Source organism: Thermostichus lividus PCC 6715 (assembly GCF_002754935.1).
GTDB classification, from domain to species: Bacteria; Cyanobacteriota; Cyanobacteriia; order Thermosynechococcales; family Thermosynechococcaceae; genus Thermosynechococcus; species Thermosynechococcus lividus.
The window spans coordinates 1,890,168-2,005,510 of the sequence record NZ_CP018092.1; the positions used below are offsets into that span (position 1 = coordinate 1,890,168).

Sequence of the window (115,343 nt, forward strand, 5' to 3'; positions counted from 1 at the left end):
AGGTACCTGCCAAGGACACATAGTGGCGCAGCAGTTGCCGATCCTTGCTCACTATTAGAGTGGTGGTGCCCCCGGGGGCAATGGGGTCATACATTTTATCTTTGGCAGCAACAACGCCTTGGAAACTACGGGGCAGTCCGGGATAGACTTCATGATTGCGCACCAAAATTGTTGACCCATCCGGCCCCGGAAAAGCCGCCATACCATCGTGGCAGGTGGGAACAGGGTTACCATCACTGAGGCGATCGCCTAGCCTAGAAAAGACTCGATATTGAAACCCTGCCGGTAGATGCAGCAGCCCCTGAGGATCTTTAACCAAGGATCCAAACCCCCGACCTGCGACGGAACGACCTTCGGCAGCACGCTGGTAGAGCAGTTGTAGCCCTTGGGGAAATAACGTTAAGCCGACCCCTGTGGCCGCTAACGTAAGAAATCGGCGACGTTGCAAACTCATGGTTTATTTTAAACTCTCTGTAAGCTAGACTACACAGGCACCATCAGTGCTCCCCTTTGTCTTACCGTGAATCCCCAATCAATTTCAAGCTTGAGTCGCCCGCTTAGCAACTGCTGCTGAAGACCTAGGGCGATCGCGCCCATCGAGAGTTTATCGTCAACCCTCGCTACACCTCGAAAACCTGTCATTGTTGCAACGTGATAGGTCATCGGCAGGGCAAAACGTTTGCGTGCCTGAACGTGTCCTGCGGCTGGATAGGAGATGCTGATGTGAATGGAGCGAAAAATATTGCTACTTTGGGGGGGCTTGTAAACATCCCTAGAGGCTCCGAGATACTGTCCTGCTCATGGCAGGATGTTGTCTTGAGGGCTGCTGAAAGCCCCGTCCTCTATCGGGCGAGGTAGTTTACGGATAGGTTTCCGCAGTGGCCACACCGGTTGTAGCTCGATAAAGAAGCCAGTCGCGATTCCATGGTTCAAATTGCTAGTTATGGTCGAGGAGACTATCAACGCTACGAATATCTCCATCGAGATGCGGCTAACGCCTTAATGAAAATGATTAGTGCAGCAAGGGATGAAGGGGTGTGGATTGTCCCGGTCTCTGGGTTTCGCGACATAGAACGACAAACTCTCCTCTGGCAAGATCAAATACAACGGCAGGGTTCAGAGGAACTAGCTGCCCGATTAAGTGCCCCTCCGGGTTATAGCGAGCACCACACAGGCTACTCCATTGACCTTGCCGACGGTTCCCGGCCAACGCAAGATGATATTACCCTTCGATTTATAGGAGTGATGTGGGCGGGCTAAAACCCCTCCGCTTTAGCGAGGGGATACAGCCAACTCAGGGGGCTTTAGCCCTCTCTATGTGTTAAACTAGAGACGTGGAAAGTAGGCGTATCAACTACGCGAAGAAACATCCTAGTACGGAGAAATCCCGGCAAGTAAGTCACTACCGCTTTGGCGGCAAGCCTAAACCACTGCAAGCAATGGCAGGATGTTGAGCGTATCGAATTGGCTAGTGTTGAAAAGCGCGAAACCACGAACCGAAACATAAACGTAGTCCCAATAGCAGAAATGCTTGAGGTGAGTAGGGGGTCTTTGACTGCCCCCACCCGCATTAAGTTGTGGGTGACAGCTCAAGGGAAAAGCGAAGCAACGCGGCTTCAGCCCGTTGCGTAGCATCCTTTGGGAATCCCCTCTCTTTCAAGGAGGGGAGAAGTCAACAATACCAAGGCCTTTGAGTGGCTGAACAGTCATGGTCGTGAGTTTGGTTTTGAGCTTTCATTTCCCGAAAATAACCGCCAAGGAGTGATGTACGAACCTTGGCATTGGCGATTTGTCGGCACTCCGGAGGCAGAAGCTGTGTTTAGAGCCGCTCGGCCAAGATTTCGGTAATGTTTGTAACGTGGCAGCCATAATACCCCTATGCAATGTCAGGTACCCCTATTCAAAGTGTTTGGAAGAATATAGGCTGAGAAAAATTTGCCAAGACTAGTGTTGGCACTTACTAATGTATGAAATGTACGGTGGCTGGTATCTTCATTGGTGGTGAGGGGAAATGGTTTTTGCCCTAGCATCGGAGCATTCAGCCAGCGCCAGTCTGCTCCCGCTGCGTGGAGAATTGGCCAAGCTGGGGCAATATCCCAGATGTGGGGGGTGCGCTCCACCGCACCAAGGGTATAGCCCACCGCTACAGTTAACAGGTTGTAGCTGGCAGACCCCAACATGCGAATTTTGCACGGAAACGATCGCTTGAGAACCTCAGTGCTGCGGGCACAAAGGCTAAAAAACGCATGCTGGTTAGGCTCAGCTACCTTCACTCCGATTCGCTGCCCATTCAAAAATGCCCCATTGGGGTGGCCGGGGGCATGATAATAGCCGTGGAAGGTTTGTCCTAGGGGTGGAGCATGGACATAGCCAAAGATCGGCATGCCTTGATAGAGTAAACTCAGGGCAATGCACCAGATCGGCAACCCATGGCTATAGTTGGTCGTGCCATCGATGGGGTCAATAATCCAGCACCATGGCTCACCTTGATAGGTGTGGTTGCCTTCCTCAGTCAGATAAGCATGGGTTGGAAACACCTCCTGAAGAAGTTCACGGATTTTTTGGTCTGCCCACAGATCCGCGCGGGTCACTAAGCTGCCGTCGGCTTTGTGCTCTATAGAAGACTGCCCTGCCCATTCCATCAGACGGGGGGCAACAATGGTTTGCATCTGCGCGCAGGTCTCTAGAACATCGTTCCAAAATTCAGGCGTCACAAACAGGGTTCCTCAAAACTCGGCATTGCCGGGGGTGCGGGGAAAGGGAATGACATCGCGGATGTTATCCATTCCTGTCATAAATTGCACTAGGCGCTCAAAACCTAACCCAAATCCGGCGTGGGGGACGCTGCCAAAGCGGCGCAAGTCCAAGTACCACCAGTAGGGCGCTGGATCTAGCCCCTGCTCGGTAATCCGGCTGTGCAACACATCGTAGCGTTCCTCCCGCTGGGAACCACCAATAATTTCGCCAATTTTGGGGGCAAGCACATCCATGGCCGCGACGGTCTTACCATCGTCATTCAAGCGCATATAAAAGGCTTTGATGTTAGCAGGGTAGTCATAGACAATGACCGGACGGCGGCAGTACTCTTCGGCAAGGTAGCGCTCGTGCTCTGATTGCAGATCTAGACCCCACGCCACTGGAAACTCGAAGGGACGACCACTGCTTTCTAACAGGTGAATGGCTTCGGTATAACTCAAGCGGGCAAAGGCTTGGCTCGCCATCTGCTGTGCTGTGGCCATGACGGTGTTGTCCACCCGCTCCTGAAAGAAGACCAGATCCTCGGGACAGTGCTCAAGGACGTAGCGAAACACATATTGCAAGAAGGCTTCAGCCAGATCCATATCCCCTTGCAGATCACAGAAGGCCATCTCTGGCTCCACCATCCAAAATTCGGCTAGGTGGCGCGAGGTATTAGAATTTTCAGCCCGAAAGGTTGGTCCAAAGGTATAGACCTGACTAAAGGCAGTGGCCATGATTTCTGCCTCTAGTTGGCCACTTACGGTGAGGTAGGCATGGCGACCAAAGAAGTCTTGGCTAAAGTCCACCGCTCCCGTAGGCGTTCTGGGTGGGGCGGCTAGATTCAGGCTCGTGACGGTAAAGAGTTCTCCGGCTCCTTCGCAGTCGCTGGCGGTAATAATGGGGGTGTGCACCCAGAGAAAGCCCCGTTCTTGAAAGAATTGATGAATGGCGGTAGCACAAGCATTGCGGATGCGCATCACGGCACCGATAGTGTTGGTGCGGGGGCGCAAGTGACTAATGGTGCGCAAAAACTCAAAGCTATGGCGTTTCTTTTGCAGGGGATAGGTGTCGGGATCCGCTGTGCCCCACACATGGATATGACTGGCGTGGAGTTCAATCCGTTGGTTTTTACCGGGGGAAGGGACAAGCTCACCGCTAAATTCAGCAGCGGCTCCTGTGGTTAAGTGCTTGATCAGGTCGGCGTATCCCTCAAGCGTGTGGGGAATCACTACCTGCAAGCCCGCTAGCAATGAGCCATCGTTGACGTTAACAAAGGTGCATTCCTTCAGTTCTCGTTTGGTGCGAATCCAGCCTTTGACGGTGACCTGAGTGCCAGCTTCGCCGTGGCGGACAATCTCACAAATGCGTTGTTGCATGGTCTATTTGCTCTCCTATAGCTGCACCACCGTTACGCCCCGCCCGCCCTCTTCGGGAGCGGCGAGTTCATAGCTCTGAACACTGGGATGGTGGGACAAAAACTCATGGACAAACTGCCGCAGTGCACCACTGCCGTGACCGTGAATAATCCATACTGTTCCCTGTTGACGGTTCAAAAATTCCTCTAGGAGGGGTTCTGCATCCCGCAGGCGTTTGCCCCGCAAGTCTAGGGTACGGGACTCGGTGCGGATGGCTGGGGCACTTTGGGTAGGGGGGCTGATGCTCGCGGATTTGGTTTTGACGGGGGGCTGGACGGGTTCACCGCTGAGGGATTCAACGGCGTGGGGGGGCACCGCCAGTTTGAGCTGCCCAAGTTGCACGACAATATCGCCCTGCTGGCTAACACTCAGGACTTCGCCGACCTGTTGCCACTGGGGTAAGCGAACGCGATCGCCCGGTTGGGGGATAAATCCACTGGGGGCAGGTGGTGGTAGATAGGTCTGGGCAATGTGGTCAAGGGCAGTTTGGGCGCTCTTGATCTGTTCGGGACTGGCGGCCTGTTGCAGTTGGGCAATCACCTTTGCAATTTCCTTTTGGGCGGCGACAATACTGCTGCGCACTTGTTCTTCTTGGTGCTGTCGCAATTGCTGTTCCCGCTGCCGCAGTTCTTTCGCTTTACGCTCGACCTCCTGATGCAGGTGCTCGGTCTCCTGTAGTAACTGCGTGACGGCGCTGATTTTTGCTGCTTGTTCTTGCCGTTGATCCACCAGCCCAGCAATCATTTGATTGACTGAACCTGTATCTCCTGCTAGGAGTTTTTTGGCTCCTTCAATGACGCTCTCGTGCAACCCCAAACGATGGGCGATCGCCAGCGCATTCGACTGGCCGGGAATCCCCCACAGCAGGCGATAAGTTGGAGCAAGGGTCTGTTCGTCAAACTCGACGGAGGCATTTTCAAATCGGGAGTCTTGGTACTTCAGGGCTTTGAGTTCGCCATAGTGGGTGGTTGCTAGGGTGAGGGTGGCATGATCCGCCAAGTACCGCAGCAGGGCGATCGCCAAGGCTGTTCCTTCGCTTGGATCTGTGCCTGCCCCCACCTCATCTAACAAGACGAGGGTGGCTCCCCCTGCTACATCCAACTCCGTTAAAATATCGCGAATGTTGCAGATGTGACTGGAAAAGGTCGAAAGATTCTGAGCCAAGGATTGCTCATCGCCAATATCTGCCCACACGCCACTAAACCACGGCAATTGGGGGGTGGCGGCAGCCGGAATATACAAGCCCGCTTTAGCCATTAAGGCCGCGAGTCCCACCGTTTTCAGGGTGGCGGTTTTGCCGCCAGTATTGGGACCGGTCAGGGTGACTACGGCAATGCTGGCGGGAATGTCCACATCAATAGGCACAACCGCTTGCCCCTGTTCGTGGTGGTGCTGCCACACCAACAGTGGGTGCCGTAGCTGCTGTAGCCGCAGGGAGGCCGTATCGCAAAATTCGGGGCAACTGCCCTCAAGCCACAGGCTATAGTGGGCACGCGCCACGGCCATGTCCAGCGCCGTCAGCACGTCAAGGATGTACCACAGGTCATCCGTCATCGTTGCCAACTGATCCGAGAGGGCTTGACAGACCGCTCGCTCTGCTTCTGCTTCTTGATGCCCTAACTGTTGTAAGCGGTTTTGTAGCTCAATGGTTTCCTGCGGCTCAATGTAGAGGGTGGCACCACTGGCGGAGAGGTCATGGATAATGCCGGGAACGTGATCTTTGTGGGTGGCCTTAACGGCGAGGACATGGCGATCGCGACGCTGGGTAATTACGGCGTCTTGCAAAGCAGTGGCGCGCCGTTGCACAATCTGTTGCAAAGCCGTATGCAACGTGGCACGAGCCTGACGTTGCTGTTGGCGAATGGCGGCAAGCTCAGGACTGGCGCGATCGCTCACCTCTCCTTGATCGGTAATACAGCGGTGAATTTCCTGGCTGACCTCTGGATAAGTGCGCAAGCCACTGACAAGGCGATTCAATTCCACAAGGAGGGGGTGGGCATCGATGTGCCGTCGCTGCTGGCGAGCCGTGGTTAACACGTGGGCGATCGCCAACAACTCGTTGCCCAGTAAACAGCCGCGATGTTGCAGCCGCTCTAGGTAAGGCTCAATATCCGTCACCAAACTAAAATCTAACCGCCCTTGGTACGTTGTCTCTAGCGCAATGATCTCCCTCGTTTGCGCCAAGAGCACCTCACTGGCGGCTTGCGTCCCCGCCAAAATATCGCCGGACTGAAGCTGACGCATCCCACGCTTTGTGGCGGCAAACGTGGCCAACTGCTGGCACAGACACGGCCACTCCAAACGCACCAACGACTTTTCTAGGGCACTAATCGCTAAACCTGTAGGAACCAATGTTCGTTATTGCTAAAAACACCACTGCTACTGAATGTAACACCGCCAATCTCCCCGTGCAGCCTTAGAGCACCAAGCCCGATATTTCTGCATCGATACTATCCTGTAATTTCAACAGCGTGCTGGTCAGCGCTTCGGCATTCAGGTACGGCCAATTAATCGTCTTTGAAATGATTTGCAACCGTTCTGTGATACTGGTCAGATCAGCAAACATATTTTCCCGGGGCAACCCCGCAAACAGCGCCATTGCCCCTTGATTCACCGCCCACTTGCACTCTGATTCGTGTACCCGGGTGCGCATCCCACTAAGTAAAATCACCTGCATCTCTGGGTACGACTGACGGTACTGGCGACAAAAGTCATAGGGATTTGTTTTCGGCATCCCCAAGTCTAACAACAGCAGACTGATTTTGCAATTGAGGGACTCAACGTGGGCAATAATTTTCTCCAGCTCAAAGTGGGAGGTCGCCCAAATTGTGGAAATCCCCTGAGAGTTGAGGAGTTCCCGCCACATTTCCCCTTGGGTGCGCGAGGAATGGGTCATCAACACGGTGGCTTGGCCATAGCTTTCATGGGAGTGATCGGTATAGGGGTGAGGGCTGGGGGCATCCCGCAGATCGATGTATTCGAGTTCAGACTCTCCAATCGCAATGCGATCGCCGTGGTGGAGGATATGAGTTCCCTGAATGCGGCTATTGCCAATAAATGTGCCGTTCATACTCTTGAGATCCATCAGCCGGTAGCGATGATCCGGTTGGCGTTCAATGGCAATATGAGCGCGAGAGCACCAGCGATCGGGCATGACAATATCACAGTCTTTACTGCGGCCAATGCGCCACCTGGGTAACTGATCCAGCACAATGGATCGCTGTATATAGATAGAGTGAAACAGCAACCGTGGTGTCGGGGCAGCAAGAATCAGTTCCGTTGGCCGCATGAAACCCCGTTGCGACTCTCCTGAGGAGCGTGTTGGGGATTGCAGATGCGGGACGTAGGTGTCGGGACGATTGGCCGAGGCATCCATAGGGGCAGATAAAAAACGTCGGAATAATTTAGCGCTTTGTGATGTTGCTATCTTATCGATGGAAAAATATTTTGGTGAATACTCTTACCAGTTTACCGCGATGAGGTCGGTGTGAGGGTTGGCTCTGCCGCAGTCTGCTGTTGGGGCGTTTTCGGGTTCGCAGGCTGCAAAATGCTGCGCAGGTGGGCTTGAATCTGTTGATGGCGTTCAACCCCTTCAAAGGCAAAGGGGGTGTAGTTCTGCTCCCGCATCAGACCACGAATATAGCGAATCCGCTCGGCAGTGGGTGGGTGGGTGGAAAACCATGGCAAGGACGGTTCTTGGTTGCGGTACTCTTTTTGGAGGGTGTGCATCAAGTTTAGTAAGCCATCGGCAGCATAGCCAGCCCGGGCAAGGATGCGGGTTCCTAAAATATCCGCCTCCCGCTCCATGTCACGGCTGTAGCTTGTGACCAGCAGCCCTGTAATGTAGCCCCCACAGGCAGCAGGCGAGTTAAGTTGGCTGTAGCCGTGCCTTGGGTCACCAATCGAAACCCATGGGACAAGACAGCGTGGGCAAGTTCGTGAGCCAGCAGCCCCGCTAGCTCTGCTTCGGTGTTGGCTTTGAGGATGGCGCCTGAGTGAATGAAAATTTTGCCCCCGGGTAAGGCAAAGGCATTCAGACTATCATCGTTGATAATGAAAAACTCGTACTCAAACTCATTCCGTCCAGCCACATTGGCCAGTTTCTGCCCCACCTCATTGACGTAGGCTTGGACATCGGGATCGTCTAAAAGCTTCACTTGACGGCTAATTTGCCGGGCGGCAGAGGCACCAATGGCCGCTTCCCCCTGCATCATTAAGGCCATCATTTGAATGGAGTCAAGGGAGAGGAGGGGGTTACCGGTAATAGCCACCCCCACTAAGCCCGTCAGGGCACCAACAATCATACTTTCGCGCAGCTGGCCTTGAACTTGACGGCGAAATCGCTGCATTCGCTCGGCGGCTAGGTGCTCAAATTCAGGCGCAGCGGGATGGTCGGGGTTCAGAATGGCAAAACGGCGGGCGGTCAGTGCCGCTTCTAGCCATTGTTTTTGGCGATCGTAAGACGCAACAAGGGCGCGCTGCAGCTCTGGTTGGTCGGGATAGAGGCTGGTGGCTTGCTCAAGCTGAGCGTGAGCTTCCTGCCGAGACCCTTGCTGGAATAAAAATTCAGCGAGTTTAACGTGTGCGGGAATAAATTCAGGAAACTGCTCAACGAGAAGCCGCAACGGTACAGACTGGGCACTGTACAGTTGCGATCCCCCTTGGACTTCGCGCCAATAAATTTGGGCGGCGGGGGGCAGTTGGCTAATTTCAAGGATGGCTGGCGGCGTGAAGCGCGGTGGTGGTAAATTAGTCTCTGCTTTTGCTTTTTGGTAATAGGTTCTGGCAAGGGTAAGGTCGCCCGCTTGGAAGTGGCGATCGCCCTCCATCAAGATGGCTAAGCGTCTTTCGCGAGCCGCTTTGCTCAGCACTGCGCTCCGGTGTCGCAGGCTCGATCGTGCCCTCTACCTCACTCTCCTCTGTCGGGGGCGATCGCCCTTAATATCTGCCATAGAAGGTAAGGGGGCAGGGGATTCCTCCACAACGGGGTCCGGTGGTGCAGGGGCTGGCGCTGAAGGCAATAAATCAATGGCCGAGCCTTGGGACTGGGGCAACGATGGCATCGCTTGGGCAAGGCGATCGCCCGCCACCACAGTCAGCCCATAGTCCACTGCATCGACGAAATCAACGAGATCAACCGAATCAATGGATTCAAGCGGACGTTGCTCCTGTGCCTTGACGGGTGCCACCCACAGGCTAGCCAGCACCGCCATACTTAACAACCCGTAGCGTAACCCAACCATAGGCCGTCCGTCTTCACATCGGGTAGGGCTGGAAGCCCCGTACTTCAGTGCGGGGAGGAAAGCTCCTTTAGCAACTTTAGTTGCCTTAGGTTATAATTGTACTGCGGACACCAGAAACGGTTGTTTAAGGCACTGGTAACGGTCGATTGGGGGTGTTGTAAACCACCCCAGAGGCTCGTGGTTGGCTTGCTAACTGCAGGGCTACTAAAAGCTCCCTGCTTTAGCTGGGAGTAGTTTACACCCTTTATGTGGCCACTAAATCGATGGGAACCCTTAGCACTATCTATATGAATGCGCTGCCATGGATTGACGCAGTGCAGCCATCCTCTGTGTCCTCAAGGTACTGGCTAACACCCTCCCACAACACAACTCTTAAGATACTCTCGATTATAATCATCGTAGCGAGTAGCAGCCTTCCAATAACGCTAAAGCCCAAGCGTCTAGGCCTCCGGTCACTAAAGGAATAGTTGTGCAATAAAACCAAGTGTTACCCCTCGAACACAAAGCGACTGCTCCTAGGGGCGAGAGAATCGTTTTTCGTTGCTATGGAGACTACACCATGCTCACCGATCAAGAAGTTGCTAAACTTGCCGCCACCAAAGGAATGGCAGCCACTAGTATGGAAGCTGCGCAGCCTTAGCGCCTTCAGGCCGCTAGTCAGTAAGAATCACCGTAACTGCCGCTCTAGCCAGCCACTATCCCATCCAATGAGTACCCCCACCCCAAGGAGCACGATACCCGTCAATCCCCAACTCCAAGGGGCAGCATCTGCAAAGGTGGGACGCATCTGCCCCCGTAGGCCGTAGCCCCGCAAACGCATGGCCAGATAAATGTGCTGCGCCCGTTCTTCAGTACGAATGAGAAAGGCGCCAATCAGTTGTGCCCACGCCCCCAGTCGTTGCCAATGTAGGCGAAAACCACGCAAAAAAAGAGCCTGCTGCATCTGTGAAAGCAAAAACTCTAACTCAAACAGATAACGATAGGTCAACGCCAAGGTATCGGTAAGCAGCGATGGTAAGTAGCACCAGCGACAGACGGCCAACCATTGGCTAAAGGTGAGCGTCTCGAGGAGGGTCACTGCTAGCGCGAGGCAGAGGATGAACCGCCACGAGAGAAGACAGGCCACCTGTAGCCCTGTGGTGGAAATCCACCCTAGGGGGGGGAGCCATCGCCACCCAAGGGCAGAAATACCCAAAGTCCGATCAAGAAAAAACGGGAGTGACGCAAGCGGTGAGCAAACTGCCGCCACGACACTTGACTAGCAACACAGCACAGCACAACCACAACCGAGGCAACGCCTAAGCTATTAGGGGTTTGCAAGCTACTAATGCCAAACATGAGCGAGAGAAGAGCTACAACCCGCGCTGGCGGCGACCAACGATAAAAGGGAGACTGAGGCACTAGCGCTGTCAAGTAACGTGGTGACTACTCAAAAAGCGATCAATGTCAGTGTTAGCACCAATGACAACCATGATGTCCCCTCGCTTGAGTTTTTGGTTAGGGTCAGGAATAATTTCAAATTTTTGATCGCAGCGCAGGGCAATGAGGTTCAGACCATAGCGGCTGCGGAGTCCTACTTCCATAATCGTTTTGTTATGGAAGGCATCTGGTACTTTGACCTCAATAATGCTTTTTTCAGGATCTAGGGCTAAGGAGTCAAGAATCGCCGGACGTGTCAGCGATCGCGCTAATTCACACCCTGCTTCATACTCAGGAAACACCACCAAATCTGCCCCCACCCGTTCTAGGAGTTTTTTATGAACCTCTGAAGAGGCCTTCGCAATGACCTTGGGCACGCCAGCCTCTTTGAGATTCAGGGTGGTAATAATACTGGCATCGAGGTGGTTGCCAATGGCAACAATGACGGTTTCAAACTCAAATAACCCAGCTTCTTTCAGAGATTGTGGATCCGTAGAATCTAACTGGATCGCATGGTTAACAAGGCGATCTTGCAAGACTTGGTTGACTAAACGCTCCTGATTATCGGTACCCAAGACTTCATAACCGGAGTCGTGTAGAGTACCACAAACGCCACGGCCAAAGCGCCCTAGACCAATCACGGCAAACTGCTGGGTCACGTTCAGTTCGCGACCACGAAATAGCATGGCTCCTAAGTCCATTTGTTCAGTCCTCAAAGGATTTGGCATCGCTATGCCGATTATGCCCTTAATGACTCCGCTCTAACGCAAGTCGTTGTAGGCGGCGCTCAATTTCCGCGGCGCTGAGTCGGGGGGAAAATCGCGGCACGCCAAGGGTTTGACCCTCAACCACCAAGTACAATACGGGAACATCGTATTCGTACGCTTGCTGCCACTCCGGTTGCTGAGTAATGTCCCGAACTTCTAAGGTAAACCCTTGTGCTGTTAGGGATTCCAGCTTTTCTTGCAGTCCTTCGCAAAGGTGACAGCCGGGTTTACTGTAAAGGATCAAATGAGCCACAGCGCCACCCCTAGGGTGTGGATATTAAAGGTGTGTCTCCCACGGCGTGCTGATCGCGGTTGCCAAAAATAGCCTCTGCGTGGCGATAAAATTTGATCTCAATTAAATTATGAAATGGGTCGGCCAAAAAGAAGGTTTTATGCTCAAGCGGTGTGTTCACAAACCGGGTGCGCGGTGGCTGATAAAACCCTAACTCCTTGGCGACAACGCGATCGCGCAGGTTCTGCCAATCGGCCTCTGCCAAAAAGATGAGGCCAAAATGTCGGGGATAGATGCTACTGGGCGGTGTTAACGGCTCCGAGGTAACGTGAGCCACCAACTGATGGCCATAGAGCTTCATGATCAGACAATGGGGGTTTTCGCGCCCAGGCTCGCACCCCAGCCCCTCCACATAAAATGCTTTAGTTTCGGGAATATTACTAACGGGAAACGCCAAGTGAAATAGCACTGGAGCGATCGCCAACTGAGCCATGGAGAGCCTCGAAGAATCACTAAAATATCGTGCAAAGACGAAAATAATAAGCAATTCTAGCAGGCCATCTTTCGGTTTTAACAGCGGATCAAAACCGTGCTGTAAGGTCTAGCAACTAGGGGCGCCACTTTACTTTAGGCAAGATGTGGTTCGCATCCACTCGCTCTTTGTACTTAATCGCAATATTTAAGAGGGAGTCTAGCAGCGAATCGGAGAGGTAGTGGGGTTGCAGCCCCAGATCCAGCAGCTTAGTATTCTTGGCGTTGAAGTAGTGCTCTTCTTTTTCAACACGGGGGTTCTCAAGGTGGTTAATCTCCACCTTCAGGCCTAGGGCTTTCCCTGCTTCCTGTACTTTATGAGCCAGATCACCGATACTAAACTGCTCTGTAAACTGGTTGAGTACTCGGAACTCGCCTTGGGCTGCCGGTTGATTCACAGCCAACTCAATACAGCGCACGGTGTCGCGAATATCGAGGAAGCCGCGGGTTTGCCCGCCTTTCCCATACACCGTCAAGGGATGCCCAATGGCCGCTTGAATACAGAAGCGGTTTAAGGCGGTGCCAAAAATGCCATCGTAGTCAAGACGGTTAATCAGTAACTCATCCATCCCTGTTTCTTCGGTGAGCACACCATAGACCACCCCTTGGTTCAAGTCAGTGGCTCGCAACCCCCAAATGCGACAGGCAAAATGGATATTGTGGCTATCGTGCACCTTACTGAGGTGGTAGAAGCTGCCGGGCTGCTTGGGATAGGGCAGGGTATCCTTGCGGCCATTGTGCTCAATGGTAATGTAACCTTCTTCAATATCGATGTTGGGGGTGCCATACTCGCCCATCGTGCCCAGTTTAACTAAGTGGCATTCAGGGTTATGGGTTTGGATGGCATAGAGCAGGTTGAGGGTGCCCACCACATTATTGACTTGCGTTAACACGGCGTGTTCGCGATCGATCATTGAATAGGGGGCAGACCGTTGCTCACCAAAGTGAACCACCGCATCAGGCTGGAATGCCTGCATTGCCCGCTCGAGAAATGTGTAGTTACAAATATCGCCCACGTAAAGATCAATTTTTTTGCCGGTTAAATCCTGCCAGCGCTGTAGGCGATGCTGAATGGGGGCAATAGGAGTCAAGGTTTCTACGCACAGTTCTGCATCCCAATGCCGCCGAATCAGACTATCTAAAATAGCCACGTCATGCCCGCGATTTGAAAGGTAAAGCGCCGTTGCCCAGCCACAATAACCATCACCGCCAATTACGAGGACTCTCATGCTAACCGTGCTGAAATCAATACTGCTTCGCCATTGGATGGCTTCCATACCACGTTACCAGCTAATGGGGACATCGGTATCGAGTTCAGTAGAATTCCAATCGGGGAACCTGTCACCGTTTCGCCTGCCAACAGCAGCGCAGGAGATCAGGCTAGGGAGTCTTCCGTCAACTGCAATGGCTAAAATTGGTTCAACTTATTTATGGAATAAAAAAAATTAGCCGAGCTTATCCAATAGAGATATATCTTTTTTTACATCTACAGTGATAGATTGATTTCAATCCGATTGTTCGGGTGTGTGCATCGCAAACGACTGTACTTTTCCCAGTGCTCTCTGGGGAAACCGTTTTTTTGTCAATTTAATCTTACGGTTCTTGATATAGGTTGGACTATGTCTCAATTGTCACGTCGTCGCTTTTTAATGACTGCCACGGCTACTGCTGTAGGGGCGATCGCCCTCAAGGGGTGTGCACCAGCAGAATCCCCCTCCCAGCAAGCAGGGGGCAGCACTGCTGATATTGAAACCGATACCATTAAGCTAGGCTTTATCCCCATTGTTGAATCTGCCCCGCTCATTATTGCCAAGGAAAAGGGCTTTTTTGCCAAGCATGGGTTGGTCAATGCGGAACTCTCCAAACAGGCTAACTGGGCCAGTGCGCGGGATAACGTCGTGATTGGCGCAGCCGGGGGTGGTATTGATGGTGGCCAATGGCAGATGCCTATGCCCTACCTCATTAGCGAAGGCATTATCACCCTCAACAACCAGAAAATGCCGATGTACGTCTTAGCGCAGTTGAACACCCAAGGCAATGGCGTTGCTATCTCCGGTGCTCATAAAGGCAAGGGGGTTCACCTGAAAATGGCAGATCCGGAGTACATCAAAGGGTTTGCCGCCAAAAATGGTCGCAAATTCAAAGCGGCCTACACCTTCCCCCAAGCCAACCAAGATCTATGGATCCGTTACTGGTTTGCCGCCAATGGCATCGATCCGGATCGGGACATTGAACTGCTAGCGGTGCCCCCTGCCGAAACGGTAGCGGGGATGCGCAATGGCACCATGGATGCCTTTAGTACGGGTGACCCTTGGCCGTTTCGCATTGTCAGCGACGATATTGGCTTTATGGCCACCCTGACAGCTCAAATGTGGCCCTACCATCCGGAGGAATACCTAGCGGTGCGAGCGGATTGGGTTGACCAAAACCCCAAAGCCACCAAAGCCCTCCTCAAAGCGGTCATGGAGGCGCAGCAGTGGTGTGACGATAACTGTACCCCGACTGAGCTTTGCGGTGGGGGTGTTGCTGAACGTGGCTATGAATTCCTTCATCCCCAACCCTTGTATCTTAAAACTAGAGAGACAGACCGTCACCCCTTAGATGCGAGACATCGTGGAGAAGCTAGGGTCATCTCTCTGATGCAACAGGTCAAACTCGAATCATCAGTTGGGACAGTAGAACCCGCATGACGCAAGGCTGAGTAAACACCTGATTTACCCCCAGACAGGCGCAAAAGTGATATGCAGGATCAAGAACAATGGATTGGCATTGATGTGTGTAAGCGGTGGCTAGATGTACATCTACGTCCCCAGAAACTGATCCTGTGGTGATTGGCGGGCACCTATCGCGTCTCAAACCCACAAAAATTTACATTACCCTAGGCAACTACACACAACAAACAAGGGTGCAGTGAGACTCCCTACACCCTCTACTTCCCCTGCTGCCAATCAGCGCTAGCCCCTAGGCGGCAGCAAGATTTTTGGCAACAAAGTCCCAGTTCACCAGTTGATTGAGGAAGTTATCGATAAAGTCAGGGCGGCGATTTTGAAAGTCCAAGTAGTAGGCGTGCTCCCAGACATCGAGGGTGAGCAAGGGCACCTGACCGTGAACCAGCGGATTTTCGGCATTAGGGGTTTTCGTGACTTTCAGCGTACCCGCTTCAAGTACGAGCCATGCCCAACCACTCCCAAACTGAGTGGCGGCAGCGGTTTTGAACTGAGACTTAAACTCGTCAAAGCTGCCAAAGGCACTGTTAATACGGGCAGCCACATCGCCAGTTGGGGTGCCGCCCCCACCGGGCTTGAGGCTATTCCAGAAAAAGGTATGGTTCCAAACTTGAGCCGCATTATTGAAAATTCCGGCTTTAGCCGCATCGCCATAGCTGAGCCGAATCACATCTTCTAAGGATTTCTCTGCCAACTCTGTATCTTGGGTGAGTTTGTTCAAATTATCAACGTAGGCCTTATGATGCTTGCCGTAGTGAAACTCAAGGGTTTTGGCCGACATGCCGTAGGGTTCAAGGGCACCGGGATCAAAGGGTAAGGGGTCTTGTACAAATGCCATAGTGTTCAATACCTCTCTAAAGGGGCTGAGGGTTAGGCGACTAAGGTGATCATTTCACGACTAGTACTACTATGGGGTACTAATCGCCTCATTAATAATTCGCAATAAATATATTATTACGGTCTAGGGTGAAAGGTGCAATGGAATCTCTGAATCGCCCATGATATGGTCAGAACAGTCTGGTGATTGACTACCCCATGGTTTCTCCATCGTTACCGCTCTGCCAGGTGTTAGTCGCTGAAAACGCCCCCATTCGTTTTGGCACGGATGGTTGGCGCGGCATTATTGGGGCTGACTTTACGTTTTCACGGCTAGTGCGGGCAGCAAAAGCAGCGGCTTGGGTGTTGCATCGCACCTATGGGTCGGGTACGCCTCGGATGATTGTTGGTTACGATCGCCGCTTTTTGGCGGAGCAGTTTGCGGCGGCGGTGGCAGAGGTGTTGGTCGCTTCAGGGTATGAGGTGTGGCTCGCGAGTCATCCGGCACCGACCCCTGCCCTTAGCTGGGCGGTGAAAGCGGAGACTGCCCTAGGGGCATTGGTAATTACGGCCAGCCATAACCCTGGCATGTATAGTGGCTTAAAGGTCAAGGGAGCCTTTGCTGGCTCGGTTCCCCCTGCTGTGACCCAAGCCATTGAAGCGCAATTAGCCAGCGGTGACCCACCCCCAGTAGGACTCGGTTGTGGGTCGCTCCATTTCTTTGACCCGTGGCCAATGTATTGCGAGGCACTGCAACAGCAGGTGAACTGCACGCCAATTCGGGCAGCGATTGAGGCTGGGCAACTTAGGGTTTATGCCGATGTGATGCATGGGGTGGCAGCAGGGGGCTTGGCTCGCATCCTAGGGATTGCAGTGCCGGAGTTTCGCAGCGATCGCGACGTACTGTTTGGTGGGGGTGCTCCCGAACCCATTGGTCGATATTTACACCAGACGCAGGAGCAACTGCGGCAGATGCCACACACGGGGCAAACGGTCTGCTTGGTTTTTGATGGGGATGCCGATCGCCTCGCCGTGATTGACGGGGAGGGAACCCTTTACACCGCCCAAGAACTCATGCCCATTTTGATCGATCATCTGGCGCAACACAGCCCCTATCGCGGTGCCGTCATCAAGTCGATCAGTAGCTCTGACTTGATGAGTAACGTGGCTGCCCTCCACGGCTTACCGGTCATTGAAACCCCCATTGGCTTTAAGCATATTGCCGATCGCATGGTGGCCGGAGATGCCATTTTACTGGGGGGGGAAGAATCGGGGGGGATTGGCTATGGCCACCACATTCCTGAGCGGGATGCCCTCCTGTCTGCGCTGTACCTGCTAGAGGCGATCGTCACCTCCGGGCGCAGTGTCGGCGAATACTACCATTCTCTGCAGCACCAGGTGGGATTTTTTAGCCACTATGATCGCATCGACTTAAGGCTTGAGACTGAACATCAGCGTCAGCAGCTAGAGCACCTGCTGGCGACGAACCCCCTACAGCGGATTTTAGACAGCGCTGTTGTGGCCTGCAACCGCAGCGATGGCTATAAATTCTACCTCGAGACCGGCGCGTGGCTACTGGTGCGCTTTAGCGGCACTGAACCCCTCCTACGACTGTACTGTCAAGCCCCCTCCCCAGAAGACGTACAGGCGATACTGGCGTGGATGCAGGCATGGCTGCACGAGCGCTTTAGCCCACCGACAACTTAAGAACGGTCTATCTTGGCTGGCGCACCCAGCCACCAAAGGGGATGCACCCTTGCTAGGATCCAAAGGGTTACTTATGGACGATGGTGCCAATGTTCCAGGCTTGGCTGCGCCCGATCTCGGCCTCCCCCATGCTGGCTCCGGCCAAGCATGTTGAAGATTCCCTGATCCTGCGGTTAGGGGTGCTCTGCATGGTCATTGTCGGGATTGTGGCCACGGACATTGCCGCTGAGACCCAAACGAGTGTTTGGGCAATTCCGTTATCGATCGCTGGGTTTAGCTGGAGTTGGTGGGCGCGTCGGCAAAGGAATGTAGTCGCTAAACTAGCGATTGCCTTGGGAATGGTGATTGCCCTAGTTGTCTTTTTGGGACGTTTAGCTGCCCTCTCCCACGATTCCCGCCTTCTCCTCGCTGAGCTGCTCATTCAACTGCAAGTTCTCCATAGTTTTGACCTGCCGCGGCGTAAGGATCTGGGTTATTCGATGGTGATTGCCCTGATTCTCATCAGTGTGGCTGCCACCCTTAGCCAAACGATGATGTTTGGTGTATTTTTGCTGGTGTTTTTGGCGATCGCCCTGCCGGTATTAGTGTTAGACTACCGCTCGCGCTTAGGGCTGCTGCCGCTGGCAGTTAACTCCCTAGGGATGTCGTGGCGGCAGTGGTTTGGGCTGTTTGTTTTAATCCTGAGCCTAGGGCTAGGGGTGTTTGTGGTGTTACCACGGTTTCCGGGGTATCAAATCCGCACCCTGCCAGTGAGTGCTGAAATTCAAGTAGATGGGGAGTTTGATCAAACGCGGGTGATCAACCCCGGCTATGTGAGTGGCAGGGGCGGGGCTGGTGTAGGGGAGGAACTGGCCAACCAACAGTTCGATAGTAACTTTTACTACGGCTTTGGCTCCGAAATCGATCAAACCTTGGGTGGTGTGATGACCCCTCAGGAAATTCTGCGGGTGAGATCCCAAGCTCCCGGATTCTGGCGAGTACTGGCGTTTGATGAATATACCGGACGGGGCTGGCGCATTAGCACTAACGATGCTGCTGAAATTCTGCGGCGATCGCCGTGGAGTTTTCGCTATTTGCTCCCCCAGCTCCCCACCCGGGTACCCACCCGCGAAGTCATTCAAACCTATACGGTGGTCTCTGAATTTAGTAATCTCATTCCGCACCTGTACGACCCCCGCGAACTGTACTTCCCCACCCGTGAAATTGCTCGCGATCCTGAAGGCGGGCTACGTGCTCCGGTTCCCCTACCAGAGGGGCTGACCTATTCCGTCATTTCCCACGTTCCCGTGCGCGATCGCTCTGTTTTGCGCACTGCTGGCAAAATTCGCAACCCCGCTGCCTACCGTCAGTATCTGCAGGTGCCTGAAGCCTTAACCCCCCGGCTGCAAACCCTCGCCCAAGACCTGTTGGCTAAAGCCGATCGCCCCATTGAGGAACCCTACGAACAAGCTCTTTACCTGACCCAAGCCCTCAAACAGTCCTACCGCCTCGATACCCAAATCCCTAAGCTAGCTGCGGAGCAGGATTTAGTGGCCACCTTTCTCTTTGAATGGCAGGGGGGCTACCCCGATCACTTTGCCAGCGCCTTGACCCTACTGCTGCGCAGTATCGGGATTCCAGCACGATTGGTTACTGGCCTGGGCACGGGGGAATTTAACCCCTTTACGGGCTTGTATATTGTGCGCAATACCGATGCTTATGCCCTCACAGAAGCCTATTTCCCTGAATTGGGCTGGTTTCTGTTTGATCCGATTCCGGGTCACGATCTCTATCCGGCGACCCTAGAGGTGGATCAAACCTTTAGCGTTTTGCAACAGTTTTGGAACTGGGTGACCGGCTGGCTACCGACACCCGTGACGGGCTTTTTCGGCACCCTATTCGCTGCCCTAGAATCACTACTGACGCAGTTTATGGATCTATTTTCCCAAGGGCTGGGCGGAATCATACAAGGCATATTGTTGCTGTGTGGGGCAGCGATCGCCCTCTGGTTTGGCATCTACCTGTGGCAGAGTTGGCGCTATCGGCAACGACTGCGGCGCCTCAGTGCCATTGAGCAACTCTATGTGCAAATGCTAGACTGGCTGGCGCAGCAAGGCTTCCCCAAGCGCAACAGCCAAACCCCTTGGGAATATGCCCAGTACTTGCGAGATGTCCCCCAGCTAGATTCCCTGAGCCAACGCGCCATTGACACCCTCACCCACGCCTACGTCTCGTGGCGGTATGGCGGCGCCGCCCTACCATTACCCGCCCTGCGGCGTGCCCTAGGCCAGCTTAAGGATCAACGCTGGCGATCGCTACAACACACCGCTACCCATTTGAATCGGTTGATGCGCAAGGGTGGCAGCCGCTGAGAACAGTCCCCATGGAATCCCCTACACTCGAAGACTGAGATTTCTGATCGCCCCAACGGTTAGGATCGGGGATAGCATTTACAGGTTTGCATTGGTGGAGGGTTCAGGCATGGATGCCCATACGTGGCAGACTCCGTCACAGTGGATCATGGTAGGGTTACTCCTGTTGTTTGCGATCGCCCACAGCGGCTTGGCCAGTTTGCGCCCTTGGGCCGAAAAACGTATTGGTGCGAGACTGTACCGTATCTTTTTTGCGTTGGTGAGCCTGCCGTTGGCCACGGGGCTAATTGTCTATTTCTTGGCGCATCGCTACGATGGGGTGCAACTGTGGCAACTGCAAGGGGTGCCGGGGCTATCGGCAATAGTGTGGGGGCTGTCGGCACTGTCGTTTCTCTTTCTGTATCCCGCCACCTTTAACCTGCTGGAAATTGCCGCCATCCAAAAACCCGAGATCCATCTCTACGAAACTGGCATTATCCGCATTACCCGCCACCCTCAACTCTGGGGACAGGTGATCTGGTGTGTTGCCCATACCCTTTGGCTAGGAACCTCCTTTACTCTACTGACCTCCTTGGGGCTGATTGCCCATCATTGTTTTGGCGTCTGGCATGGCGATCGCCGCTGGGAGAACCGCCATGGCGAAGCATTTCGTGCCATCAAAGCTCGCACCTCAATCATTCCCTTCAAAGCCATTTGGCAAGGCAAGCAACCCCTCCTGTGGCACGAGTTTTTGCGCCCCGCCTATGTTGGGGTTGCGGTGTTTGTTGCGTTGATCTGGTGGTTGCATCCCTACTTTTACGGCATCAGCACCGCTATAGGTGCCTTGTAACAACCTGTTCAACGCATCAACGGCATAGCGGCACAAAAATACCCCTACGGTTGAACCATAGGGGTCATCGGTGTTGCTGAATGTGGCTATGAATTCCCTCATCCCCAACCCTTCTCCCTAGGGAGAAGGGAGCTAAGTTGACCGCACTGATGGACGGTCACTGAGGTGATAAACCTAAGGGTCGTAGGGCTTTTTGCCACTGAACTTAAGTTGGGCAGGGTTCGGGTTCTGGCCAATTGAGCGGGGAACGGTGTTGACTGCTTCGCGACCTTGGTTCACTTTTTCTGGGAATACCCCATCTTTCGGATGGAGGAGTACCGTTTCTCCATCAGGAAAGATACGGTAAATCTTGTAGTCATTGATTTTGCGAGGACGCAGTTGCTGAGCCGCTAACGCGAGGCACTGCTCTTTGCGAGCAAGATAAACCAAATTTTCGCCTTCGCGCATTACGGCTGCCCCAGCGGTTGGCATTTCAAAAACCTGCTCTTTGGGGCTAGTCCAGGTGATCGCGTACTTTTCTTCAATGTCGGCTTTGCTGAGGAGGCCGCCAGTGCTGCCACCGTACAGCGGGGGTTGCCCAGTTAGTGTTGTCATGCGAATTTAACTCCCAATCTCCCACGAGATAGTCATGATCTAGGCATTTCAGCTAGATTCAACGGCATCGTAACATTGAAGCTGTAGCCTTGGTATAGGTTTGCGAGAAACTGTAACAGTTTGTTATTGACATCCTCCACCATCCTACAGGACGGGGCTTGCATCCCAATGGGGTTGGTCAGTGGCCGCCCTATCCCTTGGCGATCGCCCCCGCCTCCGCTAGGATAAACTTGAGTTCTGTTGCCCCTATGGATACGTACTCTATGGTCATGCCCACAGAAAACACCACCTTGATGCCCGCCACCGTGACTGTTGAGCCACAAATTCTGGTTGCGCAGAAGTTTAAGGATACCCTTGGGGATGACTTTGCCAAAGCGTGGAATAACTTTGTTGATTCCGGCCAACTTTGGGCACTGATCATTGGCCTTGCCCTCGGCTGGATATTTGGTAAGTTACTCAATTTTTAGCGTACTGTTTTAGCGTAGTGTTTAATGCCGCGGACGTCCCTATCCCCGATGGGGTAATTCATCTTGGGCATCATTCCTTTCCATCTGAGGCCAGCATGTGAGTACTCAACCGCAACCTTGGAGTCAACGCTTTGAGAGCGCTCTACATCCGGCGATCGCCCGCTTTAACGCCAGTATTGGCTTTGATATTCGCCTGATTGAGTATGATCTGACCGGTTCCCAAGCCCATGCCAAAATGTTGGCGAAAACCGGCATTATCAGCCCTGAAGAAGGGGAACGCCTGATCCAAGGCCTTGAGCAGATCCGTCAAGAATACCGTCAGGGGCGCTTTAGCCCCGGCATCGATGCCGAAGATGTTCACTTTGCCGTGGAGCGGCGCTTAACAGAACTTGTGGGAGATGTGGGCAAAAAGCTCCACACGGCTCGCTCCCGTAATGATCAGGTGGGCACGGATATTCGCCTTTATCTGCGCGCCGAAATTGATCAGATCCAGCAGCAACTGCGGCAGTGGCAGCGCACCCTCCTTGAGGTGGCCACCCCCCACGTGGAGACCCTGATCCCGGGCTATACCCACCTACAGCGGGCGCAACCCCTGAGCTTGGCACACCATCTGCTGGCCTATGTGGAGATGGCAGAACGCGACTGGCAACGCTTGGCTCAACTTCGGCAGCGGGTAAATGTCTCTCCCTTGGGGGCGGGTGCGCTAGCGGGAACCACCTTTCCCATCGATCGCCACTACAGTGCGCAATTACTCGGCTTTGCTGAACCCTATCGCAATAGCCTTGATGCCGTTAGCGATCGCGACTTTGCCATTGAATTCCTGTGCGCTGCTAGTTTAATTATGGTGCACCTGTCGCGGTTGGCCGAAGAGGTCATCCTCTGGGCATCGGAGGAGTTTGCCTTTATCCAGCTCACCGATACCTGCGCCACTGGCTCAAGCATTATGCCGCAAAAGAAAAACCCCGATGTGCCTGAACTGGTGCGGGGGAAAACTGGGCGGGTGTTTGGCCATCTTCAAGCGCTCTTAGTGGTTATGAAGGGGCTGCCCTTGGCCTACAACAAAGATCTCCAAGAAGACAAAGAAGCCATTTTTGATGCAGTAGATACCGTTACTGCCTGTCTAGAGGCCATGACCATTTTAATGGCGCAAGGGATTGTCTTTCAGCCTCAGCGCTTAGCCGCAGCAGTCAATAGTGATTTTGCCAATGCCACCGATGTCGCAGACTATCTGGCCAGTAAGGGGGTGCCCTTCCGCGAAGCCTATAACCTCGTGGGGCGAGTGGTCAAAACCTGTCTAGAGCAAGGTAAATTTCTTAAGGATTTAACCCTGCAAGAGTGGCAGGCTCTGCACCCCGCGTTTGAAAACGACATTTACGAGCGCATTGCCCCACAGCAAGTGGTGGCGGCACGGAATAGCTATGGCGGCACCGGCTTTGCCCAAGTCCGCATGGCTCTTGAGGAGGCGCGGCGACGCCTTAATGATTTTTAATGAAAAACGGTACCGCTTGCCCGTAGCCTGAGAATTAGACTGTTTTTGCGGTCGAGTTTAGATACAAAACGTTGCAAGCTCTTAAGAAGGATTCCGTAATGACTACGTCTCTAGCAACGAAATTGCGCGAAGGCACCAAAAAAGCCCATACAATGGCGGAGAATGTTGGCTTTGTGCGTTGCTTCCTCAAAGGAACGGTTGAAAAAAGCTCCTACCGCAAGCTCGTTGCCAGCCTTTACCACGTGTACAGTGCCATGGAAATGGAAATGGAGCGGTTGAAAGACCACCCCATCGTGGGCAAAATTTATTTTCCCGAACTCAATCGTAAGCATAGCCTTGAGCAGGACTTGGCCTACTACTTTGGCGCCAACTGGCGTGAGGAGGTGACTCCGTCTGCGGCGACTCAAGCTTACGTGGCTCGTATTCACGAGGTTGCTACTACGGCTCCCGAACTGCTCGTGGCACATTCCTACACGCGCTACCTCGGAGACTTGTCGGGGGGGCAAATCCTTAAAGGGATTGCGGAGCGAGCCATGAACCTCCACGATGGTGAAGGCACTGCCTTTTACCACTTTGAGGCCATCAGTGATGAAAAAGCCTTTAAGCAGCTTTATCGCCAACGCTTAGATGAGCTAGCGGTGGATGAAGCGACCGCCGATCGCATCGTGGATGAAGCCAATGCTGCCTTTGGCATGAATATGAAGCTGTTCCAAGAGCTGGAAGGGAATCTGATTAAGGCGATTGGTCAATTGCTCTTCAACAGCCTCACTCGTCGCAAGCAGCGGGGCAGCACGGAACTGGCCACAGCAGAATAGTTGGTAAAGGAGAGGGAACAGGAGATAGGGAAAAGAGGAGAGTCTCTTCTCGCTCCTCATAGGCAACACTGTAGGGGCGTGGTTACCATGCCCTTCCAAGGATTACTGATGGTACAGTCTTTTTCAAAAATCGCCTTACTGGTTAAGTCAGACAGTTTCTTGTGGTGTTTCGGGCGATCGTTGAGCAAAATCTTGCGGAATCTGCTCCCGCAATTGCTGGACAAAGGCATGATGCTCTGGTGTCTGTAGCCCCTGTTGCAGAGTTGCCAGCACCAGCACCATGTCACCTGCTAGCAGTGCGGGTAAAGCCAGCCAAAGACCCGGAAACATAGGGCTACGCAGGATACCAGCAGAGTCGGGTTGCAGGGGAATATAGTCACCGTTTTGGAGGTGAAACCAGTCCAGCTTGCGATCAAGCACTTGCCACACCAAGTACTCTTGTACGCCGTTACGTCGGTAGGCACGTTTCTTATCTCGCAGGTCGATTGTGGCCGAACTGGCAGCAATTTCGATCACCAGTTCCGGTGCCCCCTCAATATAACCATCGGTGCTGAAGCGGGTTTGCCCCCCTGCACGAGGGTCAATTAACAGGATGGCATCGGGTTGGAGTTCGTTGTCCAAATCTAGCCGTACGGTAGAGTTATCCCCCAAACGAGTGCCAGGAGTTGACACCTTGTAACTCCAGAGCCAACCAATCAGGTTGGCGTGGGGTTCGGCATGGGATTCAAAGCCCGGGGGAGAGGCCATATAGACAATTCCCTCAATCAGTTCGGCTTTTTTGACCTGGGGCATGGCGGCATAGCGCTGCTCAAATTCCCAGCGCGTCAGGGCATCACCATTTTCTAGCGGTGGCAGGGTAGGATGGGGTGGTGTAGTGTGGGAAAGGGAACGGTTCATCGTCACCTCAACAAGTTATAGGGGATACGGCACAGAAGATAGTCACTAAAGGGTGAAGTTAAAAGCTTTTACTAACATTCCGGGGACTGTGGTGCCGCCCAGCGATCGCTGCTCGTAGGTATCGGTATTGGCAATCCAGACGGGTGTGTTGGTGAAAGCGTCTAGTTGCTCGCCCCAAAAGGCGTAAAGGCTATCGTCAAAGCGCAGATCCGTAATGGGGGCAACAATTTTCCCCCGCTCGACCCAAAAGCAGGCGTAGCGGGTCATGCCGGTTATGCGGCCACTGGGGCGATCGCTCCAGTTGAGGTAGTGCAAGTTACCCACGTAAAGGCCGGTGTCTAGGGCGCTGAGGCAATCCTCTGCCGCCAGTGTTCCCGGTAAAACTAGGGGCGATCGCAATCCTTCGTGGGCACTGGCACCATTCGCTTGCAGGCCGTACTCTTGGGCGGTGCGGCGGCTGATCAAGAGCGTGTGCAGGTGTCCCTGCGTAATGAGGGGCACACAGGCTGGGGCAATCTCGCCATCGGCATTAAAACGGGGAACGGTTCCTGCGGTAAAGTCTTCGTGCAAGCTGAATAGGGGCGATAGGGAGGCAGCACCATCCCGCAGCTTGGCAAGAGCACTCCCCCCTTGGCGATAACTGGCCTCACTGACGGCACCCCACGAGAGCATTCCCACCAATTCCGCCACCGCCGCCGGGGCAAAGTAGGTGCGGTAACGTCCGGGACTGAGGGAGCGCACGGGTCGGTCTAGTTGAGATAACTGCTGGCGATCGCCCTCAATTTGGGCATGATAGACCCCCTGATCCCAATGGGTACCGGCGTAGGTATTTTTAACGGCCTTGCCCGCCGCCGTAAAGAGCGAATAGTCGAGGCAAAAGGTTTCCGTTGCAAACCAGTGATCCTGACCGGCGGAATTAAAACTCCCCCGCACGATGGTGCCGCCACTGTAAATGCCAGTAAAATCTAAGTCGTGTACCGGCGTTAGGAGCGCTTCCACCGCCGCCTCAGGAGGCAACAGACAGCCCATATAGGTCTCTTGAATCGAGCCAGTATCTACCGGCGGGCTGAGGTAGGGGTCTTCCGGCAGTTGTAGGGTTTCTGAGCGCAGCGCCTCAAGCTGGGCGATCGCCCCCGCTTGATCGAGATCGCTAGTATAGGGAAACGAGCTGCTGGCCGTCCGCTGATGGGTTTGCAGCCGCAGGGTCACCATTGCTTGCGCCACTGTGCCAATTTGGCGTACCCGTGCCCGATTAAAGCGGATAAATTGGCTCGACTCCCCCGTAAACTCAATGAACAAAGCTTCCGCAGGTTTAAGAGCTGCAAAGAGCTGGTGACTAAACTGCTGCGCCGTCGAAAAATCAATCGTCATTTAGTGTCAATTAGGGGTTGCTGAATAGGAGTATGATTTTCAGGTTTGCATCTTTTGTTACCCTCACCCTAGCTCTCTGCCAAAGGAGAGGGCACAAAACCCTTAGCTCCCTTCTCCCTAGGGAGAAGGGTTGGGGATGAGGGCAATTACGCACTCGCTACCCTTGCGCGATCGAATCGTGCCCAGCAGCGTGACCACCTGCACACAGCGTTGACTATTGGCGGCAGCACTCCCCACTGGCTGCAAGGTAATTTGTTGCGGTGGCGTATTGGTAATGGCCACACGACCATTAAACTCGTAGGTCAGGCGATAGATTCCCCCATCTAAGGGCAAGGTTGTTTGCGCAGCAACAATCTGCAATTTATCCGCATCATTCTCGAGCAGGTTTTGCCACTGCCACTGGGCAACAGGGGTCGTGGCGCGATTCACAGACCACTGCACCCGGTTACCCTGGGTGCGAAAGGCCACCGTCCAGCGGAGGTTTTCCCGCCGCGCTCCGGCTTGCGCGAGCCGCATCGCGGAAATGACTTCATTGACCCCCGATCGCATCCGTTGCTCGCTTAACAACGAGAACCACGACACCCCGGCCAAGCTGGCAATCAGCGCCACAAGCACCACAATAACTAGAGTTTCAATAAGGGTAAAGCCACTGTAGCGCCGCCGCACTGCCATCATGTTAGGCACCTGAGTCATACTGAGTCCTCCTTTAGTTACCGGGCACTTTTTGATATACGCCACGACTGAGCACTGTGGTGGTTAAGACCGGCCGTACCGCTTCATCTTGGGTACGAATGGCAGGCTTACCCCGAGGATTGGCGCGCAGATACACAAAGGTGGCGGTGTTGAAGTTCGAGCCACGACTCTGAACACAGGCATAAAAGCTGTTCGGGGGTGAGGTGCTCAGCAGGGGAGTGCGCACATAGGCATTGATATTGGGACTACTCACAGCCCCTTGGCAGGCAATCGGGGTGCTGGCAACATCGGTCCAGTTGCCATCAATAAAATCGGCAACGACCGGTGCGTTGGCTAGATCATTACTGGGGCTGGATGCTTGCAAGTTCGCATTGGTATTTAAATCTAACGGCCATGCCACAAAGTTTGTATTCACCGTTGGATCCACATAGCCGGGGGTTTGGGTAATTGTGGTGCCGTTGATGGTGGCATACTGGCGTAATTGATAGCGCCGTAGCCGAGCAACACCCTGCCATTGGCTATCTGCGGTTGTATCGAGGTAGTAAACCACCAGCGTGTAAGCCCGGCGGGCATTTTGAATTCGCAGGCACTGTTGATTACTGGCTGGGCAACTGGTGGGCAGCACAAAGGCAGGGTTATTATCGTAGGGCAACGGCTCTAAAATCCACATGGCTAAAATGGGGCGGATATTGGCGCCAAAGTTAGGTAAATAATTGGTAATGGGGGTGCGGCTACTGCCATTAGCGCTAGCGCACAGGCCAGCACCCTGTAAGCAGTTGCCATCATAGACAAAGGTGGCTTGGGACAAATCTGCCATAATAAAGTTCATGGCGGATTGAAGTTCTTGCCGCACCTCGTTCAGGGAGGCTTCCCGAGATTCGGTTTCAATCATGTCAATTAAAATGGCGCCCAGAGAGACCGTGATCACTGAGCCAATCAGGAACGATACCAATAGCTCAATTAGGGTAAATCCTTGGGTTGCCCGCCGCCAATGCCGCAGTTTCATCGCTCGTCTGCCTTGATTTTAGGAACATTTACTAATCGAACAAAGCGTTGTGCTCGAATCCCCCTGCACAATATCGGTGGTGATGACCGCTAAGGGTAAGCCAACATTACCAATGGAACTCGTCATGGTGGCGGGTTGCTGCTGAATGGGCGTGGCGGTACTGGGGCTGCCATCGGTAAATGTGGCGCGGTTATAGACCCGCACCTGCATTGGGTAACCAACGATGCGGTTATTGGGGCCAAGGGTGAGGGTGCCACGATACATCTGCACGACAAATTGAGCGTTATTAAAGGTGCGCAAGCAGCCTTGGGTGGCGGCTGTGGGCAACCCCATGCCGCCGCCAGTACAGGTGGTCACGGTCGTGGGAGGGGGCTGGCTTGAGAGCAGATTTGGCTCCCCCAGTGTTGCACTTACTGAGCTTTGGGGTGGAATGACGTTAGTGGTCACATTTACCCCCTGCTCCATCAGGACGCGCATGCGATCGGCTTCGGCAAGGGCAAGGGCAGTGGCTTGGGCAATGCGATCGTTTTGCACCCGCGTGGCTGCCACGAGCATAAGGGGCGCAGCTAAGGCGGCAACCGCCACATTCACGACAAGAATGGCCACAATGCACTCCACAAGGGTGAGACCGCGTTGGGCATAACGAACTGGTGTAAACACGATACCCATGGCAGAAACCTCCAGATTAGGCGGGGCAACCCGTAACGCTGGGATCTACCCTGCCGCCGCCGCCTGGGCGTTGGGCACAGCGCAGCCGCAGAATGTACGGATCATCGGCAGGCAATTCAGTGTAGTACTCGCTGCGTTGGCGGGCGGGGGTAATAAAGCGGCTAGCAACCGGCCCGGCGGGCGCTAGCTGGAGGCCAACATCGTAGCCCCAGCGCCGAGCAGGTGCACCATAGTAGTTAATGCGCTCGGCTGTGTTGGCAGCACAGTTAAAGGCGGTGTTGACATCGCGACAGGCATCGGTTGCGGGAACTTCCCACTGGTCTTGATCAAAGGGACCTGTCGCTTGGGTGGAAAAGTTGAGCTGAATAAAGGCTCCCTGAATCCAGAGGTTGCCCCATGCTTCAAGGAAGCGCGGGAAGTTATGCATGCCGCCGTAGGACTGGGTGGGGCGGGAGGGCACAACCCCGCTGATCAGCACGGCATTGACGCGAGTATCGGCTGGGGAAATCAACGATCGCCCGTTCGTGAAATCGTAATAGGCATTGTAAGTGCGATCAACTCGCGCACCGTTAGTATGATTCACCGCCCATGGTGTGCCATTGCGATCCACAAAAATGGGGGAGCTGGGGTCAAAGGGGCTTTCCCGCAGCCAAACGGAATTCTCCGGCAGATCGGCGCTGGGGCGGTTGGCATTGAGGAACGAGGTGCGCAGGTTAGCGCTGGTGGCACAGGTCGTATAGATCGGCGTATTGGCGGGATTGTTCACCCGCGCATTGTTCGCTGTTTCTTGGGTATAGTTTGTGGCCACGTTTTCCGGTGACGAATTGCCGTACCCTCGGATGTTATCGTTGTAGGCTTGGGCAAAGTAATCGTTGGCAGAGCCATTACAGAAGTTATTCGAGAGGATGGTGACAGCATCTCCGATAATTTCTGTGGGGCGCCAGGTATCTGAGGCGGGGCGGGCAAAGCGACTGTCGAGGGTGGTGCGGTTGTTGTAGAAGTCTGTGGGACCAAAGTCGTTGGGTAGTTTTTGGGTAAACTCTTCGATGCGGTTCGCTTCGCTGGTGCTGCCATTGGTACTATGCCAGTTAAAGTGCCCTTGGATATACACAGGGTTATCACTAATAAACGACAAGCCCGCAATGTTGCGATCGGCACTAATGCCTTGGCGATCGAGGCGCACGCCATTCCAGAGGCGGAAGCCATTGGGACGGCGCATGGGATCGGGGAAGAAGTCCACCGGTTTTGTGGAAATGCCATTGGCCGCCAATGTCGGATCGTGAGGCGCGGCTGGATTGGTATTCATCCAGTTTTGACCACTGACCGCGGGCCGAGCAATGCCATCTTCGCGCACGGCATCTTCGCGGAAGGCATAGACAATGCCCCCCATCGGCAGCCATGTGTCACCCCCAATGGGGGTACGCCGCAGCAGGTCGAGGTCAAAGTCCATTTCCCGCACGGCCATTTCCTCGCGGCCATTAAACAGGGTATTGTCCAAAAAGGCCACATTCCGGGCATTGCCCGCAAAGTCAATAATTTGATTGAGGCGATTGGGAAAACGCTGGGAATTAATGGTTACACCCGTGGCCGCCTCGTTAGGAATAAGGAACTCACCCGTATTGTCGCGGGGGTCTGCCTTAATGTCCGCCGGAGCCACACCGTCGAAGATTTTGGCTAGGGCGGGATATTTAATGGCGGTGTTAAAGGTGCCGAGAATGGGTTTTAGCTTACTTGGCTCATCTGGGTTGCGATTTCCTAGATGGACAACAACAGAGTTTATAGGAATACTGCTAATAGAGCTGTCGCCAAGGTAGCGCAGGGTGACGGTAGGGCTATTCTTAGTCACCACAAAGCGACCCGCAAAAGTACTTCCAGAGCGGATTTCAAGAATATCGCCACGGTTCAAAGAGAGGCCTGTTATGTTCACATCGAAAACTGTAGAGCCTGAATCGGGCAAGGTCACAGCGGCAATGAGCTTTCCAGTTTGTAATGGCTCGGTCATGATCGAGGCGGAGGCACCTGCCAGAATCTGAGCACCAAGGAAGGGACCCCCCTGTTCAGGCGGATAGGCGTTTTGCAATTCTACCCACTGCAATTTGCCCGTGTCATTATCAGTGTGAAAGTCTATTAACTTCATACGACCTACGCCAGCAATATAGACATCGCTCCCACGATCGCTATCGCGCACATGAAAGTTATAGCTGGGGGCATCTTCAATCTGAACGGTGACCGGGGGGTCGTCAACCTTGGGCATCGGAAACTGCTGGCCAATGACGAAGCCGCGCCGCCCTGGCTGCCCTGGCTGCCCTAGCTGCTCTAAACAAAAGGCATCCCGTAAGTAGCGGTATTCCGTAGGAATACGGCACTTGTAGCGCTCTGGGGTGTTGCGGTTGAGGTCATACTCGACTTGCTCTTTGAGGGCAATGAGGCGTGCCAGCCGCGCATTGACATCGTCATTAGTTTCTTGGAGTGGGCGCGCTGACCAGTCCTTAATGAGGGCGCTGATGTAGGCATTGGCATCCAGATAGCCGCCACGATAGGAGAGGGGGCGATTCTTGTAGTCGGGAGACCCTTGGCGATAGACTTGCACAGCACTGGTGGGGGTGGGGCTCTTGCCGAAGGGAATGACTTCCCCGTTGTCATAGAGGGATGGCGGCAGCGGTGACGGCTGCTGAAACTGATCTAAGTTCTGGATCGCTTTGTTGAGGTTGTCAAGCTCCGTTTCATCGAGGCTATCATAGCTAAGACTTGTCAGAGTATTAACACTGTGGGCGAGCATCCCTAGCATACAGGCCGCTGTTTGCTTGGTGCTTTGGTCGGCCAAGCTATTGTTGCCGTAGGTGGGGTCGAGGGCACGGGCAAGGTTAGAAAAGTTACCGGCACGGGTACGCACAGGGTCGGGGTGAATTTGGCCTGCTTCTTGACGCGCTGGAAAGGCACCCAGCATGCCGGTGCCATTTTGGCTTGTGTCAGCGGCATAGGCCACTAAGTTGGCCAGTGCCTGCTGCATCGCGGGGGTGTTCGGAGGGGGACTAAACTCCCAGCCGTTGGTGCCGCGGCCAGTAAAGAAGTCAAAGAACCGAAACCCAGCAGGCAGGGTTACCCCAGCGTACTGGTTAAACATAATGCTGCGCAGCGCTGCTTGGGGGGTACCGTGGTGGTGGGTGGTGGCGAGGCAGGCAACGGGTTGGTAACCGCCGGTATCTTGGCCAGGATAGGGCTGCACAAAGGGATCGGGAATGCTGGAGTTAATAGTGGTGCCCGCCGCTTTGTAGTGGTAAATGGCGGTGGCTTGCACGGCGGCGAGGTCATCGCGCAGGGTGCGATGCTGGTAAAACTCGTTGCGGCGGTTGTTGTCGGCAGTGTTGCCTGCGGGCGGGTCGAGGGGTTTACCGAGTTCAAGACGTTCACCCACAATCACCCGTAGCCCTTCTTGGCGGGCGCGGCGCTCCCAGTAACCATCGAGGCCGACTTCGGTGCGGCGATCGACCTCGGCAGAGGCGGGGACGGTATTGCGCAGCAGGAGTTGGTTAGTGCTGGGAATTTGGCTGCCAATTAGGGTGCCGGGCGGCACGACGCGATCGGCAAATTCTGCGGCTACGGCAGGATCATTCTCAAGGGCATCGCGAGTGACGTTGGCATAGACCGGTTTAGGCCCGTAGCGATCGTCGGCGCGGTAGGTATCATCCACGTAGGGCTTTGAGACCTGCTGGTTGGAGAAACGCCCTGTGCCGCCGCTGTCTGCTGGACCATAAAACTGCTGGTTCCAGTTGCTCGCCCGAAAACTGGCGTTACTGGTGTCTGTCGCACGCGAACGACTGCGATCTTGAGTTACAATCAGCACCGGATTCAGGGCGAGTTGGGCCGGTTGGCTAACGGAATCGACAACAGAGTCACGGCTGGCTCGAAACTGCGTATTTTGGCCGGGGGGGTCGCTATCACCAGTGGTGTAGGGGCTGGCTGGTGGCTCGCGGTAGGAGTGCACCGTGGTGATGCCGTTGGTGTTATTGTCCCGCAGGGTACCGGCAATAAACTGTCCTTGGAACACGGGTTCTGTGGTATTGCCATCGCGATCCATGTCGTAAATATCCGGAACCTGGGCGGCGGTAATTTCTGAGGCGGCACGGGTATAGATGCAGGAGTTGGGGGAGCTGACAAGATAGGCGGTGAAGTTGTTGCCGCCACCCACAAAAATACTCCCCTCTGTGTGTATGGCACCATTCCAGCGGAAGGGCGGCCCTGGAAAAATTTCAAGGTCATTGCGGAACCATGCCCCCCACTTATTGCCGCGATCTAACTCGCGCTCTTGCACAAAATCAAGGGTGGCAAGGGCTTGACCGCCATTGCGGTTTTCATAGACAAAGGCGTTGACCTGAAAGTTCTTGCGCAAACTAGCGGTGCCAATACTATCCCACCCTGCTTCTGCGCTGCCAGCGGCGGTGCCACCCACACTTGCACACTGACCACCCGCTTCAGAAATATTCAGAGCGCGGTTACGGGTGACTAAGGCGGCGGCTTTGGCAGCATCGCTTTGGTTGATTTGGGTATCGTTGGGGCGGGTCATCAAAATGGAGTAGGCGACAATGGAGTTGGGGGTAGGCTGAAAGACCCACGCGTTATCCACCGCGCCATCGCCATTGATGTCAATTCGCTGTTCGTCGGCAAGGGTGTAGGGGTCAGGGTTTGCGCCCTCGTTGAGCATGAGTTCCTGTAGCCGCGCCTCGCCGGGTACCCCACTGGGACGGCGGGGTTCGCGGGTAAAGAGGTATTCCAGTTTGGCTTTGGCACGGTCAATGGCCGGGGTGGCGGCGTTGAGGACTTGAATATCTTGACGTTCGCCGGACACTTGGCTGGTGCGATTCAGGGTGCGCAGCATCAGGGCACCCACCGTTAGGGTCAGCACCAAGATAACGATGATGGCGGTGGGCAACACAAAACCTGCCCGGCCAAAGCGCGCGGGTCGCCCTCGGCGTTGTCGCAGCACTGGCGAAAGGCGACGCTGTAACCACAGCCGCAGTTGATAGAAAAGATGGCGAATGCTGCGAATCAGTTTGCGATACTGCCGTTTAGAGAGGCCAAAGCGTCGGTGCTGCTGAGTCATAGGGTAACCTTATGAAAGACAAGCAAGGAGCGGTGATCGGAACCGGCAAGGGTTTACTTTAGTGTGGTTATTTTTTCTTAAAAAATTTCATGGTGACGGTGGGCTCTTCATAAAATTTTACTTTTTGTGGTTTAGGGGTGAGCGTCTCAGGGGATGTTGCCCTTGATCGCGTGCCACCCGCCAAGAATCTTGGATATGCCGCAACACTATATGCTCTAATTTTGTATTTTGACGGCTGCGATGGTCATTGGTGGTGACTTAGATCACGGGCGAGAGGAGCGCTTGACATCGTCTGTTGCACCTACGCTGGGGCAGTGGGTGAGTGTGCTCGTGGATTGCCCAGGGGTGGAGGAGGCCTATACCTACGGGGTGCCGGCGGGCTGGACCGTGGCGGCGGGGGACATTGTGGAGGTGCCCTTTGGCCAACAACTGCTGCGGGGAATTGTCTTGCAGGTGCTAAGCGATTTGCCGGAGGCGGTGGCCGCAGAGCAGGTGCGGCCGTTGACGGCGGTGGTGGGTACCTCGTTTTTGCCGGTGGGCTACTGGCACGTCCTAGAGCAGGTGGCCGCCTATTACTGTACGCCGCTGATACAGGTGGTACGGACGGCGTTACCGCCGGGGGTGTTGGGGCGATCGCAACGGCGGCTGCGGTTACGCACAACGGCGATACCGCCCCTATCGGTCGGGGCGCAACAGGTGCTCACGTTTTTGCAAAAGAGTGCGACGGGGGACTACAGTCTGCGCTATGTGGCGCAGCACGTGCCGCGATCGCAGCGGGGGATTGCTGAGTTAGTGCGCCTTGGGGTGGTTGAGGTCTATTGGGCTGCGCCACCTCAAGCACAGGCGCAGTGGCAACAGGCGGTGGTGCTGTTGCGCTGCGATGGGGCTGATCTGAGCGATCGCCAACGCCGGATTGTGGACTATTTACGGCAACAGCCCCAAGACTGTTGGCTGCAAGACCTATTGCGGGCTACGGGCAGCAGTCCTAAAACGATCCAACGCTTGGTAGAGCGCGGGTACGTGGCCATTGTGGCGCGGCAGCGCTGTCGCCTTGATCAGGGGATGGCAGTACCAGCGGATCAGCCGCAAGGGTTGACGTTGGCGCAGCAGAGCGCTCTAGCGGCAATTGTGGCCAGCTTAGGACGGACGCAGGAGTTTTTGCTGCACGGTGTGACGGGGTCTGGCAAAACTGAGGTGTATTTACAGGCGATTGGGGCGTGCTTGGCGCAGGGGCGATCGGCGCTGCTATTGGTGCCAGAAATTGGCTTGACTCCCCAGCTAACGGATCGGGTGCGGGCACGCTTTGGCGATCGGGTGGTGGTGTACCACAGTGGCCTCAGTGATGGCGAGCGCTACGATACGTGGCGGCTGACGCTATTGGCAGAGCCACGGGTGGTGATTGGCACCCGGTCGGCAATTTTGCTGCCCCTTGCGGGGTTGGGGCTAATTGTGCTGGATGAGGAGCACGACAGTGGCTACAAGCAGGATCAACCGCAGCCCTGTTACCATGCCCGCACGGTGGCGCGGTGGCGATCGCAACAGGATCAGTGCCCCTTAATTTTAGGGTCTGCCACGCCAGCCCTGAGCACCTGGCAGGGTGCCCAAGCGGGGCACATCACCTACTTGAGTTTGCCCGAGCGCATTCATGCGGTGCCCCTCCCCCCCATCACGGTTGTGGATATGCGCGAGGAGTTGCGGCGGGGGAACCGCACCATGTTTAGCCGCCTGCTGCAAAATGCCCTAAAACACCTGCCGCAACAGCAGGCACAGGCCATTCTGTTTATTCAGCGGCGCGGCCACAGCACCTTTGTGTCCTGCCGCAGTTGTGGCAGTGCCATTGACTGCCCCCATTGCAGTGTCTCCCTGACGGTGCATCTGCACGATCAGCATAGCCAGGTGCTGCGCTGTCACTATTGCAATTACAGCCAAGGGGTGCCGCAGCGCTGCCCAGTCTGCGATTCGCCGTACCTCAAGCCCTTTGGCAGCGGTACCCAGCGTGTGGTGGCCGAGCTCAATCGCCTTTTTCCAGATCTGCGGGTGCTGCGGTTTGACAGTGACACCACCCAGCGCAAGGGAGCGCATCGCCAGCTGCTTGCAGCGTTTGCCGCGGGGGAGGCCGATGTTATGGTGGGCACCCAAATGCTGACCAAGGGGATTGATTTACCCCAGGTGGCTCTGGTGGGGATTCTAGCAGCGGATGGGCTGCTCCATTTGCCCGACTATCAAGCGGCAGAGCGCACGTTTCAAATTCTCACGCAAGTGGCGGGGCGATCGGGGCGAGGGCACCTGCCCGGACAGGTGATTTTGCAAACCTATGTGCCCGAGCATCCCGTGATTGGTGCGGTTAAAGCCTACGCTTGGCAGGAGTTTGCCCAGCAGGAACTCGCCAGCCGTGAACCCCTCGGATACCCCCCCATTGCCAGTTGATTTTGCTGCGCCTCAGTAGCAAGGATGGCGATCGCGTTGCTGCCACCGCGGCCATGGTGGCGGATCAGTTGGTTGCACTACCACCGATGCAAACTGGGGACTGGCAGGTACTCGGCCCCGCCCCAGCGGCGATCGCCAAAATTGCCGAGCGCTACCGCTGGCAAATTCTCCTCAAGGGGCGGTTTGGCACCCTAGCCACCCTCAGCCCCCACCTGATCACCCTCAAGGAGCAGTGCCCGCGGGAGGTACGCTTAAGTATTGATGTTGACCCCTTGAACTTCCTCTAGGGGGGTGGCATCGGCACTCCACCACAGCGCAACCACAGGAACCACCCCCAGCACTACCCCTAGGGTCGTGGGAATCCAAAACCGCTGGTCCAGGGCCGTGAGAGTAATCATAGCCCCAAAGGCAAAGTTCACAAGATAAATAACAAGGGGGGTAATGAGTTGTGTACGGTTCACCACCATGGGTTTAGGCCACCACGCCACTAGCCCCAAGCCCATAAACACGGCAGCAGTGCCCGTCCAACCTAAAATATTGCGGTAGGGCATCCCAAAAAATTCGCCGACATCCTGAAACTGCCAGAAGGGCACCGCAGTTTGACTCATGGCGGGATCCAAAACGAAATCCCACGCGGTCAAAAAAATGGCGGCCAGCCCCACTGTGATCACCCCTGCCCCAAGACCGATCCGCTTTCCCTCCCGCAGCGGGCGGCTGATAAAACCGCTGTAGGCCAACAGGAAGGTCACCAGCCCCATATAAAACCATGACAGTGGAATGGTGAAGGGCACCAACCCCGCAACCTTGTAGCCTAAGCCACTGAGGTAGCCATAGTGACCAAAGGGAAAGCCCGTGCTTGTCCCTAGCAATTCACTGGTTAAGGAGATGCCAAGGGCGGGTAGTAAAAACCCCAAGAGTTTGCCAAGGCCAAAGTTGCGGTAGGCGTGCAGGGCGATCGCCACCGCCCCCAGCACAATATACACCACACCACCGCTCCCCATACTGAGTTGAAAGAGCTGCTGCCCCCACGGCGGCAACGCGAGAATAAATTCTGGATGGGGCACCACTAGCAGTAAGCCCGCCAAGCCAAAGGCCATGGCCATAATATGACTGATGAGGCAAACTTGCTCAGCACGGTAGAGGCGGTTGATGGGTTTCATAGGGGCAGTCTCAACAACAAGGGGTAGCGACCCTGTTTACAAATGTTTATAATGTATCACCTCAAGGCAAGAAGATTCTCCCTACTCTGGGGAGACGTGGTAAGTTACTGCTAAAAATGCTGCCACACTGGCGGCTAGTTGTTGAAAATTTGGCTCAATTTGCTGTCCTAAGTAGTCTTCAACGGTTCGGGCAATTATCCCCGCCAGAAATGAGGGCACCCCATGAATGTGTTTCGGGTCAATGCGGAGGTGCCCGCGGCTGGTAATGATCGTGCCATCGGCAGTGGCAATAAATTGGTTTTCCCCTTGGCAGTCAATCGCCTCAGTAAAAGCGTGGGGGGCAATGCGCCACTGCGTGCGATAGCCTTGATCATCCCAGTGGGAGTAGTCCGTCCACGACAGCATCGCCTCACTGAGGAGGGCACGCGCCGCCGCAGGAATTTCACCACCGCCATGCCAGACTAAGACCATATCCAAGGTATTGGGCTGTTCTGAGCGTTCTTTGAGATCAATCTGGCGGACATTGGGCATCCACGCCACCAGTTCCGGCAGGCGATCGCGATAGGTGCGATACACTTGCTCGCGAGGGTAGGGGAGTTGCACTTGGCTAGAGATTTCCATGGGGCTAACTCCACTGCGGACATTGCCGTGCAATCATAACAACGTAGTCCCCTAACTGTAACGGATAGTCTGCCGGAGGGTTGACATAGGTTTGGCGACGGCCATCTGTACGGCGCTCCACCGCAATGAGTAGAGCATCGTACTCTTTTTTCAAGTAGCTTTGTACCTGCCAAAAGGACTGCGAGGCCAATGGAGCCGGCAAGGGCAAGCGATAAAACTGATTTCCCACCTGTACTGTAATTAGCTCGGCAAACACATCCATCGCGCCCTGGTTGCGCACCGCATTCCCAATCAGGTGTCCGGCCATTTCATCAGCCACCACCACGTCCTCTACCCCCGCGGCCTGCAACTGCACATTGTTATTGCGATCTAACAGTTGGGCACAGGTGTAAATGCTAGGGTTTAGTTTTTCAATCGTGAGGGCGGCCAACACCGTGCGGGCATCACGGTCTTGGTCACTACGGGGTTGACTGGTGTCTGCCAAAAGAATCGCCCGCGACGCATGGTAAATTTGCACTTTTTCCAGAACATCGATGCGGGTATAGTCTCCCTGATAAAAGTACAGGCGGTTTTGATCCACGGAGCGCAGTTCATTGAGGGGTAGTTGCTCTAGCTCCACCACAATGACAATGGGAGCGTGGCGAGTTTGCTGATCGCTCTGTAATTCTTGCAGCACAAGGGGGGCACTGCGATTCCAACCACAGAGAATAATGTGGTTGCGCAGTTCATCAAGGTCAAAGTTTTTAATGTTCATAACGGACTGCAGGCGTTTCACCATCAAGGCAGAGATCAAACCGGTAAAAACGGCAAAGAGGGTTACTCCTGCCAGCACGACCACAAGGGTGATGACGCGCCCAGCCTGGGTTTGCGGATAGGCACCAATCGGCTCTGCCGAGATGAGTGAGAAGAAGCTGTACCACAGGGCATCCCCTAAGTTTTGAATGTCGGGGTTACTCGTTCCTTCGATGATATAAAAGGCTAGCCCCCCAAAGAGCATGATCAACACAATCATTAACAGCGCCGAAATTTGGACACTGTACACGCCGGAGACCTGCGGTGAAAGGTAATGCAGGTTACGGTTGATGAGAATGGCAGCGCGCGGCAGCCGCAGCAGCGGTAGCAGGCGGAATAGGGTTAGCTGTGGTGGCATGGGTAAGATGGCAATGATATCCAGCCAATAGTGGCGGAAAAATCGCTTTTTTTGCGGGCGATCGCAAACCGTACAAATAGCTCAATAAAAAAACACATCCGCAGGGGCAGCTCTGCCAGCATCAGGACAACGTTAGGTCGTCCTTGCCCCACCCATAAGATATCCACCACGACCAACACGGCAGAGGTAAGAATTAAGATGACTAACCCCACCTCCACCCGCGGGGAGTGAATAAAAAAGTCAAGCTGCTGACGTAGGCGACCGCGTCCCATGGGTATCCCCAAATGTCCTCGTAAGGGGCGATCGCCCACCAATGGCAGGATAACTCCTACGTGGGAATTAATTCACCAGGGCGTAAACGCGACCACCGACCTTGCTCTTCCATGAAACTAGCACAGCCGACCACATCCCACTCCAGTTGAATTTCGTCACCGTAGGTGCGGATATTGACGTTAATAGTGGGTTCAATGGGCGTGAAGTCTGGGGCTAGGGTCAGGTGGGGCTGCTGATGCTGTGCTTCAACCGCATGGTAGGTGGTGCAGCGATCCACAAGGGCACAATTGACACAGATGCACATAGCGGATTCTCCCAATGCCATGCATTTACTCTAACGCATCCCTTAAGGTCGCCAAGGAAACTGTTGGAAGTTGGGGGGACGCTTTTCTAAAAATGCCTGCTTCCCTTCCGCACTTTCTTGGCTGAGGTAGTACAGCAGCGTGGCATTACCCGCCAATTCTTGCAAACCCGCTTGACCGTCACAGTCCGCATTAAAGGCCGATTTCAGGCAGCGAATCGCCAAGGGACTATGGCCGAGAATCTCCTTTGCCCAGCGAACTCCCTCCGCTTCCAGTTCTGCCACCGGCACAACCGTATTCACTAGCCCCATCTCTAGGGCTTGGGCAGCAGTGTACTGACGGCAGAGAAACCAGATTTCACGGGCTTTCTTTTGCCCCACAATTCGGGCAAGGTAGCTGGCGCCAAACCCACCATCAAAGCTACCTACCCGAGGACCGGTCTGGCCAAAAATGGCATTCTCCGCGGCAATCGTGAGGTCACACACCAAATGCAGCACATGCCCCCCACCGATGGCATAGCCGGCCACCAGCGCAATGACGACCTTCGGTAAGCTGCGAATTTGCCGTTGCAAGTCCAATACATTTAGCCGTGCCACCCCCTGCGCATCTAAGTAGCCTGCCTCACCGCGAATACTCTGATCGCCACCAGCGCAGAAGGCATACTTCCCATCCGTATGCGGGCCGGCTCCGGTCAAGAGGACAACGCCAATGCTCGGATCATTGCGAGCATCCTCAAAGGCATGGCTCATCTCAGCAATGGTTTGGGGGCGAAAGGCATTCCGCTTGTGGGGGCGGTTAATGGTGATTTTGGCTATGCCTGCTGCTTTGTGATAGAGAATATCGCTGTAGCAGTCTATGGGTTGCCAAAGAACATCGCTCATAAATTTCAATGTCAACGGATCAATGTCAACGGAGAGCTTAGCGGGAGCCTTTTAGTTGTTTGACTTGCTCGGTGGTCAAAATGGTTAGCATTTCAGCTTGGGTGTCTTGCATCACTTTGTTCATTTGTGTTTTCTGCTCTGGCCGTAGTGCCACCATATCCATGGCTTCACCCGTGGACTTACCTTGCTTAATGGCATTGCGGAACAGGCGCTGTTGATTGCTGTCGAGGATGCCTAAAATACGCTCGTTGGTTTTCATCGTCAGCCGCAGTAGGGCTTGTTTTTGCGTCACACTGAGGTTGAGTTTTTGCATCTGAGCCGCCGTTAGTAGGCCACCGCCACTTTGGCCAACAGCCACAGGGACGACAAGAGCACCGCTCAGACTCACGATCAAGGCGATCGCCACCACAACATTTTGCCGATTGAATTTCATAACAGCCACACCACGGGCGATACCTCCATGCTAGCAGAGTGCTTCGCCAGCCATGACTTTACAAATACTTAATCTCGACACTGCCCCGTTCCGGGTACAGCGCGAGCCTTCCCGTCTAAGACGTAAATTGAGGTGGGTTTTGCTTTGCCATGGTTTTGATAAAACAAATTCCTTTGACTTCTCCCCTCCTTGAAAGAGAGGGGATTCCCAAAGGATGCTACGCAACGGGCTGAAGCCGCATTGCTTCGCTTTTCCCTTGAGCTGTCACCCACAACTTAATGCGGGTGGGGGCAGTCAAAGACCCCCTACTCACCTCAAGCATTTCTGCTATTGGGACTACGTTTATGTTTCGGTTCGTGGTTTCGCGCTTTTCAACACTAGCCAATTCGATACGCTCAACATCCTGCCATTGCTTGCAGTGGTTTAGGCTTGCCGCCAAAGCGGTAGTGACTTACTTGCCGGGATTTCTCCGTACTAGGATGTTTCTTCGCGTAGTTGATACGCCTACTTTCCACGTCTATAGTTTAACACATAGAGAGGGCTAAAGCCCCCTGAGTTGGCTGTATCCCCTCGCTAAAGCGGAGGGGTTTTAGCCCGCCCACATCACTCCTATAATCTAAGCTAGAAATTAGACCCTAACATCAACGGTCACTTGGGTTATGCCTGCCGCTCCTATACCAGTCGATGAAAATGAACGGCAATATGCCCTTGATCAGTACCACATCCTTGATACTGCTCCTGAACCTGTTTTTGACGATATAACCCATTTAGCCGCAGCTATTTGTGAGACCCCCGTTGCCCTTATTAGCTTGGTTGATCGCAACCGACAATGGTTTAAGGCCAAAGTCGGGCTAGATGCCTGTGAAACCCCCCGTGATGTAGCCTTCTGCGCCCATGTGATTTTGCAATCGGAATTGATGGTTGTTGCCGATGCCAAGGAAGATGCCCGCTTTGCTGATAATCCCTTGGTTACAGGACCGCCTTATATCCGCTTTTATGCTGGCATGCCCTTGGTGACACCCCAAGGGTACCGGATTGGTACCCTGTGCGTCATCGACTACCAGCCCCGGCAGTTAACCGAGTTACAAGCTCAAACACTGCGTACCCTTGCCCGGCAAGTGATTAGTGAGTTAGAAGTCCGTCATCATCTTGAGACAACCCAAGGGCACCTAGCTCGCATTCAACAGTTGAGTAGCTTACAAGCAGCCATCTTTAACAGCACTAATCATGCCATCATTGCAACTCACACCAACGGCACGATTAGTTTTATGAACCGCACTGCTGAGGAATGGTTGGGGTACAGTGCTACTGAATTAGTGGGCAAAGTAACCCCTGAGCAATTCCATGATCCGAAGGAGGTTGAACATTATGCAACACTCCTGAGTCAGCAGTTGGGCGAACCGATTCCAGTGGGATTTGAGGTGTTTGTGGCGCAGGCACGGCGAGGTTTGCCGGATGAGCGGGAGTGGAGGTATATTCGCCGGGATGGTTCGCAGTTTCCCGTGCTCCTTTCGGTAACGCCCATTCGCAATGGCCGCAAGCAGTTGCTGGGGTTTCTGTTTCTGGCCACTGACATCACTGCCAAGAAACAGATTGAAGCAGAACTACGGTTACGGGAGCGCGCCATTATTGCCAGTACCAATGGCATTGTCATTACCGATTATCGTCAGCCGGATAACCCAGTTATTTATGTGAATCCTGCCTTTGAGCGAATGACAGGGTACCGCGCCCCTGAAGTCATTGGCAAGAACTGTCGCTTTTTGCAGGGGCGCGATCGCCACCAGCCGGGGGCTGAAGCCATTCGCAATGCTATTGCTAAGGGACAGTCCTGCCGCGTGATTTTGCGCAACTACCGCAAAAATGGCAAACCCTTCTGGAATGAAATGGCGATTTCACCCATTTTTAACGAAGTGGGTGAAATTACGCACTACATCGGGATTCAAAGTGATGTCACTGAACGGCAGCGGGCGCAACTGTTCTTGCAGCAGCAGGTGAAGCGGACGCTGCTGTTGAACCGCATTACGGAGGAAATTCGCCAGCAAATCGAGCGGGATCACATCTGTCAAACCGCTGTTCAGCAAGTGGGCATGACTTTAAATGTCAGCCGCTGCCTTTTTTTTGTGTACCACGAAGAGGCCACCTCTCCAGTGAGCTTGGTGGCGGAATACTGCGCTCCAGGGATTCCATCGGTAACTACCGTAGGGTTAGCGCTGGGGCGGGCTGATTTCCTACAGCAAGCATTGATCTCTGATCAGATCCTGAGTTTTGAGGATGTGGCCAATGACCCGCGTTTAGCCTCCATTCACGACTATTGCATAGCATTGCGTGTCAGGTCTGCCTTGATTGTGCGAACCTCCTATCGCAACCGCCCCAATGGTCTGCTAGTGTTGCACCAATGCGATCGCCAACGGCAATGGACGGATGCGATTAAGAGCCTCCTCAGTAGTGTGGCAGCGCAAGTGGGAATTGGGCTAGCACAGGTGCATTTGCTGGAACAGGAAACCCGACAGCGACAACAACTCCAGCAGCAAATGCAGCGGACGTTGTTACTCAACCAAATTACGGAACAAATTCGCCAGAGCTTAGATACAGAGGCCATTTTTAATACAACCGTCAGTCAAATTGGCCGTGCCCTTGGGGTGAGCCGCTGTTTAATTCATCGCTATGAGCCGGGGCCACCGCCCCAGATCCCCAATGTCGCGGAGTACCTAGAACCGGGCTATGCATCGATGTTTGGTGTCAATGTACCGGTGGCAGGCAACCCCCATGCCGAAGCCGTCTTGGCCTCGGATAGGGCAATTGTCTCTAATGATGTCAGTCAAGACCCACTGTTGCGAATGGCCACGTCCCTATTAGAGCAATTTCAGATTAAATCGATGCTGGCCGTGCGGACGTCCTATAAAGGGGTACCCAATGGGGTTATTGGTCTGCACCAGTGCGATCGCCAGCGGGAGTGGACTGCCGAAGAAATTGAACTCCTTGAAGCCGTTGCGGCGCAAGTGGGGATTGCGATCGCCCAGGCAGACCTGCTGCACCACGAACAGCAGCAGCGACAATTACTGGCCAAGCAAAACCAAGAACTGGAGCAAGCGCGGTTACAGGCAGAGCTGGCCAACCGTGCCAAGAGTGAGTTTTTGGCCACAATGAGTCACGAAATCCGCACCCCCATGAATGCGGTCTTGGGCTTTACCAACTTACTTTTAGATACCCCCCTCAACGATCAACAGCGGGACTTTTTGCAAACCCTCCACCAAGCTGGTGAGGCGCTGCTCACCATCATTAACGATATTCTCGACTTTTCTAAGATTGAATCTGGCAAACTGGTGCTTGAGCAACACCCCTTTGATGTCCGCGAGTGTGTTGAGGATGTGTTGAGCTTACTGGCCAGCAAAGCAGAAGAAAAGCACCTGGAGTTACTGTACACCTGCACACTAAGAACCCCCGCCCAGGTTAAGGGAGATGTCACCCGCCTGCGCCAGATTCTAGTGAACTTAGTGGGTAATGGCATTAAATTTACCCCTGAGGGGCATGTGCTCGTCCAGGTGGATTATGTCTCTGATAGCGAAACGTTACAATTTGCAGTTCAAGATACGGGGATTGGCATTCCTAGCGATCGCCTCGATCGCCTCTTCAAGCCCTTTAGCCAAGTTGATGCCTCCACTACCCGTGAGTATGGGGGGACGGGTTTGGGACTGGTGATTAGTCAACGGTTGTGTGAACTCATGGGCGGTACCATGCAGGTGGACAGTTGCCTAGGCCAAGGGACAACGTTTACATTTACAATTTCGGCTGTTGACCCGGTTCCCTTTAAACCGCCGCCTGCTGTCCCCTGTTTACAAGGGCGGCGCGTCTTAGTAGTGGATGACAATGCTGCCAGCCGTGAGAATCTCTGCACCCTATTACAGGACTGGGGGATGGTGCCTCTCCCCTATGGGGATGCCGATCAGGTGCTACAGGAGGCTCCTAGGTGGGATATTGCCCTGCTGGATTTCTCCTTGGGGCACATGACAGGGGTGCAGCTAGCCACCAGACTTGAGCGGGGCGATCGCCCAGTCATTCTCCTCACTCCCTTGAGTTGGCTAGAAACCGCCAGTGACAAGGAACACATTACCACCCACGTTACCAAGCCGATCCGCCCCAGTGCACTGCGGCAAACCTTAGTGAAGGTTTTGAACCCCAACCCCAGTCAACAGCCTGCTGTGTCAGCATCCGTCATTGACCCCAGCTTGGCAGTGCGCTTTCCCCTGCGGATTCTGCTTGCTGAAGATAATGCAGTCAATCAGAAAGTAGCGCTGCACATCCTCAAGCGGATGGGCTATCGTGCGGATGTTGCGGCCAATGGGGCTGAAGTCCTTGAAGCCCTGAAACAGCGCCCCTACGATGTCATTCTCATGGATGTGCAAATGCCGAAGATGGATGGCCTAGAAGCCACCCAACGGATCTGCAACCAATGGCCGCCCAGTCAGCGGCCTTGGATTATTGCCATGACCGCCAATGCTCTCGCAGGCGATCGCGAACGTTGCTTTCAAGCAGGCATGGACGATTATGTGAGCAAGCCCATTAAACTTGAGGCTCTTGCCGATGCCCTCAATCGCTGTCGCTGCCTAAGCCCAAAATCTACCTACCCACAATTTTGTGACACAGAGGCTGACGAGGCGGGTACATACCCATCCGACCCGTTAGCGCCCTAGCAGTACTTAGCCAGCAGCAGACTGAGTTTTTCCTTCGTTTGTGCAGGTACCTTATCTAGGGGAGTTAAAATAGCATTTTTCAGGGCGTGATGTGCCTTGGAAGCAGGGGGATGAGCCGCCAGTCGCCTCACTGTCTCACAAATAATGGCTTGGGCATTTTTCACATTGCGGTGTAGGTTGCTGATAATCATCTCCACCGTTACCGAGTCATGCTCTGGATGCCAGCAGTCGTAGTCTGTCACTAACGCTAGGGTGGCGTAGGCAATTTCCGCCTCCCGCGCCAGCTTGGCTTCCGGCAGGTTCGTCATGCCAATCACCGTTCCCCCCCAAGAGCGATAAAGATTGGACTCTGCCAATGTAGAAAAGGCAGGGCCTTCCATGCACACATAGGTACCCCGTGGGTGCAGCGTCACTTCGGGTAGGTTCAAATCCCTAATGGCTGCGGTTAATACCGCGGCAAGCGCAGAACAAATGGGTTCAGAAAAGCCAATATGTGCCACAATGCCATCGCCAAAAAAGGTGGAAATGCGATTGCGAGTGCGGTCAATGAACTGATCGGGCACCACCATGTCAAGGGGTTTTACCTCCTGTTGGAGGGAGCCAACCGCTGAAGCCGAGATCAGGTACTCCACACCAAGGGACTTAAACCCGTAGATATTGGCGCGAAAGGGAATCTCCGTTGGTAACAGGTGGTGATCTCGGCCATGGCGAGCTAAAAAGGCCACCGGAACATCGCCAATCCGCCCACAAATAAACGCATCGGAGGGATCGCCGAAGGGGGTACTTAGTCGCACCTCTTCGACCTCTGTGAGAGCCTCCATTTTGTAGAGACCACTACCGCCAATAATGCCAATCTTTGGGGAAGGGGACATGATGTTCCTTAAACACTCACGGGGATTAGCTTACCATGCCTCGTCCATCACAGGGGGATTGATAGCAAGTTAGACAAGTTAGAGTACCAACACTCTGGGTTCCTTTGTCAAAACGAGTTCCAGAATACTCGGGAATACTGTAGATTTGAGCGAAGCCGCTAGATGAGAAATACTGTTTCCTAGATGCAAATTAACCCATGAACCTGATGAATCTTGTCTTCGGTAGAGCATACTGATTTGGTGATACCTGTTTCATGCCGCTCACTCCCGCTGTCTATCGTCCCAACCGTTGGCTCATTCTGCGCCGCATTGGTCAGATTACGCGGGTGTTGGGTGTATTTGGTCATCAATTGCTGTGGGATCACCTTTGGCAGCGTCGCAGTCCTGCTCAGCAACGCCGCCGCGCCCGCTGGTTGGTGCGGCAGTTGCTCACCCTAGGCCCCACCTTTATTAAAATTGGTCAGTTTTTGTCCACGCGGTTTGATCTGCTGCCGTTGGCCTATATTGACGCTCTGAAAACGTTGCAGGATCAAGTACCGCCCTTTGACTCACACGTGGCGATCGCCCTGATTGAACAGCACCTAGGTCAACCCCTTGAGGATCTATTTGCGCGCTTTGACCCCAACCCCCTAGCCGCTGCTAGCTTAGGACAGGTGCACCGGGCGCGGCTCTTTAGTGGCGACGAGGTGGTCGTCAAGGTACAGCGTCCAAACCTAGAGTCTCAACTTTATTTAGATTACGTGGCCATTGGTGAAATCATCCGCTGGGGCGATCGCTGGCTGCCCTTTACCCGTCCCTACGCCCTTCAGGACATTTACGAAGAGTTTTTTAGCATTTTATTGCGGGAAATTGACTACCTCCAAGAGGCAGAGAATGCCGATCGCTTTCAGGCTAACTTTCGCCACGATGCCCACATTCGGGTACCCAAAGTCTATTGGACGCACACCTGCCGCTATATCCTGACGATGGAGTATGTGCCCGGCATTCGGATTGATAACCGTGCAGCCATCGAAGCCGTTGGGCTTGACCCCCGCCTCATCAACCAGCGGGGCATTTGCTGCTATCTCAAGCAATTACTCATCGACGGTTTTTTTCATGCCGACCCGCACCCCGGTAATTTAGCCGTCAGCAGCGAGGGGGACTTAATTTTCTATGACTACGGCATGATGACCGATGTCCCCGCCCTTAACCAGCAGCAGATGGTGCAAACGTTTTTTGCCGTGCTCAACAAGGATAGCGATCGCGTCATTGCCGCCCTGATAGAGATGGGCTTAATCACCCCCGTGGCGGACATGACACCTCTACAGCGAATTATGCAGCTCATCTTGGATCGCTTTACGGAGCGGCCTGTGGATCTAGCGGTCTTTGCTGAATTACAGCAGGAGGTCTATGCCCTCTTTGAGCAGCAACCCTTCCGCCTGCCCGCCAAAATGACCTACATTCTCAAATCCTTGACCACGCTTGATGGCATTGCCCGCAGTCTAGACCCGCAGTATAATCTCACCGCTGCCGCTCAGCCCTTTGTCAAAGAACTCATGAATCCTGCCCGCGGAGGCTGGCGCGAACTGCTCCGGCAAACTCAGACCTTCGTCAACCACCGCCTGCAACACCCCAGCCGCCTTGAGGTGCGCTTACAACGCTTAGAAGACCGGCTGGCACGGGGGGAGCTACAGGTTTCGGTGCGCACGCCAACCACCGATCGCCAACTACGCCGTATTGAACGCTTACTGGTGTGCCTCCTCTACTTAGGCTTGAGTGGCTTTACCCTCTTAGCGGGGACGGTGCTATGGTTCGCTCAAGCGCCTGGGGGGGCGATCGCCTGTTTTACCCTAGCGGGTTTAGCTAGCGTGGGTCTGCTGCGCAACTGGCTACGCTTTCTCTGGCTACAGCGACTACAGTAAGCCGCGATGGCGCAGCAGCGGCGCTGTCATCGGTTCCCGCCCGCGAAACGCCTTAAAAACCTCCATCGGCGGGCGACTCCCCCCTAGTGCCAAGACCGTATCGCGATAGCGACGCCCCAGAGCCCGGATCGCTGCTTCGTTCTCCAGCCCCACCTCTTCAAAGGCAGCAAAGGCATCTGCACTCAGAACCTCAGCCCAAAGGTAGCTATAGTAACCCGCCGCATAGCCTCCGGCAAAAATATGGCCAAAGCTACACAAAAACGCATCTTCCGGGAGGGGAGGCAAAATTGTTGTGGTCTGAGCGAGGCGATCGCGCACCTGTTGAGGGGTTTCATTGCCATCCGGGCGATACCGATGGTGAAGCTCCAGATCCAACAAGCTAAAGTGCAGCTGTCGCAGCAGCGCACTGCCCGCCCGATAGGTGCGAGCCGCCACCAGTTTTTCGTAGTAGTGCTCTGGCAGGGGTTCTCCCGTTTCGTAGTGGCGAGCCATCCCAAAGAGGGTGGGGCGATGGTAGCACCAATTTTCCATGAACTGGCTGGGTAGCTCCACCGCATCCCATTCAACATTGTTAATGCCAGCCGCCCCCGCCTCATCCACTTGGGTCAGCATGTGGTGCAACCCATGGCCAAACTCATGGAAGAGCGTTTCCACCTCCGCAAACGTCATTAAGCTAGGCTGACCATCCACGGGCGGGGTTTGATTGCAGACCAAGTACGCCACCGGTAAGCGAGTACGCCACTCCCCTTGGTAGCGGTACTTAGCACGCCCTAGGCAATCATCCATCCATGCCCCACCCCGTTTCTCGGCTGGACGGCTGTAGGGGTCTAGGTAAAAGTGGGCAATCGTGAGGTTATTTTCATCCAGAATGGCAAAAAAGCGGACATCGGGATGCCACACCGGCGCTTGACCATCGGCAGCAACAACCGTGACCCCAAAGAGTCGTTGCACCAAGCTAAATAGTCCCTCAAGTACCTGGGGCAAGGGGAAGTAGGGACGCAACTCCTCATCGTTGAAGGCAAACAGAGCTTCCCGCTGCCGCTCAGCCCAGTAGGCTATATCCCAGTGTTGCAGTTCCTTGGCCTCAGGTGCCCCTTGTGCCGCCGCAAAGGCCTGTAATTCCTCTAATTCACGGGCTGCTGCGGCATAGCTTGCTTGGCGGAGTTCCTCCAGCAGTGTTTCAACACTGGCCACACTGTCCGCCATTTTACTAGCCAGACTCAGCTCGGCATAGGTCTCGAACCCTAACAGCGTTGCTTCTTCGAGCCGCAGGGCTAAAATGCGCTCCAAGATCGGACGGTTGTCCCACTCGCCACTGCTAGCACGGGAAATATAGGCACGATAGACCTGCTCCCGCAGATCGCGGCGTTGGCTATACTGCATAAATGGGCCAAAGCTGGGAAAGTCGAGTGTAATATGCCACGGTCCTTGGGCTGGGGTTGCGGTTTCCTCGCCATCCTGCCGCGCTGTTTGGGCTGCCAAGGCCAACAGACTGGGGGGCAGCCCCGCCACCTCCTCTGGTTGCGTGAGCTTGAGGCGAAAGGCTTTGGTGGCATCCAGTAGGTTGTTGGAAAATTGGGTCGAAAGCTCTGCTAGTTCTAATTGAATGGCATTAAACCGCTCCTTGGCCTCACCGCTTAGGCTCACACCACTGTGCTCCGCATTGCGGATGGCAGCCGTCACAATGCGCTGACGCGCAGGAGTCATCTCTTTGAACTCTGGGCTGGCGGCAATGGCCTTAAAGCCTTCATAGATGGGGCGCGATTGCCCCATGCGGGTGTAGAACTCCACGACCTGCGGCTGAACCCTTTCGTAGGCCTGTCGCAGTTCTGGACTATTTTTCACCCCCGTTAGGTGACTGATAATTCCCCATGTCCAGCCGAGGCGATCGCCCAGCCGTTCCAAGGGTTCAACTAACCCGTCCCAAGTTGGGGTCAGCGATTGTTCAAGGGTTTCTAACGCTTGGCTGAGTTCTTGCAGGAGTTGAGTCACCGCTGGCTCAACATGGCTCACCTGAATTTGATCAAAGGGGGGGAACCCATCCCCACGCAATAGAGGATTTTCAGTGTGAGGCGTGGTTGCAACGATCATGCCAAAACCTTTCCAGATTATTCATGCTATCGACACTTTCCCCATGATAACCTTGGTCTGGCCTTACTCTTGCTCCTGCAGCCACGACCACCAGCGGTTGAGAGGCGCATAGACCAACGGTGCCCACAGGCTACTCATAATTGCCGAACTGAGGGCAACTTGGCGATGGTGCTGCCAAATATCCTGTAGAGGCAAGTCAGTACTAACGCTCATTTGCATCGCTATGATCGTTTGGTTGATCATCGCCATGGCAAAGGTAATCAGGGCAATCGAAATAAAATCTTCGGAGACAAACCGCTGCTTCTGCATCAGTGCCGTAAGGCCACCCACCAGCGCCAAGGCAACGGCATGACTTGGGTGAGGACTTGTCAGACCATCTTGGATCCAGCCGAGGGCAACACCTGCAATCACCCCTTGCCAAACGGTACGCTTGACACTCCAACCCACAACCCAAATCAAAAACCAGTCAGGCGCTAATACCTCTAGAGCAGGCACATGAATCAGGCTCAGCAGCGTGCAAACGCCCACCGACCCGGTAATCACTAACCAGTTAAGGCTAGTTTGGCGTAAATGTGTCTGTCGATTCAGCATAGGGAATCACAGTGACCCATTCCAAACGATCAATCGGTGCCCCCAATATCACAGTGGCATGGGGACGGGTGGGATCCTCTAGCTCGACCGACTGCACCTCACCTACGGGAATACCCGCCGGAAAAAGGCTACTGAGGGCAGAGGTAAAGAGGGTATCTTTCGGCTGTACTTTCGGATCTTTCTCCAAAAATTCAACAATCACCTGCTGATTGAGTTGTCCGCGCAGAATCCCCATCTGCCGCGTGCGGCCAACCACCACGCCAATGCGACTGGCCGGATCCGTGAGTAACATCACGCGACTGGTATTAGGGGTAATGCTAGTAATGCGACCCACCAGACCGCCATTGCCAATGACCACGCCACCAATGCTCAGCCCTTGACGACTGCCTTCCCCCAACAGCAGGAATCGCCACCACTGATCTGAACTACGGCCAATCACCGGTACAATGCGCCCCTCTAAGTTAGGCAGCATCGGTGTATTTAAGAGTTGCCGCAGTCGCGCATTTTCTGCCTGTAGCTCCGCCAATTGCTGCTCTAACTGCCATGTGCGAGCTTGGATCAATGATTGCTGCTCATCCCCACGCTGTTGCAAGGGCAAATTGAGCAGACGGTAAAATTCGCGGATGGCGGCACCATTGGTTTCCCGTAAAATCCATGCCCCTATTAAAATCAGCACGGTCAGCAACAGCCCCCCCGCATATCGTCCCCACCAACGCCAAAAAACGGCCATGATGACTTCATCCTTAACCGATAATGGCGGGTTGAGCCGAAAAAACGCGCCCGAGGTCTTTAAAGTTTTCCAACACACGCCCCGTTCCCATAACAACGCAACGGAGTGGGTCGGCGGCCACGTGCACCACAATGCCGGTTTCATGGCTAATGAGCGTATCCAGACCACGCAGCAGTGCCCCACCCCCTGCCAGCATGATCCCGCGATCAACAATATCGGCAGCCAACTCGGGGGGGTTCGCTCAAGGGTGCGCTTAATGGCTTCGATAATCACGAGTAACGGCTCCGCCATGCTTTCGCGGATTTCTTCGGATTTGACCACTACGGTACGTGGTAGCCCTGACAGCTGATGCAGGCCACGTACTTCCATCGCTTCAGAGTCGTAACTGTCGTTGGGGTAGGCAGAGCCAATGCGGATTTTGATGTCTTCGGCGGTGCGCTCGCCAATGATCAGGTTGTGAACTTTTTTCAGGTATTGGACAATTGCCTCGGAAATTTCATCGCCGGCCACACGGACGGACTCACTGAGTACAGTGCCTTGCAAGCTGAGAACGGCAACTTCTGTGGTGCCACCGCCAATATCCACAATCATGTTACCGGTGGGTTCCTCGACGGGCAGACCGGCACCAAAGGCAGCGGCCACTGGCTCATCAATGAGATACACCTCACGGGCACCTGCGCCTCGAGCCGCATCTTCAATGGCACGCCGCTCAACCCCGGTCACACCACTGGGAATGCCAATCACCACCCGGGGGGCAAAGAGATTCTTGCCGCCGTGGACTTGGCGCATGAAGTGTTTGAGCATTAACTCGGCACGTTCAAAGTCGGCAATCACCCCGTCGCGCAGGGGGCGCACGGCGACCACATTTCCGGGGGTACGCCCTAGCATCCGTTTGGCTTCGGTACCTACAGCCAAGGCTTGCTTACTATTTTGGTCAATAGCCACCACCGACGGCTCTTCTAAGACTACCCCCCGACCAGAAACGTAAACTAATGTATTGGCTGTCCCTAGATCAATGCCAATATCCCGTGATAGCCGACTAAATACTCCCACGATGGTGCACCTCTTCTATTGAACGCGCTAATTGTAACAGGGTTGTTACCGAGACGTGTAATGGCAAGATTGTAGTACGTTTTGTTTGGAAAATTGCTGCGGGTCAACTGCCTCTAAAGACTGTTTCAGGCTATCCATGAAAATACTGGTGGGCATAAAACTGGGCATAGCGAGAGGGGCTGGCTATGAGTTCGTGGTGAGTACCGGATTCAATGACGCGCCCTTGCTCAATCACCAGAATGCGATCGGCGCGGCGCACGGTGGCAAGGCGATGGGCAATGATAAATACGGTTCGACCTTTCATGGCACGCTCAAGGGCATCTTGTACTAAGGCTTCGGATTCGGAGTCAAGGGCAGAGGTGGCTTCATCTAAAATTAAGATGCGTGGATCGGCATAGACGGCACGGGCGATCGCCAACCGTTGCCGCTGCCCCCCGGATAAGTTCACCCCGCGCTCCCCTACCCACGTTTGGTACCCATCGGGAAACGTCGAAATAAAGTCATGGGCATTGGCAATTTTTGCCGCTTCAATGAGTAAGTCATAATCCGCTTGATTGTGACCAAAGGCAATATTGTCGGCAATGGTGCCCGAAAAGAGGATGGTTTCCTGGGGGACAATGCCAATCTGTTGCCGCAAACTTTTTAGGGTGACGGTTTTAACATCAATGCCATCCACCAGTACTGTACCAGCTTGGGGATCGTAAAAGCGGGGTAGAAGGTTGACAATGGTGGATTTACCCGCGCCAGAGTGCCCCACCAAGGCAATTACCTCTCCCGGAAAGGCCATCAAGCTAAAGTGCTGCAGCACCTGTTGTCCGGGCTGATAGGCAAAGGTAATGTCGCGGTACTCGACTTTTCCGGAAATAGCGGGTAAGGGTTGGGCATTGGTGGCCTCTTTGATGGTCGGCTCGATCGCCAGTAGGCCAAAACTGCGATCTACGGAGGCTTGCGCCACCTTCAGTTCGTTGTAGTCGGTTGAAACCATATTAATGGGTTCCATCAGCAGCGCTACCGCCGCCACAAAACTAAGGAATTCAGGACCGGTGAGGTGGCCAGCGTTGATTTGCCATGCCCCAAGGATAAATAGCAGCATGATGCTCAAGGCTTCTAGAAACCCAATCACGGGATACTGCATGGCTTTGATGCGATCGGCGCGGTAACGGGCACGGCGGTTTTTGTCCGCTTGCTGCTCAAACTGTTGCACTGCATAGTCTTCGGCGGCAAAGGCTTTGATTAGACGGATCCCGGAAAAGACCTCGGTTAAATGGGAGGCTAAACTGGCAATTCGATCTTGACTCAGCCGCGACTGGCGCATGAGGCGATTGCCAAACCAACCAATGAGAAAGGTCATCAACGGGGCAATGATCATGGTGCCCAGGGTTAGTTGCCAGTTGAGCAAAAACATGTAGCCAATGACGGCAATAGTGGTTAGGGCTGAGGGCACGAGGCGGTGAAAGCTGCGGTTAATGACCTCACCAATGCGATCCACGTCTTCGGTGAGCCGATAGGTGAGATCCCCAGTGGCAGCGGTTTCAAAATAGTCCACTCCTAAGCGGTGCAGGTGCCGATAGAGGCGAAGGCGAATATCATAGACAATGCGCAGAGAAATATCGGCCATTAAGACATCCTGGCCAAACTGGCAAACGCTGCGACCAATAAACAACAGTGAGGAGGCGGCACACCACTGGATCAGCCCCCGGAGATCTCCTGCACCAATGAGCTTGGCGGCTTGGCCAATGAGGTAGGCGATCGCCGGCATAGTGGAGACATAGCCCAAGGTACAGAGGAAGGCCACTGCCAACCGTCGCCGATGGGGAAGGATGTAGGGAAACAGCGGACGGTAGCTGGCATTCCAGAGCATGGGGCTATTTTCCAATGCAAAAACGGCTAAAGATTTGTTCTAACACGGATTCAGTCACATCTTCCCCCGTCAGTGTGCCCAAGGCGCGTACCGCTGCGTGCAGGTCAATGGTCCAAAAATCGAGGGGCAGTTGCTCATCAATGGCCTGTAACACATGGGTTAATGAATGCTGAACGTGTTGCAGTAGGGCGGCTTGGCGTTGATTGAGGGCAAACTCTAAGTTGGCAGCGTGCAGGTTATGGCCGTGCACTAAGTCTAAGATCGCTGTTTCTAGATGGTTGATGCCGGTTTGGGTAAGGGCAGACAGGAACACTGTGGGAATGGGTGCCATGGGTAGGTGCAGATCATGGCAGTTCGCCGCAGCGGGCAGTAAATCCTCTTTGTTGGCAACCATGAGGACAGCGTTGGGGGACTGTTGGCGGCGCTCAGCTAACTTTAACTGATCGTAGATCTCCTGATCCGCTGCGGTCCACCCTTGGCTGGCATCTAGGACAAATAGAACAATGTCGGCACTCAAGGCGGCTTGGCGCGATCGCTCCACACCAAGCTGCTCCACCACGTTCTCTGTGACTCGAATTCCGGCTGTGTCAAGTACCTGAATGGGAATCCCCCCCACGACCAACTGCGACTCGACAATATCGCGGGTCGTACCTGGCAAGTCGGTGACAATGGCGCGATCGCAGCGACTCCACGCATTCAGCAGACTAGATTTCCCCACGTTGGGGCGACCGACGATGGCCACCTTCAAACCCGTGCGCAGGAGTTGGCCGCCCTCTGCGGTTGCTAACAATTGCTCTACTTGGCGTTGTACGTGATGGATTTGCTCAGCAATGGCACCAGCGTCAAGCGGTGGCAGGTCATCGGCAAAGTCAAGGCGAGCCTCAATCTCAGCCAGTAGGGCTAAACAGGTCTGGCGCAGTTGTTTGAGGGGGCGGGCGAGTTTCCCCTCTAACCCTGCAAGGGCAATTCGTGCAGCGGCTGTGGATTGCGCTGCCACGAGCTCAGCAACACTTTCGGCTTGGGTGAGATCCAGCCGACCGTTCAAAAAGGCTCGCAGGGTAAACTCCCCAGGCTCCGCTAAGCGTGCTCCCGCCGCGACACAGAGTTGTACAACCCGCTGTACGGGAATCATGCCGCCGTGGCAATGAAACTCCACAACATCTTCGCGGGTATAGGAGCGGGGTGCCAACATTAGCAGCAGCAGGGCTTCATCCACCTGCTCCTGAGTCATTGGATCCCGAATATGGCCGTAGAGAATGCGATGGGAGTCCCACGGCTGTTTACCGGGGGCGACAAATAAACACCGAGCGATCGCAACCGCTTTGGCTCCTGAGAGACGAACAATGCCGATACTCCCTTGCTGGGGCACAATAGCCGTAGCGATCGCTACAATGGTGTCACTGAGAGGCAGCACAAAGGGCGCGCAATAGAACTCCTAGAGATTCATTTCCGCCGCTTGCACTTTCTCCACCTGCTTCTTCTTCAGAACCAAGAGGATTTGCGAGAGGGTAATGGCGGCAAAGAAGACTAGTAACCACTTAATCCGGTTGGGGTCTTGCAGCACAATTTCAGTATCCTTCTGACCAAACCCTCCCACATTCGGGTTGGTGGTAAGGGCCTCCCCTGCCGCAACGGCTTGACCTTCACTAACGATGAGCTCTGGCCCTGGGGGAACGGTTTCAGTAACGGTGTCACCACTGTCCGCGGTAATGACCACGGCACTGCTGCCATCCCCATTGGTACTGATGCTGGTAATGGTACCCGCGATCGGTGCAGTAAAGACATTGTTATTGCTCTTTTCGCCCGTGGGATAAATCTGGCCGCGACCGCGGTTCCCCCCCGCATGCACAGAGTACTTGCCAAAGTGGATGGACTTGTCATTGGCGGGGTTGGGAGCTAGCACCGGAAAGACAATTTCTTGGTACTGCTCACCCGGCAGCGGGCCAACCAAGATAATGTTCTGCTTATCCTCGCTGTAGGGCTGGTAGAACACACCGCTGGTTTTGGCCTTGAGGTCTTCAGGAATGCGATCCGGAGGGGCAATGGTGAAGCCTTCAGGCAGCATCAACACTGCTCCAACATTTAAGCCTCCTTTAGACCCATCCCCCAACACCTGCTGCACACTGGTGTCGTAGGGGATTTTGACCACCGCTTCAAAGACCGAATCAGGGGTTACCGCCTGGGGCACTTCCACGTCAGTGGGTTTAGCCGCTAGGTGGCAGTTGGCACAAACAATCCGCCCTGTGGCTTCACGGGGGCTGTCATAGCCCTGCTGTGCGTAGAATGGGTAGGCATCGGCGCGGGGTGCCCACAGCAATAAACTGGCGGCAAGGGCGATCGCCAGTGTGCAAGATTGCAAGAAACGTTTCATACCACTCCCTAAGTCTTTTAAGTCCACCACGGTTCTTTACCCGTGCGAAAATCGGTGTCTGTCCATACCGAAAAGACAAGTTTGTCGTCTTCGGTAATGCTCGTGTTGACCAAGGCCAACGAGAGGGGAGCCGGACCGCGCACTACTTTGCCGGTGCTATCGTACTGCGAACCATGACAGGGGCAAATGAATTTATTTTCACTGACGTTCCAAGGCACCACGCAGCCAAGGTGGGTGCAAACGGCGTTCAGACCGTAGTTAGCAATTTGGTGATCGTCGGTAATGATGATGTAGGTGGGATCCCCTTTAATACCCTGGGCGAGGGAGCGATCGCCCGCAATATGCTTACTCAGATAGTCAGATACCTTAATATCATTGCCCAAGGCATCCTTGGCGACAACGCCACCCCCCGTGCCGCCACTGGAGGGCGGAATGAAGTACTTCACAACCGGATACAACGCTCCCAACGCTGTACCAGTGATGGTACCAAAGGTCAGGAGGTTCATAAACTGCCGTCGCCCCATATCGGGCACATCAGACATTCCAGAAACTTGAGCCATGGTTTACGCTTATTTACTAAGGAATCGAAATAGACAGCCGTAAAATAATTACGTTTGTTAACTATTATCACACTCCCGCCGATCGAATGCCGATCAATTCCGCAAACATTACCCTTTAGGTTTTTGCTGCTGGCGATGACTCTCCTCACTGGCGAAGCACTGCACGCTCTACTGTTACGCAAATGGGGGCGCTCCTTCGATCTACAGTTCCGCCGCGCCGGCGATCGCATTTTCCTGCAGGTGATGTGGCGCTACCTTGAGCAAGCCTCCTACCCCGATAGCCCCGAAGATTATGCTGCTCATTTGGCGGCGATCGCCCAGCATCTCAACGATTGGGGCTGCACCGAGCAGGTGTGCCACTACCTCGAAACAACCCGCGAAAAACCCCGCCTTGGGAAAGCCGTGAGTATTCCCCTTGAACTGGGAACCCGCATCATCGAATGGCTGGAGTAGGTCGAGCTGGCTTGGCCGTATAAGTTTGAAAAAATGTTAAAAATGTTAAAAAGGATTGCGATGATGTGAGACATGTCCCCGCTATGCCTGAGAATGTTTGCGGAAGGTTACGTCAGCCCTAGGGGGGCAGTGCCACAGCCAACCTCGCAGGAGGTCAGTGGTTACCGTAGCATTCCGATGGCAGATGCCACATTATCAAGCCCCTTGTTTTACAATTCCAACTTTGGAGGAACTCAATGAGCGTCGTCACGAAATCGATCGTGAATGCTGATGCCGAGGCCCGTTACCTCAGCCCCGGCGAACTGGATCGCATCAAAAGCTTTGTCAGTACTGGTGAGCGTCGTCTGCGCATTGCCCAAACCCTGACGGAAAACCGCGAGCGGATTGTTAAGCAAGCTGGCGATCAACTGTTCCAAAAACGTCCTGATGTGGTCTCCCCCGGTGGCAATGCCTACGGTGAAGAAATGACCGCCACCTGTCTGCGCGACCTTGACTACTACCTGCGGTTAGTCACCTACGGTATCGTTGCTGGCGATGTGACCCCCATCGAAGAAATTGGCTTGGTGGGCGTGCGGGAAATGTACAACTCCTTGGGCACCCCCATTCCGGCGGTTGCAGAAGGGGTACGGGCGATGAAAAACGTTGCTGCCTCCTTGCTCTCTGCTGAAGATGCTGCCGAAGCTGGTTCTTACTTTGACTTCGTCATTGGGGCCATGCAGTAGGTCTCGTGCGCTTGAACTGTATCCATCACTAGAAAATCTTCTGAGGAAAACGAACCATGCAAGACGCGATTACCGCTGTCATCAACTCGTCTGACGTTCAGGGCAAATACCTTGATACCGCTGCTCTGGAAAAACTGAAAGCCTACTTCGCCACTGGCGAGCTGCGCGTTCGTGCAGCCACGGTGATCAGTGCCAACGCCGCTGGTATCGTCAAAGAAGCTGTAGCCAAGTCGCTGCTGTACTCTGACATCACCCGCCCCGGTGGCAACATGTACACCACCCGTCGTTATGCCGCCTGTATCCGCGACCTCGACTACTACCTCCGCTATGCCACCTATGCGATGCTGGCAGGTGATCCCTCGATTCTCGATGAGCGGGTACTCAATGGTCTGAAAGAGACCTACAACTCCTTGGGTGTGCCTATTGCTGCCACCGTGCAAGCCATCCAAGCCATGAAAGAAGTTACCGCCAGCTTGGTGGGTGCCGATGCCGGTAAGGAAATGGGCATCTACTTCGACTACATCTGCTCTGGTTTAAGCTAATTACGGCTCTCCAGTAGCACGCCTGTCTGGGAGTTAGGGGTTAGGGTGTCAGCCTGTCATGGCAATTCTGCTTAAACAGTCTGATTCTGGCCTTTAGCTCCCAGACGTGTAATCACCCTACGCAGATTTGGAGTCACTGATCCCATGCGCATGTTCAAAATCACCGCCTGCGTTCCGAGCCAGACTCGCATTCGTACGCAGCGCGAGTTACAGAATACCTACTTCACGAAGCTGGTGCCCTACGAAAACTGGTTCCGCGAGCAGCAACGCATCCAGAAAATGGGTGGCAAAATTGTGAAAGTGGAGCTTTCGACCGGTAAGCCGGGCATCAACACGGGTCTGGCCTAAACTTGCCCTTGCCTACGCCTAGTAGAGACTTCACCGCTAGGATAGTCGTCTGAGCAGTGCAAAACTTGCTTTGACGATCATCACAGCGGTGGAGTTTTTGGTTTTTATTGTTTAGTCAACACCACTGAGAACTATTGATGGGTTTGCGCCATTGGCTGCTCAGCTATGCCATTGATGGCTTACCGCGCTCCCTTGTGGCATTTGTCATTAGCTTCGGGGCGATCGCCGGTTTGGATGTGGCCGTGAATCGCCTTTTAGTTATTCTCAGTGCCTACAGTCCCGACCTTGCACACCTCTTGGGCAGCTCTAGTGTTGAAATTGATGTTGCTTTTGCCCCAGAGGTATGGCTAGCGGTCATTGGCCTGACCCTTGGCACGCTGATTATTGTCGTTTCCATTGCAGCTCAAAACATTCCTAAAATTACTGAGCTGTATCTGAATGATTGGATCAGTCTTATTTATGTCTGGTGCCTAGCCCTCAGTGGTGCCCATATTCTCTATGTTAACGTGTTGTGGGATCTCGGTGCCCATCCCGTTGGTAGCACGCTGCTGAATCTCTATGGGTTACTTCCCCTTGCGATTATTACGGCTCTACCCTATATCTTCTACATTCTCAAGTCCATTCAACCAGAAAGTGTTGTGCAGCAGATCTATCAACGCCAACATCACTTTATGACACGGTTAAAAGGGGTCTTAGGGCAGCAGCAGTATCAACCGCGACTGGTGCGGCGCAGCCAATCCTACTTAATCGAAGGGCTAAACCAACTGGATGCTCTGCTCACCTACGTTGCCTTTCGCGGGCCGCAAGCAGAAATTATTGAGGCGATGAGTGGCTTACTACAGCACTATATTTGCCTAAAGCAGAGCTATACGCCCTATTTTTTTCGCCTCAGTAGCTCTGTGGCGGCTGATATTTCTTTCAAGACGATGTTTGATCAGTTTAAGCAAATTGAGGAGCAGCATAGTTTCTATGAACAAAAATGCTTTCGCCTTTTGGGCAATGCCTACGTCCGCTTTCTAGAGGAAAACGAGTTTAATTTAGCCTCACTGTGTGGCTCAGAAATGTGCGCGATCGCCCAGGCCATTCTCAACGAAGGTGATGATGATCTGCTGGAGTTAATGGTTATTCGCTTTAATACGATGCTGCGGTTCACCATCAAGCACGGTAACCGCCATAATGAAGCCCGTAACCTGTACAATCTTGCCTTTCATTATCGCCGATTCATTGAAAGTTTAGTGTATTATCGCCGCCCTTACATTGTCCAAAAAAGTGTGCACTATCTGCGGCAGTATGGCAATGAAATTTACCAGCTTGCCCACCATAGCCCTGCCCTTTTCTTTATTGTTGATGTGTTTGCAGCTGAGCTAAAGAAAATTTTGATTCTTGTGAACGAAGAGGAGTGGGATGAGGCGCTGCAACTAGAATTGCTTGAAGAAATGCTGCGCCTTGACAACCCACCAGAGTTGAGTCAGCCCCAAAATGGCGATCGCCCCAGCAGTAAAAGTACTGGTGTGAGACTGTTACAAATGGGCTTGGCCTTATTTTATCTAGAGCGGCAGCAGCTACGCCTAGCAGAGCGCATCGTGGCCGATATTGTTGAAGATGCGAGTATTCTTGGCACCGAAACCTTTAGGCGGGCGTTTTTACAAAACTGCGATCGCCTGCGGCAGGCCCAACCTAAGTTTTGGGAAGATACCGATCGCGGCAACGTCAACCTTTACTACTGCCCCCATACCCAGCAGCTACCCACCCTACAAGCCTTAGTCAACCGCGCCCTTAACCCCATGGAAGCGGATGTTTGAGGCTCCTCCTGCAATGCTTTTCCCGGTTCACAGCGTCCTCGGAGCGCCAGTTGGCATAGGCAAGGGGCGTGATTTGCTATACACTGCGACTTGGCGCAAGCCGAGGGGAGCATTACGAGGACTCAGTCATGGGCAAAATAATTCTAGTGACGCTTATCGGTAGTCTGTCTCTGGGAATTGCGTCTAGGGCTGCTGCTGAAAACCCGGCTCATGTGCGCCAATTGCTACAGACGCGCCAGTGCCCCAACTGCGACCTGCGGGGGGCGAATTTGATGGATACCAATCTCTTTAAGGCAAATTTGGCGGGGGCAAATTTGGAAGGTGCTTACCTTGCTGGGGTAAACCTGTTTGGGGCGAACCTGCAAAATGCCAACCTCAGCCGTGCCAGCTTTTACCTTGCTATTTTGGTGAATGCCGACCTATCGGGTGCCCAGTTAGTGGGGACACGCCTGACGCTGAGCAATTTGGTGAACGCCAACCTTGCGGGTGCCAACCTTGAAAACGCGGTGCTGAAAGGGGCAAACATGATTGATGTTAACCTCAGCGGCGCTAATTTGAAGGGTGCCGACCTAGATCGCGCCAACCTCAGCGGTGCCAATCTCAGTCAGACCCTGTTTGACGAATCAAGGCAGCCCTAGGCAGTGGTTGCTCCATCTTGAAGGACGGCGCTGAGGCGAGACTGATCCCAACCCCGCAGGTGCAGGATTTGCCAAGTCACCATTAAGTCTGGGCCGTGTACCGCACCCGTTAAGGCGGCTCGCAGCGATCGCATCACCGCACCTTTTTTTACCCCCAGTGCCTTGGTGGTCTGCTGCACAAGGTGTTGACCGAGTTCCACACTAAAAGAGGTTTGTTGGCTCAGTTGGCTGGCAATGGCAGCAATAATTTCGGTGCTTTGGGGTTGCGCCAGTTGTGTGGTTGCCTCGCTATCTAGCGTCACCTCAGGGACAAAAAACAGCGCTGCTTGGGACACGGCCTCCTGTAGCGTATTCAAGCTGGGTTGCAAGAGTTCTGCTAGCAGTAGCAGCCACGGGCGATCGCCTTGGGGGTCAAAGGTGTAGCCTGCCTCTTGCCAAAAGGGAATCAACATCTGCAACAGAGACTCACGATCCAGTTGTTGAATGTACTGACGATTCAGCCAGTTCAATTTATCCCAGTCGAACTTAGCCCCCGCTTTGTTAATGCGCTCGAAACTAAAGTGCTGCGCTGCTACCTCTAGGCTAAACAGCTCGCCAATACCCTCTGGGGGAGACCAGCCCAGCAGGGTCATATAGTTCACCATGGCGGGGGCGAGATAGCCCATGGCGCGAAATTCTGAGATAGAGGTCACCCCATCTCGCTTAGACAGCTTTTGACCCGTTTGGTTCAAGATCAAAGGGGTATGGGCAAAGGTTGGCGGTGGTGCCCCCAACGCTTCGTACAGTAGAAGTTGCTTTGGCGTGTTGCCAATGTGATCTTCACCGCGAATCACATCGGTGATCCCCATAGCAATGTCATCCACAACCACCACTAAGTTATAGAGGGGGTAACCAATCTCCCCGCGGGGTGCCGCCCGGGCAATGACCATGTCACCGCCTAGATCCGCACCTTGCCATGACACCAGCCCCCGCACTCGATCCTGCCATTGGATAACCCGATCATCGTCAATTTTGAAGCGGATCACTGGCATCCGTCCTTCTGCATCAAAGGCAGCCTGCTGCTCAGGGGTTAAGTGGCGGTGGCGGTTATCGTAGCGAGGCGCTACCCCCTTTGCCTTTTGCTCTGTCCGTAGGGCATCGAGTTCTGCGGGGGTGCAGTAGCAATAGTAGGCGTAGCCTTGGTCGAGGAGAGATTGAATCGCCGTACGGTAATGCGCGAGGCGATCGCTCTGAAAGATGGGGCCTTCATCCCACTGCAAGCCTAGCCACTGCAGGCCATCGAGAATATTTTGGGTATAGGCGGGGTGAGAGCGCTCGCGATCGGTATCTTCCACCCGCAGTATAAAGGTTCCCCCCTCATGGCGAGCATAGAGCCAGTTAAACACGGCGGTGCGTGCTGTGCCAATGTGGAGATGTCCCGTAGGACTAGGTGCTAAGCGAACCCGAACTGTCACGGCTAACCTCAAGACCACGTGCCTTTTTGATCCTATCAGTACCGTGCACAGCCCTTAGGACTTGTGCCACACCGCGTCTTAGCGTCTGCCAAATCAAGGCGGTAAGATAGGGGTGACATACCTTTAGATGGCTTGGGAGTGCTGGTATGGCTCGCTGGACCGTGTGGGCAGTTCTAGGGATGGCGATCGCCAGTGTAGAGATTGTGCAGCCACGGGCAAGTCACGCGGCATCCGTAACCGAAGTGGCTCGCATTGCCAAAAATATCACCGTCCTCATTGAGGGCAAGGGCAGCCATGGCTCCGGTATTTTACTCAAGCGCAGCGGCAATACCTATACCATCCTCACCGCACACCACGTTGTCGAAAAGCCCGGCGAGTATGCGGTCAAAACGGCTGATGGCCAGCGCCATACCATTAAACCCAACTCCATTCGACCATTGCCGGGGGTTGATCTAGCAACCCTAGAAATTGAAACCAACCGGGAGTATGCCCTAGCCACCCTCGGCAACTCTACGGAGGCCATTGAAGGCATGACCGTTTTTGTGGCTGGGTTTCCCTCCCAAAATGCCTCCGTTCTCGGCGGCATTTACCAATTTACGGAGGGGCGACTTACCGCCAATGCCTCACGCCCGATCCAAGATGGGTATGCATTGGTCTATAGCAATGCCACTCTGCCGGGGATGAGCGGTGGGCCTGTGCTGGATGAAAATGGCCGACTCATTGGGGTGCACGGCAGTGGGGATGTCGCCTCGACCCTGATTCAAGAGGGCAGCAAGACCAATAGTGTGTTTGTGAAGCGGGGCTTTAACTTAGGGATTCCCATCAACACCTACGTCAGCCTTGCTACACCACCCTCCTTGCCTAGAACCGGCGGTTCACCGGCGATCGCCACTGCAAACACCCCCCCCAGTTTGCCCATGAAGCCAGCGGACTACTTCCTAGCCGCTGAAGCTCGCTTTCAGAAAAAAGACTTTGCTGGGGCTGCCGAAGCCTACACTCAGGCGATCGCCCTGAATCCCAACTACGCCGAAGCCTACCTTGGCCGTGCCGTTGCCCAGTTTTTTGCCCTTGTACCCAACCAAGACTTTACCCAACTGGGCGAAGAGCTGGGGGTTAAACACCTCAGCCGCCTCACCCAAGGCAACCCCATCCTCAAAGATGCCTTTCCACCGAACCCACCAACCCCCCTGCTAGAAACCTTTAGCCGCAATGTCGCCCAGCGACCCGGAACCCTACAGCAGGATATTGCCAAAGCCATAGCGTTGAACCCCAGCTATGCGGAAGCCTATGGTGTCAGTAGCTTTTTGAATTTGTTGCTGGGTAACTTTGGCAACGCAGTCGCCGATATTGATCGCAGTCTAGCCATTAGCCCCAATAACAGTGATCTTCAAGTCATTCGCTCCTTGGCACTCTTTTTAAGTGGTGATTTTCGCCAAAGCATTCCTGCCTTTGATCAGCTGATTGCCGCCAATCCCAATAGCACCGACTACCATTTGCTCCGAGGTGTCGCCGCCTTTTTGATGGGCGACTATGCCCTCAGCCGCCCGAGTTGGGAAGCGCTAGCGCGGCTCACCCCCAACGATCCGATGCCCTTTGCCGTACGCGGAGTCACCTACCTGCTGGAAGAAAACCCGCGGGCAAGCTTGCCGGATCTGCGCCAAGCGGCGGAGTTGTATCGCCGCCAAGGCAATCGCGAATCCTATGAAGAATTGATGAGTGTGATTCGTGAGATTGAACGCCTCTAGGGCTACCATAACTGCACAATTGCCAGTACAACCAGCCATAAGGAACAACCCACGGTGGACAGCCCCATAGAGCAACGGAAAGCAGAGCACCTCCAGCTTTGTATGAGTGATGATGTAGCCGCCAAGGAGAGCACCACAGGGCTGGAGCGCTACCGTTTTCGCCACTGCGCCCTGCCGGAACTGGACTTTGCCGATATTGACCTGCGGGTCACCTTCTTAGGGTGGCCCCTGGCGGCTCCCCTCCTGATTTCCTCCATGACCGGCGGCACCCCCGACGCTGGGGAAATTAACCGACGGCTAGCACGGGTTGCCCAACAGATTGGCATTCCCATGGGGGTAGGGTCACAGCGGGTTATGCTGGAGCAACCGCAGGTGCGCGACACCTTTGCGATCCGCCAAGACGCCCCAACCATCCCCCTCTTGGCAAATTTAGGGGCAGTGCAGTTGAACTATGGCTGTGGGGTGGCAGAGTGCCAAAAAATTGTTGAGATGCTGGAAGCGAATGCCTTGATCTTGCACTTAAATCCCCTGCAGGAGGCGGTGCAAACCGAGGGCGATCGCAACTTTAAGGGGCTACTGCCGAAAATTGCCATGCTCTGCCAGACCTTACCCGTCCCCATCATCGTTAAAGAGGTGGGGAATGGCATCAGTGGTGAGGTGGCACAGCGGCTCATAGACGTAGGGGTTGCTGCCATTGATGTTGCTGGCGCTGGCGGTACCTCTTGGGCGAAAGTGGAAGCTGCCCGTGCTCACGATCAACGGCAACGCTACCTCGGCCAAGCCTTTGGAGAATGGGGTATTCCCACAGCGACCTGTATTGAGCAAATTCGTGCTAGGTTGCCGCAGGTTCCCCTGATTGCCTCTGGTGGGCTACAGCACGGAACTGATGTGGCCAAGGTCTTAGCCTTAGGAGCGAATCTAGCGGGTTTGGCACGACCCTTTTTGCAAGCTGCCCACCAATCAGAGAACGCTCTTTACGAACGCATTGAGCTAATTTTGGCTGAGTTAAAAACCATCTTGTTTTGTACGGGGAACCAGAGTATTGCCCACCTGCAGCAACGCCCTTGCCTTGAGCGTTGCTAGCGAGGCTCTTCCAAAACGGCTCGTAGCCACGGGGGCGGATCCGGAATGGGGTTGCCAAGGCGCTCTAGAAGTGTCCATGCCAAAATGTGGACAACCAAGGCATAGACCGTGGACTGCAAAAAGACAAGCAGCAGCGCAACCACTTGGATAAGGGTGACCGTTGGTTCCAGCATTAGATTGAGGTTCACCAGTACCCAATCGATAAAATTTGTTACCTGTTGATTAAAGTAAATCCACAGGTTCTCTCCTAAAAGGATTGAGACTAGCGTAATTTGAAAGAAAAACCCCGCCGTGCCGATCGCCGCCCCACTCAGGATAGACCGTCCCCAGCCTTGTTGTTTTGCCCAGCAGCCGCCAAAGATCACCCCCATGATGCCGTGGGGCAGCAAAAATTGCAGACTGCGCGGCGGCCCCATCAACACCGACAACAGCAGCGCACTGACGATGGCGGCCATCCATGCGGCACGCCGCCCCCAGCGTAGATACACCAAGGCAATGGGGATGGGGAAAAAGAGGCGCAGCACCGGACCGACCGGCAGATAAAAGTTAATCACCCACATCAAGGCAGCGGTACTCGCCAGAAAGGCAGTTTCAGTAATGACCAAGGTACGCTGTACCTGCGATCGCCCTAGGGCTTGAGCGTGCTCATGGGAAGCGATGGGGGGCACTGCCGGAAAATCATCATCCAAGGGATCGGTGGGTTTCATCCAAAGGTGTCGTCAGGGTTACAACGCTGTGTTAACACTCTAGCAAGTCTTGTTGCCAGCTACCAAACTGGATGCATCCTATCCCCCACAGGCATTGGTGTCTGGTTATGATCAACGATGACCCCCTCGCGCTTCAGCCTAGCCACGTCCGACCTTTAATAGATTTTACGATTGAACCTATGTGTCGTCTCTACGCCTATATGGGGCGCAAAACAAGCCTTGCCTACGCCCTTGTGGATGCGCCCCATTCCTTACTGGTGCAAAGTTATCACCCCCGCGAGATGACCTCGGGACTCCTGAATGCCGATGGCTTTGGAGTTGGCTGGTACCACACCCGTCAGGATCTGCTGCCTTATCTATATCGGCAAGTGATGCCCATGTGGCACGATGTTAACTTTTTAGAGCATCTGAGCCGTTTCATCGACGCTCCCTGTTTTCTGGCCAATGTCCGCAGTGCCACCGTCGGCCAGCCTGTGCAGATCACCAATACCCAACCGTTTCGTTGGGGACGCTGGCTGGGGGTTCACAATGGCTTTATCGATAACTTTCGCCAGACCTTGTATCGGCCAATGCGCGATCGCCTCTCGGATATTTGCTACAACATTGTCGAAGGCTCGACAGATTCAGAACACATCTTTGCTCTCTTTTGCAATGAGCTTGTCTTGAACCCGCAACTGTCGCCCGTGATGGTGCTACGGCAAACCCTACAGATTATTTTTTCCCTTGCCCAAGCAGCGCGTACCAGTGTGAGTGCCGCCATTATTCTCACCGATGGCATGTATGTTTTGGCGGGGCGCTGTGCGCGATCGGTGCCTCCCCCCACCCTCTACTGGAGTCAGGATGCCGAAAAACTGCAAGTAGCCTCTGAGCCGCTAGATCAGGAAAACCAGTGGTACCCGCTACCGGAAAATAAGCTGCTGTTGATGAGCTTGCAAAGTGAACCGGAAACCTACTCCTTCTAGCACAAATGATAACGTTTTCCTGATTAAAGGCCTGCGTGCCATTATGGATGTTGCCGTTCTTGACGATATGAGTGGAGTGACAGCAAGGGCAGGTCAGCGAAGTCGTTGCCAAGATGTAATTGAGATAACGTCGCCTTCCCTATCCTCACATCTTTAGAACTACCACATTAGGTTTTGTTGCAGGAGGACAGGTATTACGAACAGACGTATCAAAACCCAACATTAGGTACTGCTTTAGGCAAGCATATTTCACCAGAAGCGCTGCCGCTTGTAATTCGTGAACTCTTCGCGTCCCTGAAGCAATAAGTCCATAGCTGGTTGCTGGCCGAGTCGCTGGGTAGAGCCGATTAATACAAGTAACGTATATGCTTAATACATAAGTTGCATAATAGCAAGAAAAATGTAGCTGAATTTACAAAAATTCATGGTCTAGCTCCCTAAACTGGGGGTCAAGTTACCCAACGAGACGCAAAGGCTAAGACCGTGAGCAACAAAATTGAAACCATCAAACGTGAGAAAGATGGCCTTGCCGTCAAAAATGAGTTAGAGCACTTTGCTGCCATTGGCTGGGAAAACATTCCCGAAGCCGATCGCGATGTGCGCTTGAAGTGGTTGGGGGTTTTCTTTCGCCCCGTCACCCCAGGCAAGTTCATGATGCGGCTGCGGGTACCCAACGGCATTCTCACCAGTCAACAATTGCACACCCTCGGCAGCATTGTGGATCGCTATGGTGAGCACGGCAACGGCGACATTACCACCCGCCAAAATATTCAGATTCGCGGCGTGCCCATTGAGGATATTCCCAGCATTCTTCAGCAGTTGCACGAATGCGGCCTAACATCTGTGCAATCAGGGATGGATAACGTCCGCAACTTGACCGGTTCACCTGTTGCAGGCATTGATGCTGCCGAACTCATTGATACTCGCCCGCTGATCATGAAGTTGCAGGCCATGATCACCAACAACGGCCAAGGGAATCCTGAGTTCACGAACCTACCGCGCAAGTTCAACATTGCCATCGAGGGGGGGCGGGATAATTCCGTCCACGCGGAAATTAATGATGTTGCCTTTGTTCCTGCCTACCGCGAAGGGCGGCTGGGGTTTAATGTCTTAGTGGGTGGCTTTTTTCTCTGCCCGGCGCTGCGCTGCGGCTATTCCCCTCAATGCTTGGGTTCCCCCCGATGAGTCCGTTGTCGAACTGTGCCGAGTTATTTTAGAACTCTTCCGGGATCATGGGCTGCGCGGCAACCGCCAAAAAGCTCGCCTGATGTGGCTCATCGATGAATGGGGGATCGATCGATTCCGCGCTGAAGTGGCGGCGAAACTGCCCTTTGAGCTATTGAGTGCCGCTCCTAACGATGAAATTGACTGGGACAAACGGGATCACTTGGGAGTACACCGTCAGAAACAGCGAGGACTTAATTATGTTGGCCTGCATGTGCCCGTAGGGCGGCTCTATGCCCCAGACTTTTACGAATTGGCGCGCCTTGCCCAAACCTACGGCCAAAAGGAAGTCCGCCTCACCGTTGAGCAAAACATTCTCATCCCCCATATTCCCGATGCAGTGCTACCTAGCCTACTTAAAGAACCCCTGTTACAAAAATTTCAGTTAGAACCGCCACCCTTGCAGCGATCGTTGGTGTCGTGCACCGGGGCGCAATTCTGTAACTTTGCCCTCATTGAAACCAAAAACCGTGCCCTTGCGTTAGCTCGCTGGCTGGATCAACAACTGGTGCTGCCGCAACCGGTGCGCATCCACTGGACAGGGTGCCCCAACTCCTGTGGCCAGCCCCAAGTTGCCGACATTGGCCTGATGGGCACCAAAACCCGCCGGAATGGCGAAACCGTTGATGCGGTCGATCTGTACATGGGAGGCAAAGTAGGCAAAGACGCCCAGTTAGGAACCTGTGTCAAAAAAGCCATCCCCTGCGATGAGCTACCCGACGTCCTACGGCAACTGTTAATTGAGCACTTTGGGGCGCGACCCATTACCTCGGATACCCCGCCTGCTACTACCCCTGCGGTGGCCATGGTGGTGCACTAAAGATACCGCACCCAGTTCATGAATTCCCCTCTTGCAATGTAGAACATAAGGACTGAACACACTATGACTCATTTTTCCCGTCGCCGTTTTCTAGTAACTGCCGCCGCCACCACCGCCGTCACTCTCCTCTCCCATGGTTGTAGTAGCAACCAACAAACCGCTGGCGAGGGACAGCCCACAACAGTGGCGGAAACGCCTGAGGTCACCACTGCCAAACTGGGCTTTATTGCCCTCACCGATGCGGCACCCTTAATCATTGCTAAGGAAAAGGGCTATTTTGCCAAGTACGGGATGCCGGATGTGGAGGTGCTCAAGCAAGCCTCGTGGGGGGTAACTCGGGATAACCTCGTCCTTGGTTCTGCAGGCGGTGGCATTGACGGTGCCCATATCCTTACCCCCATGCCTTACCTAATGACCGCAGGCACCATTACTGATGGCAAAAAAGTGCCTATGTATATCTTGGCGCGCCTCAACACCAATGGCCAAGGGATTCTTCTGGCCAATACCTACAAAGACCTAAAGGTTGGTACAGACAGTAGCCCCCTCAAGGAAGCCTTTGCCAAGACGAAGGCACAGGGCAAAGAGGTCAAAGTGGCCGTCACCTTTCCGGGGGGAACCCATGATTTGTGGATGCGTTATTGGCTGGCAGCAGGCGGTATTGACCCCGACAAGGATGTGTCGTTAATTGTGGTGCCCCCGCCCCAGATGGTGGCCAACATGAAAACGGGAACCATGGAAGCCTTCTGTGTCGGTGAACCTTGGCCTCTGCAAACGGTGAATCAACAGGTGGGGGTAGGTGCCATTACCACAGGGGAACTCTGGCAAGATCATCCGGAAAAATCCTTTGCGTTGCGAGCCGACTGGGTCGATCAACATCCCAAAGCAGCCAAGGCGCTCTTAATGGCGGTTATGGAGGCGCAGCAGTGGTGCGATCAAGATAGCAACAAGCCAGAAATGGCGCAGATTCTCTCGAAGCGGGAGTGGTTTAAGGTGCCGGTGGAGGACATTTTGGATCGATCGCTAGGCAAATTTAACTTTGGCAATGGTCGCACCCTTGAGGATACGAACCTGATGCAAAAGTACTGGCGGGATTCTGCCTCCTACCCTTATCAAAGTCACGATCTGTGGTTTCTCACGGAAGACATTCGCTGGGGCTACCTACCTGCTGATACGGATACAGCCGCCCTAATTAAGGCGGTCAATCGCGAAGATCTGTGGCGAGAGGCAGCAAAAGCGCTTGGAGTACCCGCAGCGGAGATTCCCACAACCACTTCCCGTGGGGTGGAGACATTCTTCAATGGGGTGGCCTTTGATCCCCAGAATCCTCAAGCTTATCTGAGCAGTTTGACGTTCAAGAAGGTTTAGCCCAACCCTAGGTAGCTGGTCACAATTAGTGAAACATTAACGACAGGGATACACATCATGACAAGTAGTTCTTTGAGAGTTTCGCGGCGGCAACGGTGGTTCAAACACGTGCAAAGGTTGCCAGTCTTTCGCAAGGTGCTCCTCGGTAGTTTGGGGGTGGTGTGTTTTTTAGCCCTCTGGCAATTGATTTGTATGGTGGGTCTATTAAAATTGCCCACTCCCCTGAAGGTGATTGCGGATACGTGGGAGTTAATCATTGATCCATTTTACACCGGCAGCGGTAATGATGTCGGTTTAGGTTGGCAGATTCTGTCGAGCCTGCGGCGGGTGGCGATTGGTTTTTCTCTAGCAGCGATCGCTGGCGTGGGGTTGGGAATGCTCATTGGCGCTAGCCGGGTGCTTTATGATGCGGTAGATCCCATTTTGCAGGTGCTCCGACCGGTTCCCCCCTTGGCTTGGTTACCGATTTCGCTGGCAGCCATGCGAGACAATGAGCCGGCGGCCATTTTTGTCATTTTTATTACGGCGATTTGGCCGATCATTATCAATACTATTGTTGGCGTGCAGCAAATCCCCAAGGATTACAAAAATGTGGCGCGGGTACTGCGACTTTCCCGGAAGGATTACTTTTTGAACATTCTGGTTCCAGCAACGGTGCCCTACGTGTTCACGGGTCTGCGGATTGGCATTGGCCTGTCATGGTTGGCCATTGTGGCAGCAGAGATGCTCATTGGTGGCGTGGGGATTGGTTTCTTTATTTGGGATGCGTGGAACAGTTCCCTTGTCAGTGAAATTATTGTGGCCGTGATCTATGTCGGTATCGTTGGTTTGGTGCTGGATCGCTCTGTGGCGTTTGCGGGGCGGCTGCTCAGCCACGGCGACGAAGCTCATTCCTAAGCGTACCCTTACTTAAACCTATGTCTAAACCTTTGCCTTTCATTGAAATTGACCACGTGGATCAGGTCTTTGATCTGGGTGGCGGCGATCGCTACATTGCCCTGAAGAATATCCATCTCAAAATCGAAGAAGGTGAGTTTATCTCCCTAGTCGGCCATTCCGGCTGTGGTAAGTCCACTCTCCTCAACATTATTGCTGGGTTTCAGCGTGCCACCAGTGGTGGGGTGGTGATGGCGGGTCGGCAAGTAACGGAGCCGGGGCCGGATCGCATGGTGGTGTTTCAAAACTATTCTCTGCTGCCGTGGAAGACGGTGTACCAGAATGTGGCGCTGGCTGTGGAGGCGGTGCTCACTGATCTGAGTAGGGCGCAGCGGCGGGAGCGGGTTGAACAAGCCATTCAACAGGTACACCTTGGCTCTGCACGGGATAAGTACCCCGCTCAACTGTCGGGGGGGATGAAGCAACGGGTGGCGATCGCCCGGGCGTTGGCGATTCAACCCCAAGTGCTGCTGCTCGATGAACCCTTTGGGGCGCTGGATGCGCTAACGCGCGGCTCGCTTCAGGATGAGTTGATGCAAGTGTGTCAAGCCACGGGAACGACCTGTATTATGGTGACCCACGATGTCGATGAGGCACTGCTGCTCTCGGATCGGGTGGTACTGCTCACTAATGGGCCGGAAGCCCACATCGGCCAAATCTTAAAAATTCCCTTTGCTCGTCCGCGCAACCGCCATGATGTACTGAATCATCCCGGCTACTATGGTCTGCGCAATGAGATGATTTCGTTCTTAAATCAGCAAAAACGCCGTCCCGCTGCGGTGGTGAGTGCTGCGACGACCTCGACCCGTGGCGTGCTGACCCTTGGGTTTATCCCCCTGATGGATTGTGCTCCTCTGGTGGTGGCTAAGGAACTCGGCTTCTTTGCTAAGTATGGTCTGGAAGCGGTGACGCTGCACCGAGAAGAGAGTTGGCAGGACTTGGCAGCGGGGGTGGTGAACGGTCGTTTGGATGGGGCGCACATGTTGGCGGCTATGCCCTTGGCCATTACCCTTGGTCTGAATGGTCAGCCTTCCCAGCCTCTGATGACCTCACTGGTACTCAGCCGCAACGGTAATGCCATCACGTTTAGTCGCCACCTGTGGGAGCAAGGGGTTAGGACGGCTGAAGACCTGCGTGCCTACCTGCGCCGCACGGGCAATCGCCTCCGCTTTGGCATTGTCCATCCAGCTTCCATGCATAACCTGCTGCTGCGCTACTGGTTGGCCGCCGCCGGTATTGATCCGGATCAGGATGTGGAGTTACTGGTGATTCCGCCCCCTCAGATGGTATATCACCTGAGAATGGGGCATATCAGCGGCTTCTGTGTGGGGCAGCCGTGGAACTCCCATGCGGTGCGCGAAGGCATTGGGGTAGTAGTGGCCACGGATCTCGATATTTGGCCGGGGCATCCTGAAAAAGTGCTCGGTGTGCGTCAAGATTGGGCACAGGCGCATCCTCACGAGCATTTAGCCCTCGTCAAGGCTCTCATTGAAGCCTGTGAATACTGCGATACCATCAAGCACCGCCCTGAAATTGCCCAATTGCTATGCCAGCCAGCCTATGTGGGCTGTATGCCTGAAGATGCCCATTCTGGGTTTGTTAGCCCCCTAGACTGGGGGGATGGCATTGCCGCCGCTTTTGAACCCCGCTTTCACCAGTTTTATGTGGATCGCTCCCCCTGTCCCGGACGGGTAGAAGGGCTGTGGATCATGACCCAATTGGCCCGCTGGCAACTCACGCCCTTTCCCCAAAACTGGTTGGAGATCGTTGAGCAGGTGCGCCGGGTCGATCTTTTTGGGGCAGCCGCTCGGGAACTTAAGGTTGTCGATAACGAGCCGGATCGTCGTCCCTTTGCCCTCTTTGATGGGGTGGTGTTTGACCCTGACCATCCCCTCGCCTATATCGAAGCCGCCGCCATTCGCCGTGCACTCGATATTCAAACGATTGTCCCTGAGGCTGGAGCCTCTTCCCCAGTCACGGTTTAAGTCTTGTTCTTTAGGATGCACACGCACAATACTATGGAAACCCTCTACCGCCTTGACCCCCAGCTCACCGCCACCCATCATCTGCTGATTAATGGGGTTAGCAAAGCCTACCCCACCGCCAATGGTACCCATGTGGTGCTCGAGGATATTCACCTAGAGGTGCACAGGGGTGAGTTTGTCTGTCTCATTGGCCATTCCGGCTGTGGTAAAACCACGCTGCTGAATATGGTAGCGGGCTTCACCGCTCCCAGTTGTGGCGAGATTTCCCTCAATGGGATGCCTGTGCGCCAGCCAGGGCCGGATCGGATGATGGTCTTTCAGAACTATGCCTTGCTGCCTTGGCTGACGGCTTACCAAAATATTGAGTTAGCCGTGAAGTCAGTCTATCCCCACAAGACCCGCCAACGCCGTCGCCAAATTGTGGCGGAGCACCTCGAACTGGTTGGCCTGACGGCTGCTGCCCATAAGCGTCCTAGTCAACTCTCGGGGGGAATGAAACAGCGGGTGGCGATCGCCCGTGCCCTGGCCATTCGCCCAGAAATGCTGATTTTAGACGAGCCTTTTGGTGCCCTCGATGCCATCACCAAAGAAGAGCTACAGGATGAGCTACTGAAGATTTGGCGTACCCACAAGCTAACGGTGTTGATGATTACCCACGATATAGATGAAGCGCTCTACTTAGCCGATCGCGTGGTCATGATGACCAACGGTCCAGCCGCCCATATCGGCGATATTCTTAACATTCCGTTTCCGCGACCGCGGCGGCGATCGCAACTCCTTGAAGACCCGCAGTACTACGATCTGCGCAATCAAGTCGTGGACTTTTTATATACGCGCTTTGGGCACTAGATCAGGGATGAGTACCTCAAGGGAGTGGCCCCAACTTGGCTCGCTGGCGGTACAGTCCAGTCGTTACCTGTGCTACTACCGCAATAGCACCACGGCAATACAGCAGATTACCCTTTCCAACCAGCCGTCATGGCAGCGGGTGCTCTTTCCGGGGCAGCAACTCCTGTTTCACGGCGATGCCACTGCTCAGCTGATTGTTACCACCGAGCAGGGGGTGAGTCACTACGCCTGTGCTGACCTTCAGGTGCAGGAGAAGAATCGCCCGGTGAGTCCTCCCACAGAGCCAGTGGCCTCCCTTTGCCCTTACTGTGGCGTGGGGTGTGGCCTCGAAGCGGTGCCCCAAGGGACGACGTTTAAGATCAGGGGCGATCGCCAGCATCCCTCGTCCCAAGGCATGGTCTGCGTGAAAGGGGCAACGATTTTGGAGTCTATGGAGCGCGATCGCCTTGCCTATCCCCTGTGGCGAGAGCGGCTGGATCAACCCTTTACGGTCATCTCGTGGGATGAGGCCATTACACGATTGGTGCAGCGGCTGCAATGGGTACGGCGCGAACAGGGGGCTGACGCGATCTGCATGTACGGCTCTGGGCAATTCCAGACCGAAGACTACTATGTTGCCCAAAAGCTGATCAAAGGCTGCCTAGGCACCAATAACTTTGATGCTAACTCACGGCTGTGTATGTCCTCCGCCGTCTCTGCCTACATGGGCAGTTTTGGAGCCGATGGTCCTCCCTGCTGCTACGACGATTTAGAGGCCACCGACTGCGCCTTTCTCATTGGCACGAATACGGCAGAGTGTCACCCTATTGTGTTTAACCGGCTGCGGAATCACCATAAGCGCCACCGCCACGTTAAGTTAATCGTGGTGGATCCCCGCCGCACCCCTACCGCCGAGGTGGCGGATCTGCACCTTGCCATTCACCCAGGCACCGACATTGATCTATGCCACGGCATCGGCCATTTACTGCTGAAGTGGGGGCACTTTGATGCTGAATTTATCGAAGAGTGTACCCATGGCTTTGCCGACTACGTCAAACTCCTAGAGGGCTACCCGCCGGAGTGGGTAGCCGATCGCTGCGGCATTGCCCAAAGCGACCTAGAGCAAGCTGCCCGCTACTGGGGACATGCCCAAGCGGTTCTGTCGCTGTGGTCGATGGGAATCAATCAGTCGGCGGAAGGCACGGCTAAAGCGCGCTGTCTGATTAATCTCCACCTTCTCACGGGGCAAATTGGCCGACCGGGTAGTGGCCCGTTTTCCTTGACCGGTCAACCCAACGCTATGGGGGGGCGCGAAGCGGGGGGACTCTCCCACCTGTTACCGGGCTATCGCCATGTCACCAATCCGCGCCATCGGCAGGAAGTGGAAGACTTTTGGGGGTTGCCCCGGGGGCAAATTAGCGATCGCCCCGGTCGCACCGCGTGGCAAATGGTCGAAGGACTAGAGCGCGGCGAAATCGGGCTGTTTTGGATTGCGGCAACCAATCCGGCGGTCAGCTTTCCTCACCTTGAGCGAGCCAAGGCCGCTTTCCTCAAGTCGCCGTTTACCGTCTATCAAGATGCCTACTTCCCTACCGAAACCGCTGCCTATGCGCACCTCATTTTACCGGCAGCGCAGTGGAGCGAGAAAACCGGCGTGATGACCAACTCAGAGCGGCGCGTGACCCTTGCGCGTGCCTTTCGTTCACCGCCGGGTCTGGCGCGGGCAGACTGGGAAATTTTTGCAGAAGTTGGGCGACGACTGGGCTATGGCCGTCTTTTTGACTTTGCGGATGCCGCCGCAGTCTATGCCGAGTTTGCGCAACTCACCGCGGGTCGCCCCTGCGATCACTCAGGGCTGAGCCATGAACGCTTGGCGCGCTTAGGTGCTCTGCAATGGCCTTGCCCGGCAGGCTGTAGTGATGATGAAGCGCGTGCCCCCAAACGACTCTACACCGACTGGCGGTTTGCAACCGCCGATGGCCGTGCCCACTTCTGTGTTGAGCACAGTCACGGTGTCGCAGAACCCACGGACGCGGTCTATGCCTTTACCTTGACCACAGGGCGTCTTTACGGTCACTGGCACACCCAAACCCGCACAGGGCGCATTGCCAAAATTCAAAAAATGCATCCAGACCCTTTTTTAGAAATTCACCCCACGGATGCGGCAAACCTGCACCTAAACGATGGCGATTGGGTCGAGGTGCGATCGCGCCGGGGGGTTATTTGCCTACCCATCATGATCACCCGCTCGATTCGTCCGGGCACCCTATTTGTACCGATGCATTGGGGTTTTCTCTTTGCTGAGAGGGCGGAAGCCAATCAACTGACTCATCCCACCGCCTGCCCGAAATCTCACCAACCGGAACTCAAAGCCTGTGCTGTGCAAGTGCTCCCCCTGCGCTTGCGCCACTTGCCCCACACCGAGGCACAGCAAGGGCAGCAAACAGGCATTTTACTGAAACCCTGAGCCGTTTTGATGCTGTTGGCGCATGGGTGACAGTTAATGATTAACTTAGAGGTACTGACACAAAAAGCGTATGATAGACTCCACCCCGATCCCTGCTTTCAGATTGGTCATCACGTAGGGGCGATCGCCACGCATTTTTTTTGTATCTCGCTCCATCACGGCTAAATCTGCGCCGACGTAGGGGGCAAGGTCAATTTTGTTAATCACCAGCAGATCCGACTTCGTGATGCCGGGCCCCCCCTTGCGGGGAATTTTATCGCCAGCGGCCACATCAATCACGTAGAGCGTCACATCCACCAGCTCTGGGCTAAAGGTAGCCGCCAAGTTGTCGCCCCCGCTCTCAACAAAAATCAGATCAAGGGGATACAGCGCCGTTTCCAGTTGGCGAATGGCCGCTAAATTGAGGGAGGCATCTTCGCGAATGGCGGTGTGGGGGCAGCCCCCGGTTTCCACCCCCAAGATGCGCTCCGGGGGCAAGGCTTGGGAGCGCACCAAAAATTGGGCATCTTCCTGGGTATAAATATCATTGGTAACTACAGCAAGGCGATAGCGATCGCGCAGATGTTTGCAGAGACGATCGACCAACGCGGTTTTCCCTGACCCAACAGGGCCAGCCACACCAACCCGCAACACCTCTGTTGTTCCCATAGGCTTAATCGTTGTCCAGACGATACCCTAATTCTGCCAAACGCGAGCGATCCTGCCGCCAGCGGGGGCGCACTTTTATAAACAACTCTAGGTAGAGGTTGCCACCAATGAGGGTTTCAATTTCCTGCCGGGCAGCGGTTCCCATTTGCTTGAGTCGTTGCCCCCCTTTGCCAATGAGAATGGCTTTTTGGCTAGGACGCTCGACATAAATGGCCGCATTAACCCGGGTGATGTTGCCCTGCTGCTGCATGTGCTCGATGGTGACTGCGACGGAATGGGGACTTCTTCACGGGTGTGGTGCAAAATTTGCTCGCGAATGAGTTCCGCCATAATAAACCGCTCCGGCTGATCGGTGACCATCTCTGGTGGATAGTAGTAGGGGCCAAGGGGCAAAAGATGGGCGATCGCCCCCTGCAAGCGTTCAACCCCCTCTCCCGTCATGGCAGAGCAGCCATAGACAGGCCATCCCCCCAAAGCTTGGTAAGCTTGGAGGCGCGCGGCACGATCCTTGGCAGACACCTGATCAATCTTATTCACGACCATGAGGACGCTGCTTTTGGCGGTCGTTAGCAGTTGTGCCACATAGCGATCGCCCGTGCCGGGTAGCGCAGTGCCATCCACAACACACACAACAGCATCCACCCGATTCAGTATTCCCTTCGCATTCTGAACCAGCACCTCTCCCAAACGGTGGTGGGGTTTATGGATGCCGGGGGTGTCCACAAAAATAAATTGCGCCGTAGGCGTGGTGAGAATGCCCCGCAGCCGATTGCGCGTGGTTTGAGCCACAGGGGAGGTAATGGCCACCTTCTGCCCCAGTAACCGATTAAACAGCGTGGACTTCCCCACATTGGGTCGCCCCACCAAGGCCACAAACCCAGAGCGAAACTCTGGCGGCGGCGTAGGAAAGCTCGCTAGGGACTCCACCGCAAAGACTCCTCAGTTGGCCGTTGGGTTAGGGCTGGCATTCGGCGTTCCCTGTGGCAAACTCTCGATAGGAGCTGGATCGGTGCCTAGGATGGGTCGCTCCACCGGTTGGGTGGCAAGGGCAACACGATTACCGCCAACGGAGCGGAGCAGATCGAGCACTTGGATCACCTCGTTATAGCTCACCACTTGGGAGGCGCGCAAAATAACCACACCGTCAGGATTAGTTTTTAGGTAAGTGCCCAGCTTTTCAAACAGTTCAGTGCGGTTTACTAGGTCTTTGTCCACGTAAAGCTGCCCTGCCGGATCGATGCTCACCACCAGCATTTTCTGGGATTGGGCTTGACTGGTGCTAGCTTGGGGCAAGTTCAGGGTAATCGCCTGCTGCCGCGTCAAGCTCACGGCTGCCAAAATAAAAAATGTCAGAATGCAAAAGACCACATCAATGAGGGGCAGCATTTCAATGCGGACACTATCACTGTCGCTCGGCACGTGAATCTTCACACCGGATCCTCAACCACGCTGCTCTCAATGATAAATCCCCAGCAACAGAGTAGGATGAAAACGTTTCGGATGTGTTGACCTATGACCCTTAGCGTGCCCCAACCCGGACAACTGATTGTCATTACTGGCCCTAGCGGGGTTGGGAAAGGGACGCTGCTGCGGCAATTGCGGCAACGTCATCCCGCGCTAGCCGTATCGATTTCCGCCACGACGCGCCCCCCCGGCCAACGGAAACCAATGGCGTAGATTATTACTTTGTCTCCGTGCCAGACTTTCAAGCCATGCTTCAGGCTGGCGAATTACTGGAGTGGGCAGAGTTTGCCGGCCATTACTACGGCACCCCAAGGGAACCGCTTGTGCGACTCATTGAGCAGGGCAAAACAGTAATTCTGGAAATTGAACTGCAAGGGGCGCGCCAAGTCCGCCAATCTTACCCGCAAGCACGGCACATCTTCATTTTGCCGCCGTCTATGGCTGAACTGGAACGTCGCTTGTACAGCCGTGGCCAAGATACGGCAGCGGCGATCGCCCGGCGGCTGGCGCAAGCAGAAACCGAAATTGCCGCTGCTTCAGAATTTGATGTCCAAATTGTCAACGATGACCTAGAAAAGAGTTTGACTGCCTTGGAAACAGCGATTTTCAGCTCTGGAAGTTAGGCCTGCGCCCGCGTAATCCCAAGGTAGAGTTCCCCCACCTTCGGGTCATTAAGGAGATCCGTCCCTAAGCCTTCATAGCGATCTTTGCCCATTTCAAGAACGTAGCCGCGATCGCTCATGGCTAAAGCCTTACGGGCATTTTGCTCCACAAGGATAATGGCGGTTCCTTGGGCATTAATCTCCTTGATTTTGGCAAACACATCACTCACCAGAGCTGGGGAGAGAGCCGCCGAAGGTTCATCCAGAACCAGAATACGCGGGTTGAGCATCATGGCTCGCCCCATCGCCAGCATTTGCCGCTCTCCCCCTGAGAGCGTGCCCGCCCGCTGCTGACGACGCTCCCAAAGGCGGGGAAACGTATCATACACCCGCTGCTTCAGGGCTGTGATGTTGCCAGACGTAATGAATGCGCCCATGTCTAAGTTTTCCTCAACCGTGAGACTGCGGAACACATTGGCAATTTGTGGCACATAGCCGATGCCTTTTTTGACCACTTGGTTAGGGCGCAGGTAAGTGATGTCTTCCCCCTCTAGGGTAATAGTGCCGCGGCGAGGGGTGAGCAGCCCAGCAATGGTTTTGGCCAACGTGGACTTACCCGCACCGTTGGGGCCAATAAGGGCAATCAGTTCTCCGGCTTCGAGGCGAACGTTAACGCCCCGCAGGATATCGACATCGGGAATATAGCCCGCATAGACATCGCAAACCTGTAGCAAGCTCATGGTACAAGGGGACGCATCCTAACAGGCAACATCTTACACCTTAACCACAAGTTATACTTAAGGATGCTTCTGCCCAGATGTTCGCAAAACTGCAAGGGTCATTGTTGCCATGCCAAGTTCACTTTTAGAGACCAGTTGGTGGGTGCCCTGCTATGGCCTAGTGGGCGCAACCCTGACCCTACCGTGGGCAACGGGCTATGTGCGGCGCACCGGGCCTCGCCCTGCCGCCTACTTTAATCTATTAATGACTCTTGCTGCCTTTGTGCATGGGTTTTTGTTGCTGCAACACACTCGCAATGGTGCTACTGCAACCATTGTGTGGCATTGGCTGCAAGCGCCGGGGCTGGATTTATCCTTTTCTCTACTTATTAATAGCGTCACGACCAGTGCCATGGAGTTGGTGACTGGCCTGAGTATTCTGGCGCAGATCTTTGCCCTTGGTTATCTCGAAAAGGACTGGGGACTGGCGCGATTCTTTGCCTTGATGGGTTTTTTTGAGGCGGCATTGAGTGGTATTGCCCTCAGTGACTCCTTGCTGTTGAGCTATGGCCTACTGGAGGTATTAACCCTCTCTACCTATTTGCTGATTGGTTTTTGGTATGCGCAGCCACTGGTGGTGAAGGCGGCACGGGATGCTTTTTTGACAAAACGGGTGGGGGATATTCTTCTGCTGATGGGGGTGGTGGCGGTGGGCAGTTTGGCGGGGAGTTATGACTTCCCTGCACTTTACGACTGGGCAGAAACCGCTCACCTCCCCGAAGGCTGGGGACTGTTACTGGGGTTAGCCTTAATTGCTGGTCCCACGGGTAAATGCGCCCAAGTGCCGTTGCACCTATGGTTAGACGAGGCCATGGAAGGGCCAAACCCCGCGTCAATTATGCGCAACTCGGTGGTGGTTGCAGCGGGTGCCTATATCCTCATTAAGCTACAACCTATCCTCGTCGTCTGCCCAGGAGCCAATGCGGCTCTGATCCTAATTGGGGCAGTAACCGCCATTAGTGAGTCGTTGGTGGCGATCGCCCAGATTGATATTAAGCGTGCCCTCTCCCACTCGACAAGTGTGTATTTAGGTCTTGTCTTTATTGGCGTGGGCACCAACTGGACAGATTTTGCCCTCTTTGTACTCCTCACCCATGCCATTGCCAAAGCCTTGCTGTTTATGAGTATTGGCAGTGTCATTATGACAACGAATTGCCAAGATCTCACCGAGTTGGGGGGGCTAGGCGGGCGGATGCCAGCCACCAGTTCTGCCTTTGTCATCGGTGGCTTATCTCTTATTGGCCTGTTACCCCTAGGCGCATTCTGGTCCTTCTATCGCGGCATCAACCACTATTGGTTAACGATGCCTGCGTTGGTTGTGTTGATTTTGGTGGTCAATATTTTGACGGCAGTGAACCTAACGCGGGTGTTTCGGCTCGTGTTTTTAGGCGCTGCCCAGCCCAAAACCCGCCGTGCGCCGGAAGTGCCTTGGCCACTGGCGGTTCCGATGGTCACCCTTTCAATCTTGAATTTGCTGGTGCCCATCATCCTACAGCGGGTGCAGCTGCTGCCTACTACCATTAATTGGACCATTGTGGCGCTTTTAGTCACCTCTGGCCTCTTTGGGGTGTTGTTGGGAGGCTTTGTTACCCTGAAGCGCAGTTGGACTCGTCCGATCAAGGTGCCCCTGCGTTTTGTGCAGGATCTGCTGGCCTATGACTTCTACATTGAAGAACTCTATCGCTATACGGTGATCTGGGCAGTGCGATCGCTCTCGCAGTGCAGCGCTTGGGTGGATCGCCACATTGTGGATCGCATTGTCAATACAACGGGTATGGCTTCGTTGGTGGGTGGGGAACTGCTGAAGTACAGCGCAACGGGGCAGTCCCAAGCCTATCTGCTACTGGTCTTTGTTGGGGTGGCAATTCTTGGAGGGGCGATCGCATGGCTGCTCCTGTAATGCCCCTGTTGAGCATCGTCTTGCTCGTGCCCTTGCTCGGTGCCCTAGCGCTCAGTTTGCTCCCGCAAACCAGTGGGGGTCGCACCTATCGCAGTTTAGCCGCCGTGGTGATGGCGATCGCCCTTGTGGTAAGCCTCGCCATTGCCCGCCTCTTTGACCCCAGTAATGCCGCTCCCCAGCTGACAGAGGCCTTACCGTGGTTAGACACCCTAGGGTTAAGTTACCGCCTGAGTGTGGATGGTCTATCCTTGCCCTTAGTGGTGCTGAATAACTTCTTGACCCTGATTGCCCTGTGGGCAACCTCGGTCAATCTACCGCGCCCTCGCCTGTACTATCCCCTTGTTCTTTTGCTGAATGCGGGGGTCAATGGGGCTTTCTTGGCCGATAATCTGCTTCTGTTTTTCCTGTTTTACGAACTGGAATTAATTCCTCTATATTTGCTGATTGCAATTTGGGGGGGGGCACGCCGTAGCTATGCCGCAACAAAGTTCTTAATCTACACCGCAATTTCCGGAGTTCTGCTCCTAGCAGGCTTTTTGGGGTTAGTCTGGTTGGCCGGAGCCAGTTCCTTTGATTTTGATCCTCAGCGTTCGACACTGCTGCCCCTGACCTCGCAATTGATTCTCCTCGGCTTGATTTTGGTGGGGTTTGGCATCAAAATTCCGCTGGTGCCCTTTCACACGTGGCTACCCGATGCCCACGTTGAAGCGTCAACCCCAATTTCTGTGCTTTTGGCGGGGGTGCTCTTAAAGTTGGGCACCTATGGTCTGGTGCGCTTTGGGGTGCAACTGTTCCCCCACGCATGGCAAGTTGTCGCGCCCGTTCTAGCCACCTGGGCGGTGGTGAGTGTCCTGTACGGCTCACTGATGGCGATCGCCCAAACCGACATGAAAAAAATGGTGGCCTACAGTTCCATCGGCCACATGGGATTTGTCCTTTTAGCAACCGCTACCGCCACTCCCCTCAGCATTTTGGCGGCCATTGCCCAAATGGTTAGCCATGGCCTCATTTCTGCCCTCCTCTTTCTGCTGGTGGGGGTGGTCTATGAAAAAACCGGCAGCCGCAACATTGAAACCCTGCGGGGACTGCTGAACCCAGAGCGGGGCTTGCCCCTCATTGGCAGCCTGATGATTGTGGGGGTGATGGCCAGTGGCGGTATTCCGGGGATGGTGGGCTTTGTTGCAGAGTTTCTCATCTTTCGCAGTAGCTTTCTCACGTTTCCGGTGCAAACCTTACTGTGTCTTGTGGGCACCGGCTTGACCGCTGTCTATTTCCTGCTGTTAGTGAACCGCGTCTTTTTTGGCCGCCTGTCCAACGACCTAACGGAACTCCCCCCCGTTGCGTGGGGCGATCGCCTGCCAGGACTCGTTTTGGCCGCGCTAATCTTGATCCTAGGGATTGTGCCCAACTGGCTCATCCACTGGAGTGAATCCACCGTTAGCCTGCTCACCCCTACTGTTGCCACCCTAATGCCGCTATGACTCCCTTGACCGCTGTCACTGGTGCCCGTGCTACTGAACTCCGCGCTGCGATCATTGAACGACTGCTCAACAACCAAGCCCTGCTGCCGGATAGCCCCACCCACGTGATGGAAGTGGTGGGAATTCTCAAAAGCTATGGCATTGTGCTCAAGGCTTACGCCGAAACTCTCTGTGATATTAGTGAGCGGCAATTTTTAGTGCTGTTTCCCTTTTTTAAGTACTTCAATGGCGAGATCACGCTCCCCAAGCTCCTGCGACATTGGTGGCATGACCGCATTAACTACGAGTATGCCGAATACTGTATGCGAGCCATGATGTGGCACGGCGGCGGTGGCCTAGATGCCTTTTTAGACTCGGCGGAATTTCGGCAACTGGCTACTAAAGCCATCGCGGCTAAGTTACGGGGCAACCCCTTGATGCAATTGGTCAATGGGCTGTTTCCTGAGTTTTTACTGGAAACGGTACGAATGCTCTGTTACTACAGCGGCCTTGGCCAATTTTGGAGCGTCATGTATCCGATTTTCCTCACCCTGAGCGATCGCTACGATGCCGGAGAGATTCGCACCATTCCCGATGTCGTGGATCACATTCGCTCAGGACTCATTGCCGATGCCGCCCGTCCCATCACCTATCGTGTACAAATCCGCGGTAACACCTACGATATTCTCCCCGCCAGTGCCCAACTCACCTTTTTGGCCGATACGGCCATTCCCTACGTCGAAGCTGTATTTCTGCGGGGCACCCCCTTCTTTGGCCTTGTTTCCTTTAATGCCCAAGCGCAGCAAATCTCCCGCGATCAAGGGGAGTTTAGCTATGGTGCCCTCTTTGCGGATCCCATTCCCACCGGTGCTGCGGGGATTCCGCCCACGCTGCTCATGCAGGATATGCGCCACTATTTGCCCCCGTACCTGCACGAGTTTTACCGTCATCAAGGGCGCGGTGAAGACGATCTGCGGGTCAAAATCTGCCAAACGTTCCAAAAGTCAATGTTTTGCGTCACCACTGCTGCGATCACTGCCCTAGCGCCCTATCCATGGACGACCCGCCACCCTGCTGAGCAGGCAGCTAACCGTGAATTTTACGAGCAGTGGCTAGAGCGACTAGCAACCTCGCGGTTGTGGGCTGTTCAAGCCTGAATTGAAGGCTGGGTGAAGCTCAAAAAAACTGCCGGACTTTCTAGGTTCATCTGCTACTTGCAGGGGCAATCTAAACATTGCACAATGCTTAAAAGGTTGCGTTGTCCCGTGGGTTCCAATGAATTTAGCAGACTGCTATCGGGTGCTGGAACTCCCAGAAGGAGCCTCCTTAGCACAGGTGAAGTCTGCCTACAGGCGATTGGCACGCCGCTATCATCCCGATGTTAATCCGGGCGATCGCTCTGCCCACGATAAGTTTATTCTGCTGCAACAAGCTTACGAGAAACTCACACGCGTGCTGCCCACCTTTCAGCCAGCTCCGAAAGCCACTGCCCCAGAACCAGCGCCAGCATCACCAATCACTGCCTTTGAAATCGAGCTCAAGCACGCCAGCTATCGCCAACTACAGGAATTTCTGAAGTACCGCTGTTATGGTCGTGCGCTGACCCTAGTGGAGGGGTTAGCAAGCCGTTTACCGCAAGATGCGGAAGTACGGCAGTGGCAAGCGGTCACCTATCAGTGCTGGGCACGGCAACTCATTCGCGATCGCCAACCTCAAACTGCCCGGGACTATCTACACCGCGCCTTAAAAGCAGATCCCGACAACCGCAGCCTCTGGCAGGAAGCAGAAAAGGATTTTCGTACCCTTGATCGCCTCTACGGCAAAGCCCCCAGCACCTAACTGGTTTTACGGTGCTGAATAGCGGTCAGGCCAGTTGTTTGCAGCAGTTCCCCACTATCGACAACAGCGTAGATGAGCCAGTGATCGCCACACTTCATGCGGGATTCGACGGTGCATTCAATGTAGGCGAGGGCATCCAGTAGAATGGGGGCACCACTGCTAGCACTTTTCAAGCCTAAGGTGGCCAGTTGCTGTTCCCCCAGCCGTTGCGCCTGCTGGAACTGGCGGACAAGGGGACTCCCTTCCTTGAGAATATTCAAAACAAAGCGATCGCCCACAAGGCAGAGACTGTCTGCCCACTGCTGCGGCAGGGACACCGTTACGCCGGGGGGGTTAAAAGAGGCTTGGGAGACCGACGACACCAGAATGGCCGCCGCTTGGGTCATGTAGGTGCAACCCTCCGGCAACGTCGTGAGAATACACAAAGAACCAACCACCCGATTCACTGCCTGTGCCGTGCGATTCACCTGTGCTTCTACAAGGCTGGGCTGAAGGACGGTGCGGGATTTCCGTAGTTTTTTCAGGGCTTGGGCAAACTCCTGAGCCGCCGCTTGGCACTTTTCGAGATCTGCTGCGGTGGGGGTAAACTTCACCCGTAGGGTTTCAAAGCCAAGGGTATAGCCAGCATCCAAGAGCTTTTGCTCAATATCATCAATCGCTTCCCCACTCCAGCCATAGGAGCCAAAGACTCCCGCTAACTTGGTTTTATTGCCTTCGGCCAGAATAAAGCCTAGGGCTGTTTGCACCTGCGTGGGCATATGCCCGCCAAGGGTGGGTGAGCCAACAATAAAGCCATCGCTACTGTGGATCAGGGCTTGCATTTCCGCAGGTGGTGTCGTCTCACAGTTAATGGCAGCCACCTGTACCCCCGCTGCGGTTAAGCCTTGGGCAATGGCATTGGCTAAAATGGCGGTATTGCCGTAGGCAGAGGCATAAAAGAGTGCCACCGTTGTTTCCTGCTCTGTTTGGGCATGACACCAGTCGCGGTAGTCCTGAAAGAGGCGACTACGGCTAAACTTGACTATCGGGCCATGGGCTGGTGCGTAGAGGTGTGGCGGTGGCGTGAGTTCCGCGATCCGATCCAGAATACTTTCTACTTGGCGAGGTTGGGCTGCGTGCAGGCACTCAAAATAGTAGGCGCGGTCTTCATCGAGTTTTTTCCACTGTTCATCGTAAAGGCTATCGCTGCACACATGGGCGCCAAAGAGCTTGTCGGTAAAGACAATGTGATGCTGGCGGTCAACGGTAATCAGGCCATCGGGCCAGCGGGGAGTGGCGGCGGCGATAAACTCCAGTTGCCACCCGTCCCCCACATCGAGGGGCGTATCACTACGGGGAATCCAAAGCTGTAGTTGATCGCCAAGGGCGGCTCGTAGGGTCACAGCGCCTGCTTTGGAGCAGACCAACGTCATCTGGGGCGCACGCTCGAGCAATGCCTTCACCGTCACTAAGCGATTGGAGTTGACGTGGCTGAGAATCAGATAGCGCAGTTGGCGCAGATCAATTTGCTGTGCCAGCTCCTTGAGGTATAACTGACTAAAGGATTCACCCGGCGGATCCAAAAGGGTGGGCTGCGCCGCCTTGAGCAGATAGGAGTTGGAGGTGGTTCCCTGCTGACGACCGTACTCCACTTCAAATTTGAGCCGCTCCCATGTTCGCGATCGCAACACCAGCACCCGTGGCACAAGTTCTGCCACCTGGACATCGCGGGGTCGAGTTTCGGTTAGCATCAGACACTCTCCTAAGAGCAGCAAGGTTATCCTCGGCGTGGACTGGCACAGCAGCCAATCATGGCCTAAGCAGAAAAAATCCTGAGGTTGAGTCAGAGCTTAAGACGACCTAGTAGTGATTCCCCACCTTGCGATGGTGAACCGCCGTGAGGCCATCGGGCTTCGAGACCCGCCCACTATCCACGGTGCTATAGACAATCCAGTGATCGTGGGCATCTAACCGACTCGCCACAGTACATTCGAGGTAGGCAAGGGCATCTGCCAAAATGGGACTGCCGTTAGCGGCAGCGTAGGTTTTGATGTGGGCAAAGCGATCGGCGCCGGGGGGAAAGCGTTTGAGGAAATGCCGCATCAAGGGCTGGTAGTTCTCGTCTTCAAGAACATTGAGCACAAAGGTATCCCCCACATGCAGGAACGACTCAATGGCGCGATCCTTGGCGACAGCGATGGAAACGCCCAAGGGTTCGGTACTGGCTTGGGATACCCATGAGGCCAGCATGGCACTGTTGATGGGGCCCTTTTGGGCGGTGATAATGTACAGGCCACCGCTAAGGCGCCCCAAGGCTTTGTCTAGGTCGGTGTCAAGGGCTTTCATTTGCTTAACGGTGCGATCGCGCAGTAGCCATTGCCCCATATCCGTTCCGGCTTCTTCGGCTTCCTGCAGCAGGGCATCGGTGGGGGCAGCGCTGACGCGAATCACGGGAAATGCTGGGGTCAACCCCGCATCCCGGAACTGATTCAGGAGCGGATAGGCTGGCTCGGCATCAGGCACCCCACTCTCGAACACGCCAATGGCTTGCTTGGCATGGGCTGCGGCACGAATTGTACTCAGTGCGGTTTTGGCAGCAGCCGTGGTGGGAGGGGTGCCGATAATCATCCCAGCGGCAATCTCGGCAAGTTCTCGCACGTCTTGGGGTTCTACTGTTAGCACATCCATGGTTTCCACCACCACACCGGTTTTGGCGGCACCGCGCTCAATGGCCTCTACTAGGGCATTGGCATAGCCGTACCCCCCTGCATAGAAAATGGCGACAGTGGTGGCTGCCTTGGCCTGCTCTTGGCTCCACGTGCGGTAATTCTCTAACCAGCGGGACAGATGGTGTTTGAGAAATGGACCGTGCCCCGTTGCCACTTGCTGAATCGCTGGTAGGGGTTCCAAGCGCTTAAAGGCTGACAGAACCGAGCGGGCATTCGGCCCCATAAGGCAGTCGTAGTAAAACTTGAAGTCCGGCGCCAGCAATTCTGGTTCACTATCGTAGGGGTCATCATTGCAGTAGTGGGCACCAAATACGTCACAGGTAAACAGAGTTTGGGTGCCGTGGTCAAAGGTGAGGATAGTATCCGGCCAGTGGAGGTTTGGTGCCATGACAAATTCCAAGACGTGCCCGTTGCCCAGATCAAGGCGATCGCCATTTTTGACTTGCCGTTGGCTAAAGGGTTGATGAATGAGATCCGCCAGAAATTGCAGCGCCACCTTAGAGGCCACAACGGTGACGTGGGGCGCTTTAGCTAAGACCGCCTTGACGAGGCCACTGTGATCCGGCTCGGTGTGGCTAACGATGAGATAGGTTAGATCCCTAGGGTTCACCAATTGCCACAGTTGCTCAAGGTAGCGATCGCCAAACTTGGCATGGGAAGTATCCACAAGGGCAATCTCCTGCCCCTGAATCAAAAAAGAATTGTAGGTCGTGCCATTTTCAAGGGCGAACTCAATATCAAAGCGATCGCGATCCCAGTCTAGACAGCGAATGGCTGTTGTGTCAGCGGCGATGTCCAACACCTGAAGCGTCAATCGCGCCGGACGCTTAGCTGTAGTGGCGATCATAGGCAGTTCCTCAACCTCTGAAACTACCTATTATCCTGACATATTAAAAAAGGTTAATGGCTTTAGAGTTTCTAATAGGACTAATAATCAAGTTCACCAATCGTAATGATTGTGTTAGTCCGGCTCGAGGGGAGCCATGGTCAACCCAGCCCGCAACAACTGCTCATGGTAGAGTTCCGCCTGCTCTTGCGGCCCAACCCAAACAATTGCTTGGCCATCGTAGTGAACTTGGTTGGTTAACTCCCAAGCGCGATCGCTCGTCATGTTGGGAATGTACTTCATTAAGCACGCAGCCACATGTTGAAACGTATTGAAGTCATCGTTAAGAACAATGATTTTGTAATTGGGGTAGTGCTTGCGAATCACCTGCTGTGATTGGCGCTCTTGCGGTAAGACAGTAGGCATAGGCTAGATACGAATTCAGCACTGTTACCCCCTAGTGTAGCTCAAGCCGTTCCGCAACAGAAAGAGATTTGTTTCTGACAGCAATTTTAGTCAAATGATTAGCGTGACCAATCTGGACTAGGATGGAGAATGTTTTGGCGATCGCCTGCTGTGAACCAGTGATGAACCTATGGGTACCTTTCATCATGTGAACACGATTGTTGGCTTGCAAACAGCACTGAGCCATCTGACTCCTCCCAGAACCATTGGCTTTGTGCCAACCATGGGGGCACTGCACCGTGGGCATCAATCCCTCATTGAGCGGGCACGCCAAGACTGTGATGTGGTAGTTGTGAGTATCTTTATCAACCCACTTCAGTTTGCCCCCCACGAAGACCTAGAGCGCTACCCGCGGTCACTGACAGCGGATCTGCAACTATGCCGTGACTTGGGTGTGGATATTGTGTTTACCCCTAGTGTTCATGAACTCTACCCCCATGGCTTGGACGGATTGACAACCGTTGACCCCCCAAAACAGTTAACCAGCGGCTTGTGTGGTCGTTCTCGCCCCGGCCATTTTCGCGGCGTTGCCACAGTTGTTCTGAAGCTATTGCATATTATCCAACCCGATCGCGCCTACTTTGGCCAAAAGGATGCCCAGCAATTGGCCATCATCCGCCGCTGTGTCGCTGACTTAAACCTTGATGTGGAAATTATTGCCTGCCCAATTGTGCGCGATAGCGATGGCCTCGCCCTCAGTTCTCGGAATCAGTACCTCAGTGAGAGAGAACGCGCCACAGCATTGGCTCTGAGCCAAGCCTTACAACTAGCAACTCAGGCGTTTCGCAACGGCTGTGTTACGGCGGCTATTCTGCGACAGCAGGTGACAAGCCATTTGCAACAGTTTCCTGATCTGCGTCTGGACTATGCCGAACTGGTACACCCAGATACGCTGGCGCCTTTAGAGCAGGTGGATACCGTTGGCTTGCTGGCGATCGCCGCTTGGGTAGGCAACACCCGGCTTATTGATAACTGTTTGTTAGACCGTCGCCTTGGGATTTTAGCCATTGACGGCCCCGCTGGTGCAGGCAAATCCACCGTCACTCGGCAAGCGGCCCATGCCTTAGGACTGCAATATCTAGATACGGGTGCAATGTACCGTGCTGCCACATGGTGGTGTTTGCAGCATCACATTGATCTCACGGATGAAGTGGCCGTTGTTGAAGCAGTTGCCCAGTGTCGGATTCGCTTAGACAGCCGCGATCCCAATCAACCCTCCCAAGTATGGCTCAATGACCAAGACATCACAGCAGCCATTCGCTCCCTTGAGGTCACCCAGCGGGTCTCACAGGTGGCTGCCCTGCCAGGAGTCCGCCGCCTGATGGTACAGCAACAGCGGCAGATGGGCGCTCAGGGGGGGGTAGCTGCCGAAGGACGGGATATTGGCACCCATGTCTTTCCGGAGGCGGGCGTGAAAATTTTCCTCACTGCTTCCTCCCAGGAACGGGCAAAGCGTCGCTGGCAGGAACTACAGGAGCAGGGACAACAGGAGATCACCTACGAAGACTTGCTACAGCAAATAATTGAGCGGGACACCGCTGATCAGCAGCGTGCCTGTGCGCCCTTTCGCAAAGCAGCGGATGCCATCGAAGTGTGTACCGACAACTTGAGTATTGCCGATGTCATTGACAAAATTGTTCACCTTTACCGCAGTCGCTATCCGCAGGCTTGATCCTCAGAGCAATCTTCCCTTACAGTGTCAGGAAGATACTTTCATATGCCCCTTTTTGGGAGATGTCTCACAACACCATGGATCGCAATCCCCTAGAACTGCTACAGCAAGCCTATTATGCTGGTATTGGGGCAGTCACCGCTGCTGTTGAGTCGCTGCAAGATGAAGCCAAGCGCCAAGAAAATCTTGCCCAACTGCGCCTCGATCTTCGCCAACTGGCCAGTCTTTGGGCTGAAAAGGGGCGAGTTACTGAAGCAGAAGCTCGCAGGTTAATTGAGTCATTTGTAACCCAACAAACAGCAGCCTCTACGCCCCAACCGACCAGCTCTGCTCAGACTAAGGCCATAGAAGCTGATATTAAGCTTTTAATCGAAACCTTGAGGGCTGTTCGCCACGATCTGCAGCAGGAACAAAACTCGCCTGCACCCTAACCCTAGGTTCGCTCTAGACAACAGTTGGCCTAGTTTTGTGGAATTGCCTACCCCCCGACGCGGCGGGGTAGGTTACCAAAGTTTAATCGTTATCCCAGCACTCACGACCAATCAGATCACCGATGCGATCTCGCAGCATAAAGTCGCAACGTTCTAGCTCCTTCTCAATGAGAGGCCACTCCCGAACTGGTACATACTGGCAGAGGGTATAGATAGGCTGCTGACGACTGACCACTCCCTTGGCCACCAGTTGACGGGCTTCGTCTTGAACTAGCTCGATGGAGTATTGAAGGGATTGAACCATAACATCCTCGTTTGGCGGAAGAAACCCTAGCAGTAGATTCAGAATTAGCAAACTGTAGTCTGCAATACTGAACCATTCTTATTTTTGCTCTAGGGAACTATTCGCCATAATAACAAATGTTTCCTAGGTCAGGGGGTCTTGACTTGACATACTCCCCAACCCAAATGCTGGGGGCACATCTCACTAGTGGCGACATTGTCTCTTGGCCACAGCCACGCCTCAACCAGTCTTTTGACGGTCGTCAGGCAAATTGAGGGTGCCGAGGACGCTATCGTATAAAAACTACGGTAATCTTATAGAGAAACTAGAGTATAGCTAGCAGCAGGACAGCGATGGGCATCACCATTGACAATGTTTCTAAGTCGTTTGGTACCTTTCAAGCGGTCAAACAGGTGGATCTAGAAATTGCCAGCGGTTCACTGGTGGCCTTACTTGGGCCTTCAGGCTCCGGCAAGTCAACGCTGCTACGGCTCATTGCTGGCTTAGAAATGCCGGATACAGGACGTATTCTCCTCACCGGCAAAGATGCCACCTACCAGAGTGTGCAGGAGCGCAACATTGGTTTTGTATTTCAGCACTATGCCCTGTTTAAGCACATGACCGTGCGCCAAAATGTCGCCTTTGGCCTTGAGCTGCGCAAAGTGCCTGCTGCTAAAATCAAAGCTCGGGTTGAGGAGCTACTGGATCTCGTTCAGCTTGCTGGGTTGGGCGATCGCTATCCCTCCCAGCTATCCGGTGGGCAGCGGCAGCGGGTGGCCTTAGCGCGGGCGTTAGCAGTAGAACCCAAAGTCCTGTTGCTGGATGAACCCTTTGGTGCCCTCGATGCCAAGGTTCGCAAAGAACTACGGGCATGGTTGCGCCACCTCCACGATGATGTCCATGTCACCACGGTATTTGTCACCCACGACCAAGAAGAGGCGATGGAGGTTGCCGATCAGATTGTGGTGATGAACAAAGGCCAAGTGGAGCAGGTAGGCACGCCGGCTGAGATTTATGATCACCCTGCGAGTCCCTTTGTCATGAGCTTTATTGGGCCGGTGAATGTTCTGCGCAGCACCTCCCGCATCTTTGAGCAAAGTAATCATAGTGCGCCGCACTGCGATATTTTTCTGCGCCCCCGCGACATTCTCATTGAAACTCGCCCCAATGGCAACACCGTGCCTGCGCGCATTAGTCGCATTATTCATCTGGGCTGGGAAATTCAAGTGGAATTACGCCTAGACGATGGGCAGGAGTTAATGGCGCACTTATCGCGAGAGCGATTTGATGATCTCACCCTAGAGCCACAGCAGCAGGTGTTTATTAAACTGAAGGAAGCAAAGTCGTTTCCGCTCTACTACAGTATTTAGGGCGGCCTGAGAAAAGTGGAGCGATCGCTTGAACAAATTGCGCCAAACTTGCTATGCTAACAAAGCGATGCAATGGGGTGTCGCCAAGCGGTAAGGCAGCGGGTTTTGGTCCCGCCATTCGGGGGTTCGAATCCTCCCGCCCCAGTTCCTTTTTGATCCGAAGGTATGGATGTCTTGCCGAGTCTGCTGGCTCTAGACTTTGACGGAGTCCTCTGTAATGGCCTGCGGGAGTATTTTCAAACCAGTTGGCGGGTGTATCAACAGGTATGGCAGACCTCTGATGTTGCCCTTGCTGACCTAGAGCAGCAATTTTACCAACTGCGGCCTGTGATTACGGTGGGCTGGGAAATGCCAGTTCTGTTGCGAGCCATCCTTGAGGAAATCCCCACTGCGGAGATCAGCACCCATTGGCCCCAGGTGCGCGATCGCCTTCTTCACACCTATCACCTTAGTGCAGCGGATCTGGGGCAGCGGGTCGATGGGCTGCGGGATGAGTGGATCCGCAACGACTGGCAACACTGGTTGATGCTCCATGACTTTTATGATGGAGTGGTGGCCGCTGTGCAGCGCTGGCAAGCCCAAGGCCATGCGATGGCCATTGTGACCACCAAAGAACAGCGCTTTGTGACCTATTTGCTAGAGCAGGCGGGGATCATTGTTCCGGCTACGGCTATCTACGGCAAGGAGCAACAGCAGCCCAAGCCGATGATTCTTTTGCAACTGCAAGCAGCCTACGGTACACCACTGTGGTTTGTGGAGGATCGTTTGGGGGCGCTCCTAGAGGTCGCTGCTACCCCAGAGTTGGTATCCACTCGCCTTTTTTTGGCCACGTGGGGCTACACAACCGCAGACGATTGCCAACAGGCGCAGGCGCACCCCCGCATTCAGCCGTTAACCTTGGGCGAATTTTGTGCCCTCTTAACGCCGTAGATCCCCAGAATTTTCCTCATCGAGATCGCTCAGTGCCATGCCATTGGCTTCGCGGCTAAAGGCTTGGCGCTGCTGCTGAGTGACTTCAATGCCGACGGCGATCGCTTCTTTGAGGCGATCGAGGGTGGCCTGCCAACGCTCTTGGGTGGTTTCCGAGAGGCGATCGCGGTGCTGTTCAAAACTGCTGCTAATGTCCTCCAATAGCTCCGGCAGAGCATCGGCAGATTTTTTCAACAGTTGTCGCGTTTCCTTGCCAGAGCGCGGGGCAACCAGCAGACCAACCACTGTGCCAATTGCCCCCCCCAGAAGCAGCCCCCCAAAAAGGCACCGCCACTTCCTTGCTGATTTGCCATGGTTATCTCCTTCGTTGCCGTAGCCACGGGGTACTATACCGACTTATCCAGCTTATCAAGGTTAAAAACAGGCGGACATTACGCTGCTGCCGTCCCCAGCGGGGCAGTTGCGATCGCAACCCCGCGACCCCACGCTGACCAATCATAATGACCTGTGGCGCTCCCCCCAATACGCCATGGGTACTGCGCTCGGCATCCAACAGCGCCCGGGCAACCCCCCGCAACGTCTGCCGCAGTTTCACCAATTGCCAAGCCACCCAAAGGGCAATGATCGCAATCAGGCAATTACAACCAACAACAATCCAGACCATGCCGGTGGAGGGTATCATCATTGCCTTCAACTACTGGTTCATCTTTTCATAGATTGCCACAAGTGTAGGGGCAACTAGCCCGCGAATCTAGAGACCCGCGGCTGCCAAAGCGGCTAACACCTCTGCGGCGCTCTGGTAGCGATCGCGGAAATTGTACCGAACCATGCGGTTCAAAATAGCCACAAACGCTGGTGCAAGATGCGTCCCAGGCTCCCACACCACATCCCCTGTGGTCGGATCATTGGGCAGATCCATGGGTGCTAACCCCGTTAAGCCTTCAATAATCACCATTCCCAAGGAGTAGAGGTCACTGGCAATGACTGGCCGACCCGCCATCTGTTCGCTGGGGGCGTACCCACGGGTGCCAATCGAGATTGTATATTTGCCGTGCTTTTGTAGATCCTCCGGTTGAACGTGGCGCACCGCACCAAAATCAATGAGAAATAGTTGTTGATCACTGCGGCGGCGCATGATGTTGGCGGGTTTAATATCGCGGTGAATTACCCCTAACTGATGCACGTACTCGAGTAGCTCAAGAATACTTCTGAGGATGGCGATCGCCTCTGCTTGGGACAGAGTTAATTTTTTTTCAAACTCTTCCTTGAGCGATTCCCCCTCCACGTACTCTTGAGTGAGGTAAAACACCCCCTCCTCCTCAAAGTAAGCCAACAGCCGAGGAATGCGCGGGTGCTGTCCTAGCTGGGCAAGTGCTTTGGCTTCGCGCTGAAACAAGCGGCGGGCAATGGCCAGAAACCGCTCATCCTTGCGGGAGGGCACTAACTGTTTAATCACACAGATCGGATGATCGGGCAAATGCTGGTCTGCGGCTAAGAATGTCCGTCCAAATCCGCCTTCCCCCAACTGGCTGAGCACTTGGTAGCGCCCCCCCAAAATGTGGGGCAGGGACTCGGTTGCCGCCGCTTCAATATCCGTAACCACCGTGGTTTTGGGGACTGGAGACGGGCAAGTGCTAGGGGGTGCAAGGGTGTCGGTGGTATCCGGTGCGGCAACCGGCTCTAGGGTGGCTGGCGTGGCTACAACTCCCAACTGAGTGTCCACCGCATCTGGATCAAGGTTGACCGCTACCTCGCTGACTAGGGTTGGCGACAGGAAATCACTGGAACTGCTGTCAACGGCAACATCAGTGCTGACGGCAGATCCCTCCTCGGGGACAACGACTTGGGTGTCCGGTACCTCAGTAAACCACCGAGTCGTGGTTGGGGCAGAAGTTGGAGGCAGCGGCTCTGGCAGTGATACTTGGGTTTCTGGTAACTCTGCTGCTGAGGGGGCTGACACGGGATGCTCGGGTAGCTCTAGCTGGGTTTCTAAGGGAGTTGTTGAGGTTGCGGCAGTGAGCTTGCTTGCAGCGGTCAACGCTGTGTCTGAAGGGTCTAGGGTGAGTTGGGTCTCTGGGATGACATCTTGGATGGCAGTGGGCACACTTTCTGGGTCTGTAGGCTCTACAACGAGAAAGGTTTCCATGTCCGTAGGGTTAGTGGCCATGCTGGCGGCACTGGGAATCTCGGTAATGGGTACCTCATCCACAACAGGGGTCAAGAGTGTTTCGCGACTCGCTGGCTCAGCAGCGGTCAAATCTGGGTTGACGGTGGTTTCAGCGGCTTGGGGAACAGGGGTAAAGGGAATGCAGGTGTCCGGTTGCACAACGGTCGCATTGGCATCGGGAGCAACATCTGTGTTGTTATCCGCCATCAGGAGGGAATCAGCTGCCGCTTCAGACAAGGCTTGGGGAGCGGTGGAGGGGCGGTCATTAACCAATGCGAAGGGGGGAACAGACATTGGTTCATCCGTCGAGGGCGATCGCGAGCGTTGAGAAGGGGAAACGGCCAAGGCGCGGTACGCCAGCATCAAAACCCCAGCACTGACAAACCCCAGTTCTGGTGCGACCAGAGGAATCCAGCCGGATTGTAAAAATAGCAAAAAGGTGAGACCCCCTAGGCCAACCCCAGCAGTCACAAAGAGGGGCAGAACCAGCCAGCGCTGACCTTTGAGGACAATCAGCGCCCCCACGAGTGACCAGCCAAAAATCCACAGGGCGATCGCCCCTTGCGGCCATGTCCAGAGGGGAGGGCGATTGTCAAGGGCAGCAGCTAAAAGGTCGTCTAAAATAGCGGCTTGCACCACCACCCCAGCCGTGAAGCGATTTCCCTGCTCAGGTTGGCTAAGGGGCGTTAGGAGCTTATCGTTGCTGCTACTGCCGGTCACCCCAATCAGTACGGCGCGATCGCGCACTTGGGAGGGCAACACCCGCTCGCTCAAGACATCTGTGAGACTCACGGTTTTGTAGGTGCGTGGGCTAGTTCCATAGTTAATGAGGATCTGAAAACCCGCTGCATCTAGGTTGCTGTAGCCTCCCCAGTTAGGGGTCAGTGCCTGAAAGCGAGCCGTCCCCAACGCCAAGCCATCCTTACCGCGACGTTGGGGGGCTGTCCCCAGAAAAATGCTGGCGAGGGCAAGGGCAAAGGACTGCGGTGTATGACAGCGAGCCTTGGCCTCTGGAGTGGTGGCCAGAATGGCACGGCGCACGACACCATCACTATCCACCGGAATATCCGCAAAGCCAATTTGGTTTGGCAAGAGTCCAGCGGGGGGAGCAATATCCGGCTCAGCCCCTTGACCCACTTTACAGACAATGACGGTGTTGGGTTGGGTCATCATTGCTCGCCCTAGGGATGGCAAGGTCTGGGTGGAGGGGCGAAAGCGATCCGGCACGGGGAAGTCCCGAAAAATGTCAATCCCAATGACCTTGGGGCGGTGCTTCTGTAACTCTGCCACGGCTTGGATCAGTACCTCGTCAGGGACAGGATATTGCTTCAGGGCTTGAATATCCTCTTCGCCAATAGCCACAATCAACATTCGATCAGCAGAGGCTGTGGCGGGTCGCCAGCGCAGCCATTGATCATACACCCTGAGTTCCAGCGGCTCTAGTAGGGTCAGTGCCTGTAACCCCACCACTCCCACCGTGGCGATCGCCGCCGCGATACCAGCTGCAAAATACGGCATCAACCTCTGTTGCTGTGGCGAAGGCACCATACTCAACACCAAACTCGATCGCTGCTGCCCAAGCCGTGGCCGGGCACTAACGTTGCTTCCTATAGTGAACCACACCTCTAGCTTTGGCAAATTCACAAACAGCAAGCTCTTGTCAAGGGATGTAATAAGTTTTAATACCTAGGCAGTAAAACTTTGCAATTTGTTACTGAAGCAGCGCAAAGTCTCTCTACAGCTTGATTTTCTGCTACAACCACAAGAGGTACATCCCGCTTCTTGGGTTTGTTATCGGTTGTTACAAGGAGTCCGAACGCATGTTCACCCACGTCAAGTCCACGATTCGGCATATCGCACCAGCGGCGCTAAAGGGGCGATCGCTCTTGCGAGTGGTGTATGTGGTACTTGAAGCGCAGTATCAAAGTGCCCTTTCGGCAGCCGTGCGCAGCATTAACGACAATCATCCCCACGTTGCCATTGAAATTAGTGGTTATCTCCTCGAAGAACTGCGGAATTCCGAGAACTACGCGGCTTTTTGTGAAGATGTGGCGCGGGCGAATGTATTTATTGCGTCATTGATTTTTATTGAGGATCTAGCTGACAAGGTGGTGGCAGCGGTTCAGCCCTACCGCGATCGCCTCGATGTGGCCGTGGTGTTTCCCTCCCTGCCACAGGTAATGCGCCTCAACAAAATGGGCAGCTTTTCCTTAGCGCAGATCGGCCAATCCAAGAGCGTGATTGCCAACTTCATGAAAAAGCGCAAAGAGAAGTCCGGAGCAGGCTTCCAAGATGCCATGCTCAAGCTATTGCGCACCCTGCCACAGGTACTAAAGTATTTGCCCATCGACAAAGCCCAAGATGCGCGCAACTTCATGCTCAGCTTCCAGTACTGGCTGGGAGGCTCCCCCGAAAACCTACAAAACTTCCTCCTGATGCTGGGCGATCGCTACGTCTTCAAAGGACAGTTAGACAGCAGTCATACCCTCAACTATCAAGAACCGGTCACCTATCCGGATACAGGCATTTGGCATCCCCTTGCCCCTCAGATGTTTGAAGATCTGAAGGAATACCTGAACTGGTTCAACAGCCGTGGCGACATTGGCAACGACCTCAAGGATCCCTTGGTGCCCACCATTGGCCTACTGCTGCAGCGCACCCACCTTGTCACCGGCGATGATGCCCACTACGTCGCCATTGTCCAAGAATTTGAGTCCCAAGGAGCACGGGTGATCCCCGTCTTCTCCGGTGGACTGGATTTTTCCACCCCCCTCGAGAAATTCTTCTACGACCCCCTACAGCCAGAGAAGCCCATTGTCGATACGGTGGTCTCCCTGACGGGGTTTGCCCTTGTCGGTGGCCCTGCCAAGCAGGATCATGGCAAAGCCGTTGCCGCCCTGAAAAAACTCAATCGCCCCTACATGGTAGCGCTGCCCTTGGTCTTTCAAACCACAGAGGAGTGGGAAGATAGCGATCTGGGGTTGCATCCTATCCAAGTGGCCTTGCAAATTGCCCTACCGGAACTGGATGGTGCCATTGAACCGATTATCCTCTCTGGCCGCGATGGCGTGACGGGCAAGGCGATCGCCCTACAGGATCGGGTAGAAATGATTGTCCAGCGTGCCCTGAAGTGGGTTAACCTACGCCGCAAACCCAAAGTCAATAAAAAAATAGCGATCACCATTTTTAGCTTCCCACCAGATAAGGGGAATGTTGGTACAGCTGCCTACCTCGATGTCTTTGGCTCCATCTACAAGGTTATGGAAGCCCTGAAAAATAACGGCTACGACCTACCGGAGCTACCTGAAAATGCCGAAGCCCTCATGCAGGAGGTGCTTCACGATGCCCGCGCCCAAGTGGGCAGCCCCGAACTCAATATTGCCTACCGCATGAGTGTAGCGGAATACGAGCGGCTCACCCCCTACGCCAAACGCCTAGAAGAGAACTGGGGTAAACCCCCTGGGCATCTCAACAGCGATGGCCAAAACCTCTTGATCTATGGCAAAGCCTACGGCAACGTTTTCATTGGGGTGCAGCCCACCTTTGGCTACGAAGGGGATCCCATGCGGCTACTCTTTTCGCGCTCCGCCAGTCCCCACCATGGCTTTGCAGCCTACTACACATTCTTAAACCACATCTGGAAAGCAGATGCGGTGCTGCACTTTGGCACCCACGGCTCCCTTGAATTCATGCCCGGCAAACAGATGGGGATGTCGGGCGAGTGCTATCCCGATAACTTAATTGGCAGTATTCCCAACCTCTACTACTACGCCGCCAATAACCCATCAGAGGCCACCATTGCCAAGCGACGCAGCTACGCCAACACCATTAGCTATTTAACGCCTCCCGCCGAAAATGCTGGTTTGTATAAAGGGTTGCGGGAACTCAGCGATCTCATTGGCTCTTACCAAAGCCTCAAAGATAGCGGGCGCGGGGTACAAATCGTGAATACGATCATGGATAAATGCCGCTTGGTCAATTTAGATCAGGATGTGGCGCTACCGGATCAGGATGCAGCCAACCTCACTGCCGAAGAGCGCGATACCCTCGTTGGCAAGGTCTATATCAAGTTAATGGAGATTGAAAGTCGGCTGCTGCCCTGTGGTCTGCACGTCATTGGTCAGCCACCGAGCACCGAAGAGGCCGTGGCTACCTTAGTCAATATTGCCAGCTTGGATCGCCCTGAAGAGGAAATCAAGAGCCTCCCGCGTCTGATTGCCGAAAGCTTGGGGCGCGATATTGATGACATTTATCGCGGGAGCGATCGCGGTGTTCTCGCCGATGTGGAACTATTGCAGCAGATTAACCAAGCCACCCGGGCAGCCGTCACCGCACTGGTACAAGCCCAAGCCGATGCCGATGGCCGCGTGTCGAAAGTCTCGAAGCTGAACTTCTTTAATATGGGGCGCAAAGCGCCGTGGATTGAAAGCCTCCATGGATCGGGCTATCCCCACATCGATGTAGGCTCCCTTAAACCCCTGATGGAATACCTCGAGTTCTGTTTGCAGCAAATTGTTGCGGACAATGAACTGGGGGCACTCCTACAAGCCCTCGAAGGGGAATACATTCTCCCCGGGCCTGGCGGCGATCCCATTCGCAATCCCGATGTGTTGCCCACCGGCAAAAATATCCATGCCCTTGACCCTCAAGCCATTCCCACCGCTGCCGCCATTCAATCTGCCAAAGTGGTGGTGGATCGCCTCTTGGCACGGCAAAAAGCCGAGAACAACGGCCAATGGCCCGAAAGCATTGCCATGGTGCTGTGGGGAACGGACAACATTAAAACCTACGGTGAATCCCTCGCGCAGGTGCTGTGGTTAGTGGGGGCACGGCCTTTGCCAGATTCCTTGGGCCGCGTCAATAAAGTGGAGCTAATTCCCCTAGAGGAGCTGGGTCGTCCCCGGATTGATGTTGTCGTGAACTGCTCTGGGGTATTTCGGGATCTGTTCATTAACCAGATGGCGCTCATTGACCGTGCCGTGAAGATGGCAGCAGAAGCCGATGAGCCAACGGAACTGAATTTTATCCGCAAACATGCCCTGCAACAGGCTGCAGAATTGGGGCTTGACCTGCGCCAAGCTGCCACCCGGGTGTTCACCAATGCCTCTGGTTCCTATGCTGCTAACGTGAATCTTGCGGTTGAAAATAGTTCTTGGGAGCAAGAATCGGAGCTACAGGAGATGTATCTGTCGCGCAAGTCCTTTGCGTTTTCTGCAGATTCACCGGGAGCGATGGTTCAGGCGCGAGACCTGTTTGAGACTGCCCTCAAAACCGTTGATGTCACCTTCCAGAACTTGGACTCTGCCGAAATTAGCCTGACGGATGTGAGCCACTATTTTGACTCAGACCCCACCAAACTGGTCGGCTCACTGCGAGGGGACGGCAAGCAGCCTAAGTCCTACATTGCCGATACAACAACAGCTAATGCCCAAGTGCGTACCCTTTCGGAAACTGTGCGTTTAGACAGCCGCACTAAACTCTTGAACCCGAAATGGTACGAGGGAATGCTCTCCCATGGTTACGAGGGGGTACGAGAAATCTCGAAGCGGCTGGTCAATACGATGGGCTGGTCGGCCACGGCGGGGGCGGTGGATAACTGGGTTTACGAAGAGGCCAATGCCACCTTTATCCTTGATGCTGAGATGCGGCAGCGGTTGTTGAATACGAACCCCCACTCTTTCCGCAAGATGGTGAGTACGTTCCTTGAACTGAATGGTCGTGGCTACTGGGATACCAGTGAAGCGAATCTGGAGTTACTGCGCCAGCTTTACCAAGAGGTAGAGGACAAGATCGAAGGGGTGGAGTAGCAGGGATGGGGGGGTATTCCCCCTTTTTTATGTTGGTGGTGAGTAATATTTACAAAAGTTTATTCACCCTTAAGTCTTGTTGAAAAAGTTGCAGTCTATTATTGATCTTCTCTACTGTGGGAATAGAATATCCAACGCTAATTACTAGGCGCATCTTGACAGCCAACGGATAGAGTAATTCTCTCGTGCATCGTCTGGTTGGGGTAACGGCTAACTCAAGTGGTTTGCTTGAGGGAAATGCGAGGTTGGGTTGATGACTGTTGCACTCCACAGCAAGAGGACGTGTCCCGTGGATTTACTACATAAGCAGATATTGGTGCTCAGCAACAAAATCGATGCCTTATACCAGATTGTTGAACAACTGAACCAAAAAGTTTCCCAAGCGCTAGCTGAGGGGCGAATCAAAGCTGCTGCCGGTGCTGCCAATGAGCAGGTGGTGAGGGGAACTGTGCCGGCTCGTGCCCCTGGGGTTATGCCCGAACATAAGGATATTTTAGTGGATGATGACTATAGCCACAGCCGCTATCTGAGTGGCGATCGCCCCTTGAGTGCCGAGGTACAAATCCAGCGGTTAACGGCACAACTCACAGCGGCGTACAATCAAATTGCTGCCTTAGAAGAGCAATTATTATCGCGTCATACCCATTAGCTGAATCTACGCCAGCTTTGCTAGGACTGGTTCTACCGAAACGACGTGTTTTGATAAACCTAAGAGGTGAGGAGCCAACCCCAAGGCTAAGCCAATTAATTGGGGTAGATGTAAAATTGGCAAGTTTAGTTTTTCGCCAATGAGGTGTTCAATTTCTGGCTGCCGGGAATCTAAGTTCAGGTGGCATAGGGGGCAGGGGGTAACAATGCAATCTGCCCCAGCGGCGATCGCCCCTTGGAGGCGTTGTGCTGCCATCCGAAAGGCGGCGGGAGTTGCATAGCTAGAGATTGGCCAGCCACAACATTGGGTACGCCCTGAATACTCAACGGCAGTTGCCCCAAGGGCATCAAAGACATTCTCTAGGGAACTGGGGTGAGTCGGATGATCGAAGGGAAGGGTGCGCTGGGCGCGAAGCAAATAGCAGCCATAAAAAGCAGCACAGCGTAGGTTGGTTAGGGGACGAGTGACCCGTAAGCGCAATTGCTCTAACCCCACATCACCAATGATTGCCCACAGCAAATGTTTGACTTCAGTGGTGCCACGGTAGGGATGGCAACCTTCTGCCTCTAACAGTTGGTTGATGCTATTTACATAGTCGGGGCGATCGCGCTGGAACTCTTTTAGGCGTTCATCCACATGCCCAATGACTCCTTGGCAGGTACTGCAATGGGTTAATAATGGCAATTCCAACGCTTCAGCAAGGGCAATATTGCGGGCATTCACCGTGTCTTCTAACAACCATGAATTTTCCTTAAAGGTGCCTGAGCCACAACACGCTGCCTGTTTCAGTTCAATGAGTTCTATATCTAAGCGGGGGGCGATCGCCCGGGTGGCAAGATCTAACTCGCGGCAAGCCCCTTGAGCCACACAGCCCGGATAATAGGCATAGCGAAGAGTGGTCATCGACAGCATCCCTAGCAGGTACTCTTAGTTTATCGAATGTGAGCGGAAAACCCCGTCCGCTTGCGGCGGGGAGGATGTCAAGCGCAATGAGGCCAATATCGAGCAGAAGATCATCCTGCCTCTGCTACAGAAGAAAATCGTCAAGGGGAGCGTGGGGAGAGCGAATGGGCAGCACTTGCTCTAGGTTGGATTGGGGCTGCGCAATAATTTGGTGAGACAGAATCGGTGGCTGCGAGTGCGATCGCACCGCCTGAACTGCTGCATTGACCTCCGCAACTGCGCCACGAATCACCAGCGTCCAGTAGCCACTTCCAATCCCTTCACAACTCACCAGTTGTACATTAGCTGCTTTCACCAAGGTGTCAGCAACCGCAAGTGCTGCTGGGTATCCCATGACCTGAATCATTCCTACGGCTTGTTGGCTCATGACACCCTATCCCTAAGAGCTAGCACCTTCGGCTGCGATTCTAATCTGTTCCAAGGCAATGCTAACGAGGAGGCGACAGAAATCTACCCCCTGCTCGAAGTTGCACAGCCGTCTTATGAGGAAGGTTGTTTATGGCAAAAGATAATCATTAAGGTGCCAGCAGGTCAAGACTTAGGCTGAAAGGCAGCAAACCAGTAGAGCGTGAGAACACCCAAGGTGCCAAGGTTCCGAAGCCAACTGCCGCCCCAAGCATAGAGGGCGACTAAGGATACCACGACAGCTACAGTCAGAACCGTAAAGCGCATACTAGCTCCCTGCAAGTATCTTTATTCCCTTATTAATTAAGTTTCCATTCGATCGCCTTCCCCATGAAGAGGAAGGTGTATTGGTGTACTAATACAGGGAGGGGCTATGCACCAGTTTCCATTCGATCGCCTTCCCCATGAAGAGGAAGGGGGTACCACACCGTGTACAAAAGTGAGGACGAGTTCATGTTTCCATTCGATCGCCTTCCCCATGAAGAGGAAGGAGTACCCCTATACTAGCCGCTCCCTGAGCGAACTGCAACCCCCTATTCCGAGGGATCCCCGTTGCAAGCAAGCAATGTTTTTTATACGACATAGTATAAAATCTTCAAAGCCGCTTCCTGAGGGACTCCGAGGGATCCAACGCATCAATGGGGTATCCAAGCCATTCGGCAGATCCCTCGGAGCTTGCGGCATACTCTAAACAAGGGTGGAGTCGCGAATCTAATCTGCTGTTTCGCTACCGAAAAGCTAATGGAAGGAGTACTCAGAGCTAGGCAGAGCAGCCTATGGCAACTTCTTGCCAAAGTGTCACAGCAGGCAAAACTAGCTGTGGCTAGCCTCCATCCACTCGAAAATGCGATCCAACTGCTCAAGGCTGACTAGGCCATACTGCCACAGTACCACTGGCAACAGGTTGACTTTCTCATCGCACTGCTTGAGGCCAAAGTTAATGGCAGAGGTGGGCAGTGCCATCTCCCGCTGCAGAAAATCAATAAGCTGTGTCCAACGTGGCTTTTTCATAATGTCTATTAAGTACCACATTCCTCTCTATGCTAAGGAGGAATCTGAGAAAATGCAACATTTCGTTACAAATGCATTGTAGAATGTTACACGTTGCTGAGTACTGTCGCCAGCCCCAAGGCCGTCTTGGCTCTTGGATGCTAGTGTGATGGAACCATCAAGGAAGCGCATCCCCCAACAGGAGGATTTTAAGGGGCGATCGCGCGGCCTTCAGCATCTTCTAGGACAAAGCCAGCATCGGCAATCATCTGCCAGTCTTGATGGGGTGCCTGCCCCGCCGTTGTTAAATAGTCCCCCACAAAGATGGAGTTAGCGGCATACAGGCCAAGGGGCTGTAGGGAGCGTAGGTGCACCTCGCGACCCCCGGCAATGCGAATCTCTTGGTGAGGCAACAAAAAGCGAAAAAGTGTAAGAATTCGTAAACATTGACGCGGCGTGAGATGATCGTGTGCCGCAAAGGGGGTACCGGCAATGGGGATTAAGAAATTCACCGGCACACTGGTAACCTCCATCTGCCGCAGAGCAAGGGCTAAATCTATCACATCCTCATCGGATTCCCCCATACCGAGGATGCCGCCGGAGCAGGTGGTAATCCCCGCTGCCTTAATATGGTTGAGGGTCTGGGCGCGATCGCCAAAGGTATGGGTGGTACAAATCTCGCTGTGGTAGTTCGGTGAGGTGTTCAGGTTATGGTTCACCCGGTCCACCCCCGCTGCGGCTAACTGCTGGGTTTGGGTTGCCGAGAGTAAGCCTAAACAGGCGCAAATTTTGAGATCGTAGCGTTCCTTTACCGCTTTTACTGCCGCAAGTACCTGCTCAAAGACTTTTTCGCTGGGCGATCGCCCCGAAATGACCATGCAAAAGGTGCCCGCCTTCAGTGCCGCCGCCCGCTCAGCCGCCGCCAAAATCTTTTCTTGGGAGAGCAGAGGATACTTTTCAATCTCAGCGGTGGAGATTTTAGATTGGGAGCAGTAGTGGCAATCTTCGGGACACAGGCCACTCTGGGCATTCAGCAGGTAGTGAAGCCGCACCCGGTTGCCCCAATAGTAATGCCGCACCCGATAGGCCGCTGCCAATTGCGCCAGTAGCTCCGTATCAGGGGCACGCAGAACGGCGCGGGCTTGATCACGGCTGAGAAGGTCACCCGCAAGGGCAAGATCTGCCATGGCTTGCCAACGATCGGTGAGGGGTACGGCTGCAGTCATCGTCATCCTCTAGCTACGTAAGGTTACGGCGTATTTCTCAACTAGGCTGTCGCGGAGTTTTTGGTGGAGTTCATTCACTTCGGCCTCGGTGAGGGTGCGATCCGGGGCACGGTAGGTCAGCCGAAACGCTAGGCTGCGCTGTCCTGGCGGAACCCCAACCCCAGCATATTCATCAAACAGTTCCACCGACTCTAGGAGCGAGGAGCGTCCACCTGCGGCTTTCCACAGGGTACGGCGGAGTTCGCCAACGGTGAGATCCGCAGGGGCAAAAAAGGCTAGATCGCGATCGCTGGCGGGATAGGTAGAAAACGGTTGGAAGGTTTCATGGCCGAAGCGATCGACCAGCGGTGCGAGCAGTACCTCTAGTTCCAGTTCAAATACATAGACCGCATGGGGTAGCTCTAACGTTGCGGCAAACTGGGGATGCAATTGACCAAAAAAGCCCAAGTGCTCACCATTTAGGGATAGAGACGCTGTGCGTCCGGGGTGTAGCCGCTCATCGCGGCGATCGCTCTGGTACTCAACCACCAAGCCAAACCGCTGAAATACACTTTCGAGAATACCCTTGGCTTCAAACCACGACAGAGGTTGGGGCTGTTGGGAGCGCCGCACCCACTTGCCCTGCCACGGATCGCCACCAATGATTCCCCCTAGGCGATCGCTCTCCCAGAGACCCTCTTCCCCTTGGCCAAAGACGCGACCCACCTCAAACCCGTTCAGGGGGGGATTGCCTTGCTCATGGTTATAGCGAAAGGCCTGTACCAATCCGGTTATTAAATCGCTACGCAGGCAGGAAAACTCAGCCACCAATGGATTTACAACGGTCACCTGATGGGGGTGAGTGCCCTTAACCCACGAGTAGTGCATCAGTTCCGTTAAGCCAGCGCCGCGAAAGGCGGCTCGTAGATCCCGCAGCAGCAGCAGATCCAGCGGTAGTGCGCCCAACTGTGATTGCGGCGGCAAGGTTTCCTCAAAACGATCGTAGCCGTACAGCCGCGCAACTTCTTCGATGAGATCCACCTCCCGCTCAATATCCCGAAACCGGTAGGGGGCACGGTCACTGACCACACCACAGATTCGTCCTCTGGCGAGGGCTGCCGCCTCAGCGTAAAGCCCAAGGCGCTGAGCAGGGCTTCCACGGTTTCGGCGCTCAAGTCGTCGATCTCCGAGTTATCGGCGGTCAGCACCCCTCCCAAAAGGCGATGGACTTGCTCAAGGCGCAGGGTGAGGGTGCGATCAAGGGGCGGTCGCTGATCCAGCAGGGTGGTGAAGGTAACACGACCGTGGGCAAGCTCCTCTAACAGGGCGATCGCCTCGTTGCTGGCGGCCTCTAGCTCTGCTGGGTTGACACCGCGCTCGTACCGGGCAGAGGCTTCAGTGCGTAACCCTTGGGCACGGGCAGACCTGCGCACAACCGCACTGCTAAAGAGCGCCGCTTCCAGCAAAATCTGTTGCGTTCCCGCATGAACCTCTGTCTGTTGCCCCCCCATCACGCCTGCGAGGGCGATCGGCACGTCCCCAGCAGTAATCACGAGGTTCTCCACCGTGAGGCGGCGGGATTGACCATCAAGGGTTTGCAGGGTTTCCTCGGGGTGGGCTAAGCGCACGCCAACCGTGAGGGGGCTGTTGTGATCAATGGTTCGGAGGCGATCCCAATCAAAGGCATGGAGCGGCTGCCCCCACTTTAGAAGAATGTAGTTAGTAATATCCACCACATTGTTAATGGGGCGCAGACCAGCCGCTTCCAGCCGCTGCTGCAACCATGGGGGTGAGGGGGCGACCTGCACACCGCTCATCAGCACACCGCGATAGGCGGGGCACGCTAGCGGATCCGCAACACTGACGGTGAAGGGCGGTTTACTACGGGATTTTTTGGCCGGAGGTGCCGCAGGAATGGCCACCTTCAAGGGGGCACCCGTAAGGGCAGCCACTTCACGGGCAATCCCCACCATACTCAGGGCATCGGCACGGTTCGCTGTTGAGGTCAAATGCAAAATCACATCGTCAAGCCCTAACAGAGGGCGCACATCTGCCCCTACGGTCACTGGCTCGCTAAAGGTATGGATTCCTGCAGATTCCTTGGCTAACCCCAATTCGGCTAAGGAGCAGATCATGCCTTGAGACAACACCCCGCGCAGTTTGGCCGGACGAATCTTGAGGTCGATTTTGGCAAGGTAAGCGCCCGGTACCGCCACCGGCACGTACAGCCCTGCTGCCGCATTAGGAGCACCACAGACGATGGTACTGGGTTCCCCCTGCCCCACATCCACTTGGCACACTCGCAGCTTTTGGGCATTGGGGTGAGGGTCGCACTGCAAAATATGACCGACCACAACTCCCTCAGCCCACGTGCGGCGATCTTCAATCTCTTCAACTTCAAACCCCGCCATCGTCAGGCGATCGCCAAGGGTTGTGGCCTCCAGATCCGTTGAGACTAGTTCCCGTAACCAGCGAAGGGAAACGCGCATGGAATCCTCAAAAAACTCATACGATGCCATAGTCCAGCCTAGCGTCAGGGGCAACCTCGCACAAGCCGTTGGCTCACAAAGCCGCCAGAGGCTACCCCTACCTCGTCAACTGTGCCCACACCTGTAGCACGGCCTCTGGACTCACGGAAATGCTATCTAGCCCTAGCTCTACTAGCCATGGTAACCAGTCTCTATGGTGGATGAGGGCTTCACCGCACAAACTGCACCGCAACTTCAGTGCTTTTGCCTGCTGGATCAGTTGGGCGATCGCCCCTTTGACGGCAGGGTGGTCTTCACTGAACTCGTGGAGGACTCGCTCGCGATCAACCCCCAGCAGCAGTTGGGTTAGGTCATTGGTGCCAATGGTAATACCGCTAATCCCCAAAGCCGCAAGGTCGCTCATTAAAAATAAAATGGCGGGCACCTCTGCCATCACCCACAATTCAATTCCCTGCGCTTGGGTGAGGTGGTGACGAGCCAAGGCAGCCTGACAGTAGGCCACTTCGCTAACACTGCGAACAAAGGGTAAGATCACCCGTAGGGGCGTGTCCTCAAGGCGGTGGGCAATGGCGAGCACCTCCAGTTCCAGATCGAATAACTCGGCAAAGTGGGGGTAGCGACTCACCCCCCGTAAGCCAAAGGCAGGATGGCTTTCTGACTCAAAGCTGGCTCCCCCCAACAGGTGCCGATAGTCTTCCGCACGCAGGTCTAAGGTGCGGTAAAACACTGGGCGCGGGGCGATCGCCCGCATTAACTGGGTTAGGTGATGCACCCAGCGATCGCGTAATTCGTCTGCGTCCCCCTGTTGCAACCAGTGACACGGATGACGACCATCCAGAAAACTCAACAGCATTAACTCTGAGCGCACTAGGCCAATGCCATCGCAGGGCAGACTCCGCAGTCCCCGCAGCGCACTCACTTGGCTCACATTCACCAAAATCTGTAGGGGAAGGCGATCGCCTCGGGCGGGGGGCTGCTGGGGCTGGGTTGTAGCGGTCACCTCTGCCCGCAGGGGTTGCGGCGGAAGCTGATAGACGGCTCCACTATTCCCATCAAGGAACAGCAGTGTTCCCGATGCAATCGTTTGCGTGGCATTAGGGACACCCACCACTGCCGGGCGGCTCAACTCCCGCGCTAAGATGGCTCCATGACTGGTTAGCCCTCCCTGTTCGCAAATAATACCCGCCGCCGCACTCACCAATGGCAGCCAATGGGGAGGAATAGTTTTGGTCACCAAAATGCGCCCGACAACCGCACTGGGGGCACAGGGGTCGGTGATCACCAAAGCAGGGGCAATGGCTTGGCCGGGGGCAGCGGGAATACCTTCCCCCACAATGCTTCGCTGAAGGGGGGCTGGCGGTTGCTCAGGGGAATAGGGTTCTGCCAAACATTGACCAACCCAAACACGGTTGTAGGCCTGATGCCAGAGCCACAGATAGGGTTGCACGGTAATGGGGCACTGCGCTACCAAGGTCTGCCAGTCTGTGGGCAATACACCAGCATTGCCCGGTAGATGCCCGTGGTGCGGTAAGTGCACCCCCTCATAGGCAACCCCTGTCCCGCCAGTTGCGCTGCACCACCATCCCGACGCCATCACCGTCGCTAGGGGATAGATTAATACGGCCACCCGTAAATTGCTAACGTTCCACCCTTGCTGCCAGTAGGTATAGAGGTTTCTGGCCTGCACCACTTGGCGATAGGCCACTTCGATGGTATGGTGAGCCACGGGCATACTGGGGTTTGTCAGCACGCTGGCACTGCCTATCCCCCACGGTAAGTCGTGGTGGTCTAGCCACAGATAGCTAGTTATTACAAGATGGCGATCGCCCCCCTGCTGCTGCCAATAGTGGTGGCACGCCTCAAACACTACGGGTAACTCACCCACATCGAGGGGCGGGATGCGCTGGCTCATCTCTGTGGCTAGGGCTTTCAGCGTGGTATGGTTCGGCGCTGTCGCCTGCCACTGCTCACTCGCTTGCTCCCATAGGGGCACCAGTGCGGGGTGTACCTCGTGCCATAGGGTTGCGGGAACCACCCACACCGGATGCGGCGGCGGCCACGACTGCTGTACCCGCTGCAAGCACGCTAGCGCAGGAGCAAGCAGTTCGGCTGGACACCGTTGGAGCGTTTCCAGTGTCAGAAGGGGCACAAGCGCAACGGGCTAAGGGGACGTAATGTCTGTCTGCTGACGGCGACGTATATTTAGCACATCCGTAATTTTTTTAATTTGAGCCAGTATATTATCCAGTTGTTTCGCATTCACAATATCAATACACAGATCAATGATGGCCGTTCGCCCCGGATCGGTGCGGACATTGGCCTTCCGGACATTGATGTGATTATCGGTTAAACGGGTCAAAATATCTTTGAGAATACCCACACGGTCAATGACTTCAATTTGAACATCAACCGGATAGGTTTGCGGTCGGTGCTGCGCCGTTTTGGTATTCCAACTCACAGGAATGAGGCGATCGCCCGCGATCGCCTCAAGGTTACTACAGCCCTGCCGATGAATAGAAATCCCGCGACTGCCAAGGGTCACGACACCAATAATCGGTTCATCGGGCACTGGGGCACAACAGCCTGCAATGTGATACACTAGCCCCTCAACTCCTAAAATCGGCGAGTCACTGGGTTTTGTAGAGGCAGGTACCCGATTAATTGGTGCAGTCTCTGGCGGTAATTCGGGCGGAGCCACATCGGGACGCGCCAACGTGGCCGCACGGAGACGATTTACCACTAAATTGAGGGTAATTTCACCATAGCCCAAGGCCGCCACGAGATCATCAACAGTTTGATAGTTACTGCGCTCAGCCACCTGCTGCATTTGCGGTGACTTCAGCAGACTATCTAGACCTGATTTACCCAATTCCTTTTCAAGGAGTTCCCGCCCGCGTTGCAGATTTTCATCCCGCCGCGATCGCTTATACCACTGGCGAATACGGTTTCGCGCTGCGGTGGTACAGACAAAATTCAGCCAATCCAAACTAGGGTGGGCATTTTTCTGGGTAATAATTTCCACAATGTCGCCATTACGCAGAGGGGTATCGAGGGTAACCATACGGCCATTGACCCGAGCACCCGCACAATGATTCCCCACATCGGTGTGAATGTGGTAAGCAAAATCAAGGGGAGTTGCTCCTTGCTGCAAGGCTAAGACGTCCCCTTGGGGCGTAAATACATAAACTTCGCGATCAAATAGATCATCACGGATGCTATCAAGGTACTCTTGGGCATCTTTGAGGTCATTTTGCCAGTCAAGGAGTTGACGTAACCACGTGAATTTTTGATCTCGGCCACTCCACTGTTGCGGCAGCGAGTTACCCGCTTCTTTGTACTTCCAATGGGCAGCAATCCCATACTCCGAGACATGGTGCATTTCTAGCGTGCGAATTTGCACCTCCAGAGGGCGGCCTCCCAGACCTATCACCACCGTATGCAGCGACTGGTACTGGTTGGGCTTGGGTAAGCTGATATAGTCTTTGAAGCGACCAGGTACCGATAAGAAGCAGTCGTGAACCACTGCTAGGGCACGATAGCACTCGTCCTTCGTGGCCACTAGGATGCGAATTCCTGCCACGTCGTAGATTTCGTGGAATTCTTTTTGCTGGCGCTTCATCTTTTGATAGATGCTGTAAAGATGCTTGGGACGACCACTAATCTCGAGATAGCCAAACCCCATGTCATTGAGACGGTCTTGAAGCTGGCTAATGGCCGCCTGTAACTGCGCCTCGCGATCGGCGCGTTTTTCAGCTACTAACTCCTGTATCTGACGGTAGGCCTCTGGTTCAAGATACTTAAAGGCCAGATCTTCAAGCTCCCATTTAATGCGCCAAATCCCTAAACGGTTGGCAAGGGGGGCAAACACATCGCGGGTTTCTTGGGCAATGGGGCGACGACGCTGCTCTGGTAAATACTCCAGTGTCCGCATATTGTGCAGCCGATCCGCCAATTTGACCACAATGACACGGATATCTTGAGCCATCGCCAAGAACATCCGCCGGAAACTTTCCGCTTGACGCTCAGTTTTGCTGGAAAAGTTAAATTTCGAGAGTTTCGTTACCCCTTCTACTAACCGCCGGACTTCGGTGCCAAATTCTGCTTCTAGCTCTTCGGCAGTAATGGCAGTATCTTCAATCACATCGTGTAAGAAGCCTGCGGCAATCAGCGCTGAGCCACCCCCCAAGTCCCGCAGAATACTAGCCACTGCAACGGGATGGGCAATGTAGGGTTCCCCTGAGGCACGTTGCTGTCCTTGATGGAGATCGTAAGCAAACTGAAAGGCGCGGCATACCAAGTCCTCATCATTTTCGCTACTGGGCTGCCGCAGGCATGTTACTAACCACTCGGGAAGGTCAATATCAGTCGGGATGCTAGGAGCAAAGGCGTTCATGGCAGCAGGCAGCGGGCGCAAGAAATTTATTTTTATTCTAACTGTTCTCGTGGAATTCCCTCACCTCTACCCTCCTTGATAACGTAGCAAAATGCTGGTAGGACGGTTGATAGCCATGTATGGCTGCTGCACGCTTTCGAGACGCACTGAATGGTGCGAGGGGAAACTCTGGGATAGACTTTTACCGAAAACGCCGTAAAGCCCCTGCCTTCAGGCATGGGGATATAAGGCGCATGTTGTGTTATCGAAAATTTTAGGCCTAAAAACTCGTCTTTTAGAGTGATTTTAGTTTAAACTAAAACCAGAGGTAAGGGTAATCAACCTCTCTAAAAACCCAATAGCCTAACGGCTAGAAAACAACCTAAGTTTTTTTGGTTGGTTTAACAGTACCTTTGGGCAAAAGGGAACTGCCCCGCAAGGGGGAACGCTTGGGGAGATAAGCACCGCTGTCGTAGCAGGACAACCTGATGCGATAGGTGCTGTCGCAGAACCAAGAACAAGAATCCCCTGCCTTTAGGCATGGGGAGTATGTCAAGGGACTCTGATATTATTGAATCATTTGTAAGGGTCGTGAACTACAGTTGGCCATCGGTCTTAGTGGCCATTGTGCGTCAGCCTTTACCCAGCTTAGGTGATGGCGATCGCCCCTGCGATGCGCTCATTACGTCTTCTGATCCTAATCAACCGCTGTTTTTAATGACCTGAGAGATTTGGGAGGTAAAGCAATATGCAACGTTTTGGCTGCTGGCTAGCACTGGTGTATCTACTGGGGGTTAGCCTTCTCGGCTGGATGCACTGGAGCGCACCTACATTGGCTGCCACCGCACCCGCCGCAGAGGAACTGGTGAATGTGGTGGACGAAAAACTAGGCAGTTCCTATGGGGAAAAGATTGACCTCAACAACACTAATATTGCCGCATTTATCCAATATCGTGGTCTTTATCCTACGCTAGCAAAGCTCATTGTTAAAAA

Annotated in this window: 96 protein-coding genes, 1 tRNA gene and 6 pseudogenes (2 of these 103 cut by a window edge); 43 read left to right on the plus strand and 60 right to left on the minus strand. The window is 54.4% G+C overall.

Annotation, left to right across the window (positions count from 1 at the left end; translation table 11 throughout):
* Positions 1-454: the start of an alkaline phosphatase PhoX gene (locus BRW62_RS09335; RefSeq protein WP_099799203.1), read on the minus strand. 881 nt of this gene lie to the left of the window's left edge; 454 of the gene's 1,335 nt are visible here — the first part of the coding sequence; its start codon is at positions 452-454; its stop codon lies off the left edge, out of view.
* A gap of 29 nt (positions 455-483) precedes the next feature.
* Positions 484-663, minus strand: coding sequence for a hypothetical protein (locus BRW62_RS13100; protein ID WP_157768349.1), 180 nt, complete (start codon positions 661-663; stop codon positions 484-486).
* Here BRW62_RS13100 and BRW62_RS15305 point away from each other — a divergent pair.
* The 3 genes from BRW62_RS15305 (at position 652) to BRW62_RS15310 (ending at position 1,848) form a co-directional block, all read left to right on the plus strand.
* On the plus strand, positions 652-858 hold the full coding sequence (locus BRW62_RS15305) for a hypothetical protein (RefSeq protein WP_376787920.1): 207 nt from the start codon (positions 652-654) through the stop codon (positions 856-858). The two genes, BRW62_RS13100 and BRW62_RS15305, sit on opposite strands and share 12 nt — an antisense overlap.
* 66 nt (positions 859-924) lie before the next feature.
* A complete protein-coding gene (locus BRW62_RS09345) occupies positions 925-1,260 on the plus strand; it encodes a M15 family metallopeptidase (protein ID WP_099799204.1) in 336 nt (111 codons plus the stop codon).
* A 378-nt stretch (positions 1,261-1,638) separates the two neighbouring features.
* Entirely contained in the window at positions 1,639-1,848 is a 210-nt protein-coding gene (locus BRW62_RS15310) for a D-alanyl-D-alanine carboxypeptidase family protein (RefSeq protein ID WP_099799205.1), read from the plus strand.
* Between the two features lie 38 nt (positions 1,849-1,886).
* On the opposite strand, the gene BRW62_RS09355 is transcribed toward BRW62_RS15310, so the two are convergent.
* From BRW62_RS09355 to BRW62_RS09400, 13 genes are all read right to left on the minus strand, one after another.
* A complete protein-coding gene (locus BRW62_RS09355; protein ID WP_099799206.1) occupies positions 1,887-2,714 on the minus strand; it encodes an inositol monophosphatase family protein in 828 nt (275 codons plus the stop codon).
* Positions 2,715-2,726: 12 nt separating this feature from the next.
* A complete protein-coding gene (asnS, locus tag BRW62_RS09360; RefSeq protein WP_099799207.1) occupies positions 2,727-4,115 on the minus strand; it encodes an asparagine--tRNA ligase in 1,389 nt (462 codons plus the stop codon).
* Positions 4,116-4,130: 15 nt separating this feature from the next.
* Positions 4,131-6,506, minus strand: coding sequence for an endonuclease MutS2 (locus BRW62_RS09365; protein ID WP_099799208.1), 2,376 nt, complete (start codon positions 6,504-6,506; stop codon positions 4,131-4,133).
* Positions 6,507-6,570: 64 nt separating this feature from the next.
* Positions 6,571-7,530, minus strand: a complete 960-nt coding sequence (locus BRW62_RS09370; RefSeq protein WP_099799209.1) for an FHA domain-containing protein — start codon at positions 7,528-7,530, stop codon at positions 6,571-6,573.
* Between the two features lie 92 nt (positions 7,531-7,622).
* Positions 7,623-7,961 carry a M48 family metalloprotease gene (locus tag BRW62_RS14670; protein ID WP_198406255.1) on the minus strand — a complete coding sequence of 113 codons (339 nt, stop codon included), beginning with the start codon at positions 7,959-7,961 and terminating at the stop codon, positions 7,623-7,625.
* Entirely contained in the window at positions 7,937-9,025 is a 1,089-nt protein-coding gene (locus BRW62_RS13465) for a M48 family metalloprotease (RefSeq protein WP_198405984.1), read from the minus strand. Before BRW62_RS13465 ends, BRW62_RS14670 begins: the two co-directional genes overlap by 25 nt.
* Positions 9,026-9,058: 33 nt before the next feature.
* Positions 9,059-9,397, minus strand: a complete 339-nt coding sequence (locus tag BRW62_RS13470; protein WP_198405985.1) for a hypothetical protein — start codon at positions 9,395-9,397, stop codon at positions 9,059-9,061.
* A 667-nt stretch (positions 9,398-10,064) separates the two neighbouring features.
* The gene (locus BRW62_RS09380) at positions 10,065-10,592 is read right to left on the minus strand and encodes an energy-coupling factor transporter transmembrane component T family protein (protein ID WP_157768350.1); all 528 of its coding nucleotides are present in this window, start codon (positions 10,590-10,592) and stop codon (positions 10,065-10,067) included.
* Positions 10,550-10,798, minus strand: a complete 249-nt coding sequence (locus BRW62_RS13105; protein ID WP_157768351.1) for a hypothetical protein — start codon at positions 10,796-10,798, stop codon at positions 10,550-10,552. Before BRW62_RS13105 ends, BRW62_RS09380 begins: the two co-directional genes overlap by 43 nt.
* Positions 10,799-10,806: 8 nt before the next feature.
* The gene (locus BRW62_RS09385) at positions 10,807-11,502 is read right to left on the minus strand and encodes a potassium channel family protein (RefSeq protein WP_227517346.1); all 696 of its coding nucleotides are present in this window, start codon (positions 11,500-11,502) and stop codon (positions 10,807-10,809) included.
* 61 nt (positions 11,503-11,563) lie between these two features.
* Entirely contained in the window at positions 11,564-11,836 is a 273-nt protein-coding gene (locus BRW62_RS09390; protein WP_099799212.1) for a glutaredoxin family protein, read from the minus strand.
* 10 nt (positions 11,837-11,846) lie between these two features.
* Positions 11,847-12,308, minus strand: coding sequence for a VOC family protein (locus tag BRW62_RS09395; RefSeq protein ID WP_099799213.1), 462 nt, complete (start codon positions 12,306-12,308; stop codon positions 11,847-11,849).
* 115 nt (positions 12,309-12,423) lie between these two features.
* On the minus strand, positions 12,424-13,575 hold the full coding sequence (locus BRW62_RS09400) for an NAD-dependent epimerase/dehydratase family protein (protein ID WP_099799911.1): 1,152 nt from the start codon (positions 13,573-13,575) through the stop codon (positions 12,424-12,426).
* A 390-nt stretch (positions 13,576-13,965) separates the two neighbouring features.
* On the opposite strand from BRW62_RS09400, the pseudogene BRW62_RS09405 reads away from it, so the two are divergent.
* Positions 13,966-14,835, plus strand: a pseudogene (locus BRW62_RS09405) (CmpA/NrtA family ABC transporter substrate-binding protein); the annotation flags it as partial.
* Between the two features lie 472 nt (positions 14,836-15,307).
* On the opposite strand, the gene sodB reads toward BRW62_RS09405, so the two are convergent.
* Complete coding sequence (sodB, locus tag BRW62_RS09410) at positions 15,308-15,910, minus strand: superoxide dismutase [Fe] (protein ID WP_099799214.1); 603 nt, start codon at positions 15,908-15,910, stop codon at positions 15,308-15,310.
* A gap of 197 nt (positions 15,911-16,107) precedes the next feature.
* Here sodB and BRW62_RS09415 point away from each other — a divergent pair, with 197 nt between their 5' ends.
* From BRW62_RS09415 to BRW62_RS09425, 3 genes are all read left to right on the plus strand, one after another.
* Positions 16,108-17,595, plus strand: a complete 1,488-nt coding sequence (locus BRW62_RS09415) for a phosphoglucomutase/phosphomannomutase family protein (protein ID WP_099799912.1) — start codon at positions 16,108-16,110, stop codon at positions 17,593-17,595.
* Between the two features lie 89 nt (positions 17,596-17,684).
* Positions 17,685-19,946, plus strand: a complete 2,262-nt coding sequence (locus BRW62_RS09420; protein WP_099799215.1) for a transglutaminase TgpA family protein — start codon at positions 17,685-17,687, stop codon at positions 19,944-19,946.
* A gap of 109 nt (positions 19,947-20,055) precedes the next feature.
* Positions 20,056-20,775: an NnrU family protein gene (locus BRW62_RS09425; protein WP_099799216.1), complete on the plus strand. Its 720-nt coding sequence runs from the start codon at positions 20,056-20,058 to the stop codon at positions 20,773-20,775.
* 174 nt (positions 20,776-20,949) lie between these two features.
* Here the strand turns inward: BRW62_RS09425 and BRW62_RS09430 are convergent, their stop codons facing one another.
* Positions 20,950-21,369, minus strand: a complete 420-nt coding sequence (locus BRW62_RS09430) for a photosystem I reaction center subunit II PsaD (RefSeq protein WP_099799217.1) — start codon at positions 21,367-21,369, stop codon at positions 20,950-20,952.
* A 248-nt stretch (positions 21,370-21,617) separates the two neighbouring features.
* On the opposite strand from BRW62_RS09430, the gene BRW62_RS09435 reads away from it, so the two are divergent.
* The 3 genes from BRW62_RS09435 (at position 21,618) to BRW62_RS09445 (ending at position 24,140) form a co-directional block, all read left to right on the plus strand.
* Complete coding sequence (locus BRW62_RS09435; protein WP_198405986.1) at positions 21,618-21,836, plus strand: hypothetical protein; 219 nt, start codon at positions 21,618-21,620, stop codon at positions 21,834-21,836.
* A 97-nt stretch (positions 21,837-21,933) separates the two neighbouring features.
* Complete coding sequence (argH, locus tag BRW62_RS09440; protein ID WP_099799219.1) at positions 21,934-23,325, plus strand: argininosuccinate lyase; 1,392 nt, start codon at positions 21,934-21,936, stop codon at positions 23,323-23,325.
* A gap of 98 nt (positions 23,326-23,423) precedes the next feature.
* Positions 23,424-24,140 carry a biliverdin-producing heme oxygenase gene (locus BRW62_RS09445; RefSeq protein ID WP_099799220.1) on the plus strand — a complete coding sequence of 239 codons (717 nt, stop codon included), beginning with the start codon at positions 23,424-23,426 and terminating at the stop codon, positions 24,138-24,140.
* A 147-nt stretch (positions 24,141-24,287) separates the two neighbouring features.
* Here the strand turns inward: BRW62_RS09445 and BRW62_RS09450 are convergent, their stop codons facing one another.
* The 6 genes from BRW62_RS09450 to hpsA all read right to left on the minus strand — a co-directional run bounded on the left by BRW62_RS09450 (position 24,288) and on the right by hpsA (position 33,877).
* The gene (locus BRW62_RS09450) at positions 24,288-25,037 is read right to left on the minus strand and encodes a Uma2 family endonuclease (RefSeq protein ID WP_099799221.1); all 750 of its coding nucleotides are present in this window, start codon (positions 25,035-25,037) and stop codon (positions 24,288-24,290) included.
* A gap of 45 nt (positions 25,038-25,082) precedes the next feature.
* On the minus strand, positions 25,083-26,408 hold the full coding sequence (locus BRW62_RS09455; protein WP_099799222.1) for a TldD/PmbA family protein: 1,326 nt from the start codon (positions 26,406-26,408) through the stop codon (positions 25,083-25,085).
* 117 nt (positions 26,409-26,525) lie between these two features.
* Positions 26,526-27,101 carry a prepilin-type N-terminal cleavage/methylation domain-containing protein gene (locus BRW62_RS09460; protein WP_099799223.1) on the minus strand — a complete coding sequence of 192 codons (576 nt, stop codon included), beginning with the start codon at positions 27,099-27,101 and terminating at the stop codon, positions 26,526-26,528.
* Positions 27,102-27,114: 13 nt separating this feature from the next.
* Positions 27,115-28,107 carry a prepilin-type N-terminal cleavage/methylation domain-containing protein gene (locus BRW62_RS09465; RefSeq protein WP_099799224.1) on the minus strand — a complete coding sequence of 331 codons (993 nt, stop codon included), beginning with the start codon at positions 28,105-28,107 and terminating at the stop codon, positions 27,115-27,117.
* Between the two features lie 18 nt (positions 28,108-28,125).
* A complete protein-coding gene (locus BRW62_RS09470; protein ID WP_099799225.1) occupies positions 28,126-28,776 on the minus strand; it encodes a hypothetical protein in 651 nt (216 codons plus the stop codon).
* Between the two features lie 16 nt (positions 28,777-28,792).
* The gene (gene hpsA, locus BRW62_RS09475) at positions 28,793-33,877 is read right to left on the minus strand and encodes a hormogonium polysaccharide biosynthesis protein HpsA (RefSeq protein ID WP_099799226.1); all 5,085 of its coding nucleotides are present in this window, start codon (positions 33,875-33,877) and stop codon (positions 28,793-28,795) included.
* A gap of 228 nt (positions 33,878-34,105) precedes the next feature.
* Between hpsA and priA the strand changes: the two genes are divergently transcribed.
* Complete coding sequence (gene priA, locus BRW62_RS09480) at positions 34,106-36,304, plus strand: primosomal protein N' (RefSeq protein WP_227517349.1); 2,199 nt, start codon at positions 34,106-34,108, stop codon at positions 36,302-36,304.
* Entirely contained in the window at positions 36,301-36,591 is a 291-nt protein-coding gene (locus BRW62_RS14035) for a hypothetical protein (protein WP_227517350.1), read from the plus strand. The genes priA and BRW62_RS14035 overlap by 4 nt, the downstream gene beginning before the upstream one ends.
* Here BRW62_RS14035 and cruF read toward each other — a convergent pair.
* The 7 genes from cruF to BRW62_RS09510 all read right to left on the minus strand — a co-directional run bounded on the left by cruF (position 36,556) and on the right by BRW62_RS09510 (position 41,124).
* Positions 36,556-37,464, minus strand: a complete 909-nt coding sequence (gene cruF / locus BRW62_RS09485) for a gamma-carotene 1'-hydroxylase CruF (RefSeq protein WP_099799227.1) — start codon at positions 37,462-37,464, stop codon at positions 36,556-36,558. The two genes, BRW62_RS14035 and cruF, sit on opposite strands and share 36 nt — an antisense overlap.
* A gap of 81 nt (positions 37,465-37,545) precedes the next feature.
* Positions 37,546-38,085: an SRPBCC family protein gene (locus BRW62_RS09490; RefSeq protein WP_099799228.1), complete on the minus strand. Its 540-nt coding sequence runs from the start codon at positions 38,083-38,085 to the stop codon at positions 37,546-37,548.
* A gap of 4 nt (positions 38,086-38,089) precedes the next feature.
* Positions 38,090-39,235, minus strand: coding sequence for a potassium channel family protein (locus BRW62_RS09495; protein ID WP_237269086.1), 1,146 nt, complete (start codon positions 39,233-39,235; stop codon positions 38,090-38,092).
* On the minus strand, positions 39,220-39,546 hold the full coding sequence (locus BRW62_RS14040; protein WP_227517351.1) for a hypothetical protein: 327 nt from the start codon (positions 39,544-39,546) through the stop codon (positions 39,220-39,222). The genes BRW62_RS09495 and BRW62_RS14040 overlap by 16 nt, the downstream gene beginning before the upstream one ends.
* Positions 39,547-39,563: 17 nt before the next feature.
* The gene (locus BRW62_RS09500) at positions 39,564-39,812 is read right to left on the minus strand and encodes a Ycf34 family protein (protein WP_099799229.1); all 249 of its coding nucleotides are present in this window, start codon (positions 39,810-39,812) and stop codon (positions 39,564-39,566) included.
* A gap of 42 nt (positions 39,813-39,854) precedes the next feature.
* A complete protein-coding gene (gene menB, locus BRW62_RS09505) occupies positions 39,855-40,691 on the minus strand; it encodes a 1,4-dihydroxy-2-naphthoyl-CoA synthase (protein ID WP_099799230.1) in 837 nt (278 codons plus the stop codon).
* 37 nt (positions 40,692-40,728) lie between these two features.
* Complete coding sequence (locus BRW62_RS09510) at positions 40,729-41,124, minus strand: hypothetical protein (protein WP_198405987.1); 396 nt, start codon at positions 41,122-41,124, stop codon at positions 40,729-40,731.
* A gap of 659 nt (positions 41,125-41,783) precedes the next feature.
* Between BRW62_RS09510 and BRW62_RS09515 the strand changes: the two genes are divergently transcribed.
* Positions 41,784-45,815, plus strand: a complete 4,032-nt coding sequence (locus tag BRW62_RS09515) for a GAF domain-containing protein (RefSeq protein WP_099799232.1) — start codon at positions 41,784-41,786, stop codon at positions 45,813-45,815.
* On the opposite strand, the gene BRW62_RS09520 is transcribed toward BRW62_RS09515, so the two are convergent.
* Positions 45,812-46,687 carry an S-methyl-5'-thioadenosine phosphorylase gene (locus BRW62_RS09520; RefSeq protein ID WP_099799233.1) on the minus strand — a complete coding sequence of 292 codons (876 nt, stop codon included), beginning with the start codon at positions 46,685-46,687 and terminating at the stop codon, positions 45,812-45,814. The genes BRW62_RS09515 and BRW62_RS09520 overlap by 4 nt on opposite strands.
* Before the next feature lie 254 nt (positions 46,688-46,941).
* Here BRW62_RS09520 and BRW62_RS09525 point away from each other — a divergent pair, with 254 nt between their 5' ends.
* Positions 46,942-48,588 carry an ABC1 kinase family protein gene (locus tag BRW62_RS09525; protein WP_099799234.1) on the plus strand — a complete coding sequence of 549 codons (1,647 nt, stop codon included), beginning with the start codon at positions 46,942-46,944 and terminating at the stop codon, positions 48,586-48,588.
* Here BRW62_RS09525 and BRW62_RS09530 read toward each other — a convergent pair.
* The 8 genes and pseudogenes from BRW62_RS09530 to petC form a co-directional block, all read right to left on the minus strand.
* Complete coding sequence (locus BRW62_RS09530; protein ID WP_099799235.1) at positions 48,580-50,679, minus strand: M3 family metallopeptidase; 2,100 nt, start codon at positions 50,677-50,679, stop codon at positions 48,580-48,582. The two genes, BRW62_RS09525 and BRW62_RS09530, sit on opposite strands and share 9 nt — an antisense overlap.
* Positions 50,680-50,742: 63 nt before the next feature.
* Positions 50,743-51,270, minus strand: coding sequence for a rod shape-determining protein MreD (gene mreD / locus BRW62_RS09535; protein ID WP_099799236.1), 528 nt, complete (start codon positions 51,268-51,270; stop codon positions 50,743-50,745).
* Positions 51,236-52,000: a rod shape-determining protein MreC gene (gene mreC, locus BRW62_RS09540; protein ID WP_099799237.1), complete on the minus strand. Its 765-nt coding sequence runs from the start codon at positions 51,998-52,000 to the stop codon at positions 51,236-51,238. Before mreC ends, mreD begins: the two co-directional genes overlap by 35 nt.
* Positions 52,001-52,013: 13 nt before the next feature.
* Positions 52,014-53,053 (minus strand): annotated as a pseudogene (locus tag BRW62_RS09545) (rod shape-determining protein).
* Between the two features lie 130 nt (positions 53,054-53,183).
* Entirely contained in the window at positions 53,184-54,914 is a 1,731-nt protein-coding gene (locus tag BRW62_RS09550; RefSeq protein WP_099799238.1) for an ABC transporter ATP-binding protein, read from the minus strand.
* 4 nt (positions 54,915-54,918) lie between these two features.
* A complete protein-coding gene (gene mnmE / locus BRW62_RS09555) occupies positions 54,919-56,325 on the minus strand; it encodes a tRNA uridine-5-carboxymethylaminomethyl(34) synthesis GTPase MnmE (protein WP_198406256.1) in 1,407 nt (468 codons plus the stop codon).
* A gap of 24 nt (positions 56,326-56,349) precedes the next feature.
* Complete coding sequence (gene petA, locus BRW62_RS09560) at positions 56,350-57,285, minus strand: cytochrome f (RefSeq protein ID WP_099799240.1); 936 nt, start codon at positions 57,283-57,285, stop codon at positions 56,350-56,352.
* 17 nt (positions 57,286-57,302) lie between these two features.
* On the minus strand, positions 57,303-57,845 hold the full coding sequence (gene petC / locus BRW62_RS09565) for a cytochrome b6-f complex iron-sulfur subunit (RefSeq protein ID WP_099799241.1): 543 nt from the start codon (positions 57,843-57,845) through the stop codon (positions 57,303-57,305).
* Positions 57,846-57,980: 135 nt separating this feature from the next.
* Here petC and BRW62_RS09570 point away from each other — a divergent pair, with 135 nt between their 5' ends.
* The 6 genes from BRW62_RS09570 to BRW62_RS09595 all read left to right on the plus strand — a co-directional run bounded on the left by BRW62_RS09570 (position 57,981) and on the right by BRW62_RS09595 (position 62,350).
* Positions 57,981-58,298 carry a DUF3067 family protein gene (locus BRW62_RS09570; protein ID WP_099799242.1) on the plus strand — a complete coding sequence of 106 codons (318 nt, stop codon included), beginning with the start codon at positions 57,981-57,983 and terminating at the stop codon, positions 58,296-58,298.
* Between the two features lie 236 nt (positions 58,299-58,534).
* The gene (apcA, locus tag BRW62_RS09575; protein ID WP_099799243.1) at positions 58,535-59,020 is read left to right on the plus strand and encodes an allophycocyanin subunit alpha; all 486 of its coding nucleotides are present in this window, start codon (positions 58,535-58,537) and stop codon (positions 59,018-59,020) included.
* Positions 59,021-59,076: 56 nt separating this feature from the next.
* Complete coding sequence (gene apcB / locus BRW62_RS09580; protein WP_099799244.1) at positions 59,077-59,562, plus strand: allophycocyanin subunit beta; 486 nt, start codon at positions 59,077-59,079, stop codon at positions 59,560-59,562.
* A 144-nt stretch (positions 59,563-59,706) separates the two neighbouring features.
* Complete coding sequence (locus BRW62_RS09585; RefSeq protein WP_099799245.1) at positions 59,707-59,910, plus strand: phycobilisome linker polypeptide; 204 nt, start codon at positions 59,707-59,709, stop codon at positions 59,908-59,910.
* A gap of 137 nt (positions 59,911-60,047) precedes the next feature.
* Positions 60,048-61,712: a hypothetical protein gene (locus BRW62_RS09590; protein WP_227517352.1), complete on the plus strand. Its 1,665-nt coding sequence runs from the start codon at positions 60,048-60,050 to the stop codon at positions 61,710-61,712.
* Between the two features lie 128 nt (positions 61,713-61,840).
* Positions 61,841-62,350: a pentapeptide repeat-containing protein gene (locus tag BRW62_RS09595; RefSeq protein WP_099799246.1), complete on the plus strand. Its 510-nt coding sequence runs from the start codon at positions 61,841-61,843 to the stop codon at positions 62,348-62,350.
* Here BRW62_RS09595 and gltX read toward each other — a convergent pair.
* Positions 62,347-63,804 (minus strand): glutamate--tRNA ligase, encoded by a 1,458-nt coding sequence (gene gltX, locus BRW62_RS09600; protein WP_099799247.1) that lies wholly within the window; start codon positions 63,802-63,804, stop codon positions 62,347-62,349. The genes BRW62_RS09595 and gltX overlap by 4 nt on opposite strands.
* Positions 63,805-63,950: 146 nt before the next feature.
* Here gltX and BRW62_RS09605 point away from each other — a divergent pair, with 146 nt between their 5' ends.
* Complete coding sequence (locus BRW62_RS09605; protein ID WP_198405988.1) at positions 63,951-65,549, plus strand: serine protease; 1,599 nt, start codon at positions 63,951-63,953, stop codon at positions 65,547-65,549.
* Positions 65,550-65,603: 54 nt separating this feature from the next.
* On the plus strand, positions 65,604-66,632 hold the full coding sequence (gene fni / locus BRW62_RS09610; RefSeq protein WP_227517353.1) for a type 2 isopentenyl-diphosphate Delta-isomerase: 1,029 nt from the start codon (positions 65,604-65,606) through the stop codon (positions 66,630-66,632).
* On the opposite strand, the gene BRW62_RS09615 is transcribed toward fni, so the two are convergent.
* Positions 66,629-67,339, minus strand: coding sequence for a DUF2232 domain-containing protein (locus BRW62_RS09615; RefSeq protein WP_099799249.1), 711 nt, complete (start codon positions 67,337-67,339; stop codon positions 66,629-66,631). The two genes, fni and BRW62_RS09615, sit on opposite strands and share 4 nt — an antisense overlap.
* 107 nt (positions 67,340-67,446) lie before the next feature.
* Between BRW62_RS09615 and egtC the strand changes: the two genes are divergently transcribed.
* From egtC to BRW62_RS09650, 7 genes and pseudogenes are all read left to right on the plus strand, one after another.
* Positions 67,447-68,301 carry an ergothioneine biosynthesis protein EgtC gene (gene egtC / locus BRW62_RS09620; protein ID WP_227517354.1) on the plus strand — a complete coding sequence of 285 codons (855 nt, stop codon included), beginning with the start codon at positions 67,447-67,449 and terminating at the stop codon, positions 68,299-68,301.
* Between the two features lie 483 nt (positions 68,302-68,784).
* Positions 68,785-70,345: pseudogene (locus BRW62_RS15315) on the plus strand (ferredoxin--nitrite reductase).
* Positions 70,346-70,408: 63 nt separating this feature from the next.
* On the plus strand, positions 70,409-71,710 hold the full coding sequence (locus BRW62_RS09630; protein WP_099799251.1) for a CmpA/NrtA family ABC transporter substrate-binding protein: 1,302 nt from the start codon (positions 70,409-70,411) through the stop codon (positions 71,708-71,710).
* A gap of 57 nt (positions 71,711-71,767) precedes the next feature.
* Positions 71,768-72,607: a nitrate ABC transporter permease gene (ntrB, locus tag BRW62_RS09635; RefSeq protein ID WP_099799252.1), complete on the plus strand. Its 840-nt coding sequence runs from the start codon at positions 71,768-71,770 to the stop codon at positions 72,605-72,607.
* Positions 72,608-72,627: 20 nt separating this feature from the next.
* Positions 72,628-74,631, plus strand: coding sequence for an ABC transporter ATP-binding/substrate-binding protein (locus BRW62_RS09640; RefSeq protein ID WP_099799253.1), 2,004 nt, complete (start codon positions 72,628-72,630; stop codon positions 74,629-74,631).
* A 33-nt stretch (positions 74,632-74,664) separates the two neighbouring features.
* A complete protein-coding gene (locus tag BRW62_RS09645) occupies positions 74,665-75,480 on the plus strand; it encodes an ABC transporter ATP-binding protein (protein WP_099799254.1) in 816 nt (271 codons plus the stop codon).
* A gap of 7 nt (positions 75,481-75,487) precedes the next feature.
* Positions 75,488-77,926, plus strand: a complete 2,439-nt coding sequence (locus tag BRW62_RS09650; protein WP_198405989.1) for a molybdopterin-dependent oxidoreductase — start codon at positions 75,488-75,490, stop codon at positions 77,924-77,926.
* Positions 77,927-77,971: 45 nt separating this feature from the next.
* Here BRW62_RS09650 and ureG read toward each other — a convergent pair whose 3' ends face one another.
* From ureG to BRW62_RS09665, 3 genes and pseudogenes are all read right to left on the minus strand, one after another.
* On the minus strand, positions 77,972-78,574 hold the full coding sequence (gene ureG, locus BRW62_RS09655; protein ID WP_099799255.1) for an urease accessory protein UreG: 603 nt from the start codon (positions 78,572-78,574) through the stop codon (positions 77,972-77,974).
* 4 nt (positions 78,575-78,578) lie between these two features.
* Positions 78,579-79,501: pseudogene (gene era / locus BRW62_RS09660) on the minus strand (GTPase Era).
* Positions 79,502-79,513: 12 nt separating this feature from the next.
* Positions 79,514-80,005, minus strand: a complete 492-nt coding sequence (locus tag BRW62_RS09665; protein ID WP_198405990.1) for an ExbD/TolR family protein — start codon at positions 80,003-80,005, stop codon at positions 79,514-79,516.
* 81 nt (positions 80,006-80,086) lie between these two features.
* Here BRW62_RS09665 and gmk point away from each other — a divergent pair.
* Positions 80,087-80,661, plus strand: a pseudogene (gene gmk / locus BRW62_RS09670) (guanylate kinase).
* Here gmk and BRW62_RS09675 read toward each other — a convergent pair.
* Positions 80,658-81,380: an ABC transporter ATP-binding protein gene (locus tag BRW62_RS09675; RefSeq protein WP_099799256.1), complete on the minus strand. Its 723-nt coding sequence runs from the start codon at positions 81,378-81,380 to the stop codon at positions 80,658-80,660. The pseudogene gmk and the gene BRW62_RS09675 sit on opposite strands and share 4 nt — an antisense overlap.
* 109 nt (positions 81,381-81,489) lie before the next feature.
* Here BRW62_RS09675 and BRW62_RS09680 point away from each other — a divergent pair, with 109 nt between their 5' ends.
* The 4 genes from BRW62_RS09680 (at position 81,490) to BRW62_RS09695 (ending at position 86,618) form a co-directional block, all read left to right on the plus strand.
* On the plus strand, positions 81,490-83,319 hold the full coding sequence (locus BRW62_RS09680; protein WP_099799257.1) for an NAD(P)H-quinone oxidoreductase subunit F: 1,830 nt from the start codon (positions 81,490-81,492) through the stop codon (positions 83,317-83,319).
* Positions 83,304-84,800 (plus strand): NADH-quinone oxidoreductase subunit M, encoded by a 1,497-nt coding sequence (locus BRW62_RS09685; protein ID WP_099799258.1) that lies wholly within the window; start codon positions 83,304-83,306, stop codon positions 84,798-84,800. The genes BRW62_RS09680 and BRW62_RS09685 overlap by 16 nt, the downstream gene beginning before the upstream one ends.
* A complete protein-coding gene (locus BRW62_RS09690) occupies positions 84,797-85,936 on the plus strand; it encodes a CO2 hydration protein (RefSeq protein WP_099799259.1) in 1,140 nt (379 codons plus the stop codon). Before BRW62_RS09685 ends, BRW62_RS09690 begins: the two co-directional genes overlap by 4 nt.
* A 118-nt stretch (positions 85,937-86,054) precedes the next feature.
* Positions 86,055-86,618: a J domain-containing protein gene (locus BRW62_RS09695; protein WP_099799260.1), complete on the plus strand. Its 564-nt coding sequence runs from the start codon at positions 86,055-86,057 to the stop codon at positions 86,616-86,618.
* Here the strand turns inward: BRW62_RS09695 and BRW62_RS09700 are convergent.
* The 3 genes from BRW62_RS09700 to clpS form a co-directional block, all read right to left on the minus strand.
* Positions 86,615-88,348: a diflavin flavoprotein gene (locus BRW62_RS09700; RefSeq protein ID WP_099799261.1), complete on the minus strand. Its 1,734-nt coding sequence runs from the start codon at positions 88,346-88,348 to the stop codon at positions 86,615-86,617. The two genes, BRW62_RS09695 and BRW62_RS09700, sit on opposite strands and share 4 nt — an antisense overlap.
* A 109-nt stretch (positions 88,349-88,457) precedes the next feature.
* A complete protein-coding gene (locus BRW62_RS09705) occupies positions 88,458-90,173 on the minus strand; it encodes a diflavin flavoprotein (RefSeq protein ID WP_099799262.1) in 1,716 nt (571 codons plus the stop codon).
* 114 nt (positions 90,174-90,287) lie between these two features.
* Positions 90,288-90,578, minus strand: coding sequence for an ATP-dependent Clp protease adapter ClpS (gene clpS, locus BRW62_RS09710; protein WP_099799263.1), 291 nt, complete (start codon positions 90,576-90,578; stop codon positions 90,288-90,290).
* A gap of 169 nt (positions 90,579-90,747) precedes the next feature.
* Here clpS and BRW62_RS09715 point away from each other — a divergent pair, with 169 nt between their 5' ends.
* On the plus strand, positions 90,748-92,289 hold the full coding sequence (locus BRW62_RS09715; protein ID WP_099799264.1) for a bifunctional pantoate--beta-alanine ligase/(d)CMP kinase: 1,542 nt from the start codon (positions 90,748-90,750) through the stop codon (positions 92,287-92,289).
* Positions 92,290-92,351: 62 nt separating this feature from the next.
* Positions 92,352-92,720, plus strand: a complete 369-nt coding sequence (locus tag BRW62_RS09720) for a hypothetical protein (RefSeq protein WP_099799265.1) — start codon at positions 92,352-92,354, stop codon at positions 92,718-92,720.
* An 82-nt stretch (positions 92,721-92,802) separates the two neighbouring features.
* Here BRW62_RS09720 and BRW62_RS09725 read toward each other — a convergent pair whose 3' ends face one another.
* Positions 92,803-93,024, minus strand: coding sequence for a DUF4327 family protein (locus BRW62_RS09725; RefSeq protein WP_099799917.1), 222 nt, complete (start codon positions 93,022-93,024; stop codon positions 92,803-92,805).
* A 332-nt stretch (positions 93,025-93,356) separates the two neighbouring features.
* Here BRW62_RS09725 and BRW62_RS09730 point away from each other — a divergent pair, with 332 nt between their 5' ends.
* From BRW62_RS09730 to BRW62_RS09740, 3 genes are all read left to right on the plus strand, one after another.
* Positions 93,357-94,373 carry a sulfate/molybdate ABC transporter ATP-binding protein gene (locus tag BRW62_RS09730; RefSeq protein ID WP_099799266.1) on the plus strand — a complete coding sequence of 339 codons (1,017 nt, stop codon included), beginning with the start codon at positions 93,357-93,359 and terminating at the stop codon, positions 94,371-94,373.
* A gap of 73 nt (positions 94,374-94,446) precedes the next feature.
* A tRNA-Gln gene (locus BRW62_RS09735) sits at positions 94,447-94,518 on the plus strand.
* Between the two features lie 20 nt (positions 94,519-94,538).
* A complete protein-coding gene (locus BRW62_RS09740) occupies positions 94,539-95,303 on the plus strand; it encodes an HAD family hydrolase (protein WP_099799267.1) in 765 nt (254 codons plus the stop codon).
* Here BRW62_RS09740 and BRW62_RS09745 read toward each other — a convergent pair.
* The 3 genes from BRW62_RS09745 to BRW62_RS09755 all read right to left on the minus strand — a co-directional run bounded on the left by BRW62_RS09745 (position 95,292) and on the right by BRW62_RS09755 (position 98,988).
* Positions 95,292-95,588, minus strand: coding sequence for a YtxH domain-containing protein (locus tag BRW62_RS09745; protein ID WP_237269092.1), 297 nt, complete (start codon positions 95,586-95,588; stop codon positions 95,292-95,294). The two genes, BRW62_RS09740 and BRW62_RS09745, sit on opposite strands and share 12 nt — an antisense overlap.
* Positions 95,589-95,658: 70 nt before the next feature.
* Positions 95,659-95,988 carry a hypothetical protein gene (locus BRW62_RS09750; protein ID WP_198405991.1) on the minus strand — a complete coding sequence of 110 codons (330 nt, stop codon included), beginning with the start codon at positions 95,986-95,988 and terminating at the stop codon, positions 95,659-95,661.
* A 66-nt stretch (positions 95,989-96,054) separates the two neighbouring features.
* Positions 96,055-98,988 carry a CHASE2 domain-containing protein gene (locus BRW62_RS09755; protein WP_198405992.1) on the minus strand — a complete coding sequence of 978 codons (2,934 nt, stop codon included), beginning with the start codon at positions 98,986-98,988 and terminating at the stop codon, positions 96,055-96,057.
* 302 nt (positions 98,989-99,290) lie between these two features.
* Here BRW62_RS09755 and BRW62_RS09760 point away from each other — a divergent pair, with 302 nt between their 5' ends.
* Complete coding sequence (locus tag BRW62_RS09760) at positions 99,291-103,277, plus strand: magnesium chelatase subunit H (protein ID WP_099799270.1); 3,987 nt, start codon at positions 99,291-99,293, stop codon at positions 103,275-103,277.
* 289 nt (positions 103,278-103,566) lie between these two features.
* On the plus strand, positions 103,567-103,926 hold the full coding sequence (locus BRW62_RS09765; RefSeq protein WP_099799271.1) for a hypothetical protein: 360 nt from the start codon (positions 103,567-103,569) through the stop codon (positions 103,924-103,926).
* A gap of 6 nt (positions 103,927-103,932) precedes the next feature.
* On the opposite strand, the gene BRW62_RS09770 is transcribed toward BRW62_RS09765, so the two are convergent.
* The 8 genes and pseudogenes from BRW62_RS09770 to BRW62_RS09800 all read right to left on the minus strand — a co-directional run bounded on the left by BRW62_RS09770 (position 103,933) and on the right by BRW62_RS09800 (position 114,371).
* Positions 103,933-104,829: a CoB--CoM heterodisulfide reductase iron-sulfur subunit B family protein gene (locus BRW62_RS09770; protein WP_099799272.1), complete on the minus strand. Its 897-nt coding sequence runs from the start codon at positions 104,827-104,829 to the stop codon at positions 103,933-103,935.
* Positions 104,830-104,953: 124 nt separating this feature from the next.
* Positions 104,954-105,256, minus strand: a complete 303-nt coding sequence (locus tag BRW62_RS09775; protein WP_099799273.1) for a carbon dioxide-concentrating mechanism protein CcmK — start codon at positions 105,254-105,256, stop codon at positions 104,954-104,956.
* 164 nt (positions 105,257-105,420) lie between these two features.
* On the minus strand, positions 105,421-105,561 hold the full coding sequence (locus BRW62_RS13110) for a hypothetical protein (RefSeq protein WP_157768352.1): 141 nt from the start codon (positions 105,559-105,561) through the stop codon (positions 105,421-105,423).
* Between the two features lie 546 nt (positions 105,562-106,107).
* Complete coding sequence (locus BRW62_RS09780; protein WP_099799274.1) at positions 106,108-106,326, minus strand: DUF2949 domain-containing protein; 219 nt, start codon at positions 106,324-106,326, stop codon at positions 106,108-106,110.
* Between the two features lie 167 nt (positions 106,327-106,493).
* Positions 106,494-107,510, minus strand: a complete 1,017-nt coding sequence (bioB, locus tag BRW62_RS09785) for a biotin synthase BioB (protein WP_198405994.1) — start codon at positions 107,508-107,510, stop codon at positions 106,494-106,496.
* A 9-nt stretch (positions 107,511-107,519) separates the two neighbouring features.
* Positions 107,520-109,978 (minus strand): annotated as a pseudogene (gene pheT / locus BRW62_RS15320) (phenylalanine--tRNA ligase subunit beta).
* Positions 109,979-110,075: 97 nt separating this feature from the next.
* Entirely contained in the window at positions 110,076-112,127 is a 2,052-nt protein-coding gene (locus BRW62_RS09795) for a putative PEP-binding protein (protein WP_099799276.1), read from the minus strand.
* A gap of 12 nt (positions 112,128-112,139) precedes the next feature.
* A complete protein-coding gene (locus BRW62_RS09800; protein ID WP_099799277.1) occupies positions 112,140-114,371 on the minus strand; it encodes a RelA/SpoT family protein in 2,232 nt (743 codons plus the stop codon).
* Between the two features lie 570 nt (positions 114,372-114,941).
* Here BRW62_RS09800 and BRW62_RS14745 point away from each other — a divergent pair.
* Together BRW62_RS14745 and psbU are read left to right on the plus strand one after the other, a co-directional pair.
* On the plus strand, positions 114,942-115,076 hold the full coding sequence (locus BRW62_RS14745) for a hypothetical protein (protein ID WP_257790477.1): 135 nt from the start codon (positions 114,942-114,944) through the stop codon (positions 115,074-115,076).
* A 22-nt stretch (positions 115,077-115,098) separates the two neighbouring features.
* Positions 115,099-115,343: the 5' portion of a photosystem II complex extrinsic protein PsbU gene (gene psbU, locus BRW62_RS09805; RefSeq protein WP_099799278.1), read on the plus strand. Its footprint extends 160 nt past the window's final position; the window shows 245 of its 405 coding nt (coding positions 1-245); it begins with the start codon at positions 115,099-115,101; the stop codon falls past the right edge of the window.

Bases quoted from the DNA above. Each gene is read 5' to 3' on its own strand.
- BRW62_RS13100 (WP_157768349.1), bottom strand. From the start codon at position 663: ATGACCTATCACGTTGCAACAATGACAGGTTTTCGAGGTGTAGCGAGG.
- BRW62_RS09345 (WP_099799204.1), top strand. From the start codon at position 925: ATGGTTCAAATTGCTAGTTATGGTCGAGGAGACTATCAACGCTACGAA.
- asnS (WP_099799207.1), bottom strand. From the start codon at position 4,115: ATGCAACAACGCATTTGTGAGATTGTCCGCCACGGCGAAGCTGGCACT.
- BRW62_RS09370 (WP_099799209.1), bottom strand. From the start codon at position 7,530: ATGGATGCCTCGGCCAATCGTCCCGACACCTACGTCCCGCATCTGCAA.
- BRW62_RS14670 (WP_198406255.1), bottom strand. From the start codon at position 7,961: ATGGAGCGGGAGGCGGATATTTTAGGAACCCGCATCCTTGCCCGGGCT.
- BRW62_RS13470 (WP_198405985.1), bottom strand. From the start codon at position 9,397: ATGGTTGGGTTACGCTACGGGTTGTTAAGTATGGCGGTGCTGGCTAGC.
- BRW62_RS09385 (WP_227517346.1), bottom strand. From the start codon at position 11,502: ATGCTATTTCGTGGTCGCGAACTGAACGTGACCCAGCAGTTTGCCGTG.
- BRW62_RS09395 (WP_099799213.1), bottom strand. From the start codon at position 12,308: ATGGCTCAGTTGGCGATCGCTCCAGTGCTATTTCACTTGGCGTTTCCC.
- BRW62_RS09400 (WP_099799911.1), bottom strand. From the start codon at position 13,575: ATGAGAGTCCTCGTAATTGGCGGTGATGGTTATTGTGGCTGGGCAACG.
- sodB (WP_099799214.1), bottom strand. From the start codon at position 15,910: ATGGCATTTGTACAAGACCCCTTACCCTTTGATCCCGGTGCCCTTGAA.
- BRW62_RS09415 (WP_099799912.1), top strand. From the start codon at position 16,108: ATGGTTTCTCCATCGTTACCGCTCTGCCAGGTGTTAGTCGCTGAAAAC.
- BRW62_RS09420 (WP_099799215.1), top strand. From the start codon at position 17,685: ATGTTCCAGGCTTGGCTGCGCCCGATCTCGGCCTCCCCCATGCTGGCT.
- BRW62_RS09425 (WP_099799216.1), top strand. From the start codon at position 20,056: ATGGATGCCCATACGTGGCAGACTCCGTCACAGTGGATCATGGTAGGG.
- BRW62_RS09430 (WP_099799217.1), bottom strand. From the start codon at position 21,369: ATGACAACACTAACTGGGCAACCCCCGCTGTACGGTGGCAGCACTGGC.
- BRW62_RS09435 (WP_198405986.1), top strand. From the start codon at position 21,618: ATGGATACGTACTCTATGGTCATGCCCACAGAAAACACCACCTTGATG.
- BRW62_RS09445 (WP_099799220.1), top strand. From the start codon at position 23,424: ATGACTACGTCTCTAGCAACGAAATTGCGCGAAGGCACCAAAAAAGCC.
- BRW62_RS09450 (WP_099799221.1), bottom strand. From the start codon at position 25,037: ATGAACCGTTCCCTTTCCCACACTACACCACCCCATCCTACCCTGCCA.
- BRW62_RS09455 (WP_099799222.1), bottom strand. From the start codon at position 26,408: ATGACGATTGATTTTTCGACGGCGCAGCAGTTTAGTCACCAGCTCTTT.
- BRW62_RS09460 (WP_099799223.1), bottom strand. From the start codon at position 27,101: ATGACTCAGGTGCCTAACATGATGGCAGTGCGGCGGCGCTACAGTGGC.
- BRW62_RS09465 (WP_099799224.1), bottom strand. From the start codon at position 28,107: ATGAAACTGCGGCATTGGCGGCGGGCAACCCAAGGATTTACCCTAATT.
- BRW62_RS09470 (WP_099799225.1), bottom strand. From the start codon at position 28,776: ATGGGTATCGTGTTTACACCAGTTCGTTATGCCCAACGCGGTCTCACC.
- hpsA (WP_099799226.1), bottom strand. From the start codon at position 33,877: ATGACTCAGCAGCACCGACGCTTTGGCCTCTCTAAACGGCAGTATCGC.
- cruF (WP_099799227.1), bottom strand. From the start codon at position 37,464: ATGAAACCCATCAACCGCCTCTACCGTGCTGAGCAAGTTTGCCTCATC.
- BRW62_RS09490 (WP_099799228.1), bottom strand. From the start codon at position 38,085: ATGGAAATCTCTAGCCAAGTGCAACTCCCCTACCCTCGCGAGCAAGTG.
- BRW62_RS09495 (WP_237269086.1), bottom strand. From the start codon at position 39,235: ATGCCACCACAGCTAACCCTATTCCGCCTGCTACCGCTGCTGCGGCTG.
- BRW62_RS09500 (WP_099799229.1), bottom strand. From the start codon at position 39,812: ATGTGCATCTGTGTCAATTGTGCCCTTGTGGATCGCTGCACCACCTAC.
- menB (WP_099799230.1), bottom strand. From the start codon at position 40,691: ATGAGCGATGTTCTTTGGCAACCCATAGACTGCTACAGCGATATTCTC.
- BRW62_RS09510 (WP_198405987.1), bottom strand. From the start codon at position 41,124: ATGAAATTCAATCGGCAAAATGTTGTGGTGGCGATCGCCTTGATCGTG.
- BRW62_RS09515 (WP_099799232.1), top strand. From the start codon at position 41,784: ATGCCTGCCGCTCCTATACCAGTCGATGAAAATGAACGGCAATATGCC.
- BRW62_RS09520 (WP_099799233.1), bottom strand. From the start codon at position 46,687: ATGTCCCCTTCCCCAAAGATTGGCATTATTGGCGGTAGTGGTCTCTAC.
- BRW62_RS09525 (WP_099799234.1), top strand. From the start codon at position 46,942: ATGCCGCTCACTCCCGCTGTCTATCGTCCCAACCGTTGGCTCATTCTG.
- BRW62_RS09530 (WP_099799235.1), bottom strand. From the start codon at position 50,679: ATGATCGTTGCAACCACGCCTCACACTGAAAATCCTCTATTGCGTGGG.
- mreD (WP_099799236.1), bottom strand. From the start codon at position 51,270: ATGCTGAATCGACAGACACATTTACGCCAAACTAGCCTTAACTGGTTA.
- mreC (WP_099799237.1), bottom strand. From the start codon at position 52,000: ATGGCCGTTTTTTGGCGTTGGTGGGGACGATATGCGGGGGGGCTGTTG.
- BRW62_RS09550 (WP_099799238.1), bottom strand. From the start codon at position 54,914: ATGCTCTGGAATGCCAGCTACCGTCCGCTGTTTCCCTACATCCTTCCC.
- petA (WP_099799240.1), bottom strand. From the start codon at position 57,285: ATGAAACGTTTCTTGCAATCTTGCACACTGGCGATCGCCCTTGCCGCC.
- petC (WP_099799241.1), bottom strand. From the start codon at position 57,845: ATGGCTCAAGTTTCTGGAATGTCTGATGTGCCCGATATGGGGCGACGG.
- BRW62_RS09570 (WP_099799242.1), top strand. From the start codon at position 57,981: ATGACTCTCCTCACTGGCGAAGCACTGCACGCTCTACTGTTACGCAAA.
- apcA (WP_099799243.1), top strand. From the start codon at position 58,535: ATGAGCGTCGTCACGAAATCGATCGTGAATGCTGATGCCGAGGCCCGT.
- apcB (WP_099799244.1), top strand. From the start codon at position 59,077: ATGCAAGACGCGATTACCGCTGTCATCAACTCGTCTGACGTTCAGGGC.
- BRW62_RS09585 (WP_099799245.1), top strand. From the start codon at position 59,707: ATGCGCATGTTCAAAATCACCGCCTGCGTTCCGAGCCAGACTCGCATT.
- BRW62_RS09590 (WP_227517352.1), top strand. From the start codon at position 60,048: ATGGGTTTGCGCCATTGGCTGCTCAGCTATGCCATTGATGGCTTACCG.
- BRW62_RS09595 (WP_099799246.1), top strand. From the start codon at position 61,841: ATGGGCAAAATAATTCTAGTGACGCTTATCGGTAGTCTGTCTCTGGGA.
- BRW62_RS09605 (WP_198405988.1), top strand. From the start codon at position 63,951: ATGGCTCGCTGGACCGTGTGGGCAGTTCTAGGGATGGCGATCGCCAGT.
- BRW62_RS09615 (WP_099799249.1), bottom strand. From the start codon at position 67,339: ATGAAACCCACCGATCCCTTGGATGATGATTTTCCGGCAGTGCCCCCC.
- egtC (WP_227517354.1), top strand. From the start codon at position 67,447: ATGATCAACGATGACCCCCTCGCGCTTCAGCCTAGCCACGTCCGACCT.
- BRW62_RS09630 (WP_099799251.1), top strand. From the start codon at position 70,409: ATGACTCATTTTTCCCGTCGCCGTTTTCTAGTAACTGCCGCCGCCACC.
- ntrB (WP_099799252.1), top strand. From the start codon at position 71,768: ATGACAAGTAGTTCTTTGAGAGTTTCGCGGCGGCAACGGTGGTTCAAA.
- BRW62_RS09640 (WP_099799253.1), top strand. From the start codon at position 72,628: ATGTCTAAACCTTTGCCTTTCATTGAAATTGACCACGTGGATCAGGTC.
- BRW62_RS09645 (WP_099799254.1), top strand. From the start codon at position 74,665: ATGGAAACCCTCTACCGCCTTGACCCCCAGCTCACCGCCACCCATCAT.
- BRW62_RS09650 (WP_198405989.1), top strand. From the start codon at position 75,488: ATGAGTACCTCAAGGGAGTGGCCCCAACTTGGCTCGCTGGCGGTACAG.
- ureG (WP_099799255.1), bottom strand. From the start codon at position 78,574: ATGGGAACAACAGAGGTGTTGCGGGTTGGTGTGGCTGGCCCTGTTGGG.
- BRW62_RS09675 (WP_099799256.1), bottom strand. From the start codon at position 81,380: ATGAGCTTGCTACAGGTTTGCGATGTCTATGCGGGCTATATTCCCGAT.
- BRW62_RS09680 (WP_099799257.1), top strand. From the start codon at position 81,490: ATGCCAAGTTCACTTTTAGAGACCAGTTGGTGGGTGCCCTGCTATGGC.
- BRW62_RS09685 (WP_099799258.1), top strand. From the start codon at position 83,304: ATGGCTGCTCCTGTAATGCCCCTGTTGAGCATCGTCTTGCTCGTGCCC.
- BRW62_RS09690 (WP_099799259.1), top strand. From the start codon at position 84,797: ATGACTCCCTTGACCGCTGTCACTGGTGCCCGTGCTACTGAACTCCGC.
- BRW62_RS09695 (WP_099799260.1), top strand. From the start codon at position 86,055: ATGAATTTAGCAGACTGCTATCGGGTGCTGGAACTCCCAGAAGGAGCC.
- BRW62_RS09700 (WP_099799261.1), bottom strand. From the start codon at position 88,348: ATGCTAACCGAAACTCGACCCCGCGATGTCCAGGTGGCAGAACTTGTG.
- BRW62_RS09705 (WP_099799262.1), bottom strand. From the start codon at position 90,173: ATGATCGCCACTACAGCTAAGCGTCCGGCGCGATTGACGCTTCAGGTG.
- clpS (WP_099799263.1), bottom strand. From the start codon at position 90,578: ATGCCTACTGTCTTACCGCAAGAGCGCCAATCACAGCAGGTGATTCGC.
- BRW62_RS09715 (WP_099799264.1), top strand. From the start codon at position 90,748: ATGGGTACCTTTCATCATGTGAACACGATTGTTGGCTTGCAAACAGCA.
- BRW62_RS09720 (WP_099799265.1), top strand. From the start codon at position 92,352: ATGTCTCACAACACCATGGATCGCAATCCCCTAGAACTGCTACAGCAA.
- BRW62_RS09725 (WP_099799917.1), bottom strand. From the start codon at position 93,024: ATGGTTCAATCCCTTCAATACTCCATCGAGCTAGTTCAAGACGAAGCC.
- BRW62_RS09730 (WP_099799266.1), top strand. From the start codon at position 93,357: ATGGGCATCACCATTGACAATGTTTCTAAGTCGTTTGGTACCTTTCAA.
- BRW62_RS09740 (WP_099799267.1), top strand. From the start codon at position 94,539: ATGGATGTCTTGCCGAGTCTGCTGGCTCTAGACTTTGACGGAGTCCTC.
- BRW62_RS09750 (WP_198405991.1), bottom strand. From the start codon at position 95,988: ATGATGATACCCTCCACCGGCATGGTCTGGATTGTTGTTGGTTGTAAT.
- BRW62_RS09755 (WP_198405992.1), bottom strand. From the start codon at position 98,988: ATGCCGTATTTTGCAGCTGGTATCGCGGCGGCGATCGCCACGGTGGGA.
- BRW62_RS09760 (WP_099799270.1), top strand. From the start codon at position 99,291: ATGTTCACCCACGTCAAGTCCACGATTCGGCATATCGCACCAGCGGCG.
- BRW62_RS09770 (WP_099799272.1), bottom strand. From the start codon at position 104,829: ATGACCACTCTTCGCTATGCCTATTATCCGGGCTGTGTGGCTCAAGGG.
- BRW62_RS09775 (WP_099799273.1), bottom strand. From the start codon at position 105,256: ATGAGCCAACAAGCCGTAGGAATGATTCAGGTCATGGGATACCCAGCA.
- BRW62_RS13110 (WP_157768352.1), bottom strand. From the start codon at position 105,561: ATGCGCTTTACGGTTCTGACTGTAGCTGTCGTGGTATCCTTAGTCGCC.
- BRW62_RS09780 (WP_099799274.1), bottom strand. From the start codon at position 106,326: ATGTGGTACTTAATAGACATTATGAAAAAGCCACGTTGGACACAGCTT.
- bioB (WP_198405994.1), bottom strand. From the start codon at position 107,510: ATGACTGCAGCCGTACCCCTCACCGATCGTTGGCAAGCCATGGCAGAT.
- BRW62_RS09800 (WP_099799277.1), bottom strand. From the start codon at position 114,371: ATGAACGCCTTTGCTCCTAGCATCCCGACTGATATTGACCTTCCCGAG.